General features: G+C 63.9%; 100 protein-coding genes and 4 pseudogenes (1 of these 104 running past the window's edge). 52 read left to right on the forward strand and 52 right to left on the reverse strand.

What is annotated here, in order from left to right; translation table 11 throughout:
* Nucleotides 1-222 precede the first annotated feature (222 nt).
* Nucleotides 223-1,230 (forward strand): annotated as a pseudogene (locus BLW81_RS30255) (zinc-ribbon domain-containing protein); the annotation flags it as partial.
* A gap of 30 nt (nt 1,231-1,260) precedes the next feature.
* Nucleotides 1,261-2,412: a zinc-ribbon domain-containing protein gene (locus BLW81_RS29860; protein ID WP_235632199.1), complete on the forward strand. Its 1,152-nt coding sequence runs from the start codon at nt 1,261-1,263 to the stop codon at nt 2,410-2,412.
* Between the two features lie 191 nt (nt 2,413-2,603).
* Here BLW81_RS29860 and BLW81_RS06020 read toward each other — a convergent pair.
* From BLW81_RS06020 to BLW81_RS06045, 6 genes and pseudogenes are all read right to left on the reverse strand, one after another.
* Nucleotides 2,604-3,146, reverse strand: a pseudogene (locus BLW81_RS06020) (ATP-binding protein); the annotation flags it as partial.
* 63 nt (nt 3,147-3,209) lie between these two features.
* Nucleotides 3,210-4,064 (reverse strand): IS21-like element helper ATPase IstB, encoded by an 855-nt coding sequence (gene istB, locus BLW81_RS06025; RefSeq protein ID WP_059166926.1) that lies wholly within the window; start codon nt 4,062-4,064, stop codon nt 3,210-3,212.
* Nucleotides 4,061-5,413, reverse strand: coding sequence for a Mu transposase domain-containing protein (locus BLW81_RS06030; protein ID WP_059166925.1), 1,353 nt, complete (start codon nt 5,411-5,413; stop codon nt 4,061-4,063). Before BLW81_RS06030 ends, istB (BLW81_RS06025) begins: the two co-directional genes overlap by 4 nt.
* Nucleotides 5,414-5,550: 137 nt before the next feature.
* Nucleotides 5,551-5,808 (reverse strand): annotated as a pseudogene (locus BLW81_RS06035) (ATP-binding protein); the annotation flags it as partial.
* A gap of 1 nt (nt 5,809) precedes the next feature.
* A pseudogene (gene istA / locus BLW81_RS06040) lies at nt 5,810-7,421 on the reverse strand (IS21 family transposase).
* Nucleotides 7,422-8,643: 1,222 nt separating this feature from the next.
* The gene (locus BLW81_RS06045; RefSeq protein WP_157897607.1) at nt 8,644-9,213 is read right to left on the reverse strand and encodes a universal stress protein; all 570 of its coding nucleotides are present in this window, start codon (nt 9,211-9,213) and stop codon (nt 8,644-8,646) included.
* A 558-nt stretch (nt 9,214-9,771) separates the two neighbouring features.
* Between BLW81_RS06045 and BLW81_RS06050 the strand changes: the two genes are divergently transcribed.
* From BLW81_RS06050 to BLW81_RS06150, 22 genes are all read left to right on the forward strand, one after another.
* The gene (locus BLW81_RS06050) at nt 9,772-10,917 is read left to right on the forward strand and encodes an MFS transporter (protein ID WP_157897608.1); all 1,146 of its coding nucleotides are present in this window, start codon (nt 9,772-9,774) and stop codon (nt 10,915-10,917) included.
* The gene (locus tag BLW81_RS06055) at nt 10,914-13,652 is read left to right on the forward strand and encodes an AAA family ATPase (protein WP_083406433.1); all 2,739 of its coding nucleotides are present in this window, start codon (nt 10,914-10,916) and stop codon (nt 13,650-13,652) included. Before BLW81_RS06050 ends, BLW81_RS06055 begins: the two co-directional genes overlap by 4 nt.
* A gap of 126 nt (nt 13,653-13,778) precedes the next feature.
* Nucleotides 13,779-14,834, forward strand: coding sequence for a sensor histidine kinase (locus tag BLW81_RS06060; protein WP_162277402.1), 1,056 nt, complete (start codon nt 13,779-13,781; stop codon nt 14,832-14,834).
* Complete coding sequence (locus tag BLW81_RS06065; RefSeq protein ID WP_157897609.1) at nt 14,831-15,493, forward strand: response regulator transcription factor; 663 nt, start codon at nt 14,831-14,833, stop codon at nt 15,491-15,493. The genes BLW81_RS06060 and BLW81_RS06065 overlap by 4 nt, the downstream gene beginning before the upstream one ends.
* Before the next feature lie 334 nt (nt 15,494-15,827).
* On the forward strand, nt 15,828-16,895 hold the full coding sequence (locus BLW81_RS06070; protein ID WP_083406435.1) for an aldo/keto reductase: 1,068 nt from the start codon (nt 15,828-15,830) through the stop codon (nt 16,893-16,895).
* Nucleotides 16,896-16,941: 46 nt separating this feature from the next.
* Nucleotides 16,942-17,910 carry an aldo/keto reductase gene (locus BLW81_RS06075; protein ID WP_207553309.1) on the forward strand — a complete coding sequence of 323 codons (969 nt, stop codon included), beginning with the start codon at nt 16,942-16,944 and terminating at the stop codon, nt 17,908-17,910.
* Between the two features lie 35 nt (nt 17,911-17,945).
* Nucleotides 17,946-18,695, forward strand: a complete 750-nt coding sequence (locus tag BLW81_RS06080; RefSeq protein WP_076047309.1) for an SDR family NAD(P)-dependent oxidoreductase — start codon at nt 17,946-17,948, stop codon at nt 18,693-18,695.
* A 29-nt stretch (nt 18,696-18,724) separates the two neighbouring features.
* The gene (locus BLW81_RS06085; protein WP_076047310.1) at nt 18,725-19,204 is read left to right on the forward strand and encodes a nuclear transport factor 2 family protein; all 480 of its coding nucleotides are present in this window, start codon (nt 18,725-18,727) and stop codon (nt 19,202-19,204) included.
* Between the two features lie 20 nt (nt 19,205-19,224).
* Nucleotides 19,225-20,154, forward strand: coding sequence for an SDR family NAD(P)-dependent oxidoreductase (locus tag BLW81_RS06090; RefSeq protein ID WP_083406436.1), 930 nt, complete (start codon nt 19,225-19,227; stop codon nt 20,152-20,154).
* 26 nt (nt 20,155-20,180) lie between these two features.
* Nucleotides 20,181-20,951, forward strand: a complete 771-nt coding sequence (locus tag BLW81_RS06095; protein ID WP_076047312.1) for an SDR family oxidoreductase — start codon at nt 20,181-20,183, stop codon at nt 20,949-20,951.
* A 5-nt stretch (nt 20,952-20,956) separates the two neighbouring features.
* The gene (locus tag BLW81_RS06100) at nt 20,957-21,982 is read left to right on the forward strand and encodes a Dyp-type peroxidase (protein WP_083406437.1); all 1,026 of its coding nucleotides are present in this window, start codon (nt 20,957-20,959) and stop codon (nt 21,980-21,982) included.
* The gene (locus tag BLW81_RS06105) at nt 21,982-22,779 is read left to right on the forward strand and encodes a family 1 encapsulin nanocompartment shell protein (protein WP_076047313.1); all 798 of its coding nucleotides are present in this window, start codon (nt 21,982-21,984) and stop codon (nt 22,777-22,779) included. Before BLW81_RS06100 ends, BLW81_RS06105 begins: the two co-directional genes overlap by 1 nt.
* Before the next feature lie 274 nt (nt 22,780-23,053).
* A complete protein-coding gene (gene oxc / locus BLW81_RS06110; RefSeq protein WP_083406438.1) occupies nt 23,054-24,772 on the forward strand; it encodes an oxalyl-CoA decarboxylase in 1,719 nt (572 codons plus the stop codon).
* A 40-nt stretch (nt 24,773-24,812) separates the two neighbouring features.
* Nucleotides 24,813-26,093, forward strand: a complete 1,281-nt coding sequence (frc, locus tag BLW81_RS06115) for a formyl-CoA transferase (protein ID WP_076047315.1) — start codon at nt 24,813-24,815, stop codon at nt 26,091-26,093.
* A 24-nt stretch (nt 26,094-26,117) separates the two neighbouring features.
* Nucleotides 26,118-27,149: a DUF4331 family protein gene (locus tag BLW81_RS06120; protein WP_083406439.1), complete on the forward strand. Its 1,032-nt coding sequence runs from the start codon at nt 26,118-26,120 to the stop codon at nt 27,147-27,149.
* Between the two features lie 20 nt (nt 27,150-27,169).
* Entirely contained in the window at nt 27,170-28,753 is a 1,584-nt protein-coding gene (locus tag BLW81_RS06125) for an AMP-binding protein (protein WP_083406440.1), read from the forward strand.
* Nucleotides 28,750-28,917, forward strand: a complete 168-nt coding sequence (locus BLW81_RS29260; protein WP_157897610.1) for a hypothetical protein — start codon at nt 28,750-28,752, stop codon at nt 28,915-28,917. The genes BLW81_RS06125 and BLW81_RS29260 overlap by 4 nt, the downstream gene beginning before the upstream one ends.
* Nucleotides 28,918-28,985: 68 nt before the next feature.
* The gene (locus tag BLW81_RS29685; RefSeq protein ID WP_197680358.1) at nt 28,986-29,600 is read left to right on the forward strand and encodes a hypothetical protein; all 615 of its coding nucleotides are present in this window, start codon (nt 28,986-28,988) and stop codon (nt 29,598-29,600) included.
* 4 nt (nt 29,601-29,604) lie between these two features.
* Nucleotides 29,605-30,378, forward strand: coding sequence for a YoaK family protein (locus BLW81_RS06135; protein WP_083406441.1), 774 nt, complete (start codon nt 29,605-29,607; stop codon nt 30,376-30,378).
* Nucleotides 30,379-30,504: 126 nt separating this feature from the next.
* Nucleotides 30,505-31,689: an NAD-dependent formate dehydrogenase gene (locus BLW81_RS06140; protein WP_076047319.1), complete on the forward strand. Its 1,185-nt coding sequence runs from the start codon at nt 30,505-30,507 to the stop codon at nt 31,687-31,689.
* 7 nt (nt 31,690-31,696) lie between these two features.
* Entirely contained in the window at nt 31,697-32,317 is a 621-nt protein-coding gene (locus BLW81_RS06145; RefSeq protein ID WP_157897611.1) for a sigma-70 family RNA polymerase sigma factor, read from the forward strand.
* Between the two features lie 121 nt (nt 32,318-32,438).
* On the forward strand, nt 32,439-33,263 hold the full coding sequence (locus BLW81_RS06150) for an alpha/beta fold hydrolase (protein ID WP_076047321.1): 825 nt from the start codon (nt 32,439-32,441) through the stop codon (nt 33,261-33,263).
* A gap of 210 nt (nt 33,264-33,473) precedes the next feature.
* Here the strand turns inward: BLW81_RS06150 and BLW81_RS06155 are convergent, their stop codons facing one another.
* The 4 genes from BLW81_RS06155 to BLW81_RS06170 all read right to left on the reverse strand — a co-directional run bounded on the left by BLW81_RS06155 (nt 33,474) and on the right by BLW81_RS06170 (nt 40,161).
* Nucleotides 33,474-34,952: an MFS transporter gene (locus tag BLW81_RS06155; protein WP_083406443.1), complete on the reverse strand. Its 1,479-nt coding sequence runs from the start codon at nt 34,950-34,952 to the stop codon at nt 33,474-33,476.
* 124 nt (nt 34,953-35,076) lie between these two features.
* Nucleotides 35,077-38,544 (reverse strand): carboxylic acid reductase, encoded by a 3,468-nt coding sequence (gene car, locus BLW81_RS06160; RefSeq protein ID WP_083406444.1) that lies wholly within the window; start codon nt 38,542-38,544, stop codon nt 35,077-35,079.
* A 126-nt stretch (nt 38,545-38,670) separates the two neighbouring features.
* Complete coding sequence (locus BLW81_RS06165) at nt 38,671-39,300, reverse strand: TetR/AcrR family transcriptional regulator (protein WP_235632202.1); 630 nt, start codon at nt 39,298-39,300, stop codon at nt 38,671-38,673.
* A gap of 108 nt (nt 39,301-39,408) precedes the next feature.
* Nucleotides 39,409-40,161, reverse strand: coding sequence for a hypothetical protein (locus BLW81_RS06170; RefSeq protein ID WP_197680359.1), 753 nt, complete (start codon nt 40,159-40,161; stop codon nt 39,409-39,411).
* Between the two features lie 169 nt (nt 40,162-40,330).
* Here BLW81_RS06170 and BLW81_RS06175 point away from each other — a divergent pair, with 169 nt between their 5' ends.
* Nucleotides 40,331-41,290, forward strand: a complete 960-nt coding sequence (locus BLW81_RS06175; RefSeq protein WP_083406445.1) for an NmrA family NAD(P)-binding protein — start codon at nt 40,331-40,333, stop codon at nt 41,288-41,290.
* Nucleotides 41,291-41,299: 9 nt separating this feature from the next.
* Complete coding sequence (locus BLW81_RS06180) at nt 41,300-42,196, forward strand: NmrA family NAD(P)-binding protein (protein WP_083406446.1); 897 nt, start codon at nt 41,300-41,302, stop codon at nt 42,194-42,196.
* A gap of 113 nt (nt 42,197-42,309) precedes the next feature.
* On the opposite strand, the gene BLW81_RS06185 is transcribed toward BLW81_RS06180, so the two are convergent.
* The 6 genes from BLW81_RS06185 to BLW81_RS06210 form a co-directional block, all read right to left on the reverse strand.
* Nucleotides 42,310-43,470: an MFS transporter gene (locus BLW81_RS06185; protein WP_083406447.1), complete on the reverse strand. Its 1,161-nt coding sequence runs from the start codon at nt 43,468-43,470 to the stop codon at nt 42,310-42,312.
* A gap of 66 nt (nt 43,471-43,536) precedes the next feature.
* Nucleotides 43,537-43,986, reverse strand: coding sequence for an SRPBCC family protein (locus tag BLW81_RS06190; RefSeq protein ID WP_083406448.1), 450 nt, complete (start codon nt 43,984-43,986; stop codon nt 43,537-43,539).
* Between the two features lie 75 nt (nt 43,987-44,061).
* Nucleotides 44,062-44,907 (reverse strand): SDR family NAD(P)-dependent oxidoreductase, encoded by an 846-nt coding sequence (locus BLW81_RS06195; RefSeq protein ID WP_083406449.1) that lies wholly within the window; start codon nt 44,905-44,907, stop codon nt 44,062-44,064.
* 212 nt (nt 44,908-45,119) lie between these two features.
* On the reverse strand, nt 45,120-45,917 hold the full coding sequence (gene istB / locus BLW81_RS06200; protein WP_044482876.1) for an IS21-like element helper ATPase IstB: 798 nt from the start codon (nt 45,915-45,917) through the stop codon (nt 45,120-45,122).
* Between the two features lies 1 nt (nt 45,918).
* The gene (gene istA, locus BLW81_RS06205) at nt 45,919-47,529 is read right to left on the reverse strand and encodes an IS21 family transposase (protein ID WP_083406450.1); all 1,611 of its coding nucleotides are present in this window, start codon (nt 47,527-47,529) and stop codon (nt 45,919-45,921) included.
* Between the two features lie 745 nt (nt 47,530-48,274).
* Nucleotides 48,275-48,541, reverse strand: coding sequence for a hypothetical protein (locus BLW81_RS06210; protein ID WP_066810988.1), 267 nt, complete (start codon nt 48,539-48,541; stop codon nt 48,275-48,277).
* Between the two features lie 230 nt (nt 48,542-48,771).
* On the opposite strand from BLW81_RS06210, the gene BLW81_RS06215 reads away from it, so the two are divergent.
* The gene (locus BLW81_RS06215; protein WP_066810991.1) at nt 48,772-49,533 is read left to right on the forward strand and encodes a hypothetical protein; all 762 of its coding nucleotides are present in this window, start codon (nt 48,772-48,774) and stop codon (nt 49,531-49,533) included.
* Between the two features lie 32 nt (nt 49,534-49,565).
* On the opposite strand, the gene BLW81_RS06220 is transcribed toward BLW81_RS06215, so the two are convergent.
* From BLW81_RS06220 to BLW81_RS06240, 4 genes are all read right to left on the reverse strand, one after another.
* On the reverse strand, nt 49,566-51,275 hold the full coding sequence (locus BLW81_RS06220) for a UvrD-helicase domain-containing protein (RefSeq protein WP_083406451.1): 1,710 nt from the start codon (nt 51,273-51,275) through the stop codon (nt 49,566-49,568).
* Nucleotides 51,272-53,110 (reverse strand): ATP-dependent nuclease, encoded by a 1,839-nt coding sequence (locus BLW81_RS06225; RefSeq protein ID WP_066810999.1) that lies wholly within the window; start codon nt 53,108-53,110, stop codon nt 51,272-51,274. The genes BLW81_RS06220 and BLW81_RS06225 overlap by 4 nt, the downstream gene beginning before the upstream one ends.
* A gap of 178 nt (nt 53,111-53,288) precedes the next feature.
* On the reverse strand, nt 53,289-54,263 hold the full coding sequence (locus BLW81_RS06230) for a hypothetical protein (protein ID WP_157897612.1): 975 nt from the start codon (nt 54,261-54,263) through the stop codon (nt 53,289-53,291).
* A gap of 401 nt (nt 54,264-54,664) precedes the next feature.
* The gene (locus BLW81_RS06240; protein WP_066811003.1) at nt 54,665-54,862 is read right to left on the reverse strand and encodes a hypothetical protein; all 198 of its coding nucleotides are present in this window, start codon (nt 54,860-54,862) and stop codon (nt 54,665-54,667) included.
* Nucleotides 54,863-55,246: 384 nt separating this feature from the next.
* On the opposite strand from BLW81_RS06240, the gene BLW81_RS06245 reads away from it, so the two are divergent.
* On the forward strand, nt 55,247-55,714 hold the full coding sequence (locus BLW81_RS06245) for a hypothetical protein (protein WP_233151512.1): 468 nt from the start codon (nt 55,247-55,249) through the stop codon (nt 55,712-55,714).
* 250 nt (nt 55,715-55,964) lie between these two features.
* Complete coding sequence (locus BLW81_RS06250) at nt 55,965-56,666, forward strand: hypothetical protein (RefSeq protein ID WP_233151513.1); 702 nt, start codon at nt 55,965-55,967, stop codon at nt 56,664-56,666.
* 26 nt (nt 56,667-56,692) lie between these two features.
* Here the strand turns inward: BLW81_RS06250 and BLW81_RS06255 are convergent, their stop codons facing one another.
* Both BLW81_RS06255 and BLW81_RS06260 read right to left on the reverse strand, forming a co-directional pair.
* The gene (locus BLW81_RS06255; protein WP_083406454.1) at nt 56,693-57,448 is read right to left on the reverse strand and encodes an MPT63 family protein; all 756 of its coding nucleotides are present in this window, start codon (nt 57,446-57,448) and stop codon (nt 56,693-56,695) included.
* The gene (locus tag BLW81_RS06260) at nt 57,441-58,154 is read right to left on the reverse strand and encodes a DUF1326 domain-containing protein (protein WP_083406455.1); all 714 of its coding nucleotides are present in this window, start codon (nt 58,152-58,154) and stop codon (nt 57,441-57,443) included. The genes BLW81_RS06255 and BLW81_RS06260 overlap by 8 nt, the downstream gene beginning before the upstream one ends.
* Before the next feature lie 357 nt (nt 58,155-58,511).
* Here BLW81_RS06260 and BLW81_RS29865 point away from each other — a divergent pair, with 357 nt between their 5' ends.
* On the forward strand, nt 58,512-58,769 hold the full coding sequence (locus BLW81_RS29865) for a rhodanese-like domain-containing protein (protein WP_235631313.1): 258 nt from the start codon (nt 58,512-58,514) through the stop codon (nt 58,767-58,769).
* A gap of 79 nt (nt 58,770-58,848) precedes the next feature.
* Here the strand turns inward: BLW81_RS29865 and BLW81_RS06270 are convergent, their stop codons facing one another.
* The 4 genes from BLW81_RS06270 to BLW81_RS06285 form a co-directional block, all read right to left on the reverse strand.
* A complete protein-coding gene (locus tag BLW81_RS06270; RefSeq protein ID WP_066811010.1) occupies nt 58,849-60,111 on the reverse strand; it encodes an MDR family MFS transporter in 1,263 nt (420 codons plus the stop codon).
* Nucleotides 60,108-61,217 (reverse strand): PLP-dependent cysteine synthase family protein, encoded by a 1,110-nt coding sequence (locus BLW81_RS06275; RefSeq protein ID WP_066811013.1) that lies wholly within the window; start codon nt 61,215-61,217, stop codon nt 60,108-60,110. Before BLW81_RS06275 ends, BLW81_RS06270 begins: the two co-directional genes overlap by 4 nt.
* A 112-nt stretch (nt 61,218-61,329) precedes the next feature.
* A complete protein-coding gene (lpqS, locus tag BLW81_RS06280; protein ID WP_083406457.1) occupies nt 61,330-61,743 on the reverse strand; it encodes a putative copper homeostasis (lipo)protein LpqS in 414 nt (137 codons plus the stop codon).
* Nucleotides 61,744-61,942: 199 nt separating this feature from the next.
* Nucleotides 61,943-62,623, reverse strand: coding sequence for a DUF4396 domain-containing protein (locus tag BLW81_RS06285; protein WP_233151515.1), 681 nt, complete (start codon nt 62,621-62,623; stop codon nt 61,943-61,945).
* 656 nt (nt 62,624-63,279) lie between these two features.
* Between BLW81_RS06285 and BLW81_RS06290 the strand changes: the two genes are divergently transcribed.
* Nucleotides 63,280-64,149 carry a L,D-transpeptidase gene (locus tag BLW81_RS06290; protein WP_083406458.1) on the forward strand — a complete coding sequence of 290 codons (870 nt, stop codon included), beginning with the start codon at nt 63,280-63,282 and terminating at the stop codon, nt 64,147-64,149.
* 425 nt (nt 64,150-64,574) lie between these two features.
* Nucleotides 64,575-65,324 (forward strand): NlpC/P60 family peptidoglycan endopeptidase RipB, encoded by a 750-nt coding sequence (gene ripB / locus BLW81_RS06295; RefSeq protein WP_083406459.1) that lies wholly within the window; start codon nt 64,575-64,577, stop codon nt 65,322-65,324.
* Nucleotides 65,325-65,379: 55 nt separating this feature from the next.
* Here the strand turns inward: ripB and BLW81_RS06300 are convergent, their stop codons facing one another.
* Complete coding sequence (locus BLW81_RS06300) at nt 65,380-66,069, reverse strand: winged helix-turn-helix transcriptional regulator (protein WP_233151532.1); 690 nt, start codon at nt 66,067-66,069, stop codon at nt 65,380-65,382.
* A 202-nt stretch (nt 66,070-66,271) separates the two neighbouring features.
* Nucleotides 66,272-67,120: a M56 family metallopeptidase gene (locus tag BLW81_RS06305; RefSeq protein WP_233151533.1), complete on the reverse strand. Its 849-nt coding sequence runs from the start codon at nt 67,118-67,120 to the stop codon at nt 66,272-66,274.
* Nucleotides 67,121-68,044: 924 nt separating this feature from the next.
* Here BLW81_RS06305 and BLW81_RS06315 point away from each other — a divergent pair.
* Nucleotides 68,045-68,797 (forward strand): response regulator, encoded by a 753-nt coding sequence (locus BLW81_RS06315; protein ID WP_066811022.1) that lies wholly within the window; start codon nt 68,045-68,047, stop codon nt 68,795-68,797.
* Nucleotides 68,794-69,951 (forward strand): sensor histidine kinase, encoded by a 1,158-nt coding sequence (locus BLW81_RS06320; RefSeq protein WP_083406460.1) that lies wholly within the window; start codon nt 68,794-68,796, stop codon nt 69,949-69,951. Before BLW81_RS06315 ends, BLW81_RS06320 begins: the two co-directional genes overlap by 4 nt.
* 42 nt (nt 69,952-69,993) lie before the next feature.
* On the opposite strand, the gene BLW81_RS06325 is transcribed toward BLW81_RS06320, so the two are convergent.
* From BLW81_RS06325 to BLW81_RS06335, 3 genes are all read right to left on the reverse strand, one after another.
* On the reverse strand, nt 69,994-70,650 hold the full coding sequence (locus tag BLW81_RS06325; protein ID WP_083406461.1) for a DUF305 domain-containing protein: 657 nt from the start codon (nt 70,648-70,650) through the stop codon (nt 69,994-69,996).
* Nucleotides 70,651-70,901: 251 nt separating this feature from the next.
* Nucleotides 70,902-72,635: an amidohydrolase gene (locus BLW81_RS06330; protein ID WP_083406462.1), complete on the reverse strand. Its 1,734-nt coding sequence runs from the start codon at nt 72,633-72,635 to the stop codon at nt 70,902-70,904.
* A complete protein-coding gene (locus tag BLW81_RS06335) occupies nt 72,632-73,537 on the reverse strand; it encodes a sterol desaturase family protein (protein WP_083406463.1) in 906 nt (301 codons plus the stop codon). Before BLW81_RS06335 ends, BLW81_RS06330 begins: the two co-directional genes overlap by 4 nt.
* 115 nt (nt 73,538-73,652) lie before the next feature.
* On the opposite strand from BLW81_RS06335, the gene BLW81_RS06340 reads away from it, so the two are divergent.
* Nucleotides 73,653-74,405: a helix-turn-helix domain-containing protein gene (locus BLW81_RS06340; protein ID WP_235632203.1), complete on the forward strand. Its 753-nt coding sequence runs from the start codon at nt 73,653-73,655 to the stop codon at nt 74,403-74,405.
* A 405-nt stretch (nt 74,406-74,810) separates the two neighbouring features.
* On the opposite strand, the gene BLW81_RS06345 is transcribed toward BLW81_RS06340, so the two are convergent.
* From BLW81_RS06345 to BLW81_RS06360, 4 genes are all read right to left on the reverse strand, one after another.
* Nucleotides 74,811-75,572, reverse strand: a complete 762-nt coding sequence (locus BLW81_RS06345) for a serine hydrolase (RefSeq protein WP_066811473.1) — start codon at nt 75,570-75,572, stop codon at nt 74,811-74,813.
* 159 nt (nt 75,573-75,731) lie between these two features.
* On the reverse strand, nt 75,732-76,325 hold the full coding sequence (locus BLW81_RS06350) for a cadmium resistance transporter (RefSeq protein WP_083410358.1): 594 nt from the start codon (nt 76,323-76,325) through the stop codon (nt 75,732-75,734).
* 94 nt (nt 76,326-76,419) lie between these two features.
* Nucleotides 76,420-78,390, reverse strand: a complete 1,971-nt coding sequence (locus BLW81_RS06355; protein WP_083406465.1) for a heavy metal translocating P-type ATPase — start codon at nt 78,388-78,390, stop codon at nt 76,420-76,422.
* Nucleotides 78,387-78,773, reverse strand: coding sequence for an ArsR/SmtB family transcription factor (locus BLW81_RS06360; RefSeq protein ID WP_082698525.1), 387 nt, complete (start codon nt 78,771-78,773; stop codon nt 78,387-78,389). Before BLW81_RS06360 ends, BLW81_RS06355 begins: the two co-directional genes overlap by 4 nt.
* A 276-nt stretch (nt 78,774-79,049) precedes the next feature.
* Here BLW81_RS06360 and BLW81_RS06365 point away from each other — a divergent pair, with 276 nt between their 5' ends.
* The 3 genes from BLW81_RS06365 (at nt 79,050) to BLW81_RS06375 (ending at nt 81,338) form a co-directional block, all read left to right on the forward strand.
* Complete coding sequence (locus BLW81_RS06365) at nt 79,050-79,691, forward strand: class I SAM-dependent methyltransferase (protein WP_322788820.1); 642 nt, start codon at nt 79,050-79,052, stop codon at nt 79,689-79,691.
* Nucleotides 79,691-80,317, forward strand: a complete 627-nt coding sequence (locus tag BLW81_RS06370) for a methyltransferase family protein (RefSeq protein ID WP_082698526.1) — start codon at nt 79,691-79,693, stop codon at nt 80,315-80,317. The genes BLW81_RS06365 and BLW81_RS06370 overlap by 1 nt, the downstream gene beginning before the upstream one ends.
* A gap of 325 nt (nt 80,318-80,642) precedes the next feature.
* Nucleotides 80,643-81,338, forward strand: coding sequence for an adenylate/guanylate cyclase domain-containing protein (locus BLW81_RS06375; RefSeq protein ID WP_083406466.1), 696 nt, complete (start codon nt 80,643-80,645; stop codon nt 81,336-81,338).
* A 30-nt stretch (nt 81,339-81,368) separates the two neighbouring features.
* Here the strand turns inward: BLW81_RS06375 and BLW81_RS06380 are convergent, their stop codons facing one another.
* Nucleotides 81,369-82,772, reverse strand: coding sequence for an MBL fold metallo-hydrolase (locus tag BLW81_RS06380; protein WP_083406467.1), 1,404 nt, complete (start codon nt 82,770-82,772; stop codon nt 81,369-81,371).
* A gap of 228 nt (nt 82,773-83,000) precedes the next feature.
* Here BLW81_RS06380 and BLW81_RS06385 point away from each other — a divergent pair, with 228 nt between their 5' ends.
* The 4 genes from BLW81_RS06385 to BLW81_RS06400 all read left to right on the forward strand — a co-directional run bounded on the left by BLW81_RS06385 (nt 83,001) and on the right by BLW81_RS06400 (nt 85,814).
* Entirely contained in the window at nt 83,001-83,873 is an 873-nt protein-coding gene (locus BLW81_RS06385) for a sulfite exporter TauE/SafE family protein (protein ID WP_083406468.1), read from the forward strand.
* A gap of 74 nt (nt 83,874-83,947) precedes the next feature.
* On the forward strand, nt 83,948-84,217 hold the full coding sequence (locus tag BLW81_RS06390; RefSeq protein ID WP_066811056.1) for a metal-sensitive transcriptional regulator: 270 nt from the start codon (nt 83,948-83,950) through the stop codon (nt 84,215-84,217).
* Between the two features lie 147 nt (nt 84,218-84,364).
* Nucleotides 84,365-84,946 carry a hypothetical protein gene (locus tag BLW81_RS06395; RefSeq protein ID WP_173839578.1) on the forward strand — a complete coding sequence of 194 codons (582 nt, stop codon included), beginning with the start codon at nt 84,365-84,367 and terminating at the stop codon, nt 84,944-84,946.
* Nucleotides 84,947-85,148: 202 nt separating this feature from the next.
* On the forward strand, nt 85,149-85,814 hold the full coding sequence (locus BLW81_RS06400) for a DsbA family protein (RefSeq protein ID WP_083406469.1): 666 nt from the start codon (nt 85,149-85,151) through the stop codon (nt 85,812-85,814).
* A 40-nt stretch (nt 85,815-85,854) separates the two neighbouring features.
* Here the strand turns inward: BLW81_RS06400 and BLW81_RS06405 are convergent, their stop codons facing one another.
* Together BLW81_RS06405 and BLW81_RS06410 are read right to left on the reverse strand one after the other, a co-directional pair.
* Entirely contained in the window at nt 85,855-87,783 is a 1,929-nt protein-coding gene (locus BLW81_RS06405) for a bifunctional copper resistance protein CopD/cytochrome c oxidase assembly protein (protein ID WP_083406470.1), read from the reverse strand.
* A gap of 40 nt (nt 87,784-87,823) precedes the next feature.
* Nucleotides 87,824-88,594, reverse strand: coding sequence for a cytochrome c biogenesis CcdA family protein (locus tag BLW81_RS06410; protein ID WP_066811063.1), 771 nt, complete (start codon nt 88,592-88,594; stop codon nt 87,824-87,826).
* 170 nt (nt 88,595-88,764) lie between these two features.
* Here BLW81_RS06410 and BLW81_RS06415 point away from each other — a divergent pair, with 170 nt between their 5' ends.
* Nucleotides 88,765-89,703 carry a L,D-transpeptidase gene (locus tag BLW81_RS06415; protein WP_066811069.1) on the forward strand — a complete coding sequence of 313 codons (939 nt, stop codon included), beginning with the start codon at nt 88,765-88,767 and terminating at the stop codon, nt 89,701-89,703.
* A 59-nt stretch (nt 89,704-89,762) separates the two neighbouring features.
* On the opposite strand, the gene BLW81_RS06420 is transcribed toward BLW81_RS06415, so the two are convergent.
* The 3 genes from BLW81_RS06420 to ctaD all read right to left on the reverse strand — a co-directional run bounded on the left by BLW81_RS06420 (nt 89,763) and on the right by ctaD (nt 94,863).
* Nucleotides 89,763-90,440 carry an adenylate/guanylate cyclase domain-containing protein gene (locus BLW81_RS06420; protein WP_066811493.1) on the reverse strand — a complete coding sequence of 226 codons (678 nt, stop codon included), beginning with the start codon at nt 90,438-90,440 and terminating at the stop codon, nt 89,763-89,765.
* Nucleotides 90,440-93,025, reverse strand: a complete 2,586-nt coding sequence (locus BLW81_RS06425; RefSeq protein WP_083406471.1) for a heavy metal translocating P-type ATPase — start codon at nt 93,023-93,025, stop codon at nt 90,440-90,442. Before BLW81_RS06425 ends, BLW81_RS06420 begins: the two co-directional genes overlap by 1 nt.
* Before the next feature lie 92 nt (nt 93,026-93,117).
* Nucleotides 93,118-94,863 (reverse strand): aa3-type cytochrome oxidase subunit I, encoded by a 1,746-nt coding sequence (gene ctaD, locus BLW81_RS06430; protein WP_066811071.1) that lies wholly within the window; start codon nt 94,861-94,863, stop codon nt 93,118-93,120.
* An 864-nt stretch (nt 94,864-95,727) separates the two neighbouring features.
* Between ctaD and BLW81_RS29870 the strand changes: the two genes are divergently transcribed.
* From BLW81_RS29870 to BLW81_RS06450, 4 genes are all read left to right on the forward strand, one after another.
* Nucleotides 95,728-96,321, forward strand: coding sequence for a M23 family metallopeptidase (locus BLW81_RS29870; RefSeq protein WP_233151536.1), 594 nt, complete (start codon nt 95,728-95,730; stop codon nt 96,319-96,321).
* A gap of 100 nt (nt 96,322-96,421) precedes the next feature.
* The gene (locus tag BLW81_RS06440; RefSeq protein WP_066811077.1) at nt 96,422-96,808 is read left to right on the forward strand and encodes a BlaI/MecI/CopY family transcriptional regulator; all 387 of its coding nucleotides are present in this window, start codon (nt 96,422-96,424) and stop codon (nt 96,806-96,808) included.
* The gene (locus tag BLW81_RS06445) at nt 96,805-97,749 is read left to right on the forward strand and encodes a M56 family metallopeptidase (RefSeq protein ID WP_066811085.1); all 945 of its coding nucleotides are present in this window, start codon (nt 96,805-96,807) and stop codon (nt 97,747-97,749) included. The genes BLW81_RS06440 and BLW81_RS06445 overlap by 4 nt, the downstream gene beginning before the upstream one ends.
* A gap of 388 nt (nt 97,750-98,137) precedes the next feature.
* Nucleotides 98,138-98,851, forward strand: coding sequence for a DUF305 domain-containing protein (locus BLW81_RS06450; protein WP_235632205.1), 714 nt, complete (start codon nt 98,138-98,140; stop codon nt 98,849-98,851).
* Between the two features lie 61 nt (nt 98,852-98,912).
* Here the strand turns inward: BLW81_RS06450 and BLW81_RS06455 are convergent, their stop codons facing one another.
* Complete coding sequence (locus BLW81_RS06455) at nt 98,913-99,845, reverse strand: cytochrome c oxidase assembly protein (protein WP_083406473.1); 933 nt, start codon at nt 99,843-99,845, stop codon at nt 98,913-98,915.
* Between the two features lie 84 nt (nt 99,846-99,929).
* Nucleotides 99,930-100,514 carry a TlpA disulfide reductase family protein gene (locus BLW81_RS06460; protein ID WP_407662319.1) on the reverse strand — a complete coding sequence of 195 codons (585 nt, stop codon included), beginning with the start codon at nt 100,512-100,514 and terminating at the stop codon, nt 99,930-99,932.
* A 336-nt stretch (nt 100,515-100,850) separates the two neighbouring features.
* On the opposite strand from BLW81_RS06460, the gene BLW81_RS06465 reads away from it, so the two are divergent.
* Complete coding sequence (locus BLW81_RS06465) at nt 100,851-102,083, forward strand: L,D-transpeptidase (RefSeq protein ID WP_083406475.1); 1,233 nt, start codon at nt 100,851-100,853, stop codon at nt 102,081-102,083.
* Here the strand turns inward: BLW81_RS06465 and ripC are convergent.
* Complete coding sequence (gene ripC / locus BLW81_RS06470; protein WP_220096831.1) at nt 102,080-103,174, reverse strand: peptidoglycan hydrolase RipC; 1,095 nt, start codon at nt 103,172-103,174, stop codon at nt 102,080-102,082. The two genes, BLW81_RS06465 and ripC, sit on opposite strands and share 4 nt — an antisense overlap.
* 290 nt (nt 103,175-103,464) lie before the next feature.
* Here ripC and ctaE point away from each other — a divergent pair, with 290 nt between their 5' ends.
* Entirely contained in the window at nt 103,465-104,058 is a 594-nt protein-coding gene (gene ctaE, locus BLW81_RS06475; protein ID WP_059088549.1) for an aa3-type cytochrome oxidase subunit III, read from the forward strand.
* A 357-nt stretch (nt 104,059-104,415) separates the two neighbouring features.
* On the opposite strand, the gene BLW81_RS06485 is transcribed toward ctaE, so the two are convergent.
* The 3 genes from BLW81_RS06485 to BLW81_RS06495 are packed head-to-tail and all read right to left on the reverse strand — an operon-like array spanning nt 104,416 to nt 106,426.
* Complete coding sequence (locus tag BLW81_RS06485) at nt 104,416-105,786, reverse strand: hypothetical protein (RefSeq protein WP_083406478.1); 1,371 nt, start codon at nt 105,784-105,786, stop codon at nt 104,416-104,418.
* The gene (locus BLW81_RS06490) at nt 105,783-106,235 is read right to left on the reverse strand and encodes a hypothetical protein (RefSeq protein ID WP_157897613.1); all 453 of its coding nucleotides are present in this window, start codon (nt 106,233-106,235) and stop codon (nt 105,783-105,785) included. Before BLW81_RS06490 ends, BLW81_RS06485 begins: the two co-directional genes overlap by 4 nt.
* Nucleotides 106,232-106,426, reverse strand: a complete 195-nt coding sequence (locus BLW81_RS06495) for a hypothetical protein (protein ID WP_059088552.1) — start codon at nt 106,424-106,426, stop codon at nt 106,232-106,234. Before BLW81_RS06495 ends, BLW81_RS06490 begins: the two co-directional genes overlap by 4 nt.
* 261 nt (nt 106,427-106,687) lie before the next feature.
* Between BLW81_RS06495 and BLW81_RS06500 the strand changes: the two genes are divergently transcribed.
* A complete protein-coding gene (locus tag BLW81_RS06500; RefSeq protein WP_082698875.1) occupies nt 106,688-107,260 on the forward strand; it encodes a copper resistance CopC family protein in 573 nt (190 codons plus the stop codon).
* Nucleotides 107,261-107,329: 69 nt separating this feature from the next.
* On the opposite strand, the gene BLW81_RS06505 is transcribed toward BLW81_RS06500, so the two are convergent.
* Nucleotides 107,330-108,082, reverse strand: coding sequence for a L,D-transpeptidase (locus BLW81_RS06505; RefSeq protein ID WP_059092404.1), 753 nt, complete (start codon nt 108,080-108,082; stop codon nt 107,330-107,332).
* Between the two features lie 831 nt (nt 108,083-108,913).
* Here BLW81_RS06505 and BLW81_RS06510 point away from each other — a divergent pair.
* Nucleotides 108,914-109,147: a hypothetical protein gene (locus BLW81_RS06510; RefSeq protein ID WP_082698874.1), complete on the forward strand. Its 234-nt coding sequence runs from the start codon at nt 108,914-108,916 to the stop codon at nt 109,145-109,147.
* 278 nt (nt 109,148-109,425) lie between these two features.
* On the opposite strand, the gene BLW81_RS29265 is transcribed toward BLW81_RS06510, so the two are convergent.
* Together BLW81_RS29265 and BLW81_RS06520 are read right to left on the reverse strand one after the other, a co-directional pair.
* On the reverse strand, nt 109,426-109,848 hold the full coding sequence (locus BLW81_RS29265) for a hypothetical protein (protein WP_157576560.1): 423 nt from the start codon (nt 109,846-109,848) through the stop codon (nt 109,426-109,428).
* Nucleotides 109,849-110,146: 298 nt separating this feature from the next.
* Nucleotides 110,147-110,398 carry a helix-turn-helix domain-containing protein gene (locus tag BLW81_RS06520; protein ID WP_059092402.1) on the reverse strand — a complete coding sequence of 84 codons (252 nt, stop codon included), beginning with the start codon at nt 110,396-110,398 and terminating at the stop codon, nt 110,147-110,149.
* A gap of 103 nt (nt 110,399-110,501) precedes the next feature.
* Here BLW81_RS06520 and BLW81_RS06525 point away from each other — a divergent pair, with 103 nt between their 5' ends.
* Complete coding sequence (locus BLW81_RS06525) at nt 110,502-111,806, forward strand: TniQ family protein (protein WP_083406480.1); 1,305 nt, start codon at nt 110,502-110,504, stop codon at nt 111,804-111,806.
* A 283-nt stretch (nt 111,807-112,089) separates the two neighbouring features.
* Here BLW81_RS06525 and BLW81_RS06530 read toward each other — a convergent pair whose 3' ends face one another.
* Both BLW81_RS06530 and BLW81_RS06535 read right to left on the reverse strand, forming a co-directional pair.
* The gene (locus tag BLW81_RS06530) at nt 112,090-113,277 is read right to left on the reverse strand and encodes a TniB family NTP-binding protein (protein ID WP_083406481.1); all 1,188 of its coding nucleotides are present in this window, start codon (nt 113,275-113,277) and stop codon (nt 112,090-112,092) included.
* Between the two features lie 3 nt (nt 113,278-113,280).
* Nucleotides 113,281-115,343 carry the 3' portion of an integrase gene (locus BLW81_RS06535; RefSeq protein WP_235632206.1) on the reverse strand. 46 nt of this gene lie beyond the right edge of the window, so 2,063 of the gene's 2,109 nt are visible here — the last part of the coding sequence; its start codon lies off the right edge, out of view; the stop codon is at nt 113,281-113,283.

The following is a 115,343-nucleotide window of genomic DNA, read 5'->3' on the forward strand; positions in this document are numbered from 1 at the left end:
GCTGACGGCGAGTATCAGCACTGACGCGCAGCAGAGCGGCTTAATGGCGATCGTCATTTGGCTTACTCCATTTGCTGCTGCTGATGGTCGTCAAAAGGTACAGCCCCTCGTGGCCGGTGGAACGGCCACCGCCCTGCAACCGTCGGCCGCGCCGAACGGATGTTTCGGAGGTGATCGGTGTCATAGGGCAGTGGCAGGCTGTTCCTCGGGAGGGGCGACGACATGCTTACGGGTAACTCAGACGGAGGTCATCACTCGAACAGTCTGAATCTGGCGTTGCCATTGTTGGCGGCCGAGTGGCATCCCACGTTGAACGGTGATCGGACGCCGCTGACCACCACGACAGGCGCGAAGCTCAGAGCATTCTGGCTATGCCCGGTCTGCAATCACGCTTGGCAGGCGCGGGTGAGCAGCCGGGCCCATGGTCATGGATGCCCGGCGTGTGCTCGCCAGGAGGCGGGCCGGTTGAAGAGTATGCCGAGCCCAGGCGACTCACTGGCGGAACGGTTCCCGGCGGTCGCCGCCGAATGGCACCCCAGCCGCAATGACGAACTGGCCCCAGCAACGGTCGGCTATGCCAGCAACAAGAAGGTCTGGTGGCTGTGCGCGCGATGCGGTCATGAGTGGGCAATACAGGTGGCAAATCGCACGCGAGGTAGCGCGTGTCGAAAATGTGCGCATGCCGCGTTGGGTAGACCTAAGCCTGGTTCCTCGTTGGCCGAGCGCAATTCGACGGTGGCAGCAGAGTGGCACCCCACCCTCAACGGTGACCTCACACCCAGCGACGTAGCGTTCTCGGCCAAGCGTAAGGCGTGGTGGAAGTGCCCTTGGTGCGACTACGAGTGGGCTGCGTCGGTGGGCAATCGCGCTGCAGGTGCAGGATGCCCCGGTTGCCGTCGTCGCGGCCAAGGACGGCTCGGCGCGCAACTACCGGCCAAAGACACGGCTTGCCAGCGTGGCTCGGAACGTCTGAGTTCGCAACCGCTCTCCATTCCACTGCCGGGCAAGCCCGAACCACTGTCCACGGCCACCGACGCTCCGACTGGAACCTTCCTCGCGGAGCAGTACCCGGAGGTGGCGGCGCAATGGCATCCCGTCCGCAACGGTGAACTGACTCCCGCCGAGTTTCGTGGGGCAAGCAATGTGCGAGCGTGGTGGTTGTGTCCGACGTGTGACCACGAGTGGTCCGCAATGATCAACAGCCGAACCCGTGGAGGTGCGGGATGCCCGAAGTGCGGGCGGCGGCGCGGGGGTGCTGCATTGGGCGCTCCCAAGCCCGGGCAGTCGCTGGCGGAACGACTTCCAGACCTCGCTGCGCAATGGCATCCTGTGCGCAACGGTGGTCTCACCCCGGTCAAAGTCACCGTGAAGAGTGGGAAACGCGCCTGGTGGTTGTGCCCCGATTGCGGTAACGAGTGGGAGGCACAAATTGGCAGCCGCGCAGACGGTTCCGGGTGCAAGGTATGCGCGACGCGGCAGGTAGCTGCGGCTCACGGCAAACCCGACACAGGGCATTCCCTTGCCGAACAGGACTCAGAACTGGCCAGCCAGTGGCACCCGACTCGCAACGCCGATCTGACGCCTGCCGATGTCACGGGCAACAGCGGCAAGAAGGCATGGTGGATGTGTCCTCGTGGCCACGAATGGCAGGCGATGATCAACAACAGGACGAAGGCGCGGGGTTGTCCGAAGTGCATCCTGTGGGGTACGAGCGCCGAGGAGATTCGTCTACGGCACGAGCTCGTCGCCGCCGGCGTGCCGATAGATGTCGAACACTCGATGATCTACCCGCCGCGGGGCAGGCCGCTCAACTGCGACATGGTTGCGCCCCCGTGGAATCTCGTTATTGAGTTCGATGGCAACAGGTTTCACAAGACGGCAGAAGGCCACGAGAAGGACTGCCGCAAGACCGCGGCATTGGAAGACGCCGGCTGGTCGGTCATTCGCATCCGGGAGGACCTCAAACCAATCGGGCAATACGACGTGATGGTGCCGAAGTTCTCGTCCGAAGTTGAGCGCGCCAAGGCCGTGCTCCGCAGACTCGATCAACTCGGCCGCCGCGTCACGCACCACGACGAATACCTAAGTACTAGCGAGCCCTGGGCCGCAGCGGCCGCCGCGGCGGAAATTCAACGGCCCCGGCCTCGGTCGTTGGCGTCGGAGCGGCCGGAACTGGCCGCTGAATGGGATCCGATCAAGAACGCACCACAGACACCCGAGCACGTCACATTCGGTAGCGGGCAGAAAGCATGGTGGCTCTGCCCAGAGTGCGGCAACAGCTGGCAAGCCGTAATCGGAAGTCGCGCCTCGGGTGTCGGGTGCCCGGTCTGCGGACGCAAATCCAGTTTGGAAAAGCGACGCAAACGAACCTCACTGCTTGCTGACAGGCCGGTGCCCGGCGATCATCGCTGAATGGCAACGGCCAGCCGACCTTCATCAACACGCCGGGGCCTTCACGCGGCTCCAAGCAACATAGGTTCGGTCCGCACCAATCCTCAAAGACCGATGGCATGCGCTCACGTGAAAAGAAGCCTGTTACGCATGTCGCTTGCCAGGGTGATGGGACCACCTGATTGCCAGGGGGATGGGACCACCGTGGCGCGTTATTGAGGATGCTTGTCGGCGGGGTCTGGGTCAAGCTGAGGGCGGGTTCGTTGGCGGTAGGACGGTCCTTCGATGACCAGGGTGTGCGCGGCGGAGGTCAGTCGGTCGATGGCTGATTGGGCCAGCAGGGTGTCGGCGGTCATGGTCAGCCATTCGGCGGGCTCGCGGTTCGACGTCATGATGGTGGTCTTGGCGCGGTGGCGCTCGACGACGATTTCGTAGAAGTCGCTGGTTTCGGTGGCGTCGAGGGGGCGTAGCGCGAAGTCGTCGATGATCAGAACGTCGACGGCGGCCAGTCGGCGGATCTCTGCGTCGACGGTGTGGTCCAGGCGGGCGGCGCGTAGCCGGGTGAACAGTTTGTCGGCGCGGCCGAAAACGACGGTGTGGCGGCGGCGAATAGCCATGTGGCCCAATGCTGTTGCCAGATGGGTCTTGCCGACGCCGACGGGCCCGAGGACGATCGCGGACTGGCCGGCATCGAGGAACCGTAGCGAGGTGAGATCACCGAGCAGGGTGCGGTCATAGCGCAGGTCGTCGTGGGCGTGATCGCGCTCATCGAAAGTCCTCAGGTGTGCTCGCCGAAATTCCTCACCTGTGAGCAGCGGTCAGTGTAGTTGTTGGCGGTTGCCGGTGGTGGTTCGGCGTAGCGTTTCGGCGGCCGCTTGGTGGTCGCGTAGGCGGTAGGACTCGCCGTCGAGGTTGATTACCACGGAGCGGTGCAGCAGGCGGTCGAGCATGGCGGCGGCGACGGTGGTGTCGCCGAGGATGTCGCCCCAAGCACCCACCCCGCGGTTGGTGGTGATGACGATGCTGGTCTTCAAATATCGTTGGGAGACAACCTGAAACAGCGCCGATGCGGCCTCGGCGGGCAACGGCAGGTAGCCCAGTTCGTCGATCACCAGCAGCGTCGGTCCGGCGTAGAAGCGCATGGTGGTGGCCCAGCGTCCTTCGATGGCGGCGCGGTGACAGCGGGCGGCCAGATCCGCGGCGGTGGTGAAGTAGGTCCGGTAGCCGGCGTGCGCGGCAGCTCTGGCGAGGCCGACGCTGAGGTGTGTCTTGCCGGTGCCCGGTGGGCCGATGAGCAAGATGTTGGTCGCCGATTCGAGGTAGCGACACGTGCCCAACTCATCGATGAGCTTGCGGTCGATCCCGGCGGCGGCATCGACATCGAAATCTACGAGGGTGGCCGGGGTGGGCAGGCAAGCGAACCGCAACCGGCCCGCTAGGCGGCGCGCGGTGCTGGCCTCGACTTCGACGGCCAGCAGCCGCTCCAAGGCGACGGTGAGCGAGAGTCCTTCGGCGCTGGCCTGGTCCAAGACGGCGGGCAAGGCTTCGGCGGCGGCAGCCAGTTTGAGCTCGGCCAGATGCGAGCGCAGCTGTTGATAGCGGCTCGCGGCTGCCGACGGCGCCTCCTCGGCGGCGGCCCTAGTGGTCTTCGGGGTGCGTGGGGTGGGGGTCATTGGATGGTCCTGTTCTGGGCGGCCCGCTCGTAGGCGGACAGGTCGATGACGGTGGAATTGGTTGATGGAGTTGATGTTTGGATTGTTTCGGCATCGAGCCGCAGTAGTTGTGCGGCAGCGGCTTTGGCGGCTGGGCCGGGTGGGATGCGTTCTTTGCGGCGGTGTGGGCGTCCGGTGGTGGCGGTGGCCATCGCGGCGGTATCGAGGGCGATGACATGGCCGCTGTCGCGCACCATCACCCCGAGCCCGTCGGCGGCCATCCGGTGGCGGGCGATCACGATCCCGCCAGTGGTGGCGATGTCGCAGAACTGGCCACCGACAGGATGGCTGACCACGACCTGAGCCGCCGCCAGTTCCGGGGGCACCGAATAACGGTTACCGCGATAGGACACCAACGCCTGCCGCGACGCTGTGCGAGTCTCCGACACGATCACCGGATACGGCGACGCCGGCGCAGGTGCCAACGGCTCGGTCTTGGCCACCACAGCGACCGAGGACCGGCCGTCGGCGGTGGCCCGCAGCCGGGTGTCGCCGCGCACCGCGGCGAAGCGATCCAGGCTCACCTGAGCCTGCTCCACGGTGGCCTCGTCGGCCAGCGTCCGCCACCAGCGCTGCGCCGCAGTGTGATTGACCTTCTCCACCACACCCTTACGGTTGCCCCGCCGAGCCGGGCAGACCGCCACTGAGACGCCGTAGTGCTTGGCCACCCCGGCGAACGACGCGGTCACCCGACCCGAGCCGGGATCACACACCGTGGCCATCCGGTCAAAACGCCACACCCGCGTGACCCCGCCCAGGCCTCGGGTCACCCGGTCCAGGCAGGCGACCAGGTGCGGCTGGCCTTCCGAGGGCGCCAGGGCGGCGCGCCACTTGCCCGAATGCGCTAGCGAGCCCACCAGCAGATGCGCGGTCTTGCCCCACCCCCAGGATGCCGGCGGATCGGGCAATTCCAGCCAGTCCCATTGGGTTTCCTCACCCGGGGCGTGCGGGATCACCGCGTTCGGGCGCTGTGTGGCCGTGCGGCACGCCTCGCACACCGGACGCAGATCCCGGGCCCGGATGTTGCGCGTCAGGCTCTGATACGACAGGCCGAACCCCAGCTGCTCGAGCTCGTCGAACAGGGTGCGCGCCCACAGGTGCGGGTCCTCGGTCAACCGGGCGGTGACGTAGTCGACGAACGGATCGAACGGGTCCGGACCGCTGCGGGCACGGACCCCCGGTTCGCCGCCACCGGCCAGATACTTGCGGACCGTCTTGCGGTCGAAACCAGTGTGGCGGGCGATCGCTGAGATCGACCAGCCACGACGGCGTAGGGCATGTACTTCCAAATCGTCCTCCCATGTGAGCATGAGAAAGCGGGCCTCCTTCGGTGAAGCAACTGGCGTCAGACACCAGCAGCTTCGAGGGAGGCCCGCCCTTCTCGGCGGAGCCACACGGGTGGGGAATTTCGATGAGCGTCAGTGGGGAATTTCAGCGAGCGCGGTCAGGCGGTCCAGGTGTCAAACCGCATGCTCGGATCGAGTCCGGCTTTGGCCGCTCGTAGTGCCGCGGAGCGGGATTCGCGTCGGGAGACCTCGTCAGCCAGCAGTGTTTCCAGGAAGCCGATGTGGCTGAGTTTGTGTTGTCGGGCCAAGGCGGCGCGTTCGGGCAGGGTGTCAGCCAGTGCACCGAGCTTGAGGGCTTTGAGCAGTCGGAGCAGATCAGCGCCGATCGGGTCGGTAGCTCCACGGGCGGTGGTAGTCATGTCAGCGGTTCTCCTCGGAAAAGATGGTCAATGATGTTGGGGTGGAGTTGAATTCGGAAGGATCACGGGCGAAGCGGGTCGCGGTGTGACCGACCGCTTTCGGCAGGGCCGGGGAGCTGGTCTCGGTGGCGCGCTCCAGCATGGAGGCGATCTTGTTCACCGAGACGACATCGAGATCCAGCGACAATGAACAGGCCTGTTCGACCCGGTCGGCGCCGTAGCGGCGCACCAGACCCAGCAGCCGGTAGACGGTACGCATCTTCGTCCAGGGCAGCCGGTCATCGAGGATGCGTTCGGCGTAGATCCCGACGTTGGGGCCGTGGGAGGCGCAGGTGGCGATCAACGCCGCCACATCACGCAGCGCGTAGCCGGTCTTGTGTTCGGGCAGATCAGCGGGGGTCGGTGCTGCGCCCACCGGCCGGTTGGCGGGGATGGACCTTGACCAGCACGCCGCGGCGATAGAACTTCACCAGCTCGGTGTCGGCGCGCACGTCCAGGTACTGACCGATCCAGCATTCGGGCAGCGAATACAGGGCCTTGGCGACCTCGGCGTGGAAGTCGCGGTGGACCTTGACCCTCTTGAACACCGGCACGTCATAGACCTGCGGCACCGCCAACAGCCGGGGCTGCTCTTCGTCGGTGAACACCTCCAGCGGGCGTGCGCAGGTGGTGCCGTGGGTGCGGGTGCCCGCAGTGTCACGACACCACGCTGTGGCGGCGTCCTGCGCCTGCTGCAGACTGGTGAATGTTTCTCCGTCCCAGAAGTTTCGCCGCACGTACTGCACGGCGCGTTCCACCCGTGGCTTGTCTTTCGGCGAGGCCACCCTGGCGGGGTCGGTCAGAAACCCGCTATGCCCGGCGTAATCCAGCCAGCCCTGGCTGAACTGCGGGTTGACCGCGTCCGCGTCGGCGATCACCGGCTTGAGATTGTCGGGGATCAGCACGGCGAACACCCCGCCGAAGAACTCCCAGGCCGCCTCGCAGCCTGCGATCACCGCGGCCAGGGTCTGCGAGTACGACAACCACACGAACATGTGCCGGGAGTACACCGCGGTGAAGATCAGCGCGTGCACCTTGCGGCGGCGCCCGTCAGCAGCGTCGGTGAGCATCCCCAGGTAGCCGAAGTCGACCTGGCACTCCACTCCGGGATCGCCATCAGCGACCCGCACCGTGAGGTCTTTGCGGCCGAAACCGCAACGCTGGCTGGCGAATCGGTGCAACGTCCGATACGGCACCACACACCCCTGCCGGGCCAACAGGGTGTGGATCTTCGTGACCGTCAACGGCCGATGCTCACCGGTGCCGGCCACCCAGGCGGTGATCTGATCTTCGAAGCCCACCAGCTGCTCCCACGCCGCCCCGTGGCCATCGGGGCGCACCGGACGCACCGCCTCGGCAACCATCCCGATCAACGCATCATCGACCGCGCTGACGTCGTCGTCGCGACGCAAACCCGCCGCCTGGGCGGCCTCGACGTAGCGGCGCACCGTCTTGCGGTCCAGGCCGCAATGCGCGGCAATGCTGCGGTACCCCGGCGCCGGCAGTCCCACCACCCCCAGCCACACCCGCAGCACTTCCCTGATCTCATTCACACTGACCTCCCGAAAAGCCATGCCCGCCGACCTCCGTGACCTTGAGCCGTCACGGCGATCGAACGAACAAATGAAAAGACCACCGACGCGACGCGCCGGTGGTCCCATAACTGGCAATCCAGGTGGTCCCATCACCCTGGCAAAAATCAGGTCACACTGGTCCCATCCTCATGGCAGACGACACCAGCCTCGTTCGTTCCGCTGCGACCATGTGTGGGCATCCGCAGCTCTACTCCCCGGTCCGACCGTTTCGTGACGACAGGGGGTTCACCTCGACATAACCGTCGCACTCCGTTCTCATGAGTCGGGCGCCGCGTTGGAACCACAACTACTAGGTCGGACCGTTCCGTAAATCTCACTTTCATCTCCATTTGGACATCAGATGGACATCTCACCTGAGAATTCGACGTCAAACTTGAGAAGCCACATCGTCGGCTATCTTGTGGCTTCTCAAGCTTTGCGTCCACTCGTCAGTCGCTGAGCTGGACGAAACGCAAGATTCTCACGTCGTGTCCATACCGAGGATTCTCAAGTTCATGTCCACTCGCCGGCAGGAAGGATTTCGCGCTGCCCGCCCTCAGGTGATGTAGCCAACTCCATGCGCCATGTTTCGTCACGTGACAGCATCCCGGCCTCTGCTTCGACGGATGTTGTTGCAGTCCAGTAGATTTGGCTACAGACTGATATCATACGCGGAATTTTCAAGTTTGTGCCCTCTTCGCAGACACCTCTGCCGTACCGCAGAGCAGCACGTTCCAACCTGCGGGGACTGTCTAAATAACGGTGGAACTGGTTCTGGTCTGACACGCCGAGTGTGGAGCTTGGCGGGAAGGACTGATGATGCCATCGTGTGGACATTTAGGAAGAGAATTGGCCATAAGACTTGATAAGCCACAGCAGCCGTCGTCACCGGCAACAGCAGCCGCCGCACCACCACCGCCTGGCGCCGCCGTTGTGACTTCTCGCGCTTGATGACCAATCGGCGGTCCGTCAAGTGGGGTTATGCGCGTTGGCTCACAGCATGACCGTCGAGATCTGTCCCGACTTTGTGACCAATGTTCGCGGGCGCTTCACAGCCGATATTCGGCCAGCGAAACGGGGCGCCGTGCCGGCACGGGCAGCGAGGCTCGGATCTAGCAGCGGTGACCCGCGCATAGAGCAAGGGAGACGCGACGTTCGTCGCTAGTGCTCCAGACTTGTCGAACTTCCTTAATTACTGCGGCGATCGTGCGTTGGGCGTCACCTACCGCTTGGCGACAAGCACCGGGACCTCGCTCGTGGTGAGCTGTCGGAAGGCCGCAACTCGGCTGATGTCAGCTAGTTTGGCGTTCGCACCCGTTCCGACGACGATCAACTGAGCGGAACGTGCGTCGGTCACGAGTGGCTTACAGTTGCTGTCACTGGTCGTGATTCGGCGTACTCGAACATCGGGGTAAAGTTCCTGAAACCCGGCAAGCCGTTCTGCTAGCACCTCTCGTTCCTGCTCTCGGTTGTTGGCCCATTCGATGGGTGACCAGCTGATAGCCGGAAATCCGAGGTGACCTGGCTCGCTCCAGGTATGGACGGCGATCAGGCTGGCGTGGCGTCGTGATGCTTCGTCGAACGCGGCGCGAATTGCCGGTTCAGATGAACGGAGTCCGTCGATCAGCACGATTACCGGCAGCCGTAAATCTGCCGCGGCTTCGGGAATGCTTGCAACGTTGCTGTGTCCCCGACGGACGAGCGCGCTGAGTGTCCGATGTGTACTGGGACAATCGTTTCCCAGGGCGACGATCTCCGCTTGTGCCGACAGCTGGATCAGCGTGTGCTCCAACGGCGCATCGACTGCTATCGCTCGGACGAGTGGCAAGGAATCCCACCCCGTTTTGATTGTTTGGCTGGCAGTGGTGCCGGTTGTGACGAGCGTGAGCGGGATGCGGTGTGTGGCTGCGTGGTGCGTGGCCCACTGCGTTGCCGTGGTCGAGACGCCGGTCCCAATTCCGACCACGACACCTAGTCGGCTCGACGGCAGCGTCTGCGATGAGACTGCGGATTGGCGGCTGGAGTGGATGTGTCTCGTGGCCATCTTCGTGGTCGTCCTAACTATTCCTGCGTGCTCTCGCGGCGGCGGTTTCCGAACGTTGTCCGTGTGGTTTCACTGTCGCGCGCGGAGCGGTGCCGTGTCTTTAGGGGTAGCCGTAGCCCTGCGGCGGGTCCTCCCGACGGTGACCTTCCGGCTAGCCGGAAGGCAGGGGTAAGGCCAACCGTGAAGTAGTCACGGAGGGTGTGCAGGGGCGGCCACTATACGGCAGGCTGACGCCGTGGCGAGTATGAGCGTGGTAGCCCGATGAGGAGCGGTGCGCCGACCGTGCTCGGGCTGTGCTGGGCCGCGTTGACGCTCGAAGGCTACGACATCGTGGTTTACGGCGCGGCGGTCCCGTATTTGCTGCAGGTTGAGCCGTGGGGGCTAAGTCAGGTCGACGTCGGCCTGCTCGGTGCGGTGGCTCTGTCCGGGATGCTGGTCGGCGCGTTGATAGCGGGGATTCTTGCCGACCGCTGGGGGCGCCAACCCACGCTGATAGCAGGTGTGGTCGTGGTCGGCGGAGGCATGCTGGTGTGTGCCGGGGCACCCACACCGATGGTTTTCGCGGTCGGTCGTCTGCTCGTCGGGATGGGCGCAGGTGCCATGCTGCCGGCGACGTCCGCCCTTATCGCCGAGATTGCCCCGTCCGATCGCCGCAACCTTTATCAAGGGCTGGTATTCGGTGGGATCGGCGCCGGCGGCCTGCTGAGTGCGCTAGCAGCTCTGGCGTTGGCCGAGTCGGGCGGATTCCGCATACTCTTTCTCGTCGGTGCGCTGCCGCCAATCATTCTGGTTCCCGCGATGTTGCGGTGGTTGCCCGAGCCGGCGGAGTTTCTGAGATCCGCGGCAATGCCGGCGCATCCCGCCCGTTGGCGCTGTCTGTTGGGCCGCGGGTTCGTGGTCCGCACCGGGTTGTTCTGGGCGACGACATTCTTGAGCCTGCTGGTGTTGTTCGGCGCGTACACGTGGCTGCCGGTGCTGATGATCCGCGCCGGCTACTCCCTTGGTACGTCACTGGTGTTTCTCATGGTGCTCAACATCGGCGTGGTAATCGGATCAGTCGCGGCCCCGTGGGCCGCCGACCGCTGGGGTACTCGTGCGATGATCCTCACCGCGTTCGGCACCGGCGCGGTCGGGTTCACCCTGCTGGCTCAGCATCCACCGGCGATCGCCGCCTACGTCCTGGTGGCCGTCATCGGCGCCGGCGCGGTCAACGCACAGTTCCTGCTCAATGGGTTGATCGCCGCCTCCCATCCAACCGACCTGCGGGCCACCGCGCTGGGAGCGGCACTGGGCGTCGGCCGTCTCGGTGGGGTGGTCGGCCCTCTGTATGGCACCCAGCTGCTCGCCGAGGGGGCGGCAGTCGCGGCGGGGTTCTACGGTTTCGCGCTGCCCTCGGCCTTGGCCGGCGCGTTGAGCCTCGCGCTACCGAAGGCTCGCAAGGAGTTGACGTGACGTCGGCTGCGTTGGTGGGACGGGAACGCGAAGTACAACACCTGCGCACGTTGATCGCGGGGGTCGAGGACCGGGGCGGTGTGCTCGTGCTGCACGGCGAGGCCGGCGTGGGTAAGTCGACGCTGGTGGCCGAAGCCCGTCGCCGCGCCGCGGCGTCAGACATGCGGGTGCTCGCCACGGTCGGTGTGGAAAGCGAACAGCATCTGCCGTACGCGGGTTTGCATCAACTCGTCTTCCCAGTCCGATCGGGCATCGACAACTTGCCGGTATCGCAGCGTGATGCCCTGCGCGCCGTGACCGGCCTATCCGACCAACAGGTCCCTGACATCTACTTGGTCGGGTTGGCGGTACTGAATCTGCTTGCCGAAGTCGCCGCTGAGGCGCCGCTGCTGCTGGTGGCCGAGGACGCTCATTGGCTCGACCAGGCCAGCGTGGACGTCCTGACGTTCGTGGCCAGACGGCTGGAGTCGGAGCCCATCCTGCTGCTGGTGGCCGTCCGGGACGGCACGCCAGCGCGGATCCTCGACGCAGAGCTGCCTTCCTTGGCGGTCGCGCCGCTGTCCGACTCCGCAGCGGAAACGCTCCTGGACTTGGTGGCGCCTGGTCTGGTTCCGGTGGCACGGCGTCGCCTACTCGATGACGCTGCGGGAAACCCATTGGCGCTGACCGAACTTCCCAAGGCCGTGCAATCCGGCGCCGGTATCTCGACTGCGGGGCCACTGCCGCTCACGCGTCGCCTGGAGCGCACGTTCACCGCTCGGCTGGCGCTGCTCCCACCCGACACCCGGTCGGTGCTGCCGGTCGCGGCGCTCAACGACAGCGCCGCGGCATCTGAGACCCTCGCAGCGGCGGCGTCTGTCCTCGCCCGAGTCGTCACCGACGCGGTCTTGGCACCCGCGGTATCCGCGCAACTGATCGTCTACGACGGCGCTACCGTCACCTTTCGGCATCCGTTGATGAGGTCGGCGGTCGTGTCGACCCTGAGCGGAGATGATCGCCGACGGGCTCACGCTGCGCTGGCCGCGGTTCTTGGCGACCAGCCGGACAGGCGGGCCTGGCACCGCGCGGCGGCGACGCCGGGCCCCGACGAAGACGTTGCCGTCGAACTGGATTTGGTGGCGCAGCGCGCCCAGCGACGCGGTGTCGTCGATTCTTCGATCATCGCCCTGGAGGAAGCAGCTCGGCTCAGCACAGATAGTCGGCGTCGAGCGGAGCGGCTGCTGCGTGCAGCCGATCTTGCGGTGGAGTCGGGTCGCCGCGACATCGTCCAACGGGTGCTCGCGGAGGTCGAGTCGCTGGAGCTGTCCGGGCAGCAACAGACGCGCGTGGCATGGATCCGCGGCAGTTTTGACGACGGCATGCGCGACCCCACCGTAGGCGCTGTGGAGTTGGCGCGCCTGGCCGAAGCAATCGCAGCCGACGGAGACCATGATCTCGCGGTCCGCATCCTGTGGAGCGCCGCTTTGCGCTGCTTCTGGTCTGAACCCGGCACACCTGCCCGCCAGTACATCGAGGGGGTTGCGGATGCGCTGCTACCCAACCCCGAGGACCCTCGGTTGTTGGCCATCCTCGCCTATGCCGTGCCGATTGAGCGGGGCTCGACGGTGATCGCCGGCCTGGCCCGCCCTGATCATCAGGCCGAGACCGAGCCGCGCGAGGAAAGGTTCCTGGGCACCGCCGCACTACTGGTCGGTGCTCTCGACCATGCGGTGCGACTCAACGCCGCCTCGGTGGAAGGTCTACGGGCGCAGGGCCGGCTGGCGCTGCTGGCGCGAGCCCGCGCGGCGCAGGCATGGAGCGCGACCCGACTGGGCGACCTCGCCGTGGCCATCCCCGCCGCCGACGAAGCGCGCCGCCTCACCCGCGAAACCGATCAGCCGTTCGTGTTCGGCATCGTCCGCGCCTCCCAAGCCGAAATCGCGGCCCTGAGGGGAGAGCACGAACAGGCGGCCCAACTCGCCGCCGAGGCCGAACGGGCCGGAATGGCCGTCGGCGCCCGGCCCATCCTCGCCACCGTGCAAACCGCCAAGGGGATATCGGCACTCGCCCAGGGACGCTTCGCCGACGCCTTCAACCAGCTGCGCCGCATGCACGACCCGTCGGATCCCGCGTTCCAAGTAGCGCTGCGGTGCTATGCACTACCAGAACTGGCTGATGCCGCGGTCCGCAGCGGTCAGGCCGACGTGGCCGCCGAGATCGTCGATCGAGTGGCGTCCTTCGCCGAAACCAACAGCTCACCCGCAATGGCACTGGGCGTGCGGTACGCACGAGCCGTACTTGCCGACGCAGACGGGGCCCAAGAGCTCTTCGAGCAGGCGCTGAGCATGATGCCCGAGGGGTGGCCGTTTCAACGTGCCTGGGCGCAACTCGCCTACGGCGAATGGTTGCGGCGTCAGCGCCGCACCACCGAAGCCCGCCCGATGCTGCGTTCTGCACGCGAAACCTTCGATGCGCTCGGCATCATTCCATGGAGCGAACGGGCGCGCAATGAGCTGCGCGCGGCAGGAGAAGGCAGCCCACGACGCGTTACGGACGTGAACGAACGCCTCACCGCCCACGAGTTACACATTGCTCAGCTCGCCGCGGACGGCCTGACCAATCGCGAGATCGGCCAGCGGCTCTACCTGTCCCACCGCACGGTGAGCACCCACCTGCACCGGATCTTCCCCAAGCTAGGAGTCACCTCCCGCGCCGAACTCGCCGCAGTCCTGCACACCACCCCGCCGCGCCGATGACGTACACCGACAGCGTCATCTGACGCTCGCGAGCCCCACCGCCCCGTTCCTAGCCTTCTCCCATGTACGTCGATCAAGGAGGCAGGCATGGGACTATCAGCGACCGAGGCCAGGAGCAACCGCGGTGTGGCCCAGCCGCTGATTTCCGGACACCTCGTGTTGGCGGCGGTGCCGCAGCCGATCCTCGTCATCGATGCGAACGGCAACGCTGTCTACGCCAACCCGGCAGCCTCACAGCTGCTCGGACAGGAGCCCGCAGACGCGGTGGATGGTCGGCTGCTGCATCGCTATTGGCATCACGACTGCTCAGCTGAGACGCTGCCCGACTGCCGACTGCTTCGCGCCGCATCGACTGGCGCGGCGACCGAGCAGCAGGCGGACCGGCTGATCCGCGCGAATGGGTCGAGTTTCCCGATCACGTGGTCGACTGCGCCCTTGAACGTCGACGTCGGGTTCGCGGTGGTACTGACCTTCGCCGACATCAGCGCCGCACCGTTGCCCACCGAACGACTACGCATGCTCGAGGCGGGGAGGGCCGCGCGCAGGCAGGTGACCCGCGATCTGCATGACGGCGCTCAGCACCGGCTGATCAATCTGTTGATCCGCCTGCAAATCACTCGGGACGAACTGCCGGACGGCAGCCCGCTAGCCGATACCTTGGCGGCGGCGATGGTCGAGGCGAAGCTGGCGATCACCGATCTGCGGGAGCTGGCCGCGGACGGGTTTCCGGAGGTGCTCGCCACCGACGGCCTCATTCCGACGGTGATGGCGCTTACTTCACGGACAGTCGTACCGACGACGCTGCACACGCGACTGCACGAGCAGTGCAATGTCGGTGTGTCTCTGGATATTGCGCGCCACGCATACCTGCTGATCTCCGAAGCGTTGACCAACGTGGTCAAACACGCCCACGCCACCCGCGCCGACGTTCGTCTCGATGTCGAGGCGGACCAACTGCATATCGTCGTTTCAGACGATGGCCTCGGAGGCGCCGATGTGGGCCAAGGCTCGGGAATGTCGGGGATGCATGACCGCGTTGGCTCCGTCGGCGGCATGCTGGTCGTCGATTCACGCCGGGGCCGGGGAACGGTGGTCGCAGCCCACCTGCCGCTGCGCTCAGACGCTGGCCTTCAGATGACCCCGTGCAGCGATGCGTTCGCAGCAGCTGAGGCGGTCTCGTGATTCAGGTCGTCGTTGCCGACGACAACGCGTTGATCAGGGCGGGCGTGGTCCGCTTGTTGGAGCGCGAGGGGATCGCAGTCGTCGATGTCGCCTGCGACGCCGATCAACTGCTCGCCAGTGTCGAAGCCCATACGCCCGATGTTGTAGTCACCGACATTCAGATGCCGTCCCGTCAGGGTCGCGACGGCCTCACCGCCGCCATTGCGCTTCGTCAGCGTCATCCCGGCATCGGGGTACTGGTGCTGTCGCAATACTGCGAAGAGGAATACGCGCTGAGCCTGGTCGGTGACCGCGCTGAGGGAGTCGGGTACCTACTCAAGGAGAAGTTGGTGGAGCCCGATGTGCTCCACGACGCCGTCCGGCGGATAGCCGCGGGTGGTTCGGTGTTGGATCCCGACGTGATCGCCCGGCTCGCTGGGCGCCCCCGTCCGGGCGGTCGGACCTCTGCGCTGACCCCGCGTGAACACGACGTGCTCCGCCTGATGGCGACGGGGCTGTCCAACGCCGGTATCGCGGGAGAACTCGTCGTGAGTGTCGCCGCCGTGGAACGCCACGTCACAAGCATCTTCTCCAAACTTGGTCTCTATCAGGAGGATACGGATCAGCACCGGCGCGTCGCGGCTGTTCTCACCTTTCTCAGCGGCTCCGCACCGCAGTGAGAAGCGGTGCTCACCGACAGAAGCTCTTGAAGTGCGTCTGTTTCGACGCATCCCGACCCGACGGCATATCGCGCCAGATGTCTGCGGTAGCGGTCGTTTCCGCATTTTTTGCGGGTGGCGTCGACCACGTTCGAAGGCGTGCGATCTCTGCGGTCGTGTCGAGGAGCCGGTAGAAGTCCGGACATCACAGGTAATCCTGTGCGGGTAAACCCCACGCCGGGCTGGGGGTTAACACGCATCACAGTTGTGGCGCCACCACGACAGACGCGGGCCCTTCACGGGGGCACGATTGATTTCTCGGTGCGATGAGCGCACAACGTGTTGGGAGGATGCGATGACGACCTACCGGCTGCTCGGCCGCTCGGGGTTGCGGGTCTTCCCGCTGTCACTGGGCACGATGACGTTCGGTACCACCTGGGGGTGGGGCGCCGACGCCGAGGAGGCGCGCCACATCTTCGACGCCTATGTCGACCGGGGAGGCAACCTCGTCGATACCGCGGTCAACTACACCGACGGTGAATCCGAACGATTCGTCGGGCAGCTGATCGCAGGGAAGCGTGACCGGTTGGTGGTGTCGACCAAGTACACGATGTCGCGCACGCCAGGAGATCCGAACTCCGGAGGCAACCATCGGCTCAACATGATGCGCTCGGTGGAAGCCAGTCTGCGGCAGTTGAACACCGACCGCATCGACCTGTTGTACGTACACGCCTGGGACTTCACCACCTCCCCGGAGGAGGTGATGCGCGGGCTGGACGATCTCACGCGCGCAGGCAAGGTCGTCTACGTCGGAATTTCCGATACGCCCGCGTGGCGGATCGCGCAGATGCAGACCCTGGCGCAGCTGCGCGGCTGGGCGCCCCTGGTCGCCTTGCAGATCGAGTACAGCCTGGTCGAGCGGACCGTCGAACACGAACTGATTCCGATGGCCGCGAACCTCGGCGTCGGGGTCATGCCGTGGTCTCCGCTGGGCGGCGGAGTTCTGACCGGCAAGTACACCCGCAGCGACCTGGACCGCACCGAATCAGCGGCGGTGAGCGGTAGTCGCGCCTCGGTGATCGCCTCGGTCGGGCACCTGACCGAACGGAGCCTGCAGATCGCCGCCGTCGTAGCCGAAGTCGCCTCCGAGATCGGCTGTACCGCAGCGCAGGTGGCGCTGGCGTGGGTGTTGCACCAACCCGGTGTCGCTTCGCCGGTCATCGGTGCGCGCACGGTGGCGCAGGCGGTGCAGAACCTCGATGCCATGTCGGTGGCACTGACCTCCGATCAGATCGTGCGCCTCAACGCCGTCAGCGATTCCGGATCGGTCTTCCCGACCAGCTTCCTGCGCCGGCCGATGACCCACCAGCTGATCTTCGGCGACACCACCGTGGATCCCACCCGCGCCACCGCACTGCCCTGATCGACGTTCCCCTCACCTGCACGCAGTACACCGGAAAGGATCCATCATGAAGCGCACCACTGTCGGCGGTCTCGACGTGTCCGCCCAAGGCCTGGGGTGCATGGGGATGAGCGAGTACTACGGAGTCTCGGACTGGGACACCAACATCGCCACCATCCAGCACGCCATCGACGTGGGAGTCACCTTCTTCGACACCGCCGACCAGTACGGGTCCGGCCACAACGAGGTACTGCTGGGCCGCGGGATCGCCGGCCGACGCGACACCGTCCAGATCGCCACGAAGTTCGGCATCGACCGCAGCAGCGGAGACGATCTGCGCGTCTATCGCGGCGACCCGCCCTACGTGAAGCGGTCCTGCGACTCCTCGCTGCTGCGCCTCGGTATCGACCACATCGACCTGTACTACCTGCACCGGCCCCCGCAGAACGCCGAGATCGAGGACACCGTCGGCGCGATGGCCGAGCTGGTCTCTGCAGGCAAGGTCCGGTACCTGGGTTTGAGCGAGGTCAGCGCCGACCTGCTGCGGCGCGCCCACACGGTGCACCCGATCGCCGCTGTGCAGAGCGAGTACTCCTTGTGGACGCGCGACGTCGAACACGTCACCCCAGTGATGGCCGAACTGGGCATCGGCCTGGTGCCCTACTCCCCACTGGGACGGGGCTTTCTGACCGGAGCGGTCCAGACCGCGGCCTTGGACCCCACCGACTTCCGTGCCCGCAACCCGCGGTTCACCGGTGACGCCGCCCAGCACAACCAGGTGATCGCCGACACCGTCCGTGGCGTCGCCGACCGACTCGGGGTGCTGCCAGCTCAGGTGGCACTGGCCTGGGTGTACGCCCAAGCGCCACGCTTGGGCGTCTCCGTCGTGCCCATCCCCGGCACCCGTCATGCGCAGCGTCTCGATCAGAACGTCGCCTCGCTGGACGTTGACCTCGACGCCGACGCTTTGGCGCAGTTGCAACCGCTCAGCGACTTGGTGATGGGTGGACGCTACGCCGATCACGGCGTGCGCTGAGACACCCGAAACAACCTGCGAGAGAGAGAAGCGCCGTGGCCTACCGACTCGACGGAAAGACCGCCGTCGTCACCGGCGCATCCAAAGGACTTGGCGCCGCGATCGCGCTGCGGTTCGCCGCCGAAGGTGCCGCCGTGGTCGTCAACTACTCCCACAGCCGGCAAGCCGCCGACGACGTCGTTTGCCACATCACCCGATGCGGGGGTGCAGCGGTGGCGATCCAGGCGGACATGCGCGACGAGGAGCAGGTCCGCCGGCTGTTCGCCGAAGCTCACCACACCTACGGCGGCATCGACGTCCTGGTCAACAACGCCGGCGTATATCACTTCCAACCCTTACAGGACCTCACCCTGGAGACGTTTCGACACCACTTCGACCTCAACGTCTACGGCTACCTGCTAGCGATCAAGGAAGCCATCGCATACATGTCACCCGGCGCGAGCATCGTCAACATGAGCTCCACGGTCACCGCCTTCGGTCCCACGGATTCCTCGGTGTACACGGCAACCAAGGGGGCGATCGACGGGTTGACCCGCGCCCTGTCCAATGAGCTGGCGCCACGGGGGATCAGGGTCAACGCGATCAAGCCAGGAGTCGTCGACACCGACGGCGTGCAGGCCGGCGGCTTCCTGACCGACGGCTTCGGCCAAGCCATCGTCGCCGAGACGCCACTGGGTCGCCTGGGAGCACCCGAGGACATCGCACCCGCCGCCGTCTACTTGGCATCCGACGAAACAGCCTGGATGACAGGCGAATACATCACCCTGTCCGGCGGTCACCGCTAACCGACCGACCGCCTACGGAAGGACATCCGATGCCGAATGCCATCCCCGAACCAACCGCCAGCGACGTGGTTTCGCACTACTTCGACACCTTCTTCAGCCACGACATCGGCCGGACGCTGGAATGCCTCACCGACGACGTGCTCTGGCATGTCCAGGGCGCACCCGACGTACCGACGATCGGCACCCGCCACGGCAAGGACGAAGTGCGGGAATGGTTGCAGTCGTTTCCCAAACACTTCCAGCCGCTCAGCTTCGCCATAGAGCACACCTTCGAGCACGGTGACCACGTTGTGGTGGTCGGTCAATTCAGCCACCGGATCATCGACACCGGCCGAGAGTTCAGCAGCGACTTCGCGACCATCTGCACCGTCCGCGACGGCAAGCTGGCCAGCTACAACTTCCTGGAGGACTCCTTCGGGCTGTGGAACGCCTTTCAACAACAACCGGACGGGGTGAGTGCCACGCCGACCTTGGCGTGTGCCGATGCACCGCGGACGCCAGGACTGTAGAGGACGAAGGGAGAACTCGGATGAACCGACGAGTAGTCGTGGTGACCGGCGCATCGAGCGGATTCGGGCGCTTGAGCGCGGAGGCGTTGGCGCGCGCGGGGCACCGCGTGTACGCGGGCATGCGCGATACCGACGGACGCAACGCCGCGGAGGTTGCGGCACTCGACATCCTCTCGCTGACCGAGGAACTTGACATCCGCGGCATCGAATTGGATGTGCAGAGCCAGGATTCGGTCGACGCGGCCATCGCCCACATCGTGGCCGCCGACGGCCACCTCGACGTCGTCATCCACAACGCCGGACACATGGTCTACGGACCAGCGGAAGCCTTCACCCCCGACCAGCTGGCCACGATTTACGACGTCAACGTCATCGGCACACAACGAGTCAACCGGGCCGCGCTTCCGCACTTACGCCGTCGCGGCGAAAGCCTCGTGGTGTGGGTGTCCAGCAGCAGCTGCGCCGGAGGGACACCCCCGTACCTGGGTCCATACTTCGCGGCGAAAGCCGCGATGGACGCGCTGGCGGTCAGCTACGCTCGTGAACTCGCGAGATGGGGCGTCGAAACGACCATCATCGTGCCCGGCGCATTCACCTCCGGTACCAATCACTTCGCCCATGCCGGCGCCCCTGCCGATCGCGACGTGATCGAGCAGTACGAGCGCGGGCCGTACGCCGGGTTCGGTGCGCAGCTCCAGGTCGCCTTGGATGGCATCGTGCCCTCCGACGCCGACCCGAACACCGTTGCCGCGGCCATCGTCGATGTGGTCGACACACCCTTCGGTACCCGCCCCTTCCGCGTTCACCTCGACCCCAGCCAGGACGGCGCCGATGTCGGATTCGCAGTCCAGGACCGTCTCAAGGCCGAAATGCTGCGCCGACTCGGACTGGCCGACCTCCTGGCACCCACCATCACCGCGACGTCGCAACTGCCCCAAAACCACAGCTAGCCCGTTTCCGAGAGAAAGAACTCCCCGTGAACATCACCGGCAACACGATCTTCATCCCCGGTTCGACAAGTGGCATCGGCTTGGCGTTGGCGCTCGCCCTACACGAGAAGGGCAACACCGTCATCGTCGGCGGACGCCGCGCCGATCTGCTCGACGGCATCGCCGACCGGCATCCCGGGATCGACACCGTGCAGATCGACACCACGGACACGGCAAGCATCACCCGCGCAGCCAACCAAGTCCTGGCCCGCCACCCCGACCTGAATGCTGTCATCGCGATGGCCGGCGTCATGCGCGTCGAAGACTGGCATCACCCCGCCACCTTCCTGGATTCCGCCGAAGCTGTGATCACCACGAACCTGCTGGGTCCCATCCGCCTGATCGCGGCGTTCATCGAACACCTTCAACGGCAACCGGCTGCGACGATCATCACGGTGTCCTCGGGACTGGCGTTCGCGCCGCTGAAGGTCACGCCCAGCTACAACGCGTCAAAGGCCGCCGTCCACATGCTGACCGAGACACTACGGCTGCAGTACGCCGACACCAGCATTCAGCTGATCGAACTCGAACCTCCCTCGGTGGCCACCGATCTGCTTCCCGGACAACGCGACAGCTCCTTCGCGATGCCGCTGGACGAGTTCATCGACGAGGTGATGACGATCCTGGAAGCAGACCGCGACGTCAAGGAGATCCAAGTCGAACGCGTCAAATTCCTCCGCTACGCCGAGGCGCGCGGCGACTACGACCACGTGGTGGCAACACTCAACGCGGCCGACCCACACGGGAACCAGACCTGAGCGCAATGACCCGGCCACATCCCGTTCTCACACCGCTGAGTCCCGCGGCGATCTTTCTCGTCGCGACAATCGACGACGGCGGCGAACCCCGCGCGCACAGCACACTCACCGATCTGTCGGCTCTGGTGCGCGGCGTCGCGTTCCGGGTGCCATCGGCCAATCTGACCCTCGTCACCGGCATCGGATCCGACGCCTGGGATCGGCTGTTCGCCGGCGCCCGCCCAGCCAAACTGCACCCCTTCATCGCACTCGACGGCGCACGCCACCGCGCTCCGTCCACACCGGGAGATCTGTTGTGGCACATCCGTGGCCGATCGATGGATGTCTGCTTCGAACTCGGACGCAGGATCCTGGACTCGGCGTCTGGCGCCGTGACGGTCGTAGACGAAGTGCACGGGTTCCGGTTCTTCGAGATGCGCGACTTACTCGGATTCGTGGACGGCACCGAGAACCCCCAGGGCACGGAAGCCGAGACAGCCGCCGTCGTCGGCGACGACGATGACCCGGAATACGCAGGCGGATCCTATGTCCACATCCAGCGGTACACCCACAATCTGTCGGCGTGGGACGCGCTGAGCGTCACGGAGCAAGAGTTGGTGATCGGGCGAACCAAACTGGAGAACATCGAAGTACCCGATGCGGCCAAACCGTCGAATTCTCATCTGGCGCTCAACACCATCACCGACGAGGATGGACACGAACTCACGATCGTGCGGGCCAACATGCCCTTCGGAGAACTCGGCTCCAGCGAGTGCGGCACCTACTTCATCGCCTACTCGGCTGACCCCGACGTGCCCGAGACAATGTTGCGAAACATGTTCCTCGGCAACCCACTCGGGAACACCGACCGCATCCTCGACTTCTCCACCGCTCACACCGGCGGCCTGTTCTTTGCGCCCACACCGGCGTTTCTCGACGATCCGCCCCCGCTGCCCGTGCAACGGGCCAAGACCAGCCCACCTCCACCTCACCGAGCCCAAACCGCCCCGGATCACTCGCTGGCCATCGGCAGCCTGAAAGGACGATCCTGATGGACAACCTGTACCGAAACTTGGCACCGATCACCGACGCCGCCTGGGAGCAGATCGACACGGAAGCCAGCCGAACCTTCAAGCGCCATATCGCCGGACGCCGCGTCGTTGATGTAAGCGCGCCGGCCGGCCCGACGAAAGCAGCAGTCAACACCGGTCATTTACTCGACCTGACGCCACCGGCCGGCGATGTCATCGCCCACCTCCGCGACCTGCGACCCTTGGTGCGGTTACGGATTCCCTTCACCGTCCAGCGTCGCGACGTCGACGACGTCGAACGGGGATCGCAAGACTCCGACTGGAGTCCGGTGAAGGACGCGGCCAAGAGGCTGGCGTTCGCCGAAGACCGGGCCGTCTTCGAGGGCTACGCCGCCGCGCGAATCGAGGGCATCCGCAGCTGCACCTCCAACCCCACCATGGCGCTTCCGCCGGATCCACGCGGCTACCCCGATGCCCTCGCCCAGGCGCTGTCGCAATTACGTCTGGCGGGTGTCGACGGGCCCTACTCCGTGTTGCTGTCCGCGGATGCCTACACGAAGGTCAGCGAGACGACCGAGCACGGCTACCCCATCCGAGAACACCTCAACCGCCTCGTCGACGGAGACATCATCTGGGCGCCGGCTATCGCTGGCGGCTTCGTATTGTCCACCCGCGGCGATGATTTCGACCTACAGATCGGCCAGGATGTCTCGATCGGTTACCTGTCTCACGACGCCGGCACCGTCGTGCTCTATCTTCAGGAGACCGTGACGTTCCGGTGCTACACAGCCGAGGCCGCTGTCGCCTTCACCGAGTGACCGCCGTCTCGCTGCCCTGAAGTCCGCCCATCCATCGACCTCACTGCTACACAGAATGTCCCGCGACGGATCCTGCGGCCCGAGCCGTGGCGTTCCCATTCCGAGCTGTTCGTCGGATCGTCGCCGTCCATCAGGGGGCTCCACGATGCACGCCCTACCTGTTCGAGGAACGTTGTTGTGGGGTTCGCCGCGAGCCCCAATGGAGGCTAGCCCTACCGCGGAAGTAGCGTCGCCACCATAGCCTTAGCCGACAGCACCCGAACATACTCAGGTCATGAATGTTGCCGCATCACAGCAGAATTCCATGACTGACGGCATGCACCTGCTGGTGGATGCGCTTCAGCTCAACGACGTCGAGACGATCTACGGGGTGGTGGGCATCCCGATCACCGACGTGGCCCGGCTGGCTCAGGCCTGCGGTATCCGCTACATCGGATTCCGGCACGAATCGGCGGCCGGTCACGCCGCGGCCGCGGCGGGCTTCCTGACCAAGAAGCCCGGCGTCCTTCTCACCGTGTCGGGACCGGGGTTCCTCAACGGCATGGTCGCTGCGGCCAACGCCACGGTGAACTGCTTCCCGCTGGTGCACATCGCCGGCTCCAGTGATCGCGCCGTGGTGGATATGCGCCGTGGCGACTACGAGGAACTCGATCAGATGACCGCCGCGAAACCGTTCGTCAAGGCCAGCTTCCGGATCAATCGCGTGCAGGACATCGGACGCGGCGTGGCCCGAGCCATCCGCACCGCGGTCTCGGGCCGCCCCGGCGGCGTGTACCTCGACGTGCCGGCTGCAGTGCTGGCCGAGACCATCGAGGCCGCGGCTGCGGCCGAGACGCTGTGGCGCGTGGCCGACCCGGCTCCGGCGCAGCACCCGGCAGCCGAGCGAATCACCGACGCGCTGGCGCTGCTGGCTAGTGCGCAGCGGCCGCTGATCGTGCTGGGCAAGGGCGCTGCCTACGCCCAGGCCGACGACGCGATCCGCGAGTTCGTCGAATCCACCGGCATCCCGTTCCTACCGATGTCGATGGCCAAGGGCCTGCTGCCCGACGATCACCCGTCCTCGGTCGCCGCGGCGCGATCGCTGGCGCTGGCCAAGGCCGACGTCGTACTGCTGATCGGGGCGCGACTGAATTGGCTGCTGGCGCAGGGGGAAGCACCGCATTGGTCGCCTGCCGCGCAGTTCATTCAGGTCGACATCGACCCCGGCGAGTTCGACAGCAACCATCCGATCGCCGTCCCGCTGGCCGGGGACATCGGCTCGGTCATCGGCGATCTGAACGCCGGCCTTGAACGTCATCCGGTGTCGTGTCCGCAGCTGTGGCAGATCGAACTCGGAGAGAAGCGCCGGACCAACGACGCCAAGATGGCCACCCGCCTGGCGCAGGACCCGCATCCGATGGGGTTCTACAACGCACTGCGCGCCGTGCGCGACGTCCTGGCCGACCGACCCGACGTGTACGTCGTCAACGAAGGCGCCAACACCCTCGACATCGGCCGCAACGTGCTCGGCATGAGCGTGCCGCGCCACCGCCTCGACTGCGGCACCTGGGGAGTGATGGGCATCGGTCTCGGCTACGCGATCGCCGCCGCCGTCGAATCCGGCAAGCCGGTCGTGGCGATCGAAGGCGACAGCGCGTTCGGGTTCAGCGGGATGGAGGTCGAAACCATCTGCCGCTACCAGCTTCCCGTCGTCATCATCATCCTCAACAACGGCGGTGTATACCGCGGCGATGGCATCGACCCCGCAGGCACCGACCCGGCACCGACGGTGCTCGCACCCCGCGCCCACCACGAACAGGTGATGACCGCCTTCGGCGGCATCGGTTACCACGTCACCACCCCCGCCGAGCTGCACACCGCTCTGCAACGAGCACTGGACGCCGCAAGGCCCGCGCTCATCGACTGCGAACTCGCCGTCACGGCCGGCACCGAATCCGGACACCTGACCAACCTCAACCCGCACAGCACCGTCCCCCTGGCCCCCGTTTCCTGAAACCACCTCAGCCCTTCACCATTCGAGAGGACCCAACACCATGGCCGCCACCGCAACCGCCCCGCTCGCCGGTATCAAGGTCATCGACTTCACCGGCGTGCAAGCCGGCCCAGCCTGCACCCAGATGATGGCCTGGTTCGGCGCCGACGTGCTCAAGGTCGAACGCGTCACCGGCGGCGACGTCACCCGCCACCAACTGCGCGATATCCCCAACACCGACGCGCTGTACTTCACCATGCTCAACAGCAACAAGCGCTCACTGGCCATCAACACCAAGACCCCCGAAGGTCTGGAGGTGATGGAGAAGCTGATCCGCGAGGCCGACGTGCTGGTGGAGAACTTCGCCCCCGGCGCGATGGACCGCATGGGGCTGTCCTGGGAGCACATCCACGAACTCAACCCACGCCTGATCTTCGGCTCGGTGAAGGGCTTCAACGACGAATCCCCCTGGAAGGACCTCAAAGTCTACGAAAACGTCGCCCAGTGCGCCGGTGGTGCCGCCTCCACCACCGGCTTCTGGGACGGTCCACCGACGGTCAGCGCGGCGGCCCTCGGCGATTCGAACACCGGCATGCACCTGCTCATCGGGCTGCTCACCGCGCTGCTGGCGCGCGAGAAGACCGGTGTCGGTCAGAAGGTGTCGGTGTCGATGCAAGACGCCGTGCTCAATCTGTGCCGGGTCAAACTGCGCGACCAGGAACGCCTCGAGAAGGTCGGCTACCTGGAGGAATACCCCCAGTACCCCAATGGCACGTTCACCGACACCGTGCCCCGCGGCGGCAACGCCGGCGGGGGCGGGCAGCCCGGCTGGGTGCTCAAGTGCAAGGGCTGGCAGGACGATCCGAACGCCTACATCTACTTCACCATCCAGGAACAGAACTGGGAGAAGACCTGCCAGGCGATCGAGAAGCCGGAATGGGTCGACGACCCCGCCTACGCCACCGCCACGGCGCGTCAGCCCCACATCTTCGACATCTTCGCCGACATCGAGAAGTGGCTGGCCGATAAGACCAAATACGAAGCCGTCGGCATTCTCCGCACCTTCGACGTGCCGTGTGCGCCGGTGCTGTCGATGAAGGAGATCGCCGAAGACCCCGCGCTGCGGGCCAGCGGCACCGTCGTGGAGGTGCAACAGCAAGGCCGCGGCACGTTCCTGACCGTCGGCAGCCCGATCAAGTTCTCCGACTACACCCCCGCCATCACCGGCGCTCCGCTGCTCGGTGAACACAGCACCGCCGTGCTGAGCGATCTGGGCTACACCGCCGACCAGATCGCGAACTTTCAGGTCGCACACGTCATCGCCGACCCCGCTGAACACTGACCTCCGACAACGAAGGAACACAACATGTCACACCACCTCGACTCTCCACTTGCCCGCCAGGACATCCGGCTCGACATCACCGACCTCTACGTCTTCCGCGGCGAAATCGGCACGGTGTTGGTGATCAACGTCTGCCACTCCCTGGGCGGTGACATCCCGGCACCGGGCTTCCATCCCGAGGGGATGTACGAGTTCAAGATCGACCTCGACGGCGACGCGATCGAGGACATCACCTATCGCGTGCAGTTCACCGACCGCGACCACGACGGCCGGCAGTACTACACGGTTCGACGCCTCTCCGGACCGGACGCCGCCGATCTCGATGCCGTCGGCCCGGAAGTGCTGGCCGGCACCACAGGTGATACCAACGTCAACGCTGCGGGCCTGCGGGCGTGGGCTGGCCAGGCGAGCGATCCGTTCTGGATAGAACCCGACGTGCTGCACGCCGTTGGACACGCCGTCCAGGACGGCACCACCGTGCAACTCGGCGAGTGGACACCGGCGAACGCGACCAATCTGTTCGCAGACCAGACGGTGTACTCGCTGGTTCTGGAGGTGCCCGACGCCGATCTGACACCCCGCGCCGCGGACGACCGCATCGGGGTGTGGGCGGTGGCCACGCTCGGCACCGACGCCGGCGGCTGGCGGCCCATCAACCGGGTGGGCCTGCCGATGATCCATCCGCTGTTCACCCAGTTCGACGAGCAGCTCGGCGACGACCTCAACGCCGGTTACCCCCGCGACGACTACGCCGTCTACGGCGAACGCGTCGCCGGCAAGCTCGCGGCAGTGATCGGCGCCTACGGTACGGCCACCGATCCGCACGCCCAGGCCCGCGCCGTCGCGCGCCGACTGTTCCCCAACGTCCTGCCCTACACCGTCGGCACGGCGGCGGCGTTCAGCTTCGCCGAGTTCAACGGCCGCTCCCTGATCGACAACGCCCCCGACGTGATGTTCACCCTGGCCGCAAACACCCCGATCACGTTGGGCATCGGCAAGGAATCGGTCAAGGCCGCACTGCGGTCCGAGTTCCCCTACGTGCCCCCACTGGGCTGACCCGAACAGGATCGCCGTCGATGACCACCACCTGTAGTGCCTCGCACCCTGCCGTCTGTGGGCCGCCTCGACGATGGCGCCTCGGTGACGTCCTCGCCGAGACCGAGGCGTCCACGCCCGGACGCACCGCGCTGATCGTCGGAGCTGATCGTCGGCACATCAGCTATCGCGAACTATCCGCCGCCGCAGGCGATCTCGCCGCGGCACTTCGCCGCAGGGGGCTGCGCCGCGGCAACGTCGTCGGACTGCAGACCGCGACATCTGTACATTTCGTGGTGGCCCTGTTAGCCGCAGCACGGCTGGGACTGATCGTCGCCCCCCACGATCCCACGCTGCCCGGGATCGAGAAGCACCGCCGCGCCGACCTGCTCGGGGCGCGGGCCACCCTCGTCGAGGGCAATGTCGACGATGACGGAGACTGCCCGGACTGGCCAATCGTGGAGGGGCGACTCGGGCTGCCGACCGAGGTCGACGCCGCGATGCGGCCACGCACCGTTGAATCACCACCGGCGCTGACCTCGGCGGACGCGCTGATCATGGCCACCTCCGGCACCAGCGGAAGCCCGAAGTTCGTGCCGTGGACCCACCACAACCTGGCCGCGTCGCTCACCTCTACGGCATCGAGTTACGCACTGTCGTACAGTGACTCGACCGTGGCCGTCATGCCCCTGTTCCATGGGCACGGACTGGTGGCCGGCCTGCTGGCCACCCTGGCCACCGGCGGCAGTGTGCTGCTGCCCGGCGCCGGCCGGTTCAGCGCCCACACGTTCTGGGACGACGTCGACGCCGCCGAAGCCACGTGGTTCACCGCGGTACCCACGATGCTGCGCATTCTGCTCGACCGCGCCGCAGTTGCGGGACCGGACCATTGCCGAAACTTCGGCACACTGAGGTTCATCCGCAGCTGCAGCGCACCGCTGCGCGCCGACACCATCACCGAATTGGAGTCGACGTTCCACGCGCCCGTGCTGGGCGCCTACGGGATGACCGAGACCACCCACCAGGCCGCCACCGTTCGGCCCGGAGACGGGGATGACACCCGACTGCATACCGTCGGCGGCCCGACCGGGCTGACCGCGCGCATTCACCGCGCCGACGGCGCGGAAACCCCAGCCGGCGCTGCCGGAGAGATCTGGTTGCGCGGACCGACCGTCACCCGCGGCTACCTACCCGTCACACCCGACGCGCGGAGCCAGAACGCCCTCACCTTCGACGGTAGTTGGTTGCGCACTGGCGATCTCGGCGTGCTCGACACTGCAGGACGCCTCATCGTGACCGGACGCATCAAGAACCTCATCAACCGTGGGGGCGAGAAGATCTCCCCCGAACACGTCGAGCAAGTGCTCGCGGCCGATCCGCGGATCGGCGAGGTCGCGGTCGTCGGCATCCCCGACTCCACCTTCGGTGAACAGGTCGCCGTTGCCGTCGTGCCCAGCGCTGACACCCTGACCGCCGAAGAAATCACCGCCTATTGCCGGTCACGCCTGACCCGACACGAAACACCCGAGGTCATTGAAATCGTCCACCAACTCCCACTGACCGCCAAAGGCGACATCGACCGCGTGCGCTTGCGCGCCCTTCTATCGCCAACAACCGATCGATGAACCCGGCCCCGAACGCACCGGTGACACGGTGCCTGTGCGGCAGAGCGATCGAGGGCATGATCCCCGCCACCGAGGCCGCCGTCGACGCGCAGGAGTCGCCGTCCACCGAGCGCCGCGCTGCACCGTCAATGCGGTTGATGCGGCCGCACCTCGAACGCTGCTGAGAAGCCCAGCGCACTCCGCGACGGCGACGACTCGGGCGTCGGCGCACGACACGAACGGATGCACCACCATGACTGTGCCCGCTGGAGCTCACGAGCATCTCTGCCGACGCCTGGTGATTGCCTTGCCGGGCACCTACGAACAAGCCCGTGAACGGTTCGAGCGCGCGGTGCCCGTCGCCGACGAACTCGGGTTCACCGCAGCCCGATCCTGGCAAGAAGTCGCCATCGTGGTCCAGACCAACGCACCACACGGCTTCATGCGGTTTCGCCGCGGCGACGTCGCCGTCCTGCCGCCCACGCTCTCACCCCGCGAGCAGGCGGTCCAGTATCTGATCGGCAATCATATGATCACCCAAACGGTGTTGCGCCGTGAACCGTCGGCGATGCTACACACCGCCTTGCCCGCAGTCATCTACCGGGACCGACAGGGTGCGGCCCGGCTCGCGGTGGATCAGCCCGGCTTACCGTTCGCCAGCTACGACGACCCGCACCTCACCACAGTGGGCGAGCGCCTCGACGCACTGCTGGGACGCCTGATCTGCGTGCTCGGAGGCCGCGTGCCAGAGTCGCTCGGGTCGGCCCTCGCGCATCACTACGGACTGCGCTCCGCTGGCAACGACACCCGGTCGAGTCCTCGCCCGAAGAGCTTGCAGCGGGCCGAACTCCCCGACGTGGCGACCTGAACGCATGGGCGCCAGGTGGTCGATCCTCGCTGCGCTGCTGGCCTTTGGTTCCGGTGCACTCGACGTGCTGGCTTTGACGCACCTCGGCGGCGTGTTCGCCAGCATGATGACGGGAAACCTCGCGCTCATGGGGTTCGGCATCGCCCATGTCGACACCGCGGTGCTGACCCACACCGGTGCCGCTGTCGCTGGATACGCCCTGGGTGTCGGCGTGGGTACCCGCATCGCAGGGATACGGCCACAGCGATCATCGGCCCTGCCACACGCCGTGACCACGGCCCTGATCGTTGAGCTGATCGTGCTGGCGGCGTTCTCGGCCGGGTGGGCGGCTGGGCACGTCTTCGGAGTCAGCGCGCCGCAACTGGCGCTGTTGATCACCGCGGCCGTCGGTATGGGGCTGCAGAGTGCGGCCGTGCGGCAGTTGAGAGTCCCCCTGACCACCACCTATCTAACCGGGACGCTGACTGCGCTCATCGCCGGTCGGGCCGCCGCAGGTCCCGCCAAGCGGGTCAACATGCCAGACGTCGCCGCCGTGATCGCATTCCTGGCGGGGGCGGCTGCGTCAGGTCTCACACTGACCGCGGCACCGGCGATCGCGCCGCTGCTGTGCCTCTGCCCGCTGGCCTCGGTGATCGTCGCCTGCGGGCGTCGGCACCCGTCACATGAGCTGCCGTCGCGGTGTGGGGGTGGGCCCCACCTGCGGTCTGGAGGTCAGCAGGGGGACACATGTAGTGCCCACACGACAGACGGCAACCCGGAGCAGGACCAGGATCGATGACACGGGTCGGTCGTGACCCGTCCGCGTAGCCACTCTCTGCGAAAGGCCTCCGATGAGCCGAGACCCATTGTCCACCATACTCGTTCACCCGGCCCAACGGCCCGCTCCGGAAAGGTTGGGCTGATCATGGCCAAGGTCCTGCTCGTGCTGTATCCCGATCCGCTGACCGGGTATCCGCCGGCGTACGCCCGCGACAGCATCCCCGTCCTGCACGGCTACCCCGATGGCCAGACGCTGCCGACACCCTCGTCGATCGACTTCACCCCCGGCCACCTCATCGGGTGTGTCTCCGGCGAGTTGGGGCTGCGAACGTTCCTCGAAGCCGCCGGGCACCAACTTGTGGTGACATCGGACAAGGAGGGCCCGGACTCGGTGTTCGACCGCGAACTGCCCGACGCCGACGTCGTGATCTCCCAGCCGTTCTGGCCGGCTTACCTCACCGCTGATCGAATCGCCAAGGCCCCCCGGCTCAAGCTTGCGATCACCGCCGGCATCGGCTCGGACCACGTCGACCTCGACGCGGCGATTCAACGCGGGATCACCGTGGCCGAGGAAACGTACAGCAACAGCATCAGCGTCGCCGAACACACCGTCATGCAGATCCTGGCGCTGGTCCGCAATTTCGTGGCCTCCCACCGATGGGTTGAGCAGGGCGGATGGAACATCGCCGACTGCGCTCAACGCGCCTATGACCTGGAAGGGATGGACGTCGGCATCATCGCCGCCGGACGGATCGGGCTGGCGGTGCTGCGCCGACTCGCACCGTTCTCGGTGAACTTGCACTACACCAAGACCCACCGCCTTGATCGTGCCGTCGAACGCGAACTCAACCTGACCTATCACCCCGACACCGCGTCGCTGGCCCGCAACGTCGACGTGGTGTCAATCCACGCCCCACTACATCCGCAGACCTACCGGCTGTTCGACGCGGCCATGCTGGCCTCGATGCGGCGCGGCGCGTACATCGTCAACACAGCACGCGCCGAGATCGTCGACCGTGACGCCATCGTCGCGGCGCTCACCGACGGCCACCTGGCCGGCTACGCCGGCGACGTGTGGTACCCGCAACCGCCGCCGACCGATCACCCCTGGCGCAGCATGCCCCACAACGCGATGACACCCCACGTCTCCGGCACGACACTGTCTGCGCAGGCCCGCTACGGCGCGGGCACCCGCGAGATCCTCGAAGCCTGGTTGAGCGGCAAACCGATTCGCCAGGAGTACCTCATCGTCGACGGTGGCCACCTCGCCGGAGTCGGGGCCACCTCCTACACCGTCGACGGCACCACCAGCCCCGGCAGCGGGCACTAGATCACACATGTCGTTTCCGCCGACAACAGCGGACAACGCGACGGCTCGTCGCCAGATTGGAGCGCCGCCGATGAACCCCCTACGTCGCACCCGTGCGCCGGACGACCCACCGTCGGCCGAATGGCTCCTGTGTGACCTCAACCAGTTGTACACCGGCGCCGTGTATTTGACGTTGGAGGCCACCCGCGCCGAAGCGCTCGTCGAACACACGGTAGCAGCAGGACTCACCGATCCCAAGTGGTGTCTTCTGCGGCCGGACAGAAGAGAGATCTGGCTTCGTGCACTCATGAACGAACTGCACGACGCCACCGCTGCTCCATCCGAAGATGGCGCCATCACCACGGCCGCGTACCACGTCGGTTGTGCACCAGATGTTCTCACCCATGCCCAGCTGGCGGTAATCGAAGCCCTTCCCAGCGCAGCGATACGAGAGGCATTGCTGACGCTTCCGCAGGCGCTTCGGATGGCGCTGTACTACGGCGACGTTGAGGGCAGGCCAGGCGAGGTGGTGGCTGAAATCATGGCCAAACCGTGCCGACTGGTGCGTCTGTATCAATGCCGCGGACGCCTCGCTCTGGCACACCTGCTGTGGACGTCCGTCCAACGTGCCGGGGTCCGTCAGTTGTAGGGCCGGCCCGGCGGCTTCTGGGTGCTAGCCCTACCCACTGTTTTGAGGTGTGCCCTGGCGACAGCCCAACGCGAACCGAGCACAGTGATCGCTACAACCCTCAGATCTGAAAGGTGTCAACATGCCGACCATCACCGGACCCGACGGCGTCGAGCTGTTCTACAAGGATTGGGGCCATGGACAGCCTCTCGTGTTCAGCCACGGGTGGCCGCTGTCGAGCGACGACTGGGACAACCAACTGTTGTTCTTCCTCCAGCACGGCTACCGCGTCATCGCGCACGATCGACGCGGACATGGCCGTTCCACACAGGTCGCCGACGGTCACGACCTCGACCACTACGCCGACGACCTCGCCGCCGTCACCGCTCACCTCGACTTGCATAACGCGGTCCACATCGGCCACTCCACCGGAGGTGGCGAGGTGGTGCGCTACCTGGCCCGCCACGGCGAGGAGCGGGTCGCCAAGGCGGTGCTCATCAGTGCCGTACCCCCGCTGATGGTGCAGACCGAAGCGAATCCGGAGGGACTGCCGAAGTCGGTATTCGATGATCTGCAAACGCAATTGGCCGCCAATCGGTCGGTGTTCTATCGCGCATTACCCTCGGGACCGTTCTACAACTTCGACCGACCGGGCGTGGAATCGTCGGAGCCGATCATCGAAAACTGGTGGCGACAGGGCATGATGGGCGGTGCCAAAGCACATTACGATGGGATCGTCGCCTTCTCGCAAACCGACTTCACCGAGGACCTCTCGAAGATCACAGTGCCCACCCTGGTGATGCACAGCGCCGATGATCAGATCGTCCCCTACGTGGCCTCTGGACCCAAAACCGCGAAATTGCTCAAGAACGGCACCCTCAAGACCTACCACGGCTATCCGCACGGGATGCCGACGACCCACGCCGACGTCATCAACGCCGACATCCTCGCGTTCCTCAACGAGTGAGGTGGCTCCTCAAGTGTGATGTCCACTTCTCAAGTGAAATGTCCAGACGGATTGTCCAGTTGGACATTTGAGTGTGACTGGCATTCGGTGCGCCGCACGTTGGTGTCCTACTTGTCCTAACAGTGCCAGACCTTCATGATTCGACGCATCCCGATTCACTCGAGTGTTTCAACACATCGTCGTCCGACTTCGCACCGATCTGGCTCGGGGCTATTCAATGTGTGGCGAGGCCGTCTGGCCGTCTACGGTTGCTCTCCGCGACGGACGGGCGGCTCTGAGTGTGAATCGCCGTGTCTGGGTGGTGTAGTCACGCCAGTAGGCGGCTGCAGCGGCGGCGGTGACTGCTGCTGTTGTTGCGCTGGCGGCGAGGAAGATCCACCCATGCCGGATGGCGGTGAGGTCGATCGTGGGCTGGCAGAGCAGGATGGTGATCGCCGTGCCGAGCGCGATGCCGATTTGGCGGGCAGTGTTGACCAGCGCGGAGCCTGCTCCCCATCGGTGCTGGGGTAAAGAGACGGCGACGACTGCAGACAAGCTGGGTATGACGAGTCCGACGCCCGCGCCGGTGAACATTTGGCCTGGGAAGAAAGTGTGGATGTAGTCAGGGTCGGGGCCGGCCAGCCACAGCCAACTGATGGCGCCGGTCGCGAAGCTGAGTGAGCCGACGGCTGCGACGGGTCCCACGCCGAAGCGGCGGATCAGGCGGCTGGCGACGGTCAGCGAAATCAGTACCGCCGCCGCAGGTCCGGGCGCGAGGCCAAGGCCGGCGATCTGCGGGGGCAGGTGCCAGACATCGGTGAGGAACAGAACGTTGCCGAGGAGCATCGCGCCGAATGCTGCGGTGAACATCAGCAGGGCAACACAACTCGTCCACAACGGGCCGACCGCGAGCGCGGCGAGGTCCAGTGCTGGGTGATGGTGTCGCCGCGAGCGCAATACCGTCAGCGCCAGAGCGAAGACGGCGACGGCGAGGGGAACCCACACTGCGGGGTGTTTCCAGCCGTTGGTGGGGAGCGTGATCAGGGCGCCGACGATGGCGCCGACACCCACGGTGAGCAGCGCCGCGCCTACGAGGTCGGGGGTTCCGGATCCAGATTGTGGTGTCCGGTTGAGGATCCACGGTCCGACGGCTAGGGCGATGATGGCGATCGGAAGGTTGATGTAGAACACCCACCGCCACGACAGGTCCACGAGCGCACCGCCGACAGGTGGGCCCAATGCGGCTGCTGAGGCGCCGATTGCTGCCCAGGTGCTTACTGCGGTGGCGCGGTGCGCCTCGGAGACCGCGGCGAGCAGGAGGGCCAGTGAGGTGGGCATCAGCATGGCCGCGCCGGCCGCTTGAATGGCGCGGGCGGCAACGAGCGCTTCTAGCGACGGTGCTAGTCCACACGCTGCGGACGCGACAGTGAATACCGCGAGACCGAAGAGGAACACCTTGCGGTGTCCGTAGCGGTCCCCGAATCGTCCTGCGGGGTTCAGGAATGCGGCAAAAATGATGGTGTACGCGTTGAGGATCCAGGATGCCGCGGCGAGGTCGTGGCCCGGGAAGCCGTCTTGGATCTCCGGCAAGGCCAGGTTGACGATGAAGAGGTCGAGGCTGGCGAGGAAGGTAGCCACGGAGATGACCACGACGACCGCCGCTGTTCGCATTTGCTGTCGAGGCGCGAGCGCAGTTTCGGTGGCAGTCATCGACGCCTTTGCTGTTTCGAGTGGTCACGGACCGCGCTCGGCGGCCTGGCTGAGACGCGTTGCAGCGCTGAGAATGTGCGTGCTTTCGTGTTTGTGGTTTCAGGGGGCGGTGTCGGGTTGCGGGTCACGGCAACAGCTCCAGCTGTCGGAGGTCATCGATGTATTTGGTGATGAGCGCGGCGGTGATGTGCGGTATGTCGTGTTCAGCACCGATGTGGGCGGCGCGGACCGCGGTGTGGAATACGCCGGTGGGTGCTGCGGCGCCTCGCAGAGGTGGTTCTGGTTTGGCGAAGGCGTGCAGTAGTGGGAGCACGGATTGTTGGCGTTGGGCGTCGGGTAGTTGCCGGAGCGCGGTTTCGAATCGGTGCAGCCATTCGGTGTGGTCGGTGATGCGTTGGATCGGGTGGCCGGCATCGATGAGCCAGTCGACGAACACATCGAGTGATACACCGTCGTCGTGGGGGTTCATCACGTCGAACGAGGTGTAACCCGCGGTGTGGGTGGCGCCCAGTGTGGTGATGGCGTCAGCGACGAAATCGACTGGTAGGCCGTCGTAGTGGGCACGCGCACGGGATCCGTCGGGGTCGCTGAGATAGAAGGAGTGCGGCGCGGTGTGGGTGGCCAAGACGCTGAACAGCAGTCGGGTGAACATGTCGGGCAGGTTGAGCTGCCCGCGGTAGCGGCTGTGCGCCAGGATGAGGTCGGAACGGAACACCGCCACGGGCAGCCCGCACAGGTCGTGGCCTTCGCGGAGCAGCACTTCACCGGCCCATTTGCTGTTGGCGTAGCCGTTGGCGTAGTCGTCGTTGAGGGGCCGGGTCGGGCTGACGGCGCGGATGTCGCCGTCTTCGAGGAACCGTTCGGGTGCGACGGTGACGGCGACGGCGATTGTGGACAGGTAGTCGATGGCGGCGATGCGGTGGGTCAGGGCCAGCCGGATCAGCTCGGCGGTGCCGAGCACATTCGGTTCGAACAATTGCCGGTAGGGCAGAACGTGGTTGACCAGCGCGGCGGGGTGCACGATGCGATCAACGGTGTGCGCCAAACGGTTCCAGGTGGTCTCGTCGAGGCCGAGGTTGGGTTCGCTGATGTCGCCGGCCAGGACCTCCAAGTGCCCGTCTGCCAGTGCGGTGAAACGGTCCTGCAGTTCAGGATCGGTGGCGTAGACCTGGGTGAGGCGGGCGCGGGCGTGTTCGTGGTCGCGGCCGCGGACCAGCGCGATGAGGGTGCCGCCGCGCTCTGCGAGCCGTTCGAGCCAGTCCAGGGTGAGGAAGCGGCCCAGCCAGCCGTTGGCGCCGGTGATGAGCACGGTGTGGGGTTGGTCGGCGGCGCGGGGCAGGTCGGCCGCGGCGTCGAGGGTGGTGCGGTCGATGAACTTCTCGAGGGTGAGGTCCGCGGCGTGCAGGGCCGCGGTGTCGGCGCCGATCACGGTGGCGGCGGTGGGTCGGGTCGCGGTGCTGGTCCGTAGTTGGTCGAGGTGTTGGGCGAGGGTGGCCAGGTTGGTGGCGGGGTTGATGATGGTTCCGACGGAGATGTCGGTGCCGAAGAGGTCGGTGAGCAGGGTGCTCAGTGTGAGCGCGGACAGGGAATCGCCGCCGAGGTCGGTGAAGTGCGCATCCGGGGTGGGGTCCGGGACGCCGAGGATGATGCGTACGGCGGCGAGCAGGGTGTCGATGACGGGGCGGTCGTGGACGCCTTGGCGCAGACTCTGCAGGTGTTCGGCTTGGGCGGCGGCGTGGTCGGTGTACAGGGTTTCGAGGCGGGCCGCGTAGTGAGCTTTGAGGTTGGGGCGCAGCAGTTTCCCGACGCCGGAGAGTAGGCCGTTGGCGGCGGTGAACGGCGTGGTTTCGATGAGGAAGTCGGTGGGGATCTCGTAGGACTGCAGTTGGGTGGCTTTGGCGGTGTCTTGCAGCGCCCGGTGGAGTTGGGTGCGCAGGGTTTCGCCGTTGCCGTAGCGCTGTAGGGCTTCGTCGGTGGGGACGACGACGGCCAGCAGGTTGGGGCGTTCACTGTTGCCGTAGACGAAAATCTGCCGCACGCCGGGTGCGGCGCTGTAGACGGCTTCCAGGTGGGCGATGGCGACGAATTCGCCTTGGGACAGTTTGAGGACGTTGTTGCGGCGGTCGAGGTAGACCAGGTGGTCGGGGGCGATCTCGGCCATGACGTCGCCGGTGCGGTAGAAACCGTCAGCGTCGAACACGGTGGCGGTCACGTCGGGGCGTTGGTAGTAGCCGGGGAACAGGATGGTCGACTTGATCAGCAGTTCACCGCGGGGGTGGGGCTGGTCGGTGGTGTAGTAGCCCAGTTCGGGGACGTCGACGAGTTTGTAGTCCACGATCGGCGGGCGGACGAGGTGGCCGTCGCGGGCGACGGGCCCGGCTTCGGTGAGGCCGTAGCTGTCGACGATGTGGACGTCGAGGGTGTCGTGCAGGAAGTCGCGCATCTCCGGGGCCAGTGGTGCGGTGGCGATGAATCCGCTGACCACGCGGCCTCCGAGCACGGTGTCACGGAGGTCGACGGTGGCCGCGGCGTGCGCGGCGCCGGCGTCGAGCCCGTCTGCGCGCAGCCGGTCCACCGTGGTCAGGTAGTGCTGATACAACATGTCGACGATGCGCGGCACCAAGGCCAGTTCGGTGGGCCGCACCTGGGCGAGGTCGTCGAAGAGGGTGGACAGGTCGGGTTCGGCGACGAAGTAGCTGGTGCCGCCGGATTGGATGGCCGACAGGATCGGCATGCGGCCGCCGAGGTGATTCAGCGGCATGAAGTTCAGGTTGATCACCGGGTCGTCGGTGATCGCGAAGCCGCGTGAGGACCAGATGCGGCAGAGCATGTCCTCGGTGAACATGGCGCCTTTGGGGGTGCCGGTAGAGCCGGAGGTGTAGAGGATCATGGCCAGCCGGTCGGGGGTGCCGTCGGTGTAGAGCGGTGGTGGGGTGTGGGTGGCACCGTCGGCGAGGAGGGTGTCGAGGGTGTGGACGTGCACGCCGCGCGGGCTCAGCTGCCGCCGGGCTTGTTCGAGGGCTTGACGGTGGCGTGGCAACCCGGGTTGATAGTCGAAGACCACCAGGTGACGTAATGCGTCGTGTCCGGAAGCGACGTGCAGTGCCAGGTCGAGGTAGTCGGCGCTGGCGGCCAGCACGGTGGGCGCGGTTTCGGCGATGATCGGGGCCAGCGTGGTAGCGGGGGCGTTGTGCTGCAACGGCACTGAGACCAGTCCCAGGTAGGCGCACGCCATGTCGAGGGTGAGGTAGTCGGGGCTGGAGAAGCCGATGATGGCCATGAACTCGCCGGGGGCGACCGGTTCGGCGACGGCGATGCTCAGGGCGGCCGACACCGCCTGAACATGGACCCAGAACTGTTGCCGCGTCACCGTGTCGAAGTGCGCACCGCCGGCGGTGATCTGTGAGGTGGGGTGGTCAGTCCGGCTACGAAATCCCAGCAGTGGGCGCTCGGAGTATCCGCGCATCAGGGTGTCGAGGATCTCGGCCAACCGGAGTCCGGGCAACGCCGCGGCGGCGAGCACGCCGGGGTCGGGTTGCGCGGCCCGGAATTGCGCGTCGGTGCGACGCAGCTCGGCGACCCGACGTGCCAGCGACTGACGGTGATCATCGGGTGTGGTCGTGTCGGCGGGTGTGTTGTTTCGGTGCTCATGGTGGCTTCGTTCTTCAGGGCAGGGGAGGACGTCGCCCCTGCTGGGCGGGTGCGGGCGTGAAGCCTTTTAAGTCGTTGTTGCAGTTCCGGTTTCAGGGACAGATGTGTGGCTACACGCGGTGTCGATCAGCTGGGCCGCTGCTGCCCGGGCGTGAACCATCGGTGCGGTGTCGTTCAGTGTGGTGGCCAACGCGGTGGCGCCTTCGAAAAGCACGAGGATCTGCTGGGCGAGCAGCCAGGGGTCGTTGGCGCCGGCGGCGGTCGCCACGGCAGTCAGCCGGTCGGCGAAGTCCTGCTTGTGGGCGCGGACAATGTTTTCGGCGCCGGAGAGTTCTCCGGCGGATTCGACGACGGCATTGTGGAACGGGCAGCCGCGGAACCGGGCGGTGGTCTTGGTGTCGAAGATGGCCAGGAGCCGCTCGCGTGGCGCGAGTCCGTCGATATCGAGTCGTCGTTCCATGGGCGACCCGCCGGTTTCATCGATGCCACGCAGATAGTGCTCGACGAGTTCGTTCTTGCTTGTGAAGTGTTGATAGAAGGTGCGTTTGGAGACCTGTGCCTCCTGGATCAGTGCTTCGATACCGGTGGCGTGGATGCCGTGTCGGTAGAACAGTGTGGCGGCGGCGGTGGTGATGCGCTCCCGCGCGCCGCGGCCTTTGCGCGTGACCACCGGTGGTGTGCTCATGATGCCAACCATACCGAGCGGTGTACTTGAGGTCAACGACGTCGACGGTGGGTGATATCACGACGTCCGGTGAAATGGCGGCTTTCTGCGCGGCGTTGATGGTGCGTCGTGGTGGAAGCGTCACGCCGTGAACGCGATATCGCTGAATGCCATGTCCACCATCAGTTCCTCCCACACGGTCTGGCCGTCGTCGGTGGCGCGGTAGGCCCGGCGCGTGGTCGGCACCGCCAGGCCCGCGGCGGTGGTGTAGTCGCCGAGATACTGGCTGGCGGGGAACGCGCCGGCGATGTCAACCCGGTAATCGTGGCGGCGCAGCAGCCGGTCAGGCCCGAAGTAGAACCGCTGATGGCGGCTGTGAGTGGGCACGCTGGGTGGAAAGACGACGCCGATACCCGGTAGCGCCTCGCCGTGATGTTCGACGGCAGGCACGGGGTAGAGCTCCACATCCGGGCGGGCCAACAGGAACGGGCTGTTCAGGTAGGTCCACAGGGCGTAGCCACTGAAAAAGGCGCGCTGCAACGGATTCCAGGCTGTGGTGAGGGTATGCCCGGCGAAGCTGCGTCGCACGTCGTCGGTGGCGACGTCGGCGACGACGGTGCCGTCGGTCTTCTCGATCACCGTGCGTGCGCAGGTGTACACCATGCTCTGGTCGCGAGCGCCGAAAGGGCGCAACGCTGTGTAAACCTCCCGCAGCGTCACGCGGATCTGTCGGGCGGCGCGGTCGCTGGGTTGGCCTTTGAGGTCGTAGAGCAGACCGCCGCTCACCAGTGATGCTTCGACGTTGCGCAGGCCGTTCCACCGAGTGAGGCCACCGTGGGCATCGAGAGCGTCTCCGAGGAGGGTCGTGGGGCGAGTCGTCGTCATGCCGACCATCTAATCACACCGATCGGTTTACATCTGGCTGGTGGGGAGGTAGGTACCGTCACCGGTGACAGATGCACCGCGCCGAGACTTGCTCTGCGCTGGGCTGTCCATCGTGGCGCACCACAGGTGCGTCAATCCACTGCGCTCCACTGCTAGCGCGCTGACTGTATGGAGAACAATGACTTCGGATCCGACGAACCCCATCCTGGTGATCGGCGCCACGGGCCGTCACGGCAACACCGGTGAATATCTGGTGGGGCGGTTGCGGGCGGAGGGCCGCGCTGTCCGGGTCCTGGCACGCACTCGCAGTGAGCGCACCGAGAAGCTGGAAGCACTCGGCGCCGAGGTGGTCGTCGGTGATCTGTTCGACCGCGCTAGCCTGGCCGCCGCGTTGCAGGAGGTGGACCTCGCCTACTTCACCTACCCCATCGCTGCCGGTGTGGTGACCGCCGCAGCGACCTACGCCGCGGCGGTGCGCGAGGTAGGTCGCAGGCCGCGCACAGTGGTGATGTCCATGGGGCCCGCGCAACCCGACCATCCCAGCGATTTGGGCAAAGCGCAGTGGCTGGCTGAGCAGGTGATGGAGTGGGCCGGCCTGGAGTTGCTGGTCCTGCGGGTGGCGGCACTGTTTCACGAAAACCTTCTGGTGTTGCATTCGCAGTCGATTCGCCGTGAACACGCCTTCCGCAACTCGTTCAGCGACGTGGCGATGCCGTGGATCAGTGGACGCGATGCCGCCGAACTCGGCGTGGCAGCGCTGCTGCATCCAGAACGGTTCGAGACAGCGGTGGTGTACCCGCGCGGCTCGCAGGCCTACAGTCACACCGCCATTGCGGCGATGATGTCCGAGATCGCCGGGACCCCGATCACCTTCGAGCCGGTCACCCAAGAACACTGGCGTCAGGAGCTGATCGACCTGTCCCAAACCGACGGCGCGCATGTGGTCAATCCGGCCATGGCGCAGCACATCTCATCGATCGGGCACGCAGTATCGGCGGGCGCGCCGGCATTCCCCGCGGACTGGGACGCCCTGCAGGCCGTGCTCGGTCGTGCGCCGGTGACGATGCGAGACTTCCTCGCCTCACACCGCGCCGAGTGGGCGCCGGCCGACGAGTCCACCACCGTGGCAGCGGGGTAGGGCACTCCAGTGCAGCTCTTGCACCCGTCCTATCTGGTGACCGGCGCAACCGGCAGGGTGGGCGGCCACGCGGTACGTATCCTGTTAGGCTGGGGGTGCAGCGTCACCGCGATCGTGCACCGCACCGATGCCCGCTCGGCGGCGCTGAGCGCCGCCGGCGCGACCGTGGTGAGAGCAGACCTGTTCGACGTCGACGCGCTCACCGCGGCGATGGACGGCGCTACGCGGGCGCTGTGGGTGTACCCGCTGCAGCCGGGTCTGGTGGAGGCCACCGCCATCTTCGCCGAAGCCGCCGCCCACGTTGGCGTCACCGAGGTGGTCAATGTGTCACAACTCGCGGTCCGCCGCGACGCCGGCAGCGCAGCAGCCAGGGCCCACTGGCTGGCCGAACAGGTGCTGAACTGGAGTCCGCTGTCAGTCACCCACCTGCGGGCCACGCTGTTCGCCGAATGGCTGACTACCTTCGGGGTCTACACCCGCCGCGGTGGCGTGCTGCGCCTGCCGATGGGACACGGCCGTCACGCCCCGCTGGCCAGCCAAGATCTGGCACGGGCCGCGGTAGCGGTACTGCAGAACCCACATCCGCACGCTGGCGCGACCTACTCCATGACCGGACCTGTCGACATGAATCACGACGACATCGCCGAGGCCCTAGCACGAGCAATGTCGCGGCCCGTGCATTTCGAGTCCGTCGCCGGAGACGCCTGGGTCACCGCACTGCACATGCTCAACAGCCCGGCCTATCTGGCCCAGCATCTGAGCAATGTCGTCGTGGACTACCGCGCCGGCCTATTTGCCGGGGCCACAGATGCAGTCGAAACCCTCACCGGGACCAAACCGATGTCCGTTGAGCAGTTCGTGACACGCAATCCCGATGCATTCAACGATCCGCGGCACGCGGTGTGAATCCCACGGCCTGACCAAGGAGGCGCCGCCATGAACCCCAGTCCCGTGAGTGAGCACGAACATCCCGGTATCTTGTTGCTGCGACGGTTTTTGAGGCAGCGGCAGCCTCGGGTTTAGTCGGCGAGGGCACCGCGTCGGGTAGTTAGCCACACCGCCCACCCACAAGCGCAGAGCGCTGCTCCGGCTATCGCGACGGCTGTCCATCCACCGGCATTCCACAGAATGGCGGCGGCCAGCGAGCCCAGCGCGCCTCCGACGAAATTGGACGTCACGTACGCGGTGTTGATTCGGCTGCGAGCCGCGGCTGAAAGGGCGAAGACACGTGACTGATTGAGAATGTTGAGGCCCTGGATCGCGATGTCGAACACGATAGTCGCGCAGATCATGACTGCAAGCACATCCCGTTCGAACGCGGTTGCCACCCATGCGACGGCCGCGATGACCCAACAGCAGCCGGTGGCGGCGACGTTGTGACCGCGATCGTGAAGCCGGCCCGCGCCTTGGGCGGCCAGCGCACCCACAAGACCAGCGATGCCGAAGAGACCGACCTGCCAGGCGGAGAATCCGTAGGGTTCGCTGCTGAGCAGAAGTGTCAGCGCAGTCCAGAACATCGTGAACGCGGCAAATCCCGTAGCGCCCAAAACCGCGGTGACGCGAAGCTTGGGTTCGGACACCAGTAGAGTGACGACCGACTTCAGCAGGGTGGGATAGCGAATTCTGGTCTTGGGGTTCAGGGACGGGATCTGCACATACAACACCGCCGCCAGTATGGCGGTAAGAACTGCGGCGATGACGAACACCGAACGCCATCCCCAGGCGCTGGCAATGACACCGCTGGCTATGCGGGAAACCAGGATCCCGGTGATCAACCCCGACACGACGATCCCGACGACGCGACCGCGGTCGCGGTCCTCGGCGAGGTCGCCGGCCAGTGGGGTGAGCAGTTGGCCCGAGACCGTCGTCAGCCCCAGCATGACGCTAGCCGCCGCCAGGCTGACCAGGGTGGGCGCCACCGCGGACGCAACGAGGGCGCCCGCGGACAGCGTCATGAGAGCGGGGATCAGGGCGCGCCGATTGTGGCTGTCGCCGAGAGGTACCAGAAGGAGAACACCAAGGGCGTAGCCGATTTGGGTTCCAGTCACCAACAGCCCGGCGTGGGCGGTATCGACGTGGAGGTCGGTGCCGATGAGGTGCAACAGCGGCTGACTGTAGTAGAGATTGCCGACCGCGACGCCACCGGCGATCGCGAACAGGACAGTCAGACGGGTCGGCATGGCGAGGTGAAACGAGTTATGCAGACGAGTACTGCGGTGAGCGGACGGCGGCGGGACACCGGACAGTCAGCTCGCTGCCGCAGTCGGCAACAGGGTCTTCTCCAGCGCCGCGAGACAGTCTCGAAAGATGCCGTTGCGCACCCACTCTGCTACGGACTCGGCGTCGCCGGCTGCGTCGAAAGAGGCGATCCAGGTGACGAAACAGGTTGCGGTGTCGGAAACTTCATAGACAGTGAGAGTGGCACTGTAGTTGCGCACTGGAGCGTCGCCGCCGATGACGTCGTAGCTGATTCGATGGTCCCGGTCGGACAACTCAGTCAGCTTCTCGACTACTGCGGTGCCGTCGTCAATCTGGTTGGTGCGGACCGCTCCGACCTGGCGCGGCGCCCCAGCGGGCACCAGATCGCTGGCCGTGACGAACGGGAACCACATCGGCAACGAGCCGAAGTCGCTGACGACTTCCCACACCCGTGGCAACGGTGCGCGCAGGACCTTGCTGAAGTAGACGGTGGTCATGATGGGAAAGCTCCTTGATTTGAAGGGGGATGGCTGTATACCAGTCAGTCGGTACGGGCTGGCGCGGGTAGTTCGCTACTCGTTGATCAGCACATCGCTGAAGTCGGTGGATTCCGCCAGGGCTCGCCAGCGCCCCATCTCTTCGCTGACGTCGAGCAGTTTGCGCTCCACCCGCGCGATGCAATCCGCGCCAAGTTGCACGCGCAGCGGGGCTGGTTCGGCACCGGCTATCGTGAGGATCGCCGCCGCGGCCTTGACTGGATCTCCCCGTTGACCGCCGTCGTAGCTTGAAAAGGCCTGGCGTGCAGCGCCTGCGGTCGCTGCGTAGTCGTCGATCACGACGTTTGCGAAGCGGACGCTGCGCGGGGATAGGAAGTCGGTACGGAAGGCGCCGGGCTCGATCACGGTCGCCGAAACGCCGGTACCCTTGAGTTCGAGATCCAGCGCCTCGGTGATGGCCTCAACTGCGAACTTGGTGGCACCGTAGAGACCGGATGAGGCTACCGCGGCGAAGCCGCCGACCGATCCGATATTCAGTATGCGTCCGCTGTTCTTGCGCCGCATGTGGGGCAACACAGCGCGGATCATCCTGTGCACGCCAAAGACGTTCGTGTCGAACATCGCTAGCGTCTCAGCGTCGCTGAGCTCCTCGACCGCGCCGAGGATGCTGTACCCGGCGTTGTTGACAAGCACATCGATCGCGCCATACCTGGCGATACCGTGCTCGACCGCGGCGCAAACCTGGGTGGGGGCAGTGACGTCGAGTTCAACGACGGTCATGGCAGGGTGGGCAGGCAACGCTGCGGCGCCGGCCCCGACATCGCGCGACCCCGCGATCACGGTGTGCCCCGCCGATAAAGCAGCCGTGGCGATTTCACGCCCCAGTCCACGTGATGCGCCTGTGATGAGCCATACAGACATGATTTGCCTCCGTTAATTATGGGTTGTCCCCGAAGTCGCCCGGTCACTCCGACTGCTCGTCGCCGACGAATGCCGAAGTCTCGCCCGCAATAGCGGTACTTGGTGGGCGGGCGGTCGTATCGACTGTGTTCGGGCAACAGACGTCGACACCTGTCGCTTGCCAGGGTGATGGGACCACCTGATTGCCAGGGGGATGGGACCACCGTGGCGCGTTATTGAGGATGCTTGTCGGCGGGGTCTGGGTCAAGCTGAGGGCGGGTTCGTTGGCGGTAGGACGGTCCTTCGATGACCAGGGTGTGCGCGGCGGAGGTCAGTCGGTCGATGGCTGATTGGGCCAGCAGGGTGTCGGCGGTCATGGTCAGCCATTCGGCGGGCTCGCGGTTCGACGTCATGATGGTGGTCTTGGCGCGGTGGCGCTCGACGACGATTTCGTAGAAGTCGCTGGTTTCGGTGGCGTCGAGGGGGCGTAGCGCGAAGTCGTCGATGATCAGAACGTCGACGGCGGCCAGTCGGCGGATCTCTGCGTCGACGGTGTGGTCCAGGCGGGCGGCGCGTAGCCGGGTGAACAGTTTGTCGGCGCGGCCGAAAACGACGGTGTGGCGGCGGCGAATAGCCATGTGGCCCAATGCTGTTGCCAGATGGGTCTTGCCGACGCCGACGGGCCCGAGGACGATCGCGGACTGGCCGGCATCGAGGAACCGTAGCGAGGTGAGATCACCGAGCAGGGTGCGGTCATAGCGCAGGTCGTCGTGGGCGGTCCAGGTGTCAAACCGCATGCTCGGATCGAGTCCGGCTTTGGCCGCTCGTAGTGCCGCGGAGCGGGATTCGCGTCGGGAGACCTCGTCAGCCAGCAGTGTTTCCAGGAAGCCGATGTGGCTGAGTTTGTGTTGTCGGGCCAAGGCGGCGCGTTCGGGCAGGGTGTCAGCCAGTGCACCGAGCTTGAGGGCTTTGAGCAGTCGGAGCAGATCAGCGCCGATCGGGTCGGTAGCTCCACGGGCGGTGGTAGTCATGTCAGCGGTTCTCCTCGGAAAAGATGGTCAATGATGTTGGGGTGGAGTTGAATTCGGAAGGATCACGGGCGAAGCGGGTCGCGGTGTGACCGACCGCTTTCGGCAGGGCCGGGGAGCTGGTCTCGGTGGCGCGCTCCAGCATGGAGGCGATCTTGTTCACCGAGACGACATCGAGATCCAGCGACAATGAACAGGCCTGTTCGACCCGGTCGGCGCCGTAGCGGCGCACCAGACCCAGCAGCCGGTAGACGGTACGCATCTTCGTCCAGGGCAGCCGGTCATCGAGGATGCGTTCGGCGTAGATCCCGACGTTGGGGCCGTGGGAGGCGCAGGTGGCGATCAACGCCGCCACATCACGCAGCGCGTAGCCGGTCTTGTGTTCGGGCAGATCAGCGGGGTCGGTGCTGCGCCCACCGGCCGGTTGGCGGGGATGGACCTTGACCAGCACGCCGCGGCGATAGAACTTCACCAGCTCGGTGTCGGCGCGCACGTCCAGGTACTGACCGATCCAGCATTCGGGCAGCGAATACAGGGCCTTGGCGACCTCGGCGTGGAAGTCGCGGTGGACCTTGACCCTCTTGAACACCGGCACGTCATAGACCTGCGGCACCGCCAACAGCCGGGGCTGCTCTTCGTCGGTGAACACCTCCAGCGGGCGTGCGCAGGTGGTGCCGTGGGTGCGGGTGCCCGCAGTGTCACGACACCACGCTGTGGCGGCGTCCTGCGCCTGCTGCAGACTGGTGAATGTTTCTCCGTCCCAGAAGTTTCGCCGCACGTACTGCACGGCGCGTTCCACCCGTGGCTTGTCTTTCGGCGAGGCCACCCTGGCGGGGTCGGTCAGAAACCCGCTATGCCCGGCGTAATCCAGCCAGCCCTGGCTGAACTGCGGGTTGACCGCGTCCGCGTCGGCGATCACCGGCTTGAGATTGTCGGGGATCAGCACGGCGAACACCCCGCCGAAGAACTCCCAGGCCGCCTCGCAGCCTGCGATCACCGCGGCCAGGGTCTGCGAGTACGACAACCACACGAACATGTGCCGGGAGTACACCGCGGTGAAGATCAGCGCGTGCACCTTGCGGCGGCGCCCGTCAGCAGCGTCGGTGAGCATCCCCAGGTAGCCGAAGTCGACCTGGCACTCCACTCCGGGATCGCCATCAGCGACCCGCACCGTGAGGTCTTTGCGGCCGAAACCGCAACGCTGGCTGGCGAATCGGTGCAACGTCCGATACGGCACCACACACCCCTGCCGGGCCAACAGGGTGTGGATCTTCGTGACCGTCAACGGCCGATGCTCACCGGTGCCGGCCACCCAGGCGGTGATCTGATCTTCGAAGCCCACCAGCTGCTCCCACGCCGCCCCGTGGCCATCGGGGCGCACCGGACGCACCGCCTCGGCAACCATCCCGATCAACGCATCATCGACCGCGCTGACGTCGTCGTCGCGACGCAAACCCGCCGCCTGGGCGGCCTCGACGTAGCGGCGCACCGTCTTGCGGTCCAGGCCGCAATGCGCGGCAATGCTGCGGTACCCCGGCGCCGGCAGTCCCACCACCCCCAGCCACACCCGCAGCACTTCCCTGATCTCATTCACACTGACCTCCCGAAAAGCCATGCCCGCCGACCTCCGTGACCTTGAGCCGTCACGGCGATCGAACGAACAAATGAAAAGACCACCGACGCGACGCGCCGGTGGTCCCATAACTGGCAATCCAGGTGGTCCCATCACCCTGGCAAAAATCAGGTCACACTGGTCCCATCCTCATGGCAGACGACAACACCGCTTGAAAGTCACGTCCGAGCACTGGGTATCCTCCAGATTCGATCTCCTCTGACGCCAACTATCTTTCGGCGAGCACGACCAATCTGTCAGCCCTGCTGGCACAACGCCCCAAGCAGTGCTAGCCCCCAACCCCGTTGTGGGGTTGGCCCCACATGTCCGGACGACGTATTGAACCGCGAACCTCTTTCACGCTTGGTCGTCAGCAGTTGGTCATTCCGGACGGGATTTGGTCACGACGCGTGAGAAGTCACACAAGTGTAGAGATGCAACGAAGATTGACAGGACTCGCCTGCCTACTTTGACAAAACTCGGGCGTGTCGCAAGAGCTTGTTAATCTTCGTTGCAAACGCCAGGTCAGAGTGTGTGACGCTCTCACCCCTTCCGGAGGCGGGCGCACCAGTTGCCGACTGGCTCTCCCTGTGTCCAGTCTTGCTTCGTGAATCTCGTCCTCCGGCGGAGTCGCGAAGTGCGCCTAGTGCCTGTACTTCCGGTTGCCAATTTGCGCGCCGAGTTCGCTGCTCGCGAACTTGTACCCCTGCGCTGACTCCACGCCGCCTTACCTCGAGGACAAAGTAGCCTAGCTACGTTCCACGGGCTGGTCCTTTGCCCACTGACGCGCAAGATCTGCAGACTTCTCCCACGCCTCTTGCAGGGTCTTCCCTCTGGCTTTAAACGGCCCGTCGATGATGTTGTCGTGTAACCGGTCCGACCCATCACCTTTCGTACGGTCGTAATAGCGGGTCACGAAGACTTCATACTGCTCGCCTCCCCGACCGCCAATCGGCGGGTAGTGCTCGTACTCAAAGAAGGAGAAGCCGTTCTCATCGACCTCTTGATCCATCATTGCTGTGATGTTACCGAGCGGCGCTTCGACATTCAGCCCGCAATGTGGACCACAGGTCGTAGACGCTCAGTTAGCCCGTAGGTCGATTTGCCTACACAACTGGCTACTTTGAGAACATGCCGGTCAAGTAGGCGCTGACTGCCGGATGCGGATGGCAGTCTTGTGGACATGCACGCAGGATCGGTCAACAGTCAACCGATCTTTCGCCGTACGAAAGGTGCGGGCTGCGAATGACTACGAAGTTCAAGGTCAACGAGCAGGTCTTCGTACCCTCACGCCTTCTACCTAATCCCGCGGCACAGAACTTCGCGCTACGCCGAGCAAAGGTGCTGGAGCAAAAAGCTCGCTCTGTACGCATCAACCTTCAGGACGAGCATGGCAACGACATCGAGGTCGCATCGAGGTTGGTGCATCGCAAGAACCTCGGAATCGGTGTCATCCGAATCGGAGACTTCAAGACCGAGCTGAACGCGCTAGACCCATTGGCGAAATCAATGATGCACTACCTGCGGCTACTCCTCGAACCTGATGCAGTAGTCCTACGTGAGGTACGAACCTCTACTGAAATCTGCGCGGTGTGGGCAGAACTTGCACCGAGGACCAGCCACATAGTCTTGATAGGTCACGGCAACGCCGACAGTCTGAACTTCTTGGATCTCGATGCGCCAGTCGGTGGCGATCGATTCGGGACCATGCTTGCAGGCGCGGCGCCGAAAAGCCCACCGAAGGTGGTCATATCGCTGACTTGCCTCACCGGGCGCGCGGCGTTCGCGAGTCCCTTCAGCGCCAGCAGCGTTTGCACCGATTACATCGCTCCCTTTCAGCTTGTGCACTCTGCGGCCGCGTCGCTATTCGGCCAGAGCTTCTTTGCCAATCACCTTTTGTCCGGGCTTGGGGTTGCTGCCGCATTCCGCAGAGCCCACGCCGCAGTTGGGACAGGCGTGACGTTTCGTCACTGGCGTACCGGAGGATTCACCACTCTCAAGCGATGACACGGGGCTGCCGTCCGCCGCTCCTGCCCCGATTATGGATTGACTAAAGGGGCTGCGGAGTTGGGCCGCACGAAGACTACTTGATGACGGGCGCGAGTGAGGGCGACGCGAAGCAACCTTCGACTTGCTAGGTGCGGAGGATCCTCCCGGTCACTGAAAAATACTCCCGTATAGGGCTTCTCGACGATTGCGACACCGTCGAACTCCTTGCCCTTCGATTTGTGTATGTTCATGAGAATGCAGCCCTGCGGGTCGCGGAATTCAGTCGCAAGTCGGCCTTGGTCAAGGGCTCGACGAACAAGACCTGCCGCATCGCCATAGCTACCAGTCTGATCCCATTGTTCCGAAAGACGTCCGCCGATTTCGTCGGTGGCTCCGAACATTCGGATGAATCGAGCCGCCTGCACTATCTCCCGGAGTGCTGGCGGACCTACCAGCACATCTCTGGCCGTTCGCCAATCGACGACAGGATTGCCCACAAAGACGATGCCACTCGCATTGCGCTCGTATAAGTGTTTGGCCGCTCGTAAACGTAACTTTCCGCCGTCGAGAAGGGTTGCGGCATTAGCTAAGTAGCTATCTCTAGATGCGAGGGCGCTCGCGATCGGACTATTGCTAATCGCGCTCTTCACTTCAAAGTATCGTGCAATCAACCGCAGCGTGTTAACGACGCCTTCGTCGTGTTGCCGCAGAGGCCACTCCAAAACAGACGCAACGACCTGCGCTGCCGCTGCGGACAGTTCTACATCCCAAAGGACGTCGTGCCGAATGGGTTTCAGCATGCTTCCGTTGTACGTCCTCGAAGTTGAAAGCCACTGCGATACATCAGCAACAAGGCCGTTAGCGCGGCACAGCACCGCGACGCTCGGGCTTGGAATTCCTTGCTTGCGGAGCTTCGAGAAGAGCCAACCGACTGCCGCATGCGTCGTCGATTCAAGCGCTGACTGCCATACGGTCAGCACTTGGACATCGGCAGTGTCCGGGAGGCGCCGGTTATGGAGCACCGCGTCAGCAAAATCTAGAATGCCGGCGTCGGGACTTCGATGATTGTCCCCACCGAGGTCGAAGACTGCGGGAGCAAGCGCTTCTTTGACCTGGTCCAACCGATGAGGATCGATGTTGTCGTCGTACTCAAAGATTCGCTGATCAGGATCAGCGAGGATGACGACGTTACTTCGAACGGCGAGACCCTGCACGAGAGTCCACTGCGCGTCGGTTGTGTCTTGGAACTCGTCGAAAATGATGGTGGGATATCTGTCCGCCACGAGCTCGGCGACCTTGCCAACGTCATTTATAAGACGTGAGGCTCCATCGGCAAAACAGTCGAAAGCGAATAGCCCCTCGTCCTTGGCGAGGCGCTCGCGCTCTCGACTCCAATCTCCATCAAAGCCGGCCTTTGCAACCTTCTCCCGGTCGGGAAATAGTATTCGCGTTGGCCGGCCAGTCAGAAGTCGACCGTGCCCGCGGAGAAGATCGAGACAAAAGGCGTGATATGTCTGCACCGAAATCCACTGCCGCTCTTCGCTAGTCAGTACATCTCGACACCGCATCATGACCTGACGTACGGCGGCACGGGAGAAGCTGAGAAACAGGATCTCTTGCGCAGTCGCCAACAACGGGATGATCCGCTTCGCCTTCAGCAAAGACAGCGTTGTCTTTCCGGACCCGGGTCCCCCATAGACCATGACGCGTCCGTCGTGCTCGATGGCGGCGCGGGCTACGTCACTGAGATCAAACGTCATACTTCATCGGGCTCATTCGCACCCTGCTCCTCCGGCACCACCTCGGGCTGGGCCGCCATGTGAATGTCGATTGCGACCAGTACATCGACCAAATCACTGGGCAGGTCCGCTTCGGTCTTGCAGTGGCCTATCAGAACAGCTGCGTAGGCGTACGCCTCGCCTTTTCGTGCCTTCAAGACTTTGCCCGCCAGAGCGGGCACGTCCTCATCGGGGATACCGGGACTGTAGGGATGAGATGAGGGATAGTCCGCTCTCGTCGATACGTCGGCGAGGAAATTTCGAAGGATGTCTGATGGAATACCTTTCGTAAGCACAAGCTCGATTCCCTTCTCGGAGGATTCCCAGAAGTGATCAAACTGCGCACGATTGGCCAATGCGTCGGTGGGAGTTGGCCCGCTCGGCTTGTCGCAAGCGCCGTAGACATTCTTCCCGAGCGCTTTGAATATCGGGCCGTACCGATCGACATCCCCGTCGCCATTGCAGGTAAAGATCGATACACCCGAGAAGTCCAAATGGGTATAGCCGGGGCGTACCCGCTCAAGCACAGTTGATACGGCCGGGAAGACGACTGCTTCGGTCGACCCCTCGACGACAAGCACGCCACGGGCCAGAATGCTTTCCGCGAATTGGCGCCGGTTGGTCGAGTATGTCTTGGGTTTGATCTTCTCGAGATTGATCGGCGCGCCAATGAGCTTCGCCCCGTCGCGATGCACCATCACAATGCTTTCAGGACCGAACTGTTCGATCACGGGCCCCGAGTGCGATGTGACGATCGATTGGCCCATCTGTTGCAGGACGTAACGGGTGACGCGACGCTGTGTATGCGGCGGCAGCGCGATCTCAGGCTCCTCCATCGCAAAAATCACCGAGTGCGTGTCCTTCAGGTCGGCGATGATCGTTAAGAGCGCGAAGACGAGCAGGTTGATGGACCCGGTGCCCTGGCGCAGGTAAGGCACGGGATGATTGCTCGGCTGCGTAGCAATAAACAGCCGTACAACCTCCCGCAAATGTTGCCGCGTCAGGTCAGACGCAAAGAAGGCCGTTGAGTCCTGTCCAGCGGCAAGATTTACGAAGCGCCCCAGACGTTCCCGCAGACTTTCGCGGACCGCTTGCAGTTGCGGGATGTCCCCGATGGCGGGCTCAAGTGACGACAGGTGATCAAGAGTTTCCTGCCACATTTCCGCCGACCCTTCACCGCCAAGGTGCAGGATCGTGTCGAGGAGCGAACCGCGCTGCAAACTTAGCGCACGCGTACCCGTACGTAACGCACGTAGGTATACGTACCCGGCCAGCCGCTTATGGTGACGACGAAACGAGGATAGCCCTCCACCCAATGCCGAAAGCCGCTCCGAGTCGGTGTCATCCGCAACCACCTCGGGATGAGCGAAGAACGTGTCACCAATGAAGTCGTCTTCTTCCTTGTCGTAGCGGCCGATGAAGCAAACAGGAAGACCCCACCCCACCCCTTCGTCGTTTGCACGGGCCGCTCCACCGGGTTCATCATCGATGAACCGGCGAGTTCTGTAGTCCCAGAGGCGCAGATGCTGATCGCCGAACCTGCGTGCCTCTTCTGCGCTCAAGTCGGTGAGCACGACATCGATCCGCATTTCGATGGGCGTGCCTTCCGGATCGACGTACTGGCCGCAGTGGAAATCATGCTCATCGATGACGGGCCGACGGAACAAGCGCTCGGGGCCCAGTACAAGGTCCAGGGCTTCGCACACAGTCGATTTGCCAACGTTATTCCCCCCGACGAGCAGAGTGTGCGGCGTGAAGGCAATCTCACCGGACTCAATACCGCGAAAGTTGCCGATGCGCAGAGAGGAAACCTTCATGACAAAGCTCGCATACGTACATCTGCGGGTAGCTGTATCAGTCGTGAGACACCAACGGCCAAGTAAAGGTTCAATGGAAGTTCCCCCCGTCTCATTCTCGCATCCAGCCCCCTCGATTGGACCTGTTCGATGAAGTGTCCGGTTACTGCTGCAGCGGGAGCGACCGTCACGCACACCGTCAACGGCATAGATCGTTCTGCGAGTGCGTGCCAGTACTCTTACGCAATCGGACGATGTCGCCGGCGATCTCCAGCACGTCTGCCCGCCGATGATCTAAGTGCCCATGTAGGATTTGATTCTTCGTTACGAATATCAAGTTTTCTTCCACATAGAATCCGTAACTCTGATAGCTGGCGCCGTATAGGCCATCAGAGCTGCGCGGGTAGTCTGCGTACTGAGTTACGTTGTACTCTGGTTTTAACAAATGAATGAACGCTTTCTCTGCGTCTGCGACTATCACCTTATGGTGATGCCTCGAGACTTGGCCTCCCTCAAAAGCGGGGGCGGTGCCGACCTCGCGAATTACGGTTGGTACCAGCTCAAACGGAAAAAGAATGAGCTCGTCGCTGACTCTAGCGCCGATTCTATGCGGATGCTCATTCGATAATATCTTTTGGCGCGCATGATGCGCGCCTTCGAAAAGCCGGTCAAACGTGTCCGAAGCCTTCGCGATACCGACGTAAAGTAAATTGTAGGTTGCGAACTCTCGATACCGCTCGAATGCGTGTATGCCAGGAAGGTTTCGGCTGCGATCAAATATCAGCTTTTCGGTGGAGAACCACTCAAGGGGTTCGGTGTTTTCGTCGATGTCCACGTCACCTTCAACGTAGAATTTGATAATCTTGGGCCCTAGGTCAACAACTAATTCTTCCGGATCGAAGCCTTCGAAGCTCTTGGCAATGACGAATGGTTCGAGGATAACTTCATCGTAAAGGCCTTCTCCACCATCAATGAAAATATGCACGTTCCCAGAATCTTCCACGCGGCAACCGTGAAATCTGACCTCATGACGGGTAGCCATGAGGTAGAAATCGCTTTGGCGCAGCACCGACTCCGCCGCCTTGTCTGATTTCACCCATTCGGCCTCCTGATTGGAAATTGGAGGATAAACCAGCCTCAGTGCGGCCGACATTACATTGAGCGGGGGACTCACGCCGTAATGCTACGCTCACGAAATGTCTGGGCGGTCGGAAAACTGCCTGGAGCGGTAAGCAGAGCGGCCGCTCTGCTTACTTCAGCTACGCCACCTACCGATAACACCCGATCCCGTCGGGTCAACTTACGAAAGTCATCGGTCCGCTGGCGGGGCCCCTACAATCCAGAAGTGCCCGACTCCGAGTTCGTTGAGACAGACCACCGCGGACGCATCACTCTGCCAGGCCACCCGAATAGCCGGTTCCTTTTGCGGCACAACGCGGATGGCAGCATTCTTCTTCAGCCTGCTCAGCTCGTTGCTGACGCTCAGTACGAGTACTGGTCCAATCCCGAACTACGAACCCTGCTCGCCGCCGCAGCCTCATCACGCACCGTTCACCGAAAGCGCGACCACCGCGACTAATCACTCCGTACAGCGACGTAACTCACGAGGACGACGTTGATCCGTTTGGCCCGCCCGCTGCCAGGATCCAACAGTTCGTCCGCGATTCGGTCTCGGTCCGCAGCCCGCTCAGGATCCTCGGGTCCGTCGAAAACGTCGGCCGCCTCAGGCAGATGATCGCTAGCGTCGGCAGGGTCCACCTCGTCGTCGGTCACGCGCCCACGCTCCTGTTGTTCGAAGATCCAGTCACTCTAATGTGACTTCGGCACCGCCGGATCGAGCCGATAAATGTCGCCTTATGTCGGGTACGCCAGCATTGCCCGGTTCGCGCCTGCACGCCGACAACACTCGGAATTTTTCGCCGCCGCTGGCCGAGACGCACGGGTGCCGACACCGCGCGGACGCAATAGTGCCGAGTAGCATCGCGGATCCACGGAGGATTGGAGACTATGTGGGACCAGGTGGCCATGCGCCAAAACGAAGCGGCCGATCACACTGGCGGTGCCGGCATTTATCGACAGCCACAGAACGTTTTACGTCAAGAGTGGATACGGGCGGTTTCGCAATGACATCTCAGCTCGTGCGATTCGCGTGACGCTATGATGAGCCGCCATAGGCAAGGACACGATGGCCGTCCCGGCAAGAATGCACGGCGGTGGTGGTGGATCGCGGCGGTCGGCTGCGCGTTGATTGTCGGCGTAATCGCTGTCACGACAACTGTTTTCGGTCTCGGTGGTTCTGATGACCGTGATGAGTCGGAAAGAGAAAAGGCACAGAAGCGCTGCGAAACCGAAACTCTCAATCGATTGATATCACCATCGACTGCACAGCTAACAAAAGTGCAAACGGAGCTTAGTCAGCTCGACGCGGGCAGCCGCGATCTCTTTTCGCTACTGGACGAGCCTCTCAAAGGGGTTGATCATTCCCGCATACGAGTTTGGAATGTTTCGGGCGTTGTCGACGCGAAGAACGACTTCGGAGGCACAATCAAAACTCCCTTCACATGCCGCGCATATTTCGTCGACAGCGGCTTGGCTCATACCCTCGTTCTCCTCGACAACCACTAGCACCGCCGCGCCACTTCGGCCGTCATCACAACCGCCGATGTTGCCGTGGATGCATTGATACCAGGACGATTCTGAGAACGGTCAACGCCGCTCATTCGGCAGACCGCGGAGGTCGAATGCACAAGCCTCTTTGCCAAGACACGCCTGTCCGACCGCATCTCCCCCGAGGACAGTGACAGTGGCATCTCATTGCTATTGAGAAGTGATGTCTCTTCCCCAACGACTGGGCCCACAGTGCCATCATTCTCGAGTGACCTCGAGAGCAGGGACGAAGACTGACGGCAGGCCGGCTATCCGCCTGGCGGCGATCTCATCCTTCGGCGCGGCGATAATTCACTTCGCGGTCATGCCCACACATTGGCAAGCGTGGACGCAATCCGGAGTGTTTTTCGCCTCCATCGCGATGTTTCAAGTGTTGTGGGCATTCCTGGTGTCGCGACGCCCGATGCCGGCAGTGTTCGCCGCAGGCATCCTGGCCAATGTCGCTGCGGCGGCGCTCTGGGTGATGTCGCGGACCGCGGGCGTACCCTTTGGCCCGCACTCGGGACAGTCAGAAGCGGTTGATACTGCAGGTCTTTGCGCTCTCCTACTTGAGTGTTATGTCGTCATGGGGGCCGGCTGGGGGTGGTATCGCGTCGAACGCGCCGATCCGATATCGCGATTCGGAAACGCGATCATCCTGGGCGGCGCCAGTGCCGTCGTTACCATCGCAGCGACGCTGGGGGCAGCGTCAGGGGTGCTGCTCGACCACCACGGGTCGAGTGAGGCGGAGCAGAGCGACCATCCGTCGGCTAGTGACCATGCGGGCAGCCATAGCGGTGTTCCAACTCCTGCCGCTATACCCGTGGTGGAGGCGGCTCCGAAAAGCGATTCTCCGGCCCCGGTCGAACACCCCGCTCCGGCGACGGAACTATCAGATAAAACCGCGGAGGATCACCACCACAGCGAGTGAGTGATCCAGCCGCACAGCAAAAGCAGCTACATCCGATCGCGACAGTGCGGGCACGGCATTTCCATAGCGGCGCACATCGGGCATTTGTCCATCGACATCGGCATCTGCATGGCTTGGTCGCAGCACCACATTAAGTGGCGGCCGTTTCCGTCGGCATAGAGTACAGCCATCGGATCTGCCCCCACGATGTCGAAATAGACCTTGCCGGTAGAGCTTTGGCCTTGTGCCAGTGTGGTGGCGGGCAGCCCTTCCGGGGTTGCGATCTGCCACAGGACGGGGTGCCGCTGACCGTCGATTGGAACGGCGTACAGGTTGGGGATGATGGGTGTAACGGTGCCGGTGACTGCGCGCACTGTCGCCGAGCTTTCCCAGAGCTGACCCCGCGGGGTATATCCCGGCAGGATAGTCGCCGACTTCTGAAGGTCGGCCACAGTCCACTCCTGGACTACCGCACCCCCGGCATCGACGATCTGTTGCGCTGAACCGAATTTATGGGGGCAATGCTTCGTGGCGGCCGCTGGGGCAGCGAACGCTATTGCTCCAGCGACGAATGCGGCGGCGAGCGTCGCGGTGAGCACTGTTAGGAGTCGCAAGCAACCTCTCCTTTCAAGAGAATTGGCGAGCAGCACAAAATCAGGCGCGGACAGCTCGCTTAATACTACGTACTGGGATAGTAGATGAGTGTTGATTTCGGATGGTGGCGCCTCGATGGGGCGCGAGAGGCGCGAAGAGCGAGTCGGCGAATGGGCGAGACCCACGCGAGGCCCGAACGGTTCAGGCATGACACGTGCATGGCGCCGCCGCACTGCTGCTGAATTCCTGTTGGCCCGCTCCGTTGCCGTCCGGCCGCCAGTCGAACGGGAAGTGCTTGCTGGAGGCGCCTTGATAGTCGCGCGACCACTCGAACCCGACAGCGTGATCGCGCTCGACGACCCCCCACGTGGCGACCTGGCCGGGACCGACCTCGGCGCCCGGCGGGTTGGCGGTGGTCACGCGACGGTTGAGATCAGAGGTGGGTCCGGTTAGCGCTGCGACGCGGACATCGACCTTGCCGGGGATTTCGGCGCGCCAGTAGGCCAGGTCATCTGCTGCATCGAAGGTAATCGGCGCGTACTCGATGCCGCGCAAATCCGCGATCAGGCTTGCGAATTCGGCTGGCCAGCCGCCTTCCTGTCCGGTAAAGATGCGCTCTAGGGCCTCACGCTGGGCGGCGTCGGCGTCGGCATCAATGTAGAACATCAGCTTCATCATGGCGTTGGGATCGCCGACCCACATGTTGCCGGTGAACTCCCCGAGGGAAACGACGTTGAGTCCCCCCAGATCTACCGGACCGAAGTGGCCTGCCCGGATATGCCATACGAGGGTGAACAGGCAGTCACCGTGGGTGGGCTCTTGAGCGAAGGTGCATGGGCAGGGCAGCTTGCAGCTACACACGTCGAACCAGTCACCACGCAGATGCCAGTCGGTGGTTGTCGAGATTGTTTTCATCGTTCAAACCTTTCGTTGTATACCCCATGGGGGTATCGGGCGGGTTGACCATATCCCCATGAGCGCTTCTCCACAAGTACCCCCAGGGGGTATATTTATGTCATGAGTGAATCGGTGTGCCCCAGGCGTGTCGAGGGGTCACAAACCTCGCTTCGACGTGCGGTGAGGACCGGGTCGGCGTCCCGGCTGCTTGCAGCAGTTCTGGCAGCAGTCGGCGCGCTTGCCCTAACCGCGTGTGCATCGGACGGCCCATCCCCGCCCGCACCTGCAGCGCCGACGTCGCAGGCCCCGGCCTCGGGTGCGGCCCGGTTGGTAGATCCCGGCGAGTTCGCCGCGGTGATCGCTGAGCCTGATCGGGTGACGGTGAACGTCCATGTGCCATTTGAGGGCGACATCCCGGGCACGGACCTGTCGATACCGTTCGATCAGATCACCGCACAGGCTGGTTGGCTGCCAGCCAATCGTGACACCGGGTTGGCGATCTATTGTCGGTCTGGGCCAATGAGTGCGACCGCGGCGGAGACGCTTCGCGATCTCGGCTACACCGATGTCGTCGAACTTCGCGGGGGCATGCGCGCTTGGCAAGCCGACGGCCGCGAATTGGTCGGCATCTGATGACGGTCGAGCACTCGGGGCTACCACCGGGTAGACCCCGACGTTCAGGCCGGTATCAACGTGATAGCCGCGCAGACTATTACGCAGGAGTCATTGCATCGAGGGACTTTGGTGCCTGTAGCCGGCCGGCGCGGTCTAGGCGGTACAGGGTGAGCGCCGCGATCAGGCCGATGACGACCAATCCGATCCACGTCAGCTCGGGCATCCCGGCGTCGGAAGCTTTTTGCATGAGCGTTCCGGTGGCGAGGTTGCCGACGAGGATGCCGATTCCGACGATGGTGTTGTAGAAGCCGTAATGTGTGCCGACGAGCCGGCCACCGGCCAGTGAGACGACGGTGTCCATTTCGAACGGGAACACCGCAGCCGATCCGATGGCAAGCACCGCAGCGCCGACGAGAAGCGCACTGATGGCGGCGATTTGGCCGGCACGCCGATCATCGGGCAGCACGGCCATGGGTATGAATGACGCCGCGAGGACCAGCATACCGATCACCAGTGAGTGTCCTGGTCCCCACCACTTAGCGAACCATCGGGTGATCCTGAGCTGACCAGCGACGGCGATCAGGCCGGAGATGACGAATACGCCTGCCACTACGGCGGTTTCAGCATTGGGCACCAGGTTCTTGGCGTGCAGCGGCAGCGCCAGATAGACCTGAAAGGACAGCACGTAGGAGCCGATCATCGCCACGGCGAACAGCAGGAATGAGCGGTTGGCCAGTACAGTGCGCCAGTCGTCGAGCACCGACGTGCCATGTTCGGTCGGAGAGGCCTTGCGTTGTGGCAGAGCGAAAAGTTGCGCGACGGTCAAAGCTGCGAAAACCCCCGCAGCGGCCGCGGCGGCGATGCGGAAGTCGAGCGCCATCAGCGCCAGTCCCACGAGCGGACCGGCGAGGATCCCTCCTTGGTAGAAGATGTTGAACAACGCGAAGGCTTCGACCCGGCGTGGGCCGGCCTCGGCGGCAAGATAGGCGCGCACCGCTGGGTTGAACAATGCTCCGGCGAAACCCGTTGCTGCTGAAGCGATCACCATTGCCGGCAGCGAATCGGCAATCACCAGAAGCCCGAATCCCGCGGTGCGCAGCAGGCAGCCGGCAACGATGAGCGGCTTGTATCCGATGCGATCGGCCAATGTGCCGCCGATGATGAACATGCCCTGCTGGGAGAAGTTGCGCACGCCCAGCACCAGACCGATGGCCCATGCGGCCAGCCCGAGCGGCCCGGCGAGGTAGCCGGCCAGATACGGCATCAACATGTAGAAGCCAAGGTTGATGCCGAACTGATTGATCATCAGCAGCCGGCTCGGCCATCCGAAACTGCGGAATTCGGTGAGGAAGCCCGTCATCGCGGTGCCTTGACCGGATCTACCACCCTGGGGCACCGTGTCCAGGAGTCCACCACATGCTGTGTGGGGTCATCGATGAGCGCCGGCTCAGCGGGCGGCGCTATGTCATGGAGATTGTGCTTGCGGCAGTAGTCGTCGTTGTAGATGGTGTCGAAGTAGCGTTGCGGGCCGTCCGGGAAGATCGCGGCGATCGTTGTGTCTTCGGGGCGGGTCTGCGCCGCCCAGCCGGCGACCAGGGCAACGGCGCCCACGCTCCATCCGCCGCTGGCGTAGTGGGTGGCGGCCAGCGTGCGGCATGCCCAGACGGCTTCGGCCGGGGCGACCCAGTGGACTTCGGTGAAGGCGTCGTAGTCCACGTTGCGTGGATAGATGCTCGACCCCAGCCCGCGCATCAGTCGTGCGGTTGCCGGTTGACCGAAGATCGTGGAGCCCACCGTGTCGACACCGATCAGTTGCATGTGGGGATTGAATTCCCGCAGCACGCGAGCCACGCCGGCCGAGTGCCCCCCGGTGCCGACCGAGCACACCAGTAAGTCGATGTGGCCGAGTTGCGCCTGCACCTCGAGAGCAAGCCCGCGGTATGCGTCGACGTTGTCGGGGTTGTTGTACTGATCGGGATACCAGGCGGATTCGTCGGTGGCGAGGATCTGCATCACCCGGTCCCGTCGCGCCTGCTGCCAGCCGCCTTCGGGGTGCGGTTCGGTCACCAAGTCGACCTCGGCGCCGTAGGCCGTCAACATCCGCTGAATGATCGGTTCCATTCCAGGATCGGTCACGAGCGTGACGGGGTGGTGGTGCACGGTTCCGGCCAGTGCCAGGCCCAATCCCAGTGTTCCGCTTGTTGATTCGACGATCCGGCCATCGGGGCGCAGGGCACCGGTGGCGCGCGCTCGTTCCACCATGTACATCGCCGGGCGGTCTTTCATCCCGCCGGGGTTGAAGCCTTCGAGCTTGGCCCAGAAACCTCGACCGGGCGAGGTGAAGGGCTCGGCGATGCGCAGCACCGGTGTGTGGCCGACCATTGTGCCGGGCCGGTCATAACGGCCGAGGCATCGCTGTCGAGGGTTGTGAAGTTCAAGGTTGCGAACGGACAGGGCGTGATTCATGGAAGTACATCGCTTCTGCTTCGAGCGGCGCGCCGTCCGGCGCGCAGCAGCTGAAAGGGACGGCGGTCACCGACCCCGCCGCAGCGAGGCAGCGTGGTCTGGCGCCACCGGATCAGCAGCGTGCGATACACAGCCGGGTGAGCCTCACCCGACCGGAAATAACTGTCGCTAGCGGCCGTGGCGGACCACGCACCACAGCCAGTGTCGATTGACTCCATAGTGAAGCCGCGACGGCCAAAGCGGCGATCAGCCCCAACGCGATCAGTATGGTCGATGTGCGCGGCAGCACTCCCTCGGCGACTGTGTCCGGCAGTAGCGGCACCGATCCATCGCTGATATGCGGATGCTCAATGACCACGGAATGGTCGGGAAGAAGGTCAGAAGACAGGGCATGCGGCCCGTGAGCAGAGGGCTGGTCTCCTATTGGCAACGCCCACTCAGCGGCAACAACGACGACCCAAGACGCCAGCACCAGCGCAATCAATGCGCGGGTTCGCGTCCCGAGAAAGCCCACGTTGCTGTTCACAATGGTGCCAAATGTAGCAGCGGATCGCGCGTCGGTTCGGCGCCCACGAACTCGACGCATAGTCGTTACCGCGCCGCGATAGGGCCGTCGCCAGCGACGGTGCGTCGATCCGGACGCTCGTTGCATCGAACCCGACGAGTGCAGGCGGGCAACCGCAGCAGAACACTGTGCATTCGCCAACATGGTCATCGGCGCCTCGTCATGTCAGATCATGCCCCGTCGCGCCTATCGCCGATGTTGAATGCCCAGACTCGGTGTCAGGGCGTGTCAGCTGGTCGGCGAGCGACACCACCAAGCCACCCAGCATGAATGCGGTGATCGCGGCGACAAGGGTGGCGGTACTGAAAGCGGGGATGTACCGCCTCGCCCCCGTCGGCGCGCTGGCGCCGTGGTGATACTGGTGCGTCAGCGCATGTCCTTTGCCCCTGCCCAGCAGGTAGCGGTTCACCGGGTAGGCAGCGACGAAGGCGGCCCCGAGCGCGATTATCATGCCCACCCAGAAGACCGGATTCACCAGGCCCGCGTTCATGGCGCCGGGTATGACCGCCATGACGGCGTTGTCGACGATCTCCATCGTCAGGATCGACAGCGTGTCGGCGGCCAGCACCACACTCAGTGCTGTCCCCAGTGCGAGACCCGCGCGCAGCAGCGGCATGGTTGAAAGGGTGTAGCCGAATAAGAAGGCCAACCCAACGGCCAGCGCAATCGTGCCCACGTTGCTTAAGCCCAAAGCGGTGCCGATGATCAGGCCGACGATCTCGCCGATGGCACACCCGGTCAGGCAGTGCAGCGTCGCGCTGAGGGCCATCGTGTTTGTGCTGCCATCGTGTTCTTGATGAGTATGACCACTGGGTTCGTGGTCGTGAGTGTGGACGGTCATGTCGTACTCCAGAGTTGACTGTGGAAGGTGTGGCGGTATTGGCTGATCGATGAGGTCCCTCCAGGTAATAGCCCGTGAACGGCGTATTCCCATTGCGTGTTTGAGCAACCCGAATCGTCGTGAACCGTGGTGTTTGCGGTGCCGAGTTGGTGGATGTCGCCGGCAGCGCCCATGCAGACCTGATCTTGCTCCTCCGATTCCCGTACACCCCCCAGGGGTAATCGCCTGTATACCCCACAGGGGTATATGATGCAAGGACTCCCCCCCTCGATGAGTACCCTCGCGCCTACCCGGGGCGCCGCCACCAGGCTGCTGAAGGTGCTTCGAATCAAAGGTTCTGGGAGCGTGCGCGGCAATCGGCCACGCTTCTGAGGCGGGCTGAGCCGTGCCTGTCACCCGGGAGGGAGATGACCACTTGCAAGTCCCTGAGGGGTACTGCCGGATCTGTGACTACCCCTGTTTCACAGGGGCGTGGGATCTTTGGGAGGTCGGCCTTTTGCCCGGAGATTTTCCGTGTCAGCACCACTGCTGTTACTCGCTGTAGCCAAACCGTGACGGACACTTGATCGAATTGCTAACACGCCCTTGCGTATTCATTCGCTGCGCCACCCATAGCATCAATTGACACAGTCGAAATTTCGAGGGAGCCCGAGACGATGCGTGGGGTTGTTCGGTATGTTCTTGCCGCGATCACGATTCCTGCGAGTGTGGTCATGGGTCCGGTCGATACAAGCATCGCGGCAACGAAGCAGCCGTCGGGGAATAGCATCGCGTCTGTTTCACCGACGCGGGACGCGGTCGTTGGCGTCGCACACCCCGTGGTCGTGACCTTCGGCGGGCCAGTCTCCGACAGGCGCGCAACCGAACGTGCCCTCGACATCACTTCGTCGCCCGCGATGACCGGTGAATTCGACTGGCTCGCAGACAACGTCGTTCAATGGGTTCCCAATCAATTCTGGCCTGCTAACAGCGCGATAGCGCTATCTGTGGGCGGGATGAAGACGAACTTCGCGACGGGTCCCGCTGTGGTCGGCGTTGCCAAGACCGCGGATCACACATTCACCGTGACTATCGACGGCGTGGAGGCGGCCGTGCTCCCAGCGCCACACCACCGTCCCAACTGGGGAAAGCCGGGCGTGTTCCCAGCTTCGATGGGTCGCCCTGAGTACCCCACACCCGTAGGTACCTACACCGTCTTGGCGAAAGAGCGCGACGTGGTGATGGATTCGAGCAGCGTCGGCATCCCCGTCGACTCGCCCGACGGTTATCTACTCGACGTGGAATACGCCGTCCGTTTCACCAGACGTGGCCTCTTCGTGCATTCAGCTCCGTGGGCGATCAATTCGCTCGGCTATGAGAACGTCAGCCACGGGTGTATCAGCCTCAGCCCTGAGGATGCCGAATGGTACTTCAACACGGTCAACATCGGTGACCCGATAATCGTGCAGGAGAACAGCATAGAAGTTCCTCGATCGGTACCCGCGCCGGAAAACGGAGTTGAAGTTCCTCGCGTAATCCCCCGCTGACGAGGCCTCAACGCTGCTACAGAGAATTGTGTCGTCGTTGCAACCGGCGCCTTGGGATAACGTCCGAAAACAGCCCTTGTCTTCGGTCGGATCGTTATCCACCGACGATGATGTCGGCCAGCACCAATTAGGTCGCGTGGGCGGGCCATTGCAAGAGGCTCCGGCCATGCCCTGGACGTTATTGCATCCGAAGCAGTTGGCCCCGCACACGTGCACAGCGCGCTTGATGCGCTTTCACTGCCACCTGCAGCCCGCGAATTCCAGCCTTGTAATTATGTTGCCGGTGTTACTAATGATGCATTTGTGAGCTACGCTGATCTACGTACTCGCTACGTACGTGGTTGCTACTCAATGCGAACCGTCGCCAGATCCAAGGTTTGGCAGCCCGCGGCCCGCCGCTTCGACCGCCGGAAGAAAGATTCAACATGGGACCTACTGCCCGTGGCGTGCGCTCAAAGCGCGCCTGCCCTTCCCGGATCGATTTTCGGCGCGCCGCTAGCGTGGTCCTCACTGTTGTCGCGTCGCTATTCCTCGCGTGCACCCCAGCGGCATCCGCCGAACCGACCGCCGGGCAATGGGATCCACTACTGCCAAAGCTGCCGAGCGCGGGAGCGCCCGGCGATCCGGTAGCCATCGCCAATGCGTCGCTACAGGCAACGGCCGCCGCAACTCAGACAGCGGTCGACTTAGGGCGCAGCTTTCTTAGCAGCCTCGGAATTGCCAGTCCCACGGCTAGTCCTCAAATGACCGTTCGCGGCAATAGGTTGTACGGTGCCCAGGCAATCGAATACGTCATTCGCAGGGCCGGAACGCAGATCGGCGTTCCCTACTCCTGGGGAGGCGGCAGCCTGAACGGCCCGAGCCGCGGTGTCGACCAGGGAGCAGGCACCGTCGGATTCGACTGCTCTGGTTTGACACGTTTTGCGTTCGCCGGCGTCGGTGTACTGCTGCCACGATGGTCGGGCGATCAGTACAACGCTGGCAGAAAGGTGCCTCCCTCTCAAGCCAAGCGCGGCGACCTATTGTTCTGGGGGCCCGGCGGAAGTCAGCATGAGGCGATCTACTTGGGCGGGGGACAGATGATTGAGGCCCAACAGACAGGCGTTCCCATCAAGGTCTCACCCGTACGTACGGCGGGAATGACACCCTACGTCGTTCGAATTATCGAGAGCTAGTTGCAGCGCCCAAATTCGCTAGCTCGCAACGCAATTCAGGCCGCCGCGTGATGAGCTATCCGAGTAAACAATAGCCGATGCCGCGGACCGTGCGGACGTAGCGCGGACATGTCGGGTCGTCGCCCAGCTTTCGGCGAAGATTTCCGATGTGCACTCCCAGAGCGGAACGACCGCCAGAATGCGGAGAGCCCCACACGATCTCCTCAAGGCGTCGGCAGGTCACGGGCTCGCCCGGATTGTCAGACAAAGCCTGAAGGATCGCAAACTCGATCCGAGTAAGCGATATGGCGCCTCCGCTTCGGAACGCACGCCGGGCGGCCACGTCGACCACGAGGTCGTCAATGCGGCGTCGCCGCGTGTCGCCGATCTCACCGTAGAGGCGAATGTGTCTGAGGGCGCGCCGAATTCGTGCGCTCAGCGTCTCGCAGTGCCCAATGGCGACCACTCCAGCACGTGACATTAGTGGCGCGATCTCTGCGTCAGCAAGCGCGACGACACCACCGCCTGCCGCCTGGCGAACCCGATCCAGAACAGCAGCACCCTGCTCGCCCACGCACACCACCACCACGTCGGGGTCATACTCGCGCAGTGCACTGAGTGCTGCGGCTTCTGAGCATGCGACAGCAACGACGAAATCATCGGCGCGCATCTTGTGGGCCAGAATGTCGGCGTAGATGCGCCGCGGCTCAACGAGCAAGACGCGGATTCGGCCGGCGGCCACCACCGGACGTGCGTCACCGTCCACTCGGACTCCGGGGTGTGAATCGATGGTCGTGACAGTCTCCTTCGCCGATGTGGGGCATCGTTTAACTGCGTCACCTACATGGTTACTGGGAGCCTTAGCGTATCACGATCTATGTATCTACTACGTAGATCAGTAGTTGATGATTGAGGCTGATATGTCGACGTTCATCCGCCTGCTGCGAGCCTCGGCAGCCTTCGAATGTCTAGTGGTGGCAGAGCACTTGAAAAAGGGTAGGCGCGGCAACCACTGCGCAAATCATGGCGGCCAAACAGATGCGATGGCGCCATTGCACGTGACTGCGTGTAGGAGTGACCAACCGCTGCGCGCGAGTGACGACCGCCGTCGCCGCCGCGGCGAGGCCGTCGTACGCAACGGGTTGGTGTCCGGCCAAAGCGATCAAGCCGGTGAGCAGAGGTCGGGTACCCACCCGACGTGCCGCGGTGTCATCAGCGCACATCTCCAGCAGCTCCGCCACACAGCGCTCAGCCCGGGCGAAGAGAGGTAGTCGCGGAAGTGTGAGCGCCACGGCACGCAGCACCATGAGAATGTAGTGGTGACGCCCAGAAATGTGGGCGTTTTCATGGGCAAGGACCGCTTTCAGCTCAGACCGGCTTAACGACCTGAGTGCCGCTGAGGTGACGACGATTGCGTTGGGGCGTCCGACGACGCAGTAGGCGGCCGGACGGTCGTCTTCCACCATGACGACGTTCGGGTGACCGGTGGGCCGGCCGATGATCCGCGCGGCCTGCGCATGCTCGTGACTTCGCGCGCGTAGGCGAGATATGCACCGGCAAACACGAAGCGCGACAAGCCCCAACGTCAACGTTGCAGCCACGATGAGGGTAAGTAACCCGATAGGGCCGGCCATACGCGTGTGATCGGAGAAGCCGAACAGTTCCAGACACAGCGTCACGACCGCGCCTGTGTGAACGCTGTCTGCCGTCGCTCCGATGGCGAGCGCGAGCGCAACCAGCCATGTCACCAGCGCCGCGGCCACCGCGGCTATCCATGCGGCGGCGCCCATGCGGGGGCTGATGCCGGAAGCGGTCATCCGCCCAAGAATGGGCGGAGCCAACCATGCGAGCGTAGCGCCGTAGAGGAGTAGCCACACCGCCGTTGTCATCATCGTCGTTCCATACACAGAACCGCCCTCGGTGGGACCAAGTGGTCAGTGGTCAGCACTCTTCTTCGTCCAGGGCTTGCGATACAGATTGGCCACAGTCACATCACGGTGGTGCGAGCGACCTGGCGGTGTCGTGAAATCTCGTCGACGAGATGGAGCACCGTGACGGGCTCCATGCGAATCCACAGGCAGTTCATGCCCAACGCTTCGAGGTCGCCGAGTTTTCGTTGTCGCTGTCCATTTGCGTGCCACTCCTGATCTCCCCGACGAGTTCGCCCAGTCGCCGTGTGACCCCAGCCCCCAAATGTAGCGGCCGGCTTGGATAAACCGTCGATTCGCCACACCCAACGTGTGATCATCGCTTTGGAAATGTCTGCCGTCCTTTTCAAGGTCCGCCGTTCGGCCGAATGATCTCGTTCCTTCTGAAAAGACACGGCCGATCCGGCGCGACGCCGTACGTCACCAGCTTGATCGAGTGCTGACATCTGGCAGCGGGGCCACGGTGAGTGCACCGCTCTACCGGTCAGTCCGCACCGGCGCGGCAGTTCCAACAGATTCCTGCGCAGAGTCCGGCCGCTCGGAACGGCGCGGCCACGGCGAAGCGCCAAGTAACGCCATTGCTCCGGCGATAGCCGCAGCCCACAGCACAACGACAACGACACTCAGAATGAGCCACACTTCCGACCCGACACTGTTCGCGCACACGACAGTCATCCAACGCATATCTCGCCTCCTCGGCGTCCAGCGTCACCCCGCCGCAGGTTGCAATCGGTATGAGTCTGGTAAAGATCTGCTGAAGATCGAGGCTCTCCGACGGTGGCACGTCACCGCGGCCGCATCAGCGGGCACCATATGGGCATGGAGCACCACCCGGGCACACCGCCTGAGCAGGCAAACGGTTACCGCGCGCTCGTCGTCGACGACGAGCTTCCCCTAGCCGAAGTGGTCGCCAGTTATTTGGAACGCGAACAGTTCGAAGCCGTCGTGGCGGGCAACGGCGTCGACGCGATCGCCGTCGCCCGCGACCTTGATCCTGATGTCGTCATCCTTGATCTCGGTCTTCCCGGCATCGATGGGCTGGAGGTCTGCCGGCAGCTGCGCACATTCTCTGACGCTTACGTCGTCATGCTCACCGCTCGCGACACCGAACTCGATACAGTCCTCGGCCTCAGTGTCGGCGCCGACGACTACATCACCAAACCTTTCAGCCCGCGCGAGTTGGTAGCGCGCATTCGCGCCATGTTGCGGCGGCCGCGTGTCCTGCAGTCGGTCACTGCACGCGCCGAACTTGACGTGAGGCCACCACGCTGCTTCGGCGCGCTGAGCATCGACGTCGCCGCCCGTGAGGTACGCATCGGCGACGAACAGATCCTGTTGACTCGCACAGAGTTCGACATTCTCGAAGCTCTTTCAGGTCGGCCGGGCATCGTGCTGACCCGTCGCCAACTTCTCGAAATCGTGCGTGACGGACCCTGGGTCGGTAACGAGCACCTCGTTGACGTCCACATCGGGCACCTGCGGCGCAAACTCGGCGACGTCGCAACTCGCCCGCGCTACATCGCCACTGTCCGAGGCGTGGGTTACCGGATGGGGTCCGGAAAATGAGTCCCCCGGCTACGTCAATGCTGCGCCCATTTCGACGAGGTGGCCGCCCCGGCATCGGCCTGAGGCTCCTGGCAGCCCAAGCCATTGTGCTCGCGGCCGGGGCCGCGACAACCTTGGTAGTGGCCGCCGTCGTCGGCCCTCCCCTGTTTCGTGAGCATTTGCATCGCGCAGGGGTGCCGATGGACTCCCCGGAGGAAGTTCACGCCGAAGAAGCCTACGGCTACGCAACGGTGATCTCCCTCGGAGGCGCCTTGGCGGTGTCCATACTGGCCGCACTGGCTGTCAGTTTCTACATCAGTCGACGGCTCCAGCGGTCCATCGCCGAGGTCGCTTCCGCTGCAACCAATGTCGCGCAGGGCAACTATGACATTCGGGTGTCGCCGCCGGGCCTCGGCGACGACTTCGATGCCCTCTCGTCCGCCTTCAATCAGATGGCTTCCCGGCTTCAGGCTGTTGATTCGTCGCGGCAGCGGTTGTTCGGAGACTTAGCGCATGAGATCCGGACACCAGTCGCTGTGTTGGAGGCATACATCGAGGCGCTCGAAGATGGCATCCGCACTCTGACGCCGCAGACAGCCGCCATGCTGCGCGACCAAACCCGGCGGCTTGTGCGATTCTCCGATGACGTCGCCGCCCTCGCAAACGCCGAAGAAAGCTCGGTTTCGATGTCCTACGCGAACATTGATGTCGACCGCTTAACGCGCCAGTGCGTCGTCGCTGCGCAGGAAAGCTACAGCAAGAAAGGAGTGGCGCTGCTTGTTCGCGTCCAGGAGGGACTACCGCGGCTGTGGGCAGACGAGCAACGACTGGCCCAGGTCATTGGCAATCTGCTGCAAAACGCGTTGCGGCACACGCCATTCGGCGGCTCTGTCGAGCTGAGCTGTGTCCGGGACGGCGGTCGGCTCCAGATCACTGTCTCCGACACAGGCGAGGGAATCCCAGCAGAGCACCTCAGGAGAGTGTTCGATCGGTTCTATCGCGCAGACACCGCCCGCGATCGTGAACACGGCGGCGCCGGTTTAGGGCTCGCGATCGCTAAGGCGCTGGTCGAGGCTCACGGCGGTTCAATAGTCGCAGCCAGCGCTGGACTCGACGCTGGTGCAGTATTCACCGTCGACCTGCCCATCGCGCAATCTCAACAGAATCTCGGATAAACCGCACATCAACGCGATCCCGCCCAGCCCACTTGGGATTGGTCACTTGTCCAGCATTCCCTGCATGGTGTCGATTTCTGCTTGCTGAGACGACACAATGTTGCGCGCCATCTCCATCGCCGCGGGGAACTGACCATTGTCAATTTCCTGCTGCGCCATCATGATCGCGCCCTTATGGTGCTCAATCATCTGCATCAGAAAAAGCCGGCTGGCCTCGGCGCCCTGCGCGTTCTGCAGCGCGGCCATATCGGCATCCGACATCATGCCGTGCCCGCCACTCATACCAGGCATCTGATGTCCGGGCATGCCCTGGCCGGGCATGCCAGTGCCGCTCGGCGTAGGTGTGGAAGAGACTTCCCACTCCCGGAGCCATCCCTGCATTTGCTCGATCTCGGGAGCCTGCGCGTTCTTGATCTCGTTTGCCAGCGACACAACCTCGGGGTCGATGCCTTGTTTACCGAGAAGAATGTCGCTCATCTCGATCGCCTGCAGGTGATGGGGAATCATTCCTTGAGCGAACCTCACATCGGCGTCATTATGGGTAGCGACGCTGCCGGCCGCACTGGGTGAGACCGACGCTTCCGCCGAGGTAGGGCTGGCCGCTGGCGCAGAGTCTGTTCCGGTGTTCGAACAGGCTCCTACCAACAGGGCCGCCGCCACCAAAGCCGCGAGCCTCAATCCATTTCGCCTGTGCTGCATGGCACATCCTTCCTCACAACTTCGTGACATCACGCATCAGCGCGGCGAGCACTCTCGCCGCCTCAGTTCAGCCTCAGGACCCCATGTATGGGTGTGTTCGTGTTCCGATGAAGATTTGATGAAGACACGTTCACTACCTGTTACCAGCCGCGCCGCTGAGTCGACGCTGAGCTCGGCGCCTGGCCGCCACTAGCGCATGATGGGTAACTGGCTTGCGCGACACCGAAGCGCTCAGACCGGCTGGCGTCCGGTCACGTAGCCTCTACGCGGGAGTTACGGTTGCAAACTGTCGGTGCGCTTCCGCCGACCGGGCGACCGCCGAGCATGGTGGTTAGGACGCGGGTATGAGGCAGGTCAGAGAGCGGACAGGTCAACGGGTTGCGATCCACGACAATCATGTCGGCATGATGGCCGGCGACGAGCGACCCGATGTCATTCCACCTCAATACTTGTGCAGCAGTGCGCGTCCAGGTGGCGAGCGCGTCTATGCGAGAGACCCCGGCGGTAGCGGCGGCACGTCCAGAAGCGCCGTAGCGCGGTTCCGCAGCCAGGGCCAGATGTTCGAAGACGTTCTTCGGCCCCCAGTCAGTGCCACAGCCTACGGTGAGCCCGGCGTTGAGAAACCGCTGGAGCGGCACGAGGTGCTCGAGGATGGCCTCGCCGACACGGTCGGCGAACAGCTCACCCTTGCCCCAGGAGAACGACATGGTGGTGGTGAGGTCGAGATCCAAGGCCGCGAGGCGGCTGATCTGTTCGGGTTCGGCGATTGCTGCGTGCTGCACGATCCACGGACGGTCCTCCGCGCGTAGCGGCCGGATGAGGCTTTCGAGCTGTTCGAGATAGTCATCGAGTTCACCGTTGCCGGCGATCATCATGTTCAGCCGTAGGCCGCTGGCGAGGCAGAACCGCATGACCTTCTCGACGGTGTCCACAGGCACAAATGATCGTCCAGATGTCATGGTGCCGAAGGGTCCCCGATACGGCTCACGGAGCAGCAACTGTCCGGCGTGGCAGGATCCGCCGCGGCCAATGGTGATGCCGTCGATGCGCAATATGTCGTCGTCTCGGTTGACCATGCCGGCCGCTCGCCGAAGCCGGGCAAGTAATCGGTCGACATCAGGCGGATGGTCGTCGGGCATGCCATAGACGTGGGCTTCGGGTGCGCACTGCACGCGCAAGCTGAGCTGATCGGTGCTGCGCAGCCACTGGTAGAGCTCGATGTGGGAGAAGTCCATAGCGTGGGCTTCGTAGATGGTGGTCACACCGTGCGCATTGGCGTCTCGCATCGCGTGAACGACGCCAGGCTCGAATGCATTGGGCTGCAACAGCGGTAGCTGCCGCAGCAGGCTATTCATGAAGTCGTCGTTGTTGTAGTAGAGCGTGACCGCGCCGTGGAGCCGGCCGGTCGGCTCACCGCTGGCGTCTTTTTCGACCCAGACATCGCCGACGCGGTCGGCGGTGTGCCGGTCGATGCCCAGGCGCTGCAATCCTGCGCTATTCAGCACACAGGTGTTCGGGATGACCGGCGCCCAAGCCTGAATGAACACGGGATGGTGCGGCGCGGCACGGTCGAGTGTGATTCGATCAGGCAAGACCCGTTCGGTGAGGTGGCGGTAGGACCGTCGCAGGAAGTAGTGCGGCTCTCCTACCGGGGTGGTCATGATCCACTCCCCCGCCGGAGTCGTCTTGGTGCGGAAAGTGAGGCGCGCGGCGATGTCCATATGGTCGACTGCGTCACCGAGATCGACCAATGGCTCGGCGATCACCCCGAAGTGCAGCAGGTGAGGGTGGGTGTCGATGAAGCCCGGCATCACCGTGGCCCCGTCGAGGTCTACGACGGCGGCGTCCGGTCCGGCAGTGCGGCGGACGAAAGCCTCGCTGCCCACGGCGGTGATGCGCCCGTCAGCCACGGCAACCGCTTCGGCAATCGAGTTTGAGCGGTCGCACGTGAGGACGGTGGCATTGGTATAGAGGGTGCTCGTCATGAATGGTTCGCCACAGTTTGAGCGCTGTCGTTTGCGTCGTCCTTGAGTTGGCAAGCGCCGGTCGCGCGGAACGGCTCAGCCAGCTGAGCCAGATAGCCGACCGGGTAGTTCGGTTTGGCGGCCATGCCGAGGTCGTCGCTGCTGAACCGGCGATGCGGGTCGAAAGAGAATGTGCGCAGCGCGCGGTCCCAGATGAGCGTGAACAGGCCGAAATTCACGTCACCGATGCCTGCCCACTTGAGGTGATGGAAGCGATGACCTTCGTTAAGTGCCAGTATTTTCCGCAGCGGACCTATGCGGTAGTCGGCGTTGGAGTGTTGAAGCAACAGCTGTACCGCAATGCACACGGTCAAAACCTCGGCCACAGTCTTGGGCATGCCGAGTAAGAGCAGAGGCACGGTCCCCGCCGCGAGTTCCAAAGCTCCGTGAAGGGGATGCTTCATGAGTCCGTTGAATCCGTAGAACCGTTTGACGCTGTGATGCACGGCGTGAAAGCGCCACAGCCACCCCACCTTGTGGCTGGCCAGGTGCGCGACGGTCACGCCGAAGTCGGTGACGACGATCGCGATCAGAACCTGCACGACGAAGGGCAGCGACGAAGGCCAACGTTGACCGAATGGTGACAGCGCGGCCATCAGCGGGATAACCAGCACTGTAAGGAGCAGCGAGGTCTCGTTGATGAAAGCGTGCGCCACGTCGCGGCGCCCATCACCAACCGAGGTGTTCCATTCATCGGTGTAGGGCAGAATCCGCTCAGCGACGAACGACAATCCGATCGCCGCAACAATGAGCGCAGCCATCCATGACTCAGCCCACGGTGCATGTGCCAGCCCGATCGCGGCGCCGTTTATACCGATCAACATCAGCGGCACGTAGCCGTACCGAACAAGTGTCTTCGCCATGTCTTCAGTCTTCAAAGTGTCTAGACCGCGGCGCATGTACAGATCCGGTGACCTTCACGCGAAGCGAGTCGTCGAAGTCTCTAGGCGCCGGGGCCGACGACGGCATACTCAAGAGGTGACGTGGTCGGGTACAGCGGTGATCGAGCCGGGTCGGCTGATCTACGGCGGCCGCCTCGGTGCCGCGCATGGTCACTCGCATGCGGCCGTTCAGATCGCCATCGCCGCCGATGACCCTGTACTTCTCACCGACTCGTCCGGACACAGTGCCCAGAGTCGCGTCGGTGTCATTCCGTCTGGCGCCGCACACGCTGTGGATGCCGGCGCAGCGACTGGACTCATGATTTATCTCGATTCGGCCAGCGCATACGGGCGCCGAGTCGAAGCTCTCGTCGACCGGACCACGAGGCCAGAGGTGGATGGATGGATTGCAGCGGCTCAACGCCTTTCGGCAGATCTTCCGCGATCAGACGATCTCGCAGCTGCAGCCGATGCCGTGATCGCCGAGCTTGTCGGACCAGAAAAACAAGTTAACGCTCACGCCGAGACGCACCCGGCTGTGTCGGCTGCCATCACGTTGATACCCGACCTCCTCAGCGGCCCAGTTCGACTGACCGACGTCGCTGCTGCGGTGCATCTGTCGGCCGACCGGCTAGGCCGGCTGTTCGCGCGCGACGTCGGTCTGTCCTTTCCAGCCTATGTCCGGTGGGCGCGCCTGATCCGAGCGATGGAAGTCGCGCGTACGGGAGGGACAATCACCGCCGCGGCTCACGCCGCCGGCTTCGCCGACAGCTCTCATGCCAACCGCGCGTTCCACGAAATGTTCGGCGTCGCACCGATCGACGTCCACCGAAGCGTTCGGCTTGCCTGACCGGTCGTCGGGAGCGCCTGGGCTCACACCTCCGTGGCGCATTAGTGTTTTCTGCGCGGGTGGTGCAGGTAGCAGAGGGGTGATCTGTGCTCGCGCGAACAAGATCTTCGTCATCTGATTCCTGCTTATATCGATTACGGCGCATGTGAGGCCTGTTATCTATGGGACGAATGAGTTACGCTCATCTACGTATTAACTACGTACATTGTCACGGAGCGGTCCGGGCCGTTTGAGCCTTGCCGCTCCCCTTTCGTTGGCCACCTCATCCGTCGAGGCAGTAGCCACGCCTCACTGCGAGGTGTCGCTTACCGTCTTCCTCAGTCCCGCACCAGTTTTGACGCTGAATACCGATAGCATCATATGCCCGCGCGCGGACTTCGCAGCTCCGACTATTGCGGGCAACCCCTAGGCCGGCGAGAGCAATATCTGGGCCAGGCGCGTTGTCGTTTCAACGCCGTCTTCGTAGCCGCCCTCCCCTTCGAGTGAGTTCATGATTGCCAAGGTGTATCGCTGTTGTGGACCCGCGAAACCGACGCTGTTGACCACCCACCCACCTTGCTCCTGTGACCATCCGTTCTTGTTGCCCGGAGACATTTCCGCACCCGCGCCCCACACGCCCCATTGTTGGTTTGAATCGAGGTGCTGCATCTCCGCGACAATCGCCGCGCTCTGCGCCGGCGGCAATTTGGTGAGTGTGTAGTTCATCAGTCGGTCGAGGTCGTCACTCGTCGATTTTTGGAAACCCCAGTAGGGATACGTTTCGCTGAACCCTTGTTGCGCCTGCAGACTGGTCAGTCCATAGGCGGGGAAATTGCGGTTGAACGCCATGTTGTCGGGTCCGCTGTAGCGCTTCCAGAGCGTATCGGCGGCGTCGCTGTCAGAGGAATGCATCATGTCGGCCATGAGTTGGCTGTCGGCCGGACTCAAACTGATTTGGCCAGCGCGCGCCCGCGTCAACAGATCCACCACCATCGCGAGTTTGATGGTGGACGCGGTCCATCTCATCGTGCCGGCCGCGTCGTTGCGGTGCGCCTGTCCAGTTGTGCGGTCGCGGAACACATAGCCGACGGTGCCAGGACGAGTGGTGAGGTAGGCCTCTGCCTGCGCAATACGCTGGGCCATGTCCGCGTTCGCGACGGGCGTCGGGACGACGAGCAGCACCACCAGTGCGACAAGTCCAGTCGCTAGCGCCTTCACAGGTTCAGCTTCTCAGTCCCTTCCGCATGTTGGCCTAAGGCACGCCGCTGCCGACACCGCTTCCTACTGCTCGTCTACGTAGGTGTGGTCGACGAGCCTTATCGTGTCGGCCAGCAGTGGCCGCAATCCTCAAAAAGCGAGGCCGCTCACCAGGATGAAGATGCCCAGGCTGATCAGAACGATGGGGAATAGCACGTGTTCCCAGCGTTCGAGGACGTCGGCGATCGGCTGGCGGGTAGCGACGAATCTGGCGGCGAGAACCAGCACTGCGACGAGGACGAGGAAGACGACACAGTAGGCCACTACCGCCGCGGGTACGACGTTGAGGAAGACGGGAACGTAGACGCCGATGTTGTCGCCGCCATTGGCGAAAGTAACTCCTGCGACAGCCCAAATACCGACGTTCTTGCCTGCGATCCCTCCATCGTTGTCATCTTCATCGTTGCCGCGCCGCGGTTCCCATGCCGCCCGCAGTCCCAGGGCTAAGGGGATAAGTCCGAAATAGGGGACCACTTCGGAAGGAAGGAATGCCCCTGCGCCGACCGTCACAAGTACCGCCGCACCCAGGATGCCCGCGAAACCTAGGTACTGGCCTGCGGTGATCCGTGCCGTTGTCCCGCGCTGCCCCGCGCCGCGCGCAAAGAACAGCGAGAGCACGATGATGTCGTCGACGTTGGTGGCGATGAACAAGCCGATTGCGGGCAGAACCGAAGACAGCATCATGTGCAAGTCGCGGTGTCTCCGGGATCGCGTGCACACCCGACGATCGACGCGAGTACGAATGCCTCGGCGAGAGCGAAGGCGGATCTGCCGGCATTCACTGACCTGCGCCCACCGGCGCCGCGGAAATCCGGCTCACGGAGCGCTCCCCCGGCGCGGTGACCAGCACTGTGGCGCGGCCGGCCCGGACACCGTTGGCGATGACGACGATTTCGGCGACCTCATGGACCAGCACGACGGCGGCTAGGCCGAGAATGCCGAGCAGCGCCAGCGGAATCAATACAGCGATCAGTCCCAGTGATAGGCCGACGTTTTGCAGCATTATCCGGCGGGCCCGGCGCGCGTGGGTGAAAGTTTGCGGCAGGTGCCGTAGATCTTCGCCCATCAACGCCACGTCGGCGGTTTCGATGGCCACGTCGGTGCCCATCGCGCCCATGGCGATACCGAGGTCGGCGGTAGCCAGCGCGGGGGCGTCGTTGACGCCGTCGCCGACCATGGCGGTGGAGCGCTCGGCGCGCAGCGCTTCGATCAGCCGCGCTTTGTCCTCCGGCCGAAGTTCGGCGTGCACGGCGTCGATGCCGACGTCCTTGGCCAGTGCGGCCGCGGTTGCGTGGTTGTCGCCGGTGAGCATCGCGACGTGGTAGCCGTCGCGATGCAGTTGGGCGACGACGTCGGCGGCCTCGGGGCGCAGTTCGTCGCGCACGGCGATCGCTCCGATCACCCGCGCGTTGTCCTCGACGAGGACGGCGGTCGCGCCGGCCTGTTGCATGCGCGCCACATCGCTGGCCAGTGATCCGGCGTCGAGCCAGCCGGGGCGGCCCAGACGGATGGTGTGTCCGTCGCGGCGGCCGGTGAGCCCGGCGCCGGTCACGGCCGCCACATCAGTGGCTGGGATGACGTCATCGACGGCGGAAAGGATCGCCGCGGCCAACGGGTGTTCGCTGCGCGCTTCCAGGGCCGCCGCCAGGTCCAGAACCTGTTCGCGGGTGGCGCCGTCGGCGACGGCTACATCAATGACAGCGGGCCGGTTGGCGGTCAGGGTGCCGGTCTTGTCGAGAGCCACACCGCGGACGGCACCCATAGCCTCGAGTGCGGCGCCGCCCTTAACCAGGGCGCCAAGCTTGCTGGCGGCGCCGATCGCCGCGACCACGGTGACCGGCACCGAAATCGCCAAGGCGCACGGCGAGGCCGCGACCAGCACCACCAGCGCGCGTTCAATCCAGGTGGTCGGGTCACCGAGCAGGCTGCCGATCACCGCGATCAGCGTCGCGGCGATCATTACCCCGGGCACGAGGGGTTTGGCGATGCGATCGGCCAGGCGCTGCGAGGCGCCCTTTCGGGATTGTTCGGCCTCCACGATGCGCACGATGCGGGCCAGCGAGTTGTCCTCGGCGGTGGTGGTGACCTCGACCTCCAGCACGCCCGTGCCGTTGATCGACCCGGCGAACACCTCGGCACCGGGTCCTGCTTCGACGGGCACCGATTCACCGGTGATGGCCGAAACGTCCAGCGCGGTGCGCCCTTCGCGAATGACCCCGTCGGTGGCGATCCGCTCGCCTGGCTTGACCAGCATACGGTCGCCGACCCTTAATTCGCCTGATGCGACAACGGTTTCGGTGCCCTCACGCAGCACGGTGGCCTCATCGGGCACCAGCGACAGTAGTGCGCGTAGGCCGCGGCGGGTGCGCGCTAGGGAGTACTCCTCTAGGCCTTCGCTGATGGAGAACAGGAACGCCAGCATGGCGGCCTCGCCGACCTCGCCGAGGATGACCGCGCCCACGGCGGCGATGGTCATCAGCGTGCCGACGCCGATTTTGCCCTTGGCCAGCCGCTTGAGCGTGGAGGGGACGAAGGTGTAGGCGCCGACGACCAGGGCCAGCGCTTCTAGCGTGAGCACCACTGGGCGTGCGGCATCAGCGAACCCGGCGATCAAAGCGGCCAGCAGCAGCACCCCCGAAATGGCGGCGAACTGCAGTTCGCGCACTTGCCACAGGCGTTCGGGCTCGTGCTCTTCGGCCTGTTCGTCGGTGGTGGGTTCGTCGTGGCCGCAGCCGCACGCGTCGCTCATTTACTTCCCCTCGTCTTGGTCGTTGCCCCGGCGCGGACTCCGTAGGTGGGGCACAGCGCCACCTTGTTGCCGGTGGCGGCCAGCAGCGTCTCGGCCGAGGCCAGCAGATCCATCAGCTCCGGGCGGGTCAGCGAGTAGAACATTTGCCGCCCTTCGGGACGGCCGGTGACCAGGCCGCACTCGCGCAGACAGGCCAGGTGCGCCGACACGGTCGACTGCGCCGCTCCCAGCAGGCCGGTCAGATCCACCACGCGGGCTTCGCCTTCGGTGAGTCGCTCCAGGATCGCCAGCCGGGTCGGGTCGGACAGGCCGTGAAACAGCGCCACAGCCGGTGCCAGGTCTGTGGTGGGTCGCGTTGAGGATCTCCCCGTTGTCATCGCCATTCGACGATGATAGCGTGCGAGGTGCATCGATCGTCAAATTACGGTGATAGCGTTCAATGGCGCTGATTCGGGAGGCGGAGAAGATCCAGTAGGAAACGCAAGCGGTGGTGGATCTTGGCGGGGTCGCTGATCGCGGGTTCGACATCACGATCATGAACGTGGCGTCTGCTCGACACACAACTCACCCGTTCTCGGGCCGAAAAGCGTTCGGTCACAACCCAATCAGTGGACCGAGCGGTGGGATGACTCAAACACCGTCGTCGATCGTAGAAAGGGATGGCTGCGATGTTGATGAACCGGGCCGAGATCGGGCTGGTGAATTCGCCGCCGCGGCGCTGGCTGCAACGCATCTATGAGGTGCCGGTGCTGCTGCGGTTTGGCGGTCGCCTGCTGCCCGGCACACCAGCCTTGGAGATCGGGTGTGGGTCCGGATACGGCTTGGAGCTGATCTTGGAACGGTTCGGGGCGGGTACCGCGGACGCGGTGGATCTGGACCCGGCGATGATCCGTCGCGCCGGCCGGCGCCTCGCCCGCTACGGGGATCGGGTCCGGCTGGTCCAGGGCAGCGCCACCGATCTGCGCACCGCACTGGATGCCGACGACGACAGCTACGGCGGGGTCTTCGATTTCGGGATCGTGCACCACATCCAGGACTGGCGAAAAGCCATCGCCGAAGTCGCCCGGGTGATCGCACCGGGTGGGCGGTTTTACTTCGAGGAGGTCACCTCGCACGCCCTGGCGCGCCCCATCTACCGGCGGCTGTTCGATCACCCCACCGACGACCGATTCAGCGCCGAACAGTTCCTCGATGAACTGGCCCACCACGGCCTGGTGGTGCTCGGATCGCTCACCCGAACCCAGGGTGATTACCTGCTCGGCGCTGCAACCAAGCCCGTGCCCACCGGGGGTGAGCGGTGATGGCGAATGCTGTGCTGGCCCTGTTCGCCGCCATGATGTTGGTGATGGGCGCCCTGCGCGCAGCGATTCAACGGCGCCACACCGGAGAGATCGGCACGCGGCGCTCGATGCGCCCTGACGGCTCCCTGGAGTGGTGGGCGCTGGCCGGAACCGACCTCGGTTGGCTGACTGTGGGGATCGGGGCACCCGTCGCCGACTTGGCCGGCATGTCGCCGCTGGCGATCTTGGATCATTCGATGCTGCGCGGGGTCGGTGTCGCGGTAGCAGTGCTCGGCATAGTCTTGGCCTTCACCGCTCAAATGGCCATGGGCGCGTCCTGGCGGACCGGGATCGACGAGGCGGAACGCACGACTCTGGTAACCACCGGTGCCTTCCGGGTCGTTCGCAACCCGGTCTTCGCCGCCGCAACTGTCGCGTTTATCGGCCTGGCGCTCATGGTGCCCAACGCGGTGGCAGTCGCCGGGCTGGTGGTTTCCGTGATCGGCATAGAAGCACAGGTGCGCTTCGCCGAAGAACCCTACCTACGCCGCGTCCACGGCGTGGCCTACACCAGCTACGCCTCCCGCGTGGGTCGCTTCCTACCCGGGATCGGACGCCTGCAACCCGAACACCAGTACCGGAGCTAACCGATGCGGGCGAAATGGAGCGATCCGTTGCGTTACTCACCGCGCCGTGATCGCGGGCTGCGGCCCACAAAAGTAGCCGCCAAAAGTGCTGCGTCACAACCGAATCACTCTGGCGCTTGTTGGCGGTCGAACACCGCCGGCACAAGGATGCTCGAGGAGGTGGCACCGAATGATGCTCGAGGATCTCGCGGCCTGCTGCGAATAGCGCGCATGTCCGCCATGGGCTTGCGGGTACGAGCGCTGCTGAGCCCGTGGCGGGTGATGCATCGGTTCAGATGCGCCGCCAGACATCAGCGCATCTGAGGGATGATGGAGGGACGATCAGGTGACTGAATCGGAAAGTGTCGAGGCGACGTTCGCGTTCGTCGATCTGTCTGGGTTCAGCGTCCTGACTGAAATGTGCGGTGATGAACAGGCGGCCAGTCTGGCGGGCCGCCTGCTTACCGTGACCCGTGACGCGCTATGGCCGGGCGTCACCATCGTCAAGACGATGGGTGATGCGGTCATGCTGCGCTCCAGCAAACCCGAGCAGATGGTGGCGACCATCCTGCAGCTTGCTGACCGGGCCGCCGATGAGGACGGCTTCCTTGCACTGCGGGCTGGCATTCACCACGGCAGCGCGGTGCACCGCGACAACGACTACTTCGGACACGGCGTGAATGTGGCCGCCCGCATCACGGCGCTGGCCGGCGCCGGGCAGGCTGTGGTCACCGACAATGTTCGTCAGGCCTGCGCGCAGCTTGGTCTATCGCCAGATCCATTGGGCGCCAAGAAACTCCGCAACATTGCGACACCGATGGAGGTGTACGCGGTGTGCCTGGCGGCGGCTCGCTACCCAACCGACCCGGTGTGCCGCGTGCGGGTCGACCCTGGCACGGCGGCCAGCCATCTGCGTCACGCCGATCGTGACTGGTGGTTCTGCTCACCAGAGTGCGCTCAACGATTCGCCGCCGCACCAGCGCAATACGCGAGTGTCGACACAGTCAGCGATCACCAGCAGCGTGGGATTACCCGGGACTGAGCGCCAATCCGGCTCACCTGGCGCCGTGGCTCAGATCGATTCGCCCTGTTGTCTTTCAGCTGCGGCGTGGGTCTGCGCCCATGCGTTGTAACCGCCGATCAGGTCGCTCACGCGTCCCAATCCGTCGGCCCGCATCATGGAGGCGGCCACACTGGATCTCCAGCCGCCGGCGCAGTGCACCACGATCGGCTTGTCACCGGCAATGTGCGCCAGTTGGGTGCGCAGTTGTGCCAGCGGGATGTGCACCGCGCCGGGTATCGTCCCGGTTTCGCGTTCGCCGGGATTGCGGATGTCGATCACCGTCACCGCATGCGCGGCCCGCAGGCGGTCGAGCTCAGCGACATCGATTCGCGGTGCGGGTTGAACAAGGTCGGTCAGCTCGGCGGGGAAATTTCCGTCATGCGCGACGGTGAGATAGCCGATCACGTTGTCGGAGCCGACTCGGGCCAGCCGCATGGCCGCCGCCTGCTCCTCATCGGGATAGGTGACCAGCGCGATGGTCGCACCCACCTCGGCAACCATGCCGCCGGTCTCGGCGAAGCGGCCGTCGAAACCGACGTTGACCGATCCGCGGAGATGACCGGCAGCGAAGTCGTCTACCGACCGGGCATCCACCACGCGGACACCGGCCGCCAGAGCGGACCACAGCTGGGCCGCGGTCAGTTCGGGGATGTTGCGGTGCTGATCCAGCAGTGGATGCACGCGTTTGTTCATCGCGGCGTCAACCGAGAAATAGGCGGGCGCCGCCGGCTGGCCGTGGGTGATCAGCTCCACGAATTCGGCCTCGGTCATCGGCTGCGTGGACGGGTTGGTGCGGCGCTGCACACCGATGGTTGAGGTGAGTTCAGCAGAGAGGTTCTTGCCGCACGACGACCCGGCGCCGTGGGCCGGCATCACCGTGACGTGGTCGGGCAGCCTCAGCAGCCGGTCGTGGATGGTTCGATACATCGCCCGAGCCAGGTCGGTAGTTGAGCCATCACCAAGGTTGGCCAGGTCCGGGCGGCCCACATCGCCGATGAACAGCGCGTCACCGGTCAGCACCGCGACCGGGTCGACCCCGGCACGTTCACGCACCAGGACGCTGATCGATTCCCAGGTGTGCCCGGGGGTGGAGAGGATCTCCAGGTCGACCTCACCGAGCGAGAGGTGCTGCCCGTCAGACAACCGGCGGATCGGGTAGTCGGTCTGGGCGGCCGCGCCGAAGCCGATCCACGCCCCGGTGGCCTGCACCAATTCCAGGTGACCGGAGACGAAGTCGGCGTGAAAGTGGGTGTTGATTACGCCTTCGATTGTCAAACCGTGTTTGGCGGCGTCGTCGAGGTATTCGGTGATGTCGCGGCGCGGGTCGACAACGACTGCGCGCCCGGTGGTTTCGTCGCCGACCAGATACGACGCGTGCGACAGGCACTCGATGTAGTACTGCTCCAGAATCATCCGTTTCTCCTATGTCCCGCGGATACGCAGAAACCCGTGCGGTCTCAGCCGATACCCCTGGCGCATACCGGCGTCATCCGATGTATACCCAGGGGGGTATCGACTACTATAGCCCGCATACCCCCCGAGGTATTCCGGAGATGGCGCGGTTCGGTCCCGGCCCCGACAGACAGGACGACACGAGATGTTGAACAAGGCGAGGTTCGAATCTGCCGCGATGAGGTCGCCATGATGGCGTTGACCGTCGCCTTGGCCGTGTTGGTCGGGGTCGCGCTGGGGCTGCTGGGCGGGGGCGGCGCGATCCTGACCGTCCCGCTGCTGGCCTATGTCGGGGGCCTGGACGCCACGCGGGCGATCGCAAGTTCGCTTCTGGTGATCGCGGTCACCAGCGCGGTCGGCGCGATCGCCCATGTGCGGGCCGGGCGGGTGCGGTGGGGCGTCGCGCTGCCGTTCGGCGCGGCGGCCATGACCGTGGCAGTGGGCGGCGGTCTGCTAGCCCGCTTCATTCCCGGGACCGCGCTGCTGATTGCATTCGCGGTGATCATGCTCGCCGCCGGGGGTGCGATGCTGCGCGGCCGCAGCAACACCCATGCGTGCGACGCGGTCCGGCGCGTGCCCATGGTAAAGATGGCCGTGCTGGGTGTTGCCGTCGGCGCGGTCAGCGGGCTGGTCGGCGCGGGTGGCGGCTTCCTGTTGGTGCCTGCGCTGGCCGTGCTGACCGGGCTCCCGATGCCCGCCGCGGTCGGCACCTCCCTGGTGGTGATCGCGATGCAATCGTTCGCCGGTCTGACGGGGCATCTGGCCAGCGGACAGGTCGACTGGCCAGTGGCCGCTGTGGTCACCGCCGCCGCCGTTGTGGGCGCTCTGATCGGCGCACGCTTTACCGGCGCGGTCGATCCCGATGCGTTGCGCACGCTCTTCGGCTGGTTCGTTCTGGTGATGGCGTCGGTGCTCCTCGCGCAGGAGACAACCCTGGCTGTCGGTGCCGCGTCTGCAGCCCTGATCATGATCGGCGTCGGCACTTATGTCACCTGCCGTCGAACCGCCTACTGTCCCCTGCGGCGGCTCATCCCTCGCGTGCACCCAGCCGCCGCGGCCTGACCAGGCGAAGGCACCGGGAAGAATACCCCCACGGGTAATGTTGACCTGCTCGAAACCGCAGAAGGGAAACCGCGATGGTTGGCGACGAAGACAGCATTGCCGCCGTATTGAATCGGCTGCGGCGCGCTCAAGGACAGCTCGCCGGTGTGATCTCGATGATCGAGCAGGGACGCGAGTGCAAAGACGTCGTCACCCAACTCGCCGCCGTCTCACGCGCCCTGGACCGGGCGGGTTTCAAGATCGTCGCGACCGGTCTGCGCGAATGCATCACCGGAGACAGCACCGAGGGTGTCGAGCCGATGACCGAAGCCGAACTGGAGAAGTTGTTCCTCGCGCTAGCATGACCGGTCGCTGTCGGCGGAATGATGCTGAACGCCTCCGGTACAAGCTGTCGTGTGGTGCTCGCTCGAATTCCGCATCACGGGGTTCAGCGGACAACCCGCAAATTTGAGTTTGCCTCGCTTGCGAGAGGTTAGCCGGACGCCATCACCATGAAAGTCACGAAATCGAACAGCAGCGCTCTGCCCGCGCCGGCCGTCGCTATCGCCGTAGCGTTGACGGCCGGGACGCTGGGCGTGGGCTATTGGGCCCTGGGGCTGGCGACCATGCTCATCTTCACCGCCGGGTTCGTCGGAGGCTTACTCCTATGGCTGGTGCGGCCGGATGGCGGCACCTGGGCCGACATTCGCGCGCCATATTGGATGGCGTTGACATTGTTTGTGATTCACCGCGTCGAAGAAAAGCAGATGGAATTCTTCGCGTTCCTGGCGGAGGTCACAGGGGTGCCCACTCCCGCGGTGACGTCAGTTCCCGTGGTCTTGCTGGTCGTCGTTTCGGCTGGCGCCTGGCTGCTGGTGCCAGTCCTCATGCAGCGCCGGCGGCCAATCGGCCGCTATCTCGCATGGACGTTCTTTGCCTCGATGGGCCTGACCGAGTTGGCGCACTTCCTGGTGTTTCCGTGGCTCGATCCCACCGGCGCCGGCTACGTGCCCGGAATGTGGAGCGTGATCGCGCTCGCTCCAGCCGCCTGGTGGGGAATGTGGCGTCTCGCTCGAGCGCCATCCATCACCTAAGGCGACCGTGCAAACGGTAACGCACGGCGCTGCTGCTTCATCGTCGGTTAGCTGTGCGCCAGCGGGCACGCCGCAGTTCTACGGTGTCGCTACGTATATAGTCACAGGAGAGATGCATATTTTCACGTCCGTTCCGATGCGCCGCTACGGTGCGCGGCCGCCCACGCAGAACGGACGCTCTGTGACAGAAGGACGTACTTAGATGGCACCCATCACACGTATTCTGCTGACCGCGTTTGCAGTCATCACCGTGATCATCGGGGCCGGCGTTTACCTCTCGGTCCAGAAAAAGGACACGCCCGCCGCAGCGCAGGCCGGAGGCGGCGAGGTAGGTCAACTGGTCCGGGACAACAGCCGCCGCCTCAACAACGCCCCGGACAGCGATGTCACCCTTGTCGAGTTTCTCGACTTCGAATGCGAGGCGTGCCGCGCAGCATTCCCGATGGTCGAGCAGGCGCGATCCGAGTACGGGGACCGTGTCAACTTCGTCATCCGCTACTTCCCCATTCCGTCTCACTTCAACGCCGAGCGAGCAGCACGTGCGGTCGAGTCAGCCGCCCAGCAGGGCAAGTTCGAGCCGATGTACAAGAAGATGTATGAAACCCAGAGCCAATGGGGTGAACAGCGGACTCCGGCCGACTCCACCTTTCGCGGCTTCGCCACCGAACTGGGACTGGACATGGCCGCGTTCGACGCCGCTTACAACGATCCCGCCACGCTTGACCGTGTCAATGTGGACGTCGCCGACGGTCAGGCCCTCGGCGTCCAGGGCACCCCGACTTTCTTCCTCAACGGAAACGAAATGGAATTCAGAAGCTACGACGACTTGTCGGCGGCGGTTGAGGAAGCCTTGAAGGAGCAGCCGTAAAGGATGGGCGGGTATGCCCCGTTGCGGTACGTGGCCACCTTCACGCGTCAATGGTCGGCGCACGTAGGTTGTCCGTTCGCAGGCAACCGGTGCGCTTTGCGGCGACGATTGCGATGACCGTCAACATCGCCACAGCACTACTGACTGAGACGATTACACCGCCCACCCTCTGGTCACTAAGAAGATTCGTCTGCCAGCTCAGCCTCAGCGAACGGTAGAAGTCGCCACCAAGGACAGCCTGCATCCGCACCACCACAATGCCTGCGACCACGAACTGGGACAGCGCGAACAACGTCATCGCAACTCGACGCTGCGTGGACATCGGCCCTGGCGTTGGCCCCGCGCCGCTGACGGCAACGAAGAACAGCGTGCCACTGAACAGGAAAAAGCCGATCGTCGCCATGTGCGCGGCATGGTCGCTCATTGCGACGTCGTAGACGCCAGCAATGCATAGGCCGTAGACGCCCACCATGAGTATCGCCAGCGCCGTCCACGGTTGGGTGAGTAGGCGCGTCATCGGTGCGGCCACGACGCTCTGAACCCATTCGCGTGGGCCGGGAGCAGAATTCGGCTCAGCTGCCTTCAGCGCCTTGAGTGCCAGCGTCACAGGCGCGCCCTGGACGAGCAGCGCCGGCACCGCGATGGTGAGCAGCAATTGAACGATGGCGTGCATGCTGTACATCGCCGCCATGTACATGCCCAGTCCCGACGAGGTAGCGAATAGCATTGTGATACAACCGATCAGCCAACATATGGTGCGTCGCTTCGACCACGGGTCCCCACGGCGGGCCAGCCGGTACACCGCAGCGAGGTAGATGCTTGCCATGACGACCGCTGCTGTACCGAAGATGAGGTCGAATCGCCAATCGGTAAACACTGCAGCAATCGTTGGCGACTCGGAAAGGTCGAATCCGAGCGCAACCTCAGCTGGCGAGGGCTCGCTTCTCGTCGGAGGCGGCGGAGTGCGACCAAGCCCGACCGCGACTCCGACCGCGATGCCGAACAGGGCAGCCTCGCCGAGCGCGAGCCGCAGGAGCGGTCGACGTGCAGTCGAATCATGCTGCAGCGCAACGATTGCCGAACGCCGTTGGCGCCAGCCAAGAACACCGAGACTAACAAGCGCCGCCACCTTCGCCAGAATCAAGAGTCCATAGGTACTGGTCCAGAGGTTCGTCAGGTCGATCCGCACCGCGGCATTGATGAACCCACTGGCAGCCATCGCGACGAAGCATCCAAGCGCCAGTCGCGAGAATCGTCGAGCGGCGAGGTCGGTGTAACTGCCACGGCGCAGCGCGTGTACGACCAGCGCGAGCAGTCCACCGGCCCACAACGACCCGGCAACCAGATGGATGAGCAGGCTGTTGGTCGCAATATCGTGTGATCCGCCCGTGGAAGAGTGCCCCGTCACGGCGACCGGCACCAAAGTCACCAGCCCCCCGATCAATAGGCCAGGTGTCCACGACCACCGCAACACCGTCAGACTCGCCACGGCGACGACTGCGGCCAGGATGGAGGTGGTGCGCCACGCCGCAGTGGTTTCGACAAGGCCGGCCGCCGACCAAACATCCAGCGGTGTCAGGTCCGTCAACGGCACTCCCGACACATCGGAGACGGTCAGCGCCACCAATAGCGCAGCGCACATCGCCCACACCACACAAGCGACAGCGCCGACCCGCACCGCGCGGTACCCATCAACGTCGAGCACTCCACTGGTTTGTGGCGGCACGAGGAAGGCGGCGAACAAGAAGTGCCCGATCGTCACTATCGCAGCGATCTCACCGGCGCCGCGCAGGAAGGGCAGCCCGTAGGCAGTGGTCGGCCCAGGATCTCTGAGTCCTGTTACCTCAAGCGCGTCGTCCAACATGAGGGCGCCGATCGCGCCGGCGGTCACGCCCGCCACCAATGCGACACCGAGCAACACCGGCCACACCACCCGGCGACGCCCACCGGCAACGGAGGTCGCCGTCACGTTTTGCGCTCCGTCAGCGCAGAAGGCCGCTCACGCACCGTCATATCGGAAGTGTGGTGTTGCTGACGAAGACATCGCGCACCCACGTCACCACCTCATTCCACAATCCGGTCAGCAAGGCGATGCCGACGACGACGAGGAGCACGCCACCAAAAGTTTGAATTCGCCGCGTGTTTCGACGAAGCCAGCCCAACGCCTTAACTGCGCGCCCGGATGCGATTGCCAACAGCACAAACGGGATGCCCAGCCCGAGACAGTAGGCGACTACAAGCAAAACGCCACGAAATACAGTTGGCCCCTCGGTGGCAGAGGCCACTGCTATGACGCCCGTAAGCGTCGGACCCAAACAAGGAGTCCAGCCGAGCCCGAAGACAGCCCCAAGCAGCGGTGCACCCCCGAGCGTTGACAACGACTTCGGCGCCAAACGCGCTTCCCGTTGCAGTGCAGGGATGACACCCATAAACACCAGACCCATCAAGATCGTGATGACCCCACCAAGGCGTTGCAACCACAACCCGTTACTGATCACCGTCGACGTCAGGCCCAGGATCGCGACAGAACCCATCAGGAACACCGCCGTGAAGCCAGCCACAAACAAACCCGCGGCGCCGGCGACCCGCAAGTGCGCACTGACTTGCCGCTGGGCACGTGCCTCGTCGTCGACGCCAACAATGGCCGCCAAATAGGACAGATACCCGGGTACGAGCGGAACGACGCACGGCGATGCAAATGACACCAGCCCCGCCAGCACCGAGACAAGCACGGCGAACAGCACATGTCCAGACGTCGCGATCTCGGTGAAACTAGTCACGGCGTTTCAGACTCTTCACATCCACCTGTCCTGAACTCCCACATCTACTACGTAGGTCAGCAGTCACGCTATGCGCTGCCCATCATCTACTATGCAACTACGTAGCAACTCGGCGGCCGTCGACGTCCTCTAACGCATTGACGGCGACCAGTGGATGGGAGAAGACCTGTATGCGGTGTCCGCCGCTAACGCCAGTCGTCGCGATATTGACATCCCTCTTCGCGGCGATGGCGCTCCTGGCCGCGCCGTCAGCCTCCGCCCAACCACCAGTACCCGTGCCTACGCCCGGCGACCCTATGGGGATCCCAGTACCGACCTCGTCGAACCCTTTCGTGCCGTCCCTCGGGTCGGCGCCGGCGACTGCAGACCCACCCGCCGGCCAGAATCCGGCACCGTACCTCGGCCCGCCAGTATTCGCGCCACCCACGTTCAACCCGGTGAACGGCTCAACCGTTGGCGTCGCCAAACCCATCATCATCAACTTCCAGCGGCCGATCGCCGACCGGCCTCTAGCCGAACAAGCCGTCCACGTCTCGTCGAACCCCCCGGTTCCCGGCAAGTTCTACTGGATGAGCGCGACTCAACTCAGGTGGCGCCCGATCGACTTCTGGCCCGCCAACACCACGGTGACCGTCGACGCGGGCGGAACTAAGTCGAGCTTTCGCACCGGTGACGCGTTGGTGGCGACCATCGATAACGCGACCCTCCAAATGGAGGTGATGCGCAACGGCGTGCTCGAGAAGACCATTCCCGTGTCTCTAGGTAAGCCGGGCTATGAAACACCCAACGGCACCTACTACGTGCTCGAGAAGTTCGCCGACATGGTGATGGACTCCTCGACCTACGGCGTGCCCATCAACTCCGCCGAGGGCTACAAGCTCAAAGTCAAGGACGCGGTGCGCATCAACAACGCGGGCATCTTCGTTCACGGCGCACCCTGGTCGGTGGCGGACCAAGGCAAACGGAACGTTAGCCACGGCTGTCCCAACCTCAGTCCAGCCAACGCCCAGTGGTTCTACGACACGTTTGGTAGCGGCGACCCGGTCGTGGTCAAGAACTCCGTCGGCGTGTACGACGAGAACGACGGTGCGCAGGACTGGCAGATCTGATACGCGCACAACGGGTCCCGCGTCTCCCGACCCGGTGGCCGCCCCTCGATGCCCGGAGGCTAGGTGGTGTCACCGTCGATGCGCTGAGCGAATTGCTGCATGCAGGCGGTCGAACAGAACCGGTACGACGTACCCGCATGCGTGATCGTCAATTCTCGGACGCCCGTCGCGACGTGCATCCGACAGACAGGATCCACATGCTCGCGGTGATGAGTACCGATGTCGAGAGCAAATGCACCAATAGGCGATCCGACGTTGCGCAGCGTCAGTGATCCCAACGCGGTCATCGCCGCGAGATCAGCTGCCGGAAGCGCCGACGCGACACCTTCATTGACGACGATCTGCCCGGCCTGCGCGAGGCTAGCGAGCCTCGCCGCGGTGTTGACCGTCGAACCGAAGACGTCTCCGCGTCGCTTCACCACGGGGCCAGCGGCGATGCCGGCCCGCAACATCGGAAAGCCTTGGACGCGACTGATCTCGGCGGTGAGTCTTCGGAGGAAAGTCACTGCCGTAGCCGGGCTCTCACTCACCACCAGCACCGCATCGCCGATTGTCTTGATGACCTCGTCGGCGGGACCGAGAACCCGTGTCGCTGAGGCGGCGAATGTTTCTGCCAGCTGTGCAGCGCTGTGATCGCCGTGGGTTTCGGTGAACGCGGTGAAGCCAGACATGTCGACGAAGACGACGGCTGCTTCGACATCGGCGTGCTCGAAGTTCGCTGCTGCACTCAACATCATCACGGATCCTGTAGGAGCCTCGCGTCCGCCGTAACGCTCGGTTCTGGGGCTCTCACGGGTTCCATCCGCATCCCTAAGAGCCGAAGTGCATTGGCGACCACGATCAGTGTCGAGCCTTCGTGAATGAGTACGGCGGGACCGATGCCCAATCCGAGGATCGTCGCCGGAATGAGAAGCGCGACGATGCCGAGACTCGCCCACAGATTCTGCTTGATGATCCGTGAGGAGCGGCGACTCAGGCTCACGGCGAACGGCAACGCTCGCAGATCGTCTGCCATCAGCGCGACGTCAGCGGTTTCTAAGGCAACGTCGGAACCGGCCGCACCCATCGCGATGCCTACGCTTGCGCCCGCCATTGCGGGCGCGTCGTTGACGCCGTCTCCCACCATGCCCACGCGTCCGTAACGCTCACGCAGAGCAGCGATCTCAGCCACCTTGTCCTCGGGCATCAGATCCCCGCGGGCGTAGGCAACACCGACTTCGCCGGCGACGGCGTCGGCCACCCGCTGGTTATCTCCGGACAGCATCACGGTCTTTGAAACGCCGATCTCGGCGAGACGGGCGATGACCGCCGACGCCTCTGCGCGAGGAACGTCCATCAATCCGATCGCACCCAGCCAACGCTCGCCTGCGCGGACGAGCATCGTGGTGCGGCCGGCCTGTTCGAGGCGCTCCACCTCGCCGGCCAAATAGGCTGGCGGTCGCTCGTCGGCGCCGGTGAACATTTCGGTCTTGCCGATGCGGATCTCGACCCCATCGACGGACGCCACGATGCCGCGGCCTGTGAGAGCTCGAACGTCCGTCGCGCGGGGTACTGCCGCGCCCGCGAGGCGCTCGCGGCCGTCGCGGACGATGGCACGGGCCAGCGGATGATCACTCTGCTCCTCAACGGCAACGGCGACGGTAAGCAGCTCCGCCTCATTGCTGTCGGCGCTGGCAACGACCTCGGCGATCCCGGGCTTACCCTCGGTGAGGGTGCCGGTCTTGTCGAAAGCCAGCACATCCACCCGACCCAACTCTTCGAGCGCGGCTCCGCCTTTCATCAGGATTCCGGCTCTGGCCGCTCGCGCCACCGCCGACAAAACCGCACTGGGCGTGGCGATCGCCAGCGCACACGGACTGGCAGCCACCAGCACGGCGAGTGCGCGGTACACGGTGGCGGTGAACGGTTCATCGACCACGAAGCCGGCGAACAACAGCAGGACGACTCCGATCAGAATCGTCGGCACGAAAATCCGCTGAAACCGGTCGGTGAACCGCTGAGTAGAGGTGGTCTTGGTCTGCGCCTCGGCCACCAACCGGACGACTCGGGCAAGGGTGGAGTCACCGGCGAGCCGAGTCACCTGGATCTCGATGGCGCCGGCACCGTTGATCGTCCCGGCGAACACCCGCGATGCCGCGTCAATGAGGTCGGGCGACGCCGCCGCTGCCGCCACATCCGGCACCGGATACTTATCGACGGGAACGCTTTCCCCGGTCACGGGGGCCTGATCGATGCTAGTGGCGCCAGCCACGACGAAGCCGTCGGCAGCAAGCCGCACGTTGGGTCGCACGACGACGATATCCCCAACGCGCAGGTCGCCCACCGGCACTTCCACAGTGTCGCCCGTGCCGCCGCGGCGGACCAGGGCCGTCTTCGGAGCAATCTCGGCGAGCGCTTCGATCGCCCGGCGGGCTCGCCCCATCGCATAGCCCTCGAGCGCGTGGCCGACGCTGAACAGGAACAGCAGAAGCGCGCCTTCGGCGACTTCACCGAGCGCCGCCGCACCGGCGGCCGACACCAGCATCAGGAAGTCGATCTCGAACCGACCCTGACGAACGCTGGCGAAGGCTTCCTGCACGGTGAAGAACGCACCGAAGAAAAAGGCCAGGGAGTAGACCACCAACTCCGTGGAACGCGGTGTGTCGGCGAAGGTCGCTAGCAACCAACCCACCAGGAGAAGCGTCCCCGCCAGGCCCGCGAAGATCAGCTCGGTGCGCTCGCCAAAGATTCCGCCGTGCTCATGCTGGTGCCCGGTGTGCTCCCCGTCTTTTACACCGTGGTCCACCGGATGGTCCGTCTCGGCGACAGTCGCAGGTGTCGTGTCTGGCCCGGCGATGGCGGCGATCACGTCTACCAATTCCTGGGCCGTGACCGAGGATCGTTCGAACTCCACTTCGAGTGAGGTCGTCGTAGCGGTTGCGGCGACGACGCCGGGCATCCTGGTTAATCGGTCGACCAGTGCCGTCCTCGTCGATTCGTCATCCTCGGCGGTTCCGGTCAGCAACCAGCGCAGATGGCCGTAATGCGAACTGATGGTTTCGGCGACCTGCCAAGCGCGTCGTTGCACATCGACTGCCGTCGCCGCGGCAGCGTCGTAGTGCACGCACAGGCGCGGCGTGAGCGTCCCGCCGTCGACGACGTGGACTTCGTCAATCAGCGGAGTCGCTGCCAAATCGCGCGTCAGACGGTCCGCGCAGCGGTCGTCACTGCCCGGCAAGAGGTCCGCCAGGTCGAGCGCCAATGTCTCGTTCGCCTGGAGACGGCCGGCATCGCGGTTCATATCGCACTCGTCGCGACGGGTCATACATGCGACTATACGCATGTATGCATGTACTGAGTCAATACCTACGTTTGATCGTTCGGTGCGGGTTCAGTGCGTCGCCCGACGCCCTGCCCCGGCCCGACCGCGCTCAGTCAGGTACGGACATGTTCATCGTCAAGCCGCGTCACGTCCCCGTCGTCTGGCCCATGGGCGCGCCCGACGTGCGCCTCGGCGCGCATCCGGTCGACCATATGCGGATAGTGCAGCTCGAAAGCCGGTCGTTCCGAACGGATACGCGGCAGCTCGGTGAAGTTGTGCCGCGGCGGCGGACAACTTGTGGCCCATTCCAGTGAGTTGCCGTAGCCCCACGGGTCGTCGACAGTGACCGGCTCGCCGTAGCGCCAGCTCTTGAACACGTTCCACACGAACGGAAGTGTCGAGACTCCCAGGATGAACGCACCGATCGTGGAGATGATATTTAGGGTGGTGAAGCCGTCGGTGGGTAGGTAGTCGGCGTAGCGGCGCGGCATGCCTTCGTTCCCGAGCCAGTGCTGCACCAGGAAGGTGGTGTGGAATCCGATGAACGTCAGCCAGAAGTGCAGCTTGCCCAATCGCTCATCCAACAGGCGGCCCGTCATCTTCGGGAACCAGAAGTAGATGCCCGCGTAGGTCGCGAACACGATCGTGCCGAAGAGCACGTAGTGGAAGTGCGCGACGACAAAGTAGCTGTCGGTGACTTGGAAGTCCAGCGGGGGGCTCGCCAGCAGCACACCCGACAGACCACCGAGCAGGAAGGTGACGAGGAAGCCGACCGAGAAGAGCATCGGTGTTTCGAATGTCAACTGCCCCTTCCACATCGTGCCTATCCAGTTGAAGAACTTGATACCGGTTGGCACGGCGATGAGGAACGTCATGAACGAAAAGAACGGTAGGAGAACGGCACCCGTTGCGTACATGTGGTGCGCCCACACCGCGACCGACAGCGCGGCGATCGAGAGCGTCGCGTAGATCAGCGTGGTATAGCCAAAGATTGGCTTTCGGCTGAAGACAGGGAAGATTTCGGACACGATGCCGAAGAATGGCAACGCGATGATGTACACCTCGGGGTGGCCGAAGAACCAAAACAAGTGCTGCCACAACAACACGCCGCCGTTGGCCGGGTCGTAAACGTGAGCGCCCAGATGGCGGTCGGCCGCCAATGCAAAGAGTGCGGCCGTCAGGATCGGAAACGCGACCAGCACGAGGATCGACGTCACCAGGATGTTCCAGGTAAAGATCGGCATCCGGAACATCGTCATACCAGGCGCGCGCATACACACCACCGTGGTGATCATGTTGACCGCGCCCAGGATGGTGCCCAACCCGCCGACGATCAGGCCCATGATCCATAAATCCGCGCCGGCGCCCGGGCTACTAATGGCATTCGACAAGGGCGTGTAGGCGGTCCAACCGAAATCAGCGGCGCCGCCCGGCGTGATGAAGCCGCCCATCGCGATCAGCGCACCGAACAAGAACAACCAGAACGAGAATGCATTGAGCCGCGGGAAGGCGACGTCGGGAGCACCGATCTGCAGCGGCAAAACCAGGTTGGCGAACCCGAACACGATCGGCGTTGCGTAAAACAGCAACATCACCGTGCCATGCATGGTGAACAGCTGGTTGTACTGCTCGTTGCTGAGGAACTGCAGCCCCGGTATCGCCAGCTCGGTCCGGATGAATAATGCCATCAACCCGCCAGCGAAAAAGAACACGAAGCACGTGACGACGTACATCATGCCGATCAGCTTGTGATCAGTGGTCGTCACCAGCTTGTAGATCAAGGTGCCTTTGGGTCCCACGCGGGCCGGGAAGGGACGGCGTGCCTCGAGTTGTCCGACAGGCGGCGCTTCGGCGACCAACGAATTCTCCCGCTACTAGTTCGACGACAAGATGTGCAATCTACGGACTAAATCAGTAGATTCTTCTACTGAGCAATCTAGTACTAATCGATGTAGTTGAACACTCCGACCACCGGTAGGCCGCATCACCCGGCACGACGGGTGTCCCGCTGGGGCGGGTGCCGAGTACTCGCACCCGCTCCGGCCCTCCCGCACACCGACCGACGCCATATCGAGATCTAGTTTGCCAAACATTTGTTTACTACGTACGTACGTGTACTTCACACGGCAGGCTGCTCAAAGAGATAGCTGGTCACGGGCGCCACGCGTGGTTGACACACGCGGAGCCGAAGTAGACGGGCGCACGGAAAGCGGCAATCGTAGGCTTGCCGAATCGTGAGCGTTCGGTTAGCGTCTCGCCAACTGATAACGAACCGGTAACGGTAAGGAACGTCTCGATTGGTGGCACACCGCCGGACCGCGCGGCCCAACGCGCCACGCAGATACCTGTGGGACGCCGAAGCCACTGAGATCATCCCGGTCAATGAGTTCAGCCCGGCGGCCGATTTAACGGTCAATCGCGGTCCTTTCGCCACCGACGTCGAGGTACTGACTGCACCCGAGCTCGACGATCTGAACGACCTGACCGACGAGTGGCCACTACTTCTACTTGCGCCTACGCGTACGTCGCGATCTCCTCGCCCCGCCTCCACTGGCCCTTCACGCGTATACGTTCAACAAACTGGCCAACGTGCAACGTCGGCCGGTGCGCACCGTCGGATACCCGCGACACATCGGAAACGGCCTGAGGGCGCTGGGTCCGTGCACGGCCGGCTCGTCGTTGCGGGTGTTGCTGCTGGGGCCATAGCCGCTGGGGCGAATGCGATGGTGGAAGCGTCGGAAGTTCCGGCCAACCCGACTTTGATCGCGGACGCCACAACAGCGCAAGGCGTTTCCGTACCGGACGCGGCGGGAGTGCAGATCGTCCAAGTAGCCAACAGTTTCGACTCCGCAGTCCACCGAGAAGAACTGGTTCGCGGAGCGGCATTCGCCCAAGAGCGTGCCCAGCGAGAGGCGCGAATGCGACGCCCGCAGTTCGTCTTCCCGGCCCGTGGCATTTTGACTTCGGGATTCGGAACACGGTGGGGCTCCCTGCACGCGGGACTCGACATCGCCAACGCCGTCGGCACGCCGATCTATGCCGCCTCGGATGGCGAGGTGGTCGCTTCCGGGCCGACACCCGGTTACGGCATGTGGGTCAAGATCCGCGCCTCGGATGGCACGGTGACGCTCTACGGTCATATCGACACTGCGACGGTTCAAGAAGGCGACCGTGTCTTGGCTGGCGATCAAATTGCCACCATGGGCAACCGTGGCAATTCGACAGGTCCGCATCTGCATTTTGAGGTCCACCGCAACGGATCAGACAAGATTGACCCGATGGCGTGGTTGCAGGAGCGCGGGGTGCCCCGCCAGTAGCAGGTGATTCCGCAACTGACTAGGTCTACCAGACCACAATTCAGCGTCAGATGCTGCGGACACCGTAAGCTACCTACTGACTAATTCAGGAGGTTCGTTCATGGCGCGGGTGCGTGGCTTCGGAGAGCTCGAGGCGGCGATCATGGATCGCCTCTGGAATCGCGATCCCGAGACCGACACCACGGTTAGGGAGATATTCGACGAGTTGAGCATCGAACGTCACATCGCATACACCACGGTGATGTCGACGATGGACAATCTGCATGGCAAGGGCTGGCTGTCGCGGAAACGCGACGGTAAGGCCTACCGATACCGACCGACGCTGACTCGAGAAGAGCACAGCGCCCGTCTGATGCTCGAGGCCCTGAGCGGCGGAGGCCGATCGGAGGCGGTCCTCAGTCATTTCGTGGCGCAAATCGACGCGGAGGAATCGGCGGACTTGCGCGCTGCGCTGCGGCGCGTTGCCCGTAAGTCTGGTCGGCGATGACCGTCACGGCGGCATTGCTGCTGTACGTCGTGGCAGTCCTATCGATCGGGCCGAAGCTTTTGGCCCGGATCACAGCCGATGGCGGGGCTCCACGCCTGGCGATATCAGCTTGGCTCACGGCCGTCGTTACCGTGCTCGGCTGCTCGATTGCTGCAATCGCTCTGCTACTCATCGAGGCCGCCGGGCACTGGGACAGCCCGGACGCGTTACTCGTGTCCTGTCTGGAGCGTCTCCATGCAATTCTCGTCGGGCACGCGGGGGGGCCGGCCCGAATAGTGGCAACAGCCGCAGTGGCCATCGCTGCCGGGAGTCTGCTGGCAGTTTGCGTTCGAGTCGGCCGCGCTTTGAGTCGCATGCGCAGGCACACCTTCGCGCACGCAGACGCCGTGCGCCTGGTCGGTAGTTCAGACGGCAGCGACGTCGTGTACATCGAGGCATCCGAGCGTGCGGCGTACTGCGTGGCGGGCCGTCCACCGGCGATCGTCGTAACCACGGCTGCTCTCGCTGCACTCGATGAAGCGCAACTGGCGGCCGTCATCGCCCATGAGCGTGCTCACCTCCACGGGCGCCATGCCTACGTCATCGCCGCAATGCGCGGACTGACCACCGCGCTGCCCAAGATCGGGCTCTTCACAAGCGCAGCCACGCACATCAGTTCTCTGCTGGAGATGTGTGCCGATGACGCCGCCGCGCGGCGACACGGTCGTCAGCCGCTGCTGGCGGGTCTGTTGACCCTTTCAGGCGCCCACACGCCGGCCCACGGTTTGGCTGCCGCCGGTGTCGCCGTGCTCGCGCGTGCCGAGCGGTTATCGGATCCACCCAATGGATTCGCACGAGTCCAAACCCACCTCACGCTCAGTGGTGCGGTCGCGGCGATGGCCGCTACCCCGGTGGCTATCGTCGCGTTATCACTATCGGGTGTATTGATCTGCTTCGCGTGACCCGCTAGCGCACTCGACCCGGTCCATCACTATTCTGCGCAGCGCACCTCGAATGCTCTGCTGCACAGCAGCCTTGCGGTCGAGGATGTGAACATAACGGAGGACGCTTCAATCTGCGCGTCTAAACGTACGAAAGCGCAGCGGCAATGGCGCGGTCAGCGGACGTCGGTTCGGCCATGAGCAAGGCCACCACCGCCAACCCGAAGGCCAGCAACAGGGCAGCCACAATCCATCGGCGAGTCAGCCGTTCCCTCTGTAGCGCTCGGCGCTGTCGGTTCCAACTCCATCGCGGCCCACCGCAGGACACGGCCAGTGCGCTCTTCACGGCACCAATCTACTATGTCACTACGTATGTGACCATCGCTTCATCGGTCACCCGATACGAGGTGTGGTGATCGCCTTCGGACAACGCGGCCCCCGGACGCTTTCGTCATATCTGCGTGAAGCACCTGATGCACTGCGTACGCTCGAACTGACACCTCGTATAGGTGGCAAATTCCGCCGGCTATCCGTCGCATTCGGAATCCCAATCACAATTACCGTAGCGGGATGTGGCGTTGAAACAGAGGGTGTTTCGGCGCAACGTCCTTCAAGTACCTCGGTTGTCACCGCCGAAGAAGCACACACCCGGTTCGATCTCTTATTCGCACGCGACATCATCGACCACAGCGCACAAGCTATTGCGCTGAGCAACCTGGCTATCGCCAAGGACGGTCTTGCGCCCGAAATCGTCGACATCGCAAGCCGAATCACGGACAGCAGCACCCGGCGCACCGATGAGCTGCAGGCGCTTCTCCTGGCCTGGGGATTCGCCCCGATGAGCGCCAGCTCAGCTCCTCCGGCGGGCGCACAAAACCTTCCGGTTCAGCCAGGCGAACACCCCCTCGCCACCGAAGCCGATTTCCGCCGCCTTCGCGACGCGGCCGGAGCACATGCGGCGCAGGTGTATCTCGAATTGATGATCAGGCAGCACCAGTTCACGATGTCTGCCGCGCGTGACCAACTTCAATCAGGGTCGCGCCCCGCAGCGATGGCCATTGCCCAATTGCTCGTCGAAACTCAGGAGGCCGAGACCTCTGTCATGGAGGCCCTGCAACGCTGAACGCTGCGCAGCGAGGTGCACCACGACCGGATGTACTCCCAGGCGTTGTCGACATCCCCCGTCAGTTGTGCTCGTTCGCAACGCCTTCCGCCCCAGTGGGTCGCGGCGGCCGTTGATGCAGTCCGCGCAGAAATGCGTTGTATGCGGCCAGTTCGGCGTCGCCGCGTTCGACGTCGGCTTCCCTCTTCGCCGACTCCGACTCCTCGTCACGACGCCAGCGGACGGCGAAGATCAAGGTGGTCAATAGGGCAACAGGTTCGCCGTATGACCATGCCAAGGCGCCGGCGCCCGCCTGATCGGCGACCGGGTCGACGTTCCAATTCGCCGGCGGCTGCGCGAATGTGTCGGTCAGCGCGCGTGGTGCCATCATCAGAATTACGCCGATGAAGACGTGCAGCGGCATCTCGACGAAGATATCGAAGAAGCGACCTAGATTGCTCTGCCGGACCGGCAGCGGACCAGTCGACAAGATCGGCAGGATGAACAGCAGCCCGCTGGCGAGGAAGAACACTTGCAGTGCGACGTGGCCGGCGACGCTGGCCGCCGCCGCGTCGAACAGGTCGGACAGATAAAGGCCGTAGTAGCTCAGAAGAAACACCGGAATGGTGAAGCCGGGGTGCAAGACGATTCGGCTCGCGCGGCAACGTAATGCCCCCAACGCAGCGATCAAGACGTAGCGTCCAACGCCACGGTGTGGTGTCGACCTGAGCAACAGCCGGCCAGGTGCGCCCAACACCAGCAGCGGCGGGACGAGTATCGATAGCGTCAGGTGCTGAAACATGAAGGCACTGAACAACCGATAGCCATAGCTGTCGATGGCCAGACCCGTCACCGCCGCCAAGGCGATGCACCCAGCCAGGAAACTCGCAGTTCGCATCCACGTCCATTGCCGGCCGTGCGACCTGACGATTCGAACGGCCAACAGATACCACACCGCCAAGCCGACCGCCACCATGGGAAGAAGCGGAACCGGCGGCGGCAGCCAGCCAAGCATCGCCGATACCGACGGTGGCGACGCAGGAGTGCCACTTGACCAATCACTGTTCGTCGCGCCAACGAAGTGGCGCGCAGTCGCCGTTCACTGTGGTGGCCCGGTGTCGGTGGTGGGCTCGACTGCGAGGCGTCGAACCACCGGTTCGAGATCCTCGGCAAGCAGCGCCCGCAGAAACACCGCGGCGACGCGATGGGCTCGGTCCAACACGATCGTGGATGGAATCACCGTGGTGGGATACCTGGCCCCCAGGGCGATCATCGTGCGCATCGGCGGGTCATAGATCGACGGAAAGGTGACCTTACGGTCAACGATGAAATCGACCGCGGCTTGGCGATTGTTGTCGCGAACGTCGATGCCCAGGAAGGCCACGCCCGCGGTCCGGGTCGCGTTGTACACCCTCTGCAGTTCAGGCATCTCGGTACGGCACGGGCCACACCACTGACCCCACACGTTGATCACTACCACCTGGCCGGTGAAGTCCTCGAGCGCAATCATGCGGCTCGGATCCATCAGGTCGGGCCCGCGTATCGGTCCGGGGCGACCTCGCGTCTGCGGTGGGTCATAGAGGATATCGACTTGCCCACCGGGCGAGACGAACTCAAACGTGCCCCCCTGCGCGACGGCATCGTCGCCGCTCGAACACCCGGACACTGCGGCGCCGAGCAGCACTGCGCTGACACCCGCAATAATGTGTCGTCGTATCGCCGAAGAAACGGATGCTATTCGTCCTCGGCCCCGCACACGTTCATCGTCCGTGTCGATCCTCGGCGGAGGTAATGCAGAAACCTGCGGATGACCTATCTCACGTTTCATCTTTCTTCCAACCCTCCCGTGAATCGGGTCGCGCGATCCGACCCGGGAGATTGCCACGCTTGACGTGCGTCATCGCCAGAACTACCTCAAGGCACTCGACGCTTCGAGGTCCGCTCCCAGAACACGTTCTACGTACAGACTACGTACGATGGTAACGACACCAGTTCATGGCGAATGACGGGATAAACACAAATGAGGCGGATCGGCTCCGCGGCCATCCATCGGCGCAGGGGTCTGTGGTGGACGACAATGGCACTACTGGCAATCGCCGGCGTTGTCCTGGGGGTTGGCGCCTGCAGCGGTTCGACGCCGCCGCAGCAGCCCCAAGCCATTGTTGACAAGGGCACACCCTTCGGCGATCTGCTCGTACCCAAGGTGCAAGCGTCCGTCACTGACGGCGCCATCGGCGTCCCGGTTGAGTCACCGGTGACCGTTACTGCCGACGCCGGCGTGCTGGGGGCAGTGACGTTGGTGAACGAGCAGGGCCGCGTCGTCGCAGGGGAATTGAGTCCCGACGGTGTCATGTGGAGTTCAGCCGAACCACTGGGCTACAACCGGCAGTACACGCTGAACGCGGAGGCGCAGGGGCTGGGAGGGGTGGCGCGCACCAGCGCCACCTTCGAGACTCACTCGCCGCAGAACCTCACGATGCCGTATGTGCTGCCCAACGACGGCGAGGTCGTGGGGGTCGGTCAGCCCATCGCCGTGCGGTTCGATGAACCCATCCCGGACCGACTGGCCGCGCAGCGAGCGATCACCGTCACTACGAACCCTCCGGTCGAGGGTGCGTTCTACTGGTTGAACGATCGCGAGGTTCGTTGGCGGCCAGCGCAATATTGGAAGCCGGGAACGTCGGTCGACGTCCAAGTTAAGGCCTACGGGGTCGACCTGGGTCAAGGACTGTTTGGGCAGGACGATGTCGCCACTCGCTTCACGATCGGTGACGAGGTGATCGCGACCGCCGACGACGCCACCAAAACGATGAGCGTGCGCGTCAACGGCACCGTCGTCAAGACGATGCCGATCTCCATGGGCAAGGACAAGACGCCCACCGATAACGGCAGCTACGTCATCGGGGATCGGTACTCGTTCCTGGTGATGGATTCCTCGACCTACGGCGTGCCGGTGAACTCGCCCGACGGCTACCGCACCGAGGTCAACTGGGCGACTCAAATGTCCTATAGCGGAATCTACGTCCACGCCGCTCCGTGGTCGGTCGGCAGCCAAGGCCGCGCCAACGTCAGCCACGGCTGCCTCAACGCCAGCACCGAGAACGCGAAGTGGTTCTACGACAACACCAAACGCGGCGACATCGTCGAGGTCGTGAACACGGTGGGGCCCACCCTTTCTGGTACTGACGGACTCGGCGACTGGAACATCCCGTGGGACCAGTGGAAAGCGGGAAACGCCACGGTAACTGGCTAATATCGTCGAACGTTGTAAATCGGAGCCGACGAGATCGGCGCCACCTTGACGGGGGTCCCGTACGTCGAGGCGTGCACCATGTTCCCGTTTCCGATGTAGATTCCCGCATGCGAGGCGTCTGAATAGAAGGTGACGATGTCACCGGGCTGGACGTCGGACGTGGCGACGGGCTGCCCACCGGCGGCCAGGGCTTGACTCGACCGCGGCAGCGATTTGCCGTTCTGGAGGAATGCCCACTTGATGAGTCCTGAGCAGTCGAATGCGTTCGGTCCGGTCGCGCCCCAAGAGTACGGAGATCCGACGCGGGTCAACGCGGCCTGCACGACCGCCGCACCTTCCGGCGAGCCGGTGGGCCCCGGCGCGACCGGCGGCAGTCCCATCTCAGGCATCGCCACGATGGCGGGGTCCCCCGCTGGCGGAGGCGGCGGCTGAGGCGGCACCGGTCCAGGGTCCGCCAGCGCGGCACGCTGATCCGGAGTCAATGCTCGGTACTGCGCCTCGACGTCTGCGATCTGGGTGCGCAGCCGACTCTGCTCGGCCTGAAGGCCTGCACGGACCGCTGACGCCTGTTCTGCTGCCGTCCTGGCATCGAGCGTCGAAGATTCGGCCGCGCGGGCGGCACTCTCGGCACGGGTTGATGCGGCGCGATAGGCCGCGATGCGGTCCGACATCTGGGTGGCCATCAGGCGGTCGAAGGAGAGTTCGTCGAGCAAGCTTTGCGGAGACTCTGCGGCCAGGACGGCGCTGATGCCGCTGGTCGCACCTCCCATGTAGGACGCGGCCGCCACCCGGTCCACGATTTTCTGATACATGCGCAGATCTGCTCGCGCCGCGGTCAAGGCCTCAGACTCGGCGCGTTGGCGATCCTCGGCTTGGCGCTGTGCTGCCAGTTTCGCCTCAAGGTCGAGCTCGGCCGAGTAGATGGCTTCCGAGGTTCGCTCGGCCTCCCGAGACAGCTCCCTCATGCGGGCCAACGCATCGGCCGCGGGGTCGGCCCGGCCGGTGCCCGTCGAGTTGCCGAGCGTCAATGCAAGCACGATCGCCACGACGAGAGCGCCCGCCGATCGGCATATCGCGGCAGGGCAGTCCATCTTCAAAACACAGATCCTCACACCGCAGGGGCATCTATGGTCTAACTACGTAGATCACGAAAAGGTTACGAGCGAATGCGTCGGATTTCAACTGCATAGAAGAGCGGCAGACGTCGTCCACACCGCTGCTTGCGCGTCCACAACTCGGCGATTCGGGTGGAAGGTCCAGTTGCAGAGCGTCTTTCGCATCTCGCGAATGCCGGCGTCCAGGTGGCCGGACGTCTATCTACTATGTGCCATAGTATGCAGTGACTTAGTAGATCGCCTGCGGATTTGCATTGAGGGACGGCATGACAAGTGGAACCGCCATCACGGCCCGGGTTCATTCTCTAAATCGGCCCAACATGGTCTCCGTCGGGACCATCGTTTGGTTATCCAGCGAGCTGATGTTTTTTGCCGGCTTATTTGCGATGTACTTCACCGCTCGCTCCCAGGCTGACGAATGGCCGCCGCCGCCTACAGAGTTGAACCTCGCGCTCGCGGTGCCGGTGACATTGGTACTCATCGCGTCGTCGTTCACGTGTCAAATGGGTGTCTTTGCCGCCGAACGCGGTGACGTCTTCGGACTGCGCCGGTGGTACCTCGTCACTTTTGTGATGGGATTTTTCTTCGTTTTAGGCCAGGGCTACGAGTACATCAACCTGGTGCATGAGGGAACGACCCTGTCGAGCAGCGCCTATGGCTCCGTCTTCTACCTGACGACTGGGTTTCATGGATTGCACGTCATAGGCGGTCTGGTCGCCTTCGTCTTCCTGCTCATGCGCACGCGAATGAGCAAGTTCACCCCGGCGCAGGCGACGGCCGCCATCGTCGTCTCGTACTACTGGCATTTCGTGGACATCGTCTGGATCGCACTGTTCGCCACGATCTACTTCGTACGGTGACGACCCCAACGCCGCGCCCGCCCCAAGTCCGTCGCCGCATTCGTCAGGCCATCACGGTTACTTTGGCAGCCCTACTCGTCAGTCTGGTGTCGAATGCTATGCCATCTGTCGGTGCAGAACCGTCGGTGCAGTCTGCGTCGGCGACAACCTCGCAAACCCCTGCCATACCCACTCCAACCAAGCATTCCTACGACGACACCCACAGCGGACAACAACCCGAAGGTGCAAGCCCAGCCCTTTATATTTTGGGGGGTGCGCTCTTGGGCCTGATGGCGATCGCTGTCATCCTGTTACGAGCTGGCAAGACTGAACGCCACCACCTCACTCGAAGTGCATCAGCGTCCCGGTCGATCGTCGTTAACCCCCGAACAACAGATACAAGCCGGTGAACGTATATCCGACCATCGTGAGCATCATTGCAAGCTGCCCACTGATCTGATTCCGCTGCGGAAGTAGCCGCAGCGCTCGATCGTGGGCCGCGACCACAGCCACGATGTGGCCCATCACCACACAGGACACCTTGATCGTCCACAGCACCGAAGGGTGCTGGGACAGCACATACACCACGTCGGTCGAATCCAGCCCGAGCAGGTGCCACCCGCGGCCCAGTGGATCGGCCAGCCGCACGATGGTCTCTTGGCCGCGCTCAACCAGATATGAGAGGTAGTGGGCGAAGATGTAACCGACGACGATCGGTATTAACGAATGAGCCAGTTCGCCGGGTAGTTGCCGGCGGCGGTCCGGGTCCACCCCGCCGGTTGCCCTCGCCGCAGCCCAGAAGGTCACGCCGACAACGGACACGAACACCACCAAGCCGACGGTCCGAAGTGGAGAGGCGGCCCAGTCTTCGGCGAACATTGGGAACGAGGCCGCATACCGATCGACGAAATTACGGAACGCGGGTGATTGCGAGAAGCTGTCGAAGGCCGTAGAGCCGAGCAACACCGCCAGGACGGCTACGCTGCCCGGACGAACTGGCAAGGTCGTCAGGTGGTCCATTGGGTTGATCACCGTGATCCGGGCGGTCACGGGGCTGCGCCGAAATGGAGCGAGCCGCGACACGGCCATGCTGTAGACCTCGAACGGGTCGGCCCGGGCGAACCAGCGCGAACCGAAGAGTCCAGCGCCCAGCAACATTAGAACCGTGTACGTGAGCAGCCATGCTTTGATCGCCGTCAGCGAGCCGGGGTCCGGGCTGGCCAATTCGAGCCAAACGAAAGCAAAGAGACCGAACGCCGCCGGCCAGAACCCCCACGACTTTGGATACTCACGCGACGTGGGCCGGTCGGATGACTCACGACGCATCATGCCAAGCAACCGATATACCGTCCGCATCGGCGAGATGACTCTCCACACCGGGCCGATGACCACCGACACCGCCACCAGCCCGACCCAGAGCAGCACGTAGAACACCCCCGGTAGGGCGTTCTCACCACCGTCCGGTCCGAAGACCGCCGCGACGACCACCCATACCGCGAAGAGCAACGCTGCCAGCGATACCATCCATCGCAGTCCCACGGAGTCCACGGCGCGGGTAATCCACGTCGGTAGGTCGCGTCCCGGTTTGTTCGGGTCGAAACGTGGTGTCTTCCAAGCCAATGCGACCACAGCGAAAGTCGCGGTCAACGCCCACGCAGCGCCTATCAACGCGAACGACAGCGGCACCGGAAGGTCAGTGGAACCGCCTACGCCGTGCGCCAGCACATCCACGGTCCGCGCAGGTGTCACGGCCGAACTTGGATCGTCGCGACCGTGCGATTGAGATCATGCAACTCGATGTCGACCTGGCCCGGCACGTCAACCGTGAACTCGAACTGCTGGTCCGGCCGAGGCTCGACCTGAAAAGTATGCTCAGGCACTGAATGGACATGCAGTGAGTCCGAGACATCGCTGTCGACCTTCAGAACAATCGGCTTGCCGACTGTGCCCTGCGCTTGGCCGTTCGTCGGCGTGACTTTTCCGCCCGCGATGTTGATGTCGACGACCGTGCCGTCAACGGCCGGCGCGGACGACGTGGTCGGCGCAGGTGCCGGCGCGGCGGGTAAACCGGGAGCAGCACCGGAGGACGCTTCGGGCGCGGCCGTCTCGGAGGGGGCGTTAGAGGATCCACAGCCGACCAGTGCTGCGGCGAGTACCGCCACAGACATGACGACTAAACGGGCCGCCCTGACGCTCACTCAGCATCGTGCCTTTCCTTGTCTGTCTCTCCGGTGCCGTCGGCAGCGGCGGCGCTTTTACGCCTGTCCCGCCGAACCACGTAGAAGACGACAGCTACGACCACGAACGCCGGACCAAAAGCAGGCAGCGACATCCACAGCCCGACATCGGTGGCGACGTACAAGACATCGGTTGCCGCTAGATCGCGCATCGGGCTGCAGCCTGACAGGCATCCCGTGCTCCGCGACAGCGAATGAGTCGAAGTTTCAACATCAGCTCGGCCTCCATCGATCCACGACAGCATCACGGCAGCTGGTTGCGCATACCGACTACCTACGTACGTATCATCCCCATACGTAACTGCCCGAAACATACACTCGGATGCGCTGAGCGCCGCGGGGTGTCAGCAATAGCGTGAACCGAGAAGAGGACCGTGAATCCAACCTTGCGCACTATCGTTCCCAGCTTGGGGATGTTGGTTGCCTTGACGTGTGGAAGCGGAATCGCTGCGGCTCACACAGCGCTCTCGAGCTCCGATCCCGCGCCGGACGCCACCGTCACTGCCGCGCCGGCTGCCATCATGTTGACCTTCAACGAGGACATCAGCCCACAGTTCGCGAGTGTCGTCGTCAGCAGCGCTGACGGTCGCAATTGGATATCCGGCTCCCCACAGGTGGAGGGACAGCGCCTGACGGCGGCCGTCGAACCAGGCCGGCCCGGTAACGGCGTCTACACCGTCGGCTATCGGGTGGTCTCAGCAGACGGACATCCTGTCACCGGCTCCTACAAGTTCACCCTCGCCGACGTATCCGACGAACCCCGGCCCATTTCTACATCGGCAGCTGCCGCGCCTAGCACCGCAGCTCCGCCGCCGTCAACGGCAGCTCCTGCCACATCGGACACCAAGACGACGGTAATAACCGCAGGTGCCGCGGGTCTGGCCCTGGGCGGCGTGATCGCTTTCTGGCAATCGCGGAGGAATCGACGGAAGTCCGCAGCAAATGACGCAACCAGGCTATCCGCGGATTCGCCCGACCCATCCTGAGCGTTACCGAACGACCGGCTCGTGAATCGTTACCGGTACCACAACCTGTGCGCTAGCGAGCGCAGGCCCTTACGCCTGAACAATGACCGGGTCACCGATGGTCACCGTGTCGAAGTACCACGCCGCATTATCGGGACTGAGATTGATGCATCCGTGGCTGACATTGGCACTGCCTTGCGAGCCAACCGACCATGGCGCTGAATGCACATAGACCCCTCCCCACGTGACACGCACCGCGTATTCGCCGTCGATCAGGTAGCCCTCCGGCGAATCCAACGGAATGCCGATAGTGCGTGAATCGAACTTCACCCGGCGCTGCTTCTCCAGCACCTTGAAACTGCCCTGCGGAGTGTCAAAACCCGGCTTGCCCAACGACGCCGGCATCTCACGCACCGTCTGACCGTCGATGCTCACAGTGAACGTATGTGCGGAAATGTCAGCAACGGACACGACCGCTGCCCCGACATCGAAGCTGGTCGACATCCCGTCCGTGCGCACCGACACCGGAGTATGGGCCGGCCAGAAGCCTTTCGGCGCCCACTGCACGACGCGGTCGCTCGTCCACGTGAACCGTCCTGGCACCTCAACGGGCGTGTCGATGGTGATGCCGCGCTCGGCCGCCTCACGGTCGGCGACGACGCTGCTGAAACGGATAGTCACCGGCGCGGCGATGCCGACCACCTGGCCAGGTTCAGGTGAGACAACCGTCGCCAACGCCATGCTGCTTGGTGTCGCCGTCCCGGCGTCGGCAACCCCTGCGCCGGTGAATACGAAGTACGCCACGCCCACCGCGACGAGCACAGCGCGAATCTGACCGACCATAGGTTCTCCCTCCGCCGCTTCGGTGTTCTGCAACTACTATTCTGCTACGTAGGGCCGTTAACGTTGTAACGACATCCGAACGGGATTCATATCGACTCACTCCGCTCCGCCGGCTGGCCGTTTGCAGCCTGCGCTCCTGTCAGGCGCCACCTCCATACGGCGGCCGTACGGTGTGACCCCGAGAACGGGTCTGCCGAACTCTTGCTGAATCAGATCGGCGGTGCCCTCCAGTCGTCAGCGGCGGCCAGATCTCCGTCTTCAGATCTCAAGCAGTTCGGTCATCCGACGTTGCGCCGCGAACACTCCCGAGTTCGTTCAGCCGGAGGGTCGCGGTCGCTTTACACTTCGGGGTCGTCCCAGTCGGTGTTTCCTGTCGCGGCGCAACTAGGACGGCGGCTTCCACCTTCAACCTGCGCAGGACGTGAGAAAGGCCGGGACGGGTGCCACTACAGGCGCTGTTCGCCGCCGCAGCTTCCGGACATAGCGTTCGCCGAGCACGCCATAATCGTGACTGACGTTTTCAATAACGGCGGGACCGGCTCGGCCGACGTTGATCCGCCTGAGCTGGCCGTCTGTCCATTGATCTTGCAGTCCGGCTGCGACCTGGTCTGGGTCCGTCGCTACAACGAATCCGCGCGGCCGTGAAATTTCTGTCATTGCTTCGCTGGCATCGCGGCGCATCGCTCGTCGTGCGCCATCCGTTCACTCCTCTTGCAAGGCGGCAAACTCCACCGCCTCCAGGGTGTTGGGGTCATCCTCCCCCCGATAAGCGCCGATCCCGTCGGGTCAAGATTGTCATCGGTCCGCTGGCGCGGCGACTACGATCGTGAAGTGCCCGACTCCGAGTTCGTTGAGACAGATGACCGCGGACGCATCACTCTGCCAGGCCGCCCGAATAGCCGGTTCCTGTTGCGCCACAACGCGGATGGCAGCATTATCCTTCAGCCTGCTCAGCCTGTTACTGACGCCCAGTACGAGTACTGGTCCAATCCCGAACTACGAACACTGCTCACTGCTGCAGCGACATCACGCAACGTCCACCGAATGCGCGACCACCGCGACTGATCACTCCGCAGCGACGGGACTCACGAGGACGACGTTAATCCGCTTGAACCGCCCGCTGCCACGGATCCTGCAGCTCGTCCGCGATTCGGTCTCGGTCCGCCGCCCACTCAGGATCCTCGGGTCCGTGGAAAAGGTCGGCCACCTCAGTCGATGATCGCCAGCGCAGGGTCCACCTCATCGTCCCTCACCTGCCCACGCTCCTGTTTTTGCTCGAAGATCCAGTCGCTCTAGTGTGACTCCGGGATCGCCGGATCGAGCGCCGATAACCGCTCGTTCCATCATGTAGATGTGGCCTCAACTAGACGGTCGTCCTCCGTCACACGCAGCAAAGGCTGGTCGAACGCGTGTCTAATCAGTTGCACGGTGTCAATGAGGTCCTGGTACCGCTCCCAGCGAAGAAGGTCGCGGGAGCCGTCGACCCACCCCAGCTTGTCGCCGGCGTAATACACCTCCGCGATGAAGTACTCGGATCCGTCGGCTGACTGCACTACGCGGTAATTCCAGTGACCGACACTTGCGCTATCCGAATCAGTGTACGAAATATTCTGCGCTGCATCGCGTTTACTCCTTGATGCCAGCCCGTCGAGGTAATCCTGAACGGCCTGTGAGCGCGTGTGGCCATCGGGCGATTCCCGTCCTTCGAGCCGCGCAGAGGCCCTGGTGTTTCGGGCGATCATGTCCTTGATCGCGCTATCAGTCACGCGCTTGGTCCGGCGCATCTACTTGGCGCCAACCGCTAGCGCACCGTGTGGACGAGGTGCGGCCCGCGCAATCAGGGTTCCGGGCTTGCTCCCGGGGATGGCCCGAGTTGTCCGCCGTGATGCCCGAAGGTTGTCGTTCGTCGGGCAACCGCAAGGATAAGCAGGTGGCCCGCTTAGCCATCTCGGAGCCGCTGCGGCGCATCTTTGCCCTGGTCTGGCCGCCATACTCACAAGTTTAGTGTACTACTAGTAGGGCTTCATCTGAGCCGGTTCTGTGGCGTCCAAGGCGTCCCTGCAATCACGGCAGTAGTTCCGCCGGCGCAACCTCCAAGGCCTCCGCAATATCGAGGAGCCGCTCGAATAGGAGGCCGCGCCGTCCATGTTCGACGTCGATGAGCACGTTTCGGGTCACGCCAGATCGCAGCGCGAGCGACTCCTGAGTCATTTCCTGCGATAGCCGGACGTCGCGAATTCTCGTGCCTACCTCCAACCGCCAGGCCTCCCACTTGGCAACCCGTTCCGGGTTGTTTTGACTAGGGCGAGTCGGCACCCATCAAGTAGTCAGCGGACGCCCATCATTGTCTGCCCTACTAGTAGTACATTGAGCGTTGCGCCGCACCTCACACACAGTGGTCGACCGAGGTCACAGGATCATGCCGACGGAACTAAGCTTGCTGCCAACCAGGGTGTCTCTGGGTGAGGACGAAGCTCTCGATAGCTTTCTCGAGCGCCTCACCCAAGCCAACGATCTCGACCCTGAGCACATCCTGGCTGCGCTCCGCCGCGGCGAAGGCGCAACCCATACGACACTCGCGTTCTTCATGACGGCGCCCACCAACACCGTGCTCGCGCGAATCGAAAGGCTCAGCGGCATCCCTGCCGAGCGGCTTCGAACCGCGACTCTCATGCGCTTCGACGCAGGAAGGCCTCTGTACCTCGATGCCCTCAATCCGTTAGACAGGCACAGCTATCGCAGGATCGTGGTGCAGGGGTGGTTTCCTCCCTTCGGCACGCAACTCTGTCCTTTATGCGTTGCACAGCAGGGAATCTGGCGAGTTGGTTGGCGATTGCCGATCGTGGCCACGTGCATTCATCACGGCACCTATCTGACCACCGAATGCGGCGGCTGCGGCCAACGGTTTCGCAGCCACCGGTACTGGCCATTGCGCCCAGTGCTCGGACCGGAGCAACCGTGCGGCAATCCTGTCGTCCTGCGGCAGCCGTGTCTTCGCTCGGTACTCACAAACGCCGCTGAGCCGGCGAACGGCCCTGCGCTCGACTGCACGGAAGCCGTCCATCGAGCGATAAATGGGCAGACGGTGATCATGTTCGGCACACCTGCCGACCCTCGTACTTTTCTTGCCGAACTCCGCAACCTTGCAACACTTTTGCTTCATCTGGGAGCGAGGACGTCGGCCCAGACTGCCGTATCGTGGGCGAGCGGTTTGCGTGATGAGGCGCGGGCCCGGTCCAACATGGTTCGTGGAGCTCGTTGGGGCTTCAGTCCCCCGCACAGCGCCAGGGTTCGCGGAGCCGTCCTCGGATGTGCCTACGAAATTCTGATGCAACGGGATCTCGATTCTGGGGGTGCCCGGTTGCGTGAGTGGATTCGCTTTGTCGAAGACGAGAAGAACGGTCCCGCCGTCTGGCTCATTAATCGCACCAAGAGAACGCCGATGATGCATCAGTTGATCACCGCGGCTACATCCGACCGCCGCGATGTGGGTCGAAGACTCGATCGCGGTAATCACTGTTGGAGGATTCAACCATCTGCGATACCCCAAATGATCGATGTCGGCATCTATCGCCGACTTTTTAACGGCATGCTTGGCGGCTACGAACACACCGGCCGGCTCTATGTGTCGCTATGCATGGTGAGAGCGATTGTCTTAGTGAAGAACTGGGCCGACGCGGCTGTCAGAATTGGGCTGCCGCCCGACCTCGGCTCCCGTACCTAACGCGCCGCGCGTGCGCGGATGCGTGCAACGCCGGAGGATCTTCAACGCTCAATCGATCTGGCGCTGAACGATATTCCCGCGAGCAGAGACTTTCGCACCCTCGAAGCGCAGGTCCGGTTGCTGGCTCGCAATCCCGCCGATTGGTACCCAGCTTGGCGCCTGTCGACCACCCCAGCACGGAGTCCTGACCTGTGGGTCTACGCCGTCACATGGATGTGGTGCGAGGTGGCACAAGGCTGCCTCGACAACAGTCCGGCGTGGGCTGTGCCGCCTTGCCATCGCATCAAGGCCGGCTATCGCGCCTTTCGTGACCGACTGCCGGCCGCAGCCCAGGACTCGCTGCGCCGACTCGTCCTTCCGCCCCCAGCGCGTTGAGATCAGACACGCGTGCGCGCTTCCGGCGCCGCCGCCGGGTCTGCGTCGATGACTCAGTGCGGCGGCGCTCCGTCTCCGCTGCAGTATCACGAATTGCACGCTTGCTCAGGGTGATCGCTTTGAGGTGCTCCGCGCTGATCCGGTATGAGCCGTCCGTAATCGCCGCAACGGTCGCTCGACTGACTAGCTTTCGCAGGTCGCCAACGTAGCCCTGCGTGCGAAACCATAGTTCGCCGGCCAGCTTCAGGAAGAGCATTCCCGGCTCACCTGCGGGCAGGTGTGGCAGCACCAACCTTTCTAGGTCACGTACGACGCGTTGCCATTCGGCTTGTTCTTCCTCGGTATCTACGCCGTAGGGTGCGACGGAAAACTCCGTTAATCGACATGCGATCTGTGGGTCGTTCACTAGGTCGCCGTTTGCGAGGTTGGCTCCGACCAGGACGAGGGTCGCGCTCGAGACCTGACCAAGTTTGGTGTTGATGCTCTTGATGTGGTCTAGAACATCGCGCCCACTCTTGGAGTCGGTCTTCAGAAGATGCGCGTCGTCCATGACGACGATCTGGGTGCGGTGCAGACGTAGCCCATGCATCGCTCGATGAGTCAGATCACGTGTGAGGCCGGTGCTCGCAAGGTTGAAACCGTTGAGCAACTCGGTGGTCACATCATTGACTTTGGCGGCCGAACCCAAGTCGATCCAAATCACAGGACATAGGTCGGCCTCTACACCGTCCGATGGATAGTGGACGGGACGCCCCCGACGGTCGTGCAGCGCATCATGGGTCCATTCCACATATCGTCTCTGTGCCCACCGCAGCATGAACGTGCTCTTGCCAACGTAGTTCGGTCCGGTCAACACGACGATCTGTTTGGCGCCCGGACCTTCCAGCATGTTGTCCCGGACGGTCCGGTCAAGAGCATGCTCGATCTCGGTAAACGCCGCTGTCGGAAGGTAGAGCCGGGCGAGCCACGCCTCGAGTTGCTCGATATAAGCATTTCGCGCCTGGTCTGACATGGCGTTCAGTTGCTTGGACGATCGGCTGGGAGGCGCGTGCGGTAGCTCTTTGACGCAGTTGTCGTGCCACTCCTGCGAGTCCATCGCCTACTCGGTCTCCAGCAAGTTGTCCCACGCCCGCCTGATCGACGAAGTCGGCACCGTCCGCGGTGCGATGCTGCGCACGGGATGGGCGCGTTCCTGGGCAGCTTCCGCCTCGGCATGATCGATACGCGACTGTTCGACCCGTTGTGCCGCAGCAGCCGTCTTGCGGCGATCCGCTTTCGATTTTGCCGACGTGAGTTCGCCGAGTTCGTTGATGATCAGTTGGGTTGTCAATCCGCGCTTGAACACATGGTTGCCGCCGCGGCGCCTGATCTTCCGACAGAGCTCGTCGAGGATGACGTCGGTCATCGGTGCGTCAGCTTTACTACGGCCGACCCATTCGATGGGCTCGATCCTGTCGGTGGATTCGTCATGAAACCATATGCGCGACAGATCGTTTGGATCGTAGAAGAACGGTGCGGCCCGGTCCCTTTCGCGAAATCGGCCCACCTCGACGTAGCGCAACGGCTCGAAGACAAGCGGGTTTTCGTATCGGAGGTTGGAGAATTCGACTCCCGCTGGTCCGATGGTGCCCCACTTGATCGGTAGGAACTGGTAGATCAGGTCGTGCCGCTGGGGGACGTCGATACGACCCGTGGCTTCGACCATGACGTCCCATAGGTCGAGTGGACACATCTTGGCGGCCTCGACGCCCGGCTGAATGAGACCGTCGTGTCCGTGTCTGTGGTAATCAAGCGCAATGAACTTTCGCAGGTGTAGTTGCAGTTCGCGAGCCGTCAACAGCGGCTCATCGGCGACGAGTCGCCCCCGCTCAGACACGTTCCGCCCCTTGTAGCCCGGAATCTGCTGCAAGCCACGTTGGATCGTCTCATGCCACCGCTCGACCTGCGGGTTGTCGGTGGGGTTTCCCGGGCGGCTGAGCAACAGGTCGATCTGAAGGTCGCGCAGAAGTGCACGGAAGTGCACGCTCGTGAAGATCGCGGCGTTGTCGCAATGAATCGCATCCGGCATCACAGACGGGATGGGGTGCTCGCCCTGCAACGTGTCGAAGTCGACCTCCAAGTCTTGACGCCACACCTTGACCACCGCACTCGAAAGGTCGACCGTTTCAGGCAGGCCGACCCATCTCCAATCGCTGACGGTCGTGCCTGCGACGAGCATCGAGAACGGCCTGCAGACGTCATAGAGGAGTAGTCCCGCTTCGAAGCCATTCGCGCTCATCGGGACCACCCGGAGCGCCAGGACCACGCGTGTGGCGACGTCGATAGCGGTGATGATCTCAACGCTGAGCGGCCTACCGTTGAAGGTGTCGTATACGAGATTGTCGGCTCGCGTGACATCAATCGCTACCACTTGGCCGGGCCGAACGCCTGGGTATTGTGTTGAACCTGAGGCTGTTTGCAGCTTCTTTGTACGCTGCGACCTGGTGGTCTCACCTCTCTGGTGCTTCAAGTTCGAGAGGAACTTCTGCGTCGTGCGCTGCGGCGCGTGGTAGTCGTCAATGCCTGCGTTACGGAGCTTGACCAGCACTCGTCTGTGCATCTCTTGGATCGCCAGATTCGATTTATCACCGTCCAGAGTCGCGAACTCTTCCTCAGCGATCGCGCGGTAGCGCGGATCGATGACTTCCCACGACAGGCTCTTGCGGATGTGCCGCCCATCGATCAATCCGAGCAGTCCCTTCTGCCTCCAGCTTCGCACCCAGTTTCTGATGGTGCTCTCGTTCGTCCCGACCGACGTCAGCTCGCCGTCTCGCAAGCGGCGCTGGACCTTACGGTCATTTCGACCCTCCTGAATGAGGACCGACGCCATTGCTACGGCCCGCTTCGACTCGGATACGCCAAACCCTGGACCGAACGGAGGGTATGGTTCGCCGGGTCGTCTGAGTTCAGGATGACCATCGCGGTATCCAGTCACGATCTCGAGAACAATTTCGAGTTTGTTGAGCGCGCGTTCGCGGGCTTTGTCGTCGAGGCTGTCCCAGAGCGGTCGGAGAGTCCGAGCGACGGCAACCGGCCGGCCATCGACGATATTCTGCACGAGCGGAAGATCGTTCCAGTCCCTATGCCGAATGTTGTTGAGACAGTCGCGAAGATCGACACCCG

Origin of the sequence: Mycolicibacterium rutilum, from assembly GCF_900108565.1 — a bacterium.
GTDB lineage: Bacteria > Actinomycetota > Actinomycetes > Mycobacteriales > Mycobacteriaceae > Mycobacterium > Mycobacterium rutilum.

Bases quoted from the DNA above. Each gene is read 5' to 3' on its own strand.
- istB (WP_059166926.1), bottom strand. From the start codon at position 4,064: ATGACCCCCACCCCACGCACCCCGAAGACCACTAGGGCCGCCGCCGAG.
- BLW81_RS06030 (WP_059166925.1), bottom strand. From the start codon at position 5,413: ATGCTCACATGGGAGGACGATTTGGAAGTACATGCCCTACGCCGTCGT.
- BLW81_RS06070 (WP_083406435.1), top strand. From the start codon at position 15,828: ATGACGACCTACCGGCTGCTCGGCCGCTCGGGGTTGCGGGTCTTCCCG.
- BLW81_RS06075 (WP_207553309.1), top strand. From the start codon at position 16,942: ATGAAGCGCACCACTGTCGGCGGTCTCGACGTGTCCGCCCAAGGCCTG.
- BLW81_RS06085 (WP_076047310.1), top strand. From the start codon at position 18,725: ATGCCGAATGCCATCCCCGAACCAACCGCCAGCGACGTGGTTTCGCAC.
- BLW81_RS06090 (WP_083406436.1), top strand. From the start codon at position 19,225: ATGAACCGACGAGTAGTCGTGGTGACCGGCGCATCGAGCGGATTCGGG.
- BLW81_RS06100 (WP_083406437.1), top strand. From the start codon at position 20,957: ATGACCCGGCCACATCCCGTTCTCACACCGCTGAGTCCCGCGGCGATC.
- BLW81_RS06105 (WP_076047313.1), top strand. From the start codon at position 21,982: ATGGACAACCTGTACCGAAACTTGGCACCGATCACCGACGCCGCCTGG.
- oxc (WP_083406438.1), top strand. From the start codon at position 23,054: ATGAATGTTGCCGCATCACAGCAGAATTCCATGACTGACGGCATGCAC.
- frc (WP_076047315.1), top strand. From the start codon at position 24,813: ATGGCCGCCACCGCAACCGCCCCGCTCGCCGGTATCAAGGTCATCGAC.
- BLW81_RS06120 (WP_083406439.1), top strand. From the start codon at position 26,118: ATGTCACACCACCTCGACTCTCCACTTGCCCGCCAGGACATCCGGCTC.
- BLW81_RS06125 (WP_083406440.1), top strand. From the start codon at position 27,170: ATGACCACCACCTGTAGTGCCTCGCACCCTGCCGTCTGTGGGCCGCCT.
- BLW81_RS29260 (WP_157897610.1), top strand. From the start codon at position 28,750: ATGAACCCGGCCCCGAACGCACCGGTGACACGGTGCCTGTGCGGCAGA.
- BLW81_RS29685 (WP_197680358.1), top strand. From the start codon at position 28,986: ATGACTGTGCCCGCTGGAGCTCACGAGCATCTCTGCCGACGCCTGGTG.
- BLW81_RS06135 (WP_083406441.1), top strand. From the start codon at position 29,605: ATGGGCGCCAGGTGGTCGATCCTCGCTGCGCTGCTGGCCTTTGGTTCC.
- BLW81_RS06140 (WP_076047319.1), top strand. From the start codon at position 30,505: ATGGCCAAGGTCCTGCTCGTGCTGTATCCCGATCCGCTGACCGGGTAT.
- BLW81_RS06145 (WP_157897611.1), top strand. From the start codon at position 31,697: ATGTCGTTTCCGCCGACAACAGCGGACAACGCGACGGCTCGTCGCCAG.
- BLW81_RS06150 (WP_076047321.1), top strand. From the start codon at position 32,439: ATGCCGACCATCACCGGACCCGACGGCGTCGAGCTGTTCTACAAGGAT.
- BLW81_RS06155 (WP_083406443.1), bottom strand. From the start codon at position 34,952: ATGACTGCCACCGAAACTGCGCTCGCGCCTCGACAGCAAATGCGAACA.
- BLW81_RS06165 (WP_235632202.1), bottom strand. From the start codon at position 39,300: ATGGTTGGCATCATGAGCACACCACCGGTGGTCACGCGCAAAGGCCGC.
- BLW81_RS06170 (WP_197680359.1), bottom strand. From the start codon at position 40,161: ATGGTCGGCATGACGACGACTCGCCCCACGACCCTCCTCGGAGACGCT.
- BLW81_RS06175 (WP_083406445.1), top strand. From the start codon at position 40,331: ATGACTTCGGATCCGACGAACCCCATCCTGGTGATCGGCGCCACGGGC.
- BLW81_RS06185 (WP_083406447.1), bottom strand. From the start codon at position 43,470: ATGCCGACCCGTCTGACTGTCCTGTTCGCGATCGCCGGTGGCGTCGCG.
- BLW81_RS06190 (WP_083406448.1), bottom strand. From the start codon at position 43,986: ATGACCACCGTCTACTTCAGCAAGGTCCTGCGCGCACCGTTGCCACGG.
- BLW81_RS06195 (WP_083406449.1), bottom strand. From the start codon at position 44,907: ATGTCTGTATGGCTCATCACAGGCGCATCACGTGGACTGGGGCGTGAA.
- istB (WP_044482876.1), bottom strand. From the start codon at position 45,917: ATGACTACCACCGCCCGTGGAGCTACCGACCCGATCGGCGCTGATCTG.
- istA (WP_083406450.1), bottom strand. From the start codon at position 47,529: ATGGCTTTTCGGGAGGTCAGTGTGAATGAGATCAGGGAAGTGCTGCGG.
- BLW81_RS06210 (WP_066810988.1), bottom strand. From the start codon at position 48,541: ATGATGGATCAAGAGGTCGATGAGAACGGCTTCTCCTTCTTTGAGTAC.
- BLW81_RS06215 (WP_066810991.1), top strand. From the start codon at position 48,772: ATGACTACGAAGTTCAAGGTCAACGAGCAGGTCTTCGTACCCTCACGC.
- BLW81_RS06220 (WP_083406451.1), bottom strand. From the start codon at position 51,275: ATGACGTTTGATCTCAGTGACGTAGCCCGCGCCGCCATCGAGCACGAC.
- BLW81_RS06225 (WP_066810999.1), bottom strand. From the start codon at position 53,110: ATGAAGGTTTCCTCTCTGCGCATCGGCAACTTTCGCGGTATTGAGTCC.
- BLW81_RS06245 (WP_233151512.1), top strand. From the start codon at position 55,247: ATGATGAGCCGCCATAGGCAAGGACACGATGGCCGTCCCGGCAAGAAT.
- BLW81_RS06255 (WP_083406454.1), bottom strand. From the start codon at position 57,448: ATGCCTGAACCGTTCGGGCCTCGCGTGGGTCTCGCCCATTCGCCGACT.
- BLW81_RS06260 (WP_083406455.1), bottom strand. From the start codon at position 58,154: ATGAAAACAATCTCGACAACCACCGACTGGCATCTGCGTGGTGACTGG.
- BLW81_RS06270 (WP_066811010.1), bottom strand. From the start codon at position 60,111: ATGACGGGCTTCCTCACCGAATTCCGCAGTTTCGGATGGCCGAGCCGG.
- BLW81_RS06275 (WP_066811013.1), bottom strand. From the start codon at position 61,217: ATGAATCACGCCCTGTCCGTTCGCAACCTTGAACTTCACAACCCTCGA.
- BLW81_RS06285 (WP_233151515.1), bottom strand. From the start codon at position 62,623: ATGACCGTCCACACTCACGACCACGAACCCAGTGGTCATACTCATCAA.
- BLW81_RS06290 (WP_083406458.1), top strand. From the start codon at position 63,280: ATGCGTGGGGTTGTTCGGTATGTTCTTGCCGCGATCACGATTCCTGCG.
- ripB (WP_083406459.1), top strand. From the start codon at position 64,575: ATGGGACCTACTGCCCGTGGCGTGCGCTCAAAGCGCGCCTGCCCTTCC.
- BLW81_RS06305 (WP_233151533.1), bottom strand. From the start codon at position 67,120: ATGACCGCTTCCGGCATCAGCCCCCGCATGGGCGCCGCCGCATGGATA.
- BLW81_RS06315 (WP_066811022.1), top strand. From the start codon at position 68,045: ATGGGCATGGAGCACCACCCGGGCACACCGCCTGAGCAGGCAAACGGT.
- BLW81_RS06320 (WP_083406460.1), top strand. From the start codon at position 68,794: ATGAGTCCCCCGGCTACGTCAATGCTGCGCCCATTTCGACGAGGTGGC.
- BLW81_RS06325 (WP_083406461.1), bottom strand. From the start codon at position 70,650: ATGCAGCACAGGCGAAATGGATTGAGGCTCGCGGCTTTGGTGGCGGCG.
- BLW81_RS06330 (WP_083406462.1), bottom strand. From the start codon at position 72,635: ATGACGAGCACCCTCTATACCAATGCCACCGTCCTCACGTGCGACCGC.
- BLW81_RS06335 (WP_083406463.1), bottom strand. From the start codon at position 73,537: ATGGCGAAGACACTTGTTCGGTACGGCTACGTGCCGCTGATGTTGATC.
- BLW81_RS06350 (WP_083410358.1), bottom strand. From the start codon at position 76,325: ATGATGCTGTCTTCGGTTCTGCCCGCAATCGGCTTGTTCATCGCCACC.
- BLW81_RS06355 (WP_083406465.1), bottom strand. From the start codon at position 78,390: ATGAGCGACGCGTGCGGCTGCGGCCACGACGAACCCACCACCGACGAA.
- BLW81_RS06360 (WP_082698525.1), bottom strand. From the start codon at position 78,773: ATGGCGATGACAACGGGGAGATCCTCAACGCGACCCACCACAGACCTG.
- BLW81_RS06365 (WP_322788820.1), top strand. From the start codon at position 79,050: ATGGCTGCGATGTTGATGAACCGGGCCGAGATCGGGCTGGTGAATTCG.
- BLW81_RS06370 (WP_082698526.1), top strand. From the start codon at position 79,691: ATGGCGAATGCTGTGCTGGCCCTGTTCGCCGCCATGATGTTGGTGATG.
- BLW81_RS06380 (WP_083406467.1), bottom strand. From the start codon at position 82,772: ATGATTCTGGAGCAGTACTACATCGAGTGCCTGTCGCACGCGTCGTAT.
- BLW81_RS06385 (WP_083406468.1), top strand. From the start codon at position 83,001: ATGATGGCGTTGACCGTCGCCTTGGCCGTGTTGGTCGGGGTCGCGCTG.
- BLW81_RS06390 (WP_066811056.1), top strand. From the start codon at position 83,948: ATGGTTGGCGACGAAGACAGCATTGCCGCCGTATTGAATCGGCTGCGG.
- BLW81_RS06395 (WP_173839578.1), top strand. From the start codon at position 84,365: ATGAAAGTCACGAAATCGAACAGCAGCGCTCTGCCCGCGCCGGCCGTC.
- BLW81_RS06400 (WP_083406469.1), top strand. From the start codon at position 85,149: ATGGCACCCATCACACGTATTCTGCTGACCGCGTTTGCAGTCATCACC.
- BLW81_RS06415 (WP_066811069.1), top strand. From the start codon at position 88,765: ATGCGGTGTCCGCCGCTAACGCCAGTCGTCGCGATATTGACATCCCTC.
- BLW81_RS06420 (WP_066811493.1), bottom strand. From the start codon at position 90,440: ATGATGTTGAGTGCAGCAGCGAACTTCGAGCACGCCGATGTCGAAGCA.
- BLW81_RS06425 (WP_083406471.1), bottom strand. From the start codon at position 93,025: ATGCGTATAGTCGCATGTATGACCCGTCGCGACGAGTGCGATATGAAC.
- BLW81_RS29870 (WP_233151536.1), top strand. From the start codon at position 95,728: ATGGTGGAAGCGTCGGAAGTTCCGGCCAACCCGACTTTGATCGCGGAC.
- BLW81_RS06440 (WP_066811077.1), top strand. From the start codon at position 96,422: ATGGCGCGGGTGCGTGGCTTCGGAGAGCTCGAGGCGGCGATCATGGAT.
- BLW81_RS06445 (WP_066811085.1), top strand. From the start codon at position 96,805: ATGACCGTCACGGCGGCATTGCTGCTGTACGTCGTGGCAGTCCTATCG.
- BLW81_RS06455 (WP_083406473.1), bottom strand. From the start codon at position 99,845: ATGCTTGGCTGGCTGCCGCCGCCGGTTCCGCTTCTTCCCATGGTGGCG.
- BLW81_RS06465 (WP_083406475.1), top strand. From the start codon at position 100,851: ATGAGGCGGATCGGCTCCGCGGCCATCCATCGGCGCAGGGGTCTGTGG.
- ripC (WP_220096831.1), bottom strand. From the start codon at position 103,174: ATGGACTGCCCTGCCGCGATATGCCGATCGGCGGGCGCTCTCGTCGTG.
- ctaE (WP_059088549.1), top strand. From the start codon at position 103,465: ATGACAAGTGGAACCGCCATCACGGCCCGGGTTCATTCTCTAAATCGG.
- BLW81_RS06495 (WP_059088552.1), bottom strand. From the start codon at position 106,426: ATGCGCGATCTAGCGGCAACCGATGTCTTGTACGTCGCCACCGATGTC.
- BLW81_RS06500 (WP_082698875.1), top strand. From the start codon at position 106,688: ATGTTGGTTGCCTTGACGTGTGGAAGCGGAATCGCTGCGGCTCACACA.
- BLW81_RS06505 (WP_059092404.1), bottom strand. From the start codon at position 108,082: ATGGTCGGTCAGATTCGCGCTGTGCTCGTCGCGGTGGGCGTGGCGTAC.
- BLW81_RS06525 (WP_083406480.1), top strand. From the start codon at position 110,502: ATGCCGACGGAACTAAGCTTGCTGCCAACCAGGGTGTCTCTGGGTGAG.
- BLW81_RS06530 (WP_083406481.1), bottom strand. From the start codon at position 113,277: ATGGACTCGCAGGAGTGGCACGACAACTGCGTCAAAGAGCTACCGCAC.